Genomic DNA, 115,343 nt, shown 5'->3' with positions numbered 1-115,343 from the left:
TGGCTGCGCATCTTGGGCTGAAGAGCGTAGAGGTCATTCCGGTGAGTGCGCTGGAGGGCGACAATGTTGTGTCTCCCAGTAAGGTCATGACCTGGTACGAGGGGCCGACGCTGCTGGAGTATCTGGAGACTGTGCCTTTGCGCGTGGATGAGACCGGCGGGTCGATGCGGTTCCCAGTGCAATTGGTGCAGCGGCCGGATGCGAACTTCCGCGGGTTTGCGGGGCAGGTGGCGCGTGGTGTGCTTCGTGCCGGCGAGCGTGTGGTGGCGCTTCCTTCGATGCGTGAGACGACTGTGAAGCGCATTGTGACGTATGACGGTGATCTTGAGGTGGCCGCTCATCCGCAGAGCGTTACGGTGGAACTGGCTGATGAGATTGACCTGAGCCGTGGTGAGATGCTGATTGCTGCTGGGGAGCAGTTGCCGCGCATCAACCGGCACTTCCGCGCGATGGTGGTGTGGATGCACGAGACGCCGCTGGTGGTGGGCAGAACGTATGTGGCGAAGCACACGACGCGGACGGTGCGAGCTACGGTGCGGGCGATTCGGTATCGCGTGGATGTAAATTCGCTTGCGCAGGTGGATGCGGTGCAATTGGCGATGAATGAGATCGCCGAGGTGGAGTTTGAGACGAACCTGCCGCTGTTCTTCGATCCGTATGCTGAGAACCGTGCGACTGGCGCGATGATCCTGATCGACGGCCTGACGAACGCGACGGTGGGCGCGGCGATGATCGTCGATGCGGTGGATGGTGTTGAGGATTCCGACTCGCGTGCGACGCTGGTGGTTGTTCCTGGGCGTGCGGAACTTGCGAAGCAATTGGTGGGCGAGCTGCATCTATTAGGGCAGAGGGCTGTGAGCATTGATGATTCGCTGATTCCAGAAGATGCTGTTGCTGGCGTTGCGCGGGCTTTGCAGCTGGCCGGTGTGGTTGCGGTTACGGCGCGCAAACTGGATGCGGCGACGGTGGCGGCGATTGAGAAGTTTGCCGGTGACGATCTGGTGCTCGGCGAAGGACTGGACGATGCCGAGGTGTTGAGGAGAGTGACACGGTGATTGAGAGCGCGGTCGATTACGAGACGTTGACGGCGGAGAAGCTGGTGGATGAAGTGGTGCGTAACGCCCAGCGGGGAAGTGTGTGCTTCACGAGCAGCTTTCAGACCGAGGACATGGTCGTGCTCGACCTGCTGCGGAAGCGAGTGCCGGATGTGCCGGTGATCTTTCTGGAGACCGGATATCACTTCAAGGAAGTGATCGATTATCGCGACCGCATGGTGAAGGAGTGGGGGCTGAATCTCGTCAATGCGATGCCAGCGACGACGAAGGAAGAGCATGAGAAGCAGTTTGGGTTGCTCTACATTGTGCAGCCGACGCAGTGCTGCCAGATTCGCAAGGTTGAGCCGCTGATGCGGTCGCTGGAGCCGTTCGACTGGTGGTTTACCGGGCTCAGGCGTGAGCAGTCGCCGACGCGTGCGGGGTTGAAGAAGGTTGAAAATCACACGACGCCTACGGGCAAGCACATGAAGAAGATCAGCGTGCTTGCGGACTGGACGTGGAACGACGTGACGAAGTATGCCGAGGAGCATGGGATTCCGCAGCTTGAGCTTTATGCGCGCGGATATACGAGCATCGGCTGCGAGCCCTGCACGGCTATTCCAGAGGCTGGGGCTGATCCGCGCAGCGGGCGCTGGGGTGGGAAGAAGCTGGAGTGCGGCATTCACACATTTTCTGAAAAGAGCTAGTGCCGTTCTCTTCCAGACGCACTGTGGCATCCGAAGCGGAACGCAGATTCCCTTCGGGAATGACAAACAGAGAGATCTATATCTGGCTCTAGCGGCAAGGTGCCGTTGCGGCCTGGCGCGGCATCTCCTCGCACTTGAAAAGGCGTAATCTTGGTACATGATTGAGCGGCGGCGCATTGTGCGGCTGTGGCGTCAGGGCGGTTTAACTGCTCTGGTAACGCTGGTGCGTGCGGTGGGCTCGAGCTATCGACGACCGGGTGCGCGGTTGCTGCTGGGTGCAACGGGTGAGTATGCCGGGACGATCAGTGGAGGATGCCTGGAGGCGGAGATCGTCCGCAAGGCTGCCTGGATGGTTCGCGATGGCGCGGTGGTGGAGCGCTACTCGACGATGTTTGACGACACGGCTGAGGTGCCGTTTGGCCTGGGATGTGGCGGTGTCGTTGATTTGCTGGTTGAAGCTGCGGGCACGGCTGAGTTCGAGGCACTGATGATGGCGATGGAGCGGTCGCTTGCTGGCGAGATCAGCACGGTTGTGACGTGGTTGCCAGGCGATGGGCGTGCTCTGCGGCGTGTGGTGCTGCGCGATGGGACGGTGGAGTTTGCGAGTGAGGGACTGGGAGAGAAGAAACTCGCTTGTGCCCATGGGTTGCGTGCCGGCGAGGAACATGAGGGTCGCTTTGTCGAGGAGCTGGACGCTCCGCAGCGGTTGTTTGTGCTGGGTGCGGGAGATGATGCGAAGCCGCTGGTGAAGATCGCGTCGTTGCTTGGGTGGACTGTGATTGTGGCGGATGGGCGCGGGCAGTTGGCGAGAGCGGATCGTTTTCCTGAGGCGGAGCGGGTGGTTTGTACCGGGGATACGGGCATTGCGCGGCTAGGGATTCATGCGGATGATGCCGTCGTGGTGATGACGCATAGTTATGAACAGGACCGTGGGATTCTGAAGGCGCTGTTGCCGGTGCGTCCGCGCTATATGGGATTGCTGGGAGCGCGGCACAGAAGTTCGCTGCTGCTGAGCGAAGCTGCGGAGGCCCTGGGGTGCAGTGTCGCGGAGTGTTGTGACGGGTTGTTTGCTCCGGTTGGGCTGGACCTGGGCGGTGATGGCGCGGAGGCGATTGCACTTGCCGTGATGGCTGAGGTTCACGCGGTATGCCAGGGTAAGATGGGCGCGGCGCGGAGGCTTTCGGCAGAGGATGTGTCGCGGTATCTGGAGCAAGGCGGGGCTTCGCGATATTTGCGGACACATTGTGCGCTGGATGGCAGATGACGACACGCAAGACGGCTGCGGTGATCGTAGCTGCGGGAGCCTCGATGCGCTTTGGCTCTCCTAAACAACTTGCTCGGCTGGATGGCGAAGCGCTGCTGGAGCGTGCGGTGCGGGTGGCGCGCGAGGCTGGCTGCCGACCTGTTGTGGTGGTGCTAGGGGCTTCAGCGGAGCTGATTCGAGCACAGTGTTTGTTGGAAGATGCAGTCGTCATCGTCCATGAAGATTGGGCTTCGGGGATGGGAGGCTCGATCGGTTGTGGCGTGCGCGCTTTGTACGATGTGGATGGGTGCGTTGTGATGACGTGCGATATGCCTGCGGTGACGCCGGAGCATCTACGACTGCTGATGACGACGGGAGAAACGATGGCTTCAGCTTATGCCGGGCGGCATGGCGTGCCTGCATATTTTCCTGCTGATCGTTTTGCCGAGTTAGCGCAACTGCACGGGGACTCAGGTGCGCGGGAGATGTTGCGCAATGTGCAGAGTGTGGAGTTGGTGGGTGGCGAGCTGGATATAGATACTCCCGAGGATTTAGCGAGCGTGGCTGGCCGGACGTCTTCTGCGTTGTAGCGCGCAAAATTCTTCAAGCAGATTGGTGGCTGGGGTGGAGCGATATCGTTTGCTCAATCAAGCCGGACGTGCGGATTTGCCCGATGTTTTCGTTTGTCTGCCAGGTTTGCTTGCTTTGGATGGCGCGACTGCAGCGATGAGTCGATTTGCGATGGGTGATCCGAGACCGGTGCAGGCGTCCCAGCCGGGACCGGCAGAGAATGCTCCGTTGTTGCCGGAAGTGACGTCTCGGAAGGCAGATTGGGAATTGGCTTTATATATCTGCGGCTGGAGAAACCCCGCGGACTTTCCATTTTGAGCATTTGCGACGGCGATCAATCCGGCCCAGAGAGGAGCTACGGCGCTTGTGCCTCCGATGACGAGGCTTTGACCGTCGACGAGAACGTTGTAGCCGGTGGATGGATCCGCGTTTCCGGCGACATCGGGAACGCCGCGTCCGCCAGCGCTTGTTGTGGGTTTGGGAACGTTCGCTCCGGTCTGCCATGTGGGCAGCGCGAAGACGTTGCTGACGCCTCCGCCCGTTGCGCCTTCGTTGGAAGACAGCTCATTCCATACAACCTCGGAGGAGATAGTGGAGCCGTTGCCTTCGAGCTTCGTTCCGCCACACCCGAGGACATGTGGGCTGGAGGCGGGGAAGTCAACGTTGTTTCCTGTTCCGCCGTCGGTGGAGCCGTTGTCGCCGGCGGCAACCGTGATGGTGATGCCGAGCGCGGCGGCAGCCTGGCAGGCAGAGTCGAGCGCAGTCATTGCCTGCTGGGTCCAATTCGCTTCAGCCGAGCCCCAGCTGATGGAGATGACGCTGGGATTGTTTGCGGAATCGTGCACGGCCGTGGTGACGGCGTCCACGAAGCCTTGATCTGTATTGGGCGCAAAATAGACGGCGATGTTTGCGCCTGGCGCGACTGCGGCAGCGACTTCGATGTCGAGCATGACCTCGCCGTCGGCGCTATTCGCATTCGATGGCGAATTTTTGCCTCCATCCACTGAGACGGCGGTGACTTTCGGGGTGGTTTGTCCGAGCGATTTGAAGTAGGAGGCCAGGTCGGTAGTTCGATAACCTCCGCCAAGTTCGATGATGCCGATCGTTTGTCCTTTGGCCGTTGCATTCGCGGGGAATTGGTAGAGCTGCGCAATCTGTGGCGGAGTGTAGGATGTGCTGGCTGAGGCGGCGGGGAGTGCGTGCGGAGTAGCGAAGCCTGTGCCCTGCGCTGCGCGGGCTGCCGCATTTCCTCTCTCTCCAGCGATGCGGAAGTGCGGCTCGGCCTGCGGTCGATTGTCGAGGCCGAGGACTGCTTCGACGTGACCGGCGAGCTCTGCGGGCAGAGTGATACTGCCTTCGCGGACACGGTAGGTATTGCCCTGGAAGCTTCGATGCGTGAGTGTGACGCCAAAGGCGCGCTCGAAGTTGGCGACGGTCCCGGTGAGCTTCACGGTGCGGCATTCGGGGGCAGGAGTATCCGGCGAGATGGTAAGCCCGTATTCTTTGGCGAAGGAACGTATGAGTTTGACGGTGCCAGAGTCGGCTCCATATTGCTGGCGAAACTTGGCGCGAGTCAAACGCTTCGCGCCAAGGAAATTAGCGACTTTGAGCTGTTGCCTGCATTTAACGATGATCGAGACGGTGATTTTTTTACCGGGAGACAGCGGCACTTCGGCTGGCTGGTTTGTAAGTGGTGCTTTCTCACTTCCGGGGAGGACGATGCGGGGCTGGGAGATGGCGCGGGGTGTCGATTTTCTGGTTGCCATGTTGTGCCTCAGGAGTGTGAGATGCAGCCTGAGGGGTTTGAAACTGCCTGTCTTCGGGGATTTGCCCTTGTGAGGACGATGGAGCGGAACAGAGGCTGAGTGATTGCTATAGACAGATGTTGTTTTCGTACTTGAAAATACTGTTTCAGCGGAAAATTCTGGAAACGCCGGGACCGGAAGGAGAGCCAAGTGGCGGAGAAGATCGATGCACATCATCATCTGTGGAGGTACACGGCTGATGAGTACGGCTGGATCGATGAATCCATGCAGAAGCTGAGGCGCGATTTTCTGCCTGAGGATCTCGTGCAGGAGATGAAGGCTGCTGGGGTCGACGGGGCTGTTGCGGTACAGGCGCGACAGACTCTGGATGAGACGCGTTGGTTGCTGGATCTTGCAGATGAGTGTGCGGCGATTCGGGGCGTGGTGGGTTGGGCTCCGATTGCGGGCGAAGACTTCCCTGCGGTTATGGAGGAGTTTGAGGACAGGCCAAAGTTGAAGGGGCTGCGGCATGTCATTCAAGGCGAGAAGGATGAGCATTACATTTTGCGAGCGGACTTCAACGCCGGTATCCGCTCCATGCAGGGCAGCGGCCTGGTATATGACATTCTGATTTACGAGAGGCATTTGCCTCAGACGATCGAGTTTGTAGAAGAGTATCCGGAACAGGTATTTGTGCTTGATCACGTGGCCAAGCCACTTATTCGCGAAAGCGTGATGGAGCCGTGGGCTGCTCGGATGCGGGAGTTAGCGAAGCGGGAAAATGTTTGGTGCAAGGTCTCGGGAATGGTCACGGAGGCCGATTGGGCAGCATGGGGGCCGGAAACACTGCGTCCGTATCTCGACCTAGTGGTTGAGGCGTTTGGAGTAAAGCGGTTGATGGCGGGATCAGACTGGCCAGTTTGTCTGGTGGCGAGTGAGTATGGGCGGTGGTTCGAGGTGCTCCACCAATACTTCGCACAATTCACCCAGGATGAGCAGGACGCGGTGTTTGGTGAGACTGCGGCACAGGTTTACAGGCTTTAGACAGGAAGAGGATTGGATGAAGGCGTTTCGTTTGGATGGGCCGGGCACAGCGACTGTAGTGAATATGCAGGAGACCTCGGTCGAGGCGGGAGAAGTTCTGTTGCGCGTGAAGATGGTTGGGATGTGCGGAACGGACCTCAATACGTTTCGTGGACGCAACGCGATGGTGACATTTCCGCGAGTGCCGGGACATGAGGTTGCGGCGGAGGTTGTTACGGGCGGAGGCGATCTGGCGGCGGGGACTTTGGTGACGATGTCTCCTTACACAAACTGTGGCAAGTGCGCTGCTTGCAGGCGCGGACGTGCCAATGCTTGTCAGTTCAACGAGACGATGGGCGTGCAGCGCGATGGGGCGATGATGGAATATATCAGTGTGCCGCGGTCGAAGCTCTATCCAGCGCGTCTTTCTGTGAAGGAGCTTTGCCTGGTTGAGCCGCTGACGGTGGGCTTTCACGCCGCGGCGCGTGGACGTGTCGTGCGCGAAGACACTGTTGCTGTCTTCGGCTGTGGTGGGGTGGGTTTGGGTGCGATTGCTTCGGCTGCGTTTCGCGGAGCTGAGACGATTGCGATTGATATGGATGACGCGAAGCTCGAAGTTGCGCGGAAGGCAGGCGCAAAGCACGTGATTCACGCGAAGAATGAAGACCTGCACGAGCGCTTGACTGCGATTACAGGTGGCCAGGGGCCGGATGTGATGATTGAGGCGATTGGCCTGCCGGAGACGTTTCGGGCTGCGGTTGAAGAGGCCGCTTTTACCGGAAGGGTCGTCTACATCGGCTATGCAAAGGAGCCGGTGGCTTACGAGACGAGGCTGTTTGTCCAAAAAGAACTCGACATTCTCGGCTCGCGGAATGCGCTTCCGGAGGACTTTCGTGAAGTGATTCGCATGTTGGAGGCGGGACGCTTTCCCGTGGAAGATGCGGTGAGCGCTGTGGTTGGAATCGAAGACGCCGGCAGAATGCTGGCGGAGTGGAGCGCGGCTCCGGCGAAGTTTACCAAGATTATGGTGGAGGTTGGTTGAGATGCAGATTTCAGCGCCGGTGACGAAGACTGGAGAGCGGTCAGACGGAAGAAGGCACCCTGTCTTTCCAGTGGGGCACATGTGGCCGTTTGTTCTTGTGACAGTGCTGTTCTTTCTATGGGGCATGTCGAACAACCTCACTGACATTCTGGTGCAGCAGTTCAGGAAGTCATTCGAGTTGTCGCAGTTCAGCGCGCAACTGGTGCAGACGGCTAATTTTTTTGGCTACTTCTGCCTGGCGATTCCTGCGGCTTTGCTGATGCGGCGATGGGGATACAAGGTCGGCATGGTGACCGGGTTGGTGCTGTTTGGTACAGGGATGATCCTGTTCTGGCCAGCGGCGGCAAGTGGACAATATGCTCCGTTTTTGATTGCGTTGTTTACCGTTGGCGGGGGCGCTTCGATTCTGGAGACGGCTGCGAATCCATTTATCGCACAGTTTGGCGATCCAGTGACTTCAGAGCAGAGGCTTAATTTTTCGCAGGCGTTTAATCCTCCGGGAACAATTACCGGAGTCATTATTGGGACGTACTTTATCTTCTCTGGTGTCGAGAAGACGCCAGTGCAGGTGGCCGCGATGAAGGCTGCCGGGACCTATCATGCGTATCTGCACTCGGAGCTGCTGCGTGTCGTGCCAACGTATCTTACGTTCGGTGCGATTGTTCTGCTCTGTGCGGTGGTCCTTGGGCTGACAAAGATTCCTCCGATTACGTCGGAGCACGAAGGCGAGGGTGAGGACCATGGCAGTTTTGCTGAACTGGCCCGGCAGCCGCTTATCTGGATCGCGGTTGTGGCGAACTTCTGCAATGTCGGCGCGCAGATATCCTCGTGGAGCATGCTGATTCCTTATATGAAGCAGTACACGGTGGTAAGTGAGAGGACAGCAGCGCATTACCTGACCGCAGTTTTGATTTCAATGGCGGTTGGCCGGTTTGTCTCGACGCCGCTGATGCGCTACATCAGGCCGAGCCTGATGTTGGCGATCTACGGTGTCTTCAATGCGGTACTGATGTTGCTTGCGGTAGCGCGTCCCGGTATGGTGGGCGCGTGGGCTGTGGTCGCAAGTGGGTTCTTCATCTCGGTGATGTATCCGACGATCTTCGCGCTGGGATTGAAGGGGCTTGGCAGGAATACAAAACTGGGCGGCTCTCTGCTGGTGATGGCGATTGTTGGTGGCGCTATCTTTCCGCCTATTGGCGGTCTGATTGCGAAGCACACGGGAGGTTGGGCGCTGGGATATGTGGTGCCCATGGCCGGATTTATCGGCGTGGCGATCTACGGATTCTTTCAGGCGACACGGCGAACGCTTCTTTCAGGACCTGCTTATTAGCGAGTGATCAAAAGTGCCGAAGATTATCCGGGCGCGTAGCCTTGTAGCCGGTGTCCGAGGGGATGTGCTCGAAATCGAGGTCCACATTTTTCTCAAGCGAGCGGCTCACGATGTCGCGCGAACCGAGGCCGACGGCTAGCGCAAGCGTGAGGACAATTCCTCCGAAGAGAATGCCGAAGGCCAGCTCGACTACGATGCCTCCGATCTGAAGATGATCGAGCACCATCGCGGCAGTGAGAACGAGGACAAGCCATTTGACTCCGAGCGAAAGGAAGCGCGCGTATTGGAGCTTCGCATTGACGGCCCCAATGAGCACTGAGCGGGAAAGGTAGCGCGCGATGACGCTGCCCACGATCAAAAGCACGATGGCGCCCACAACACGGGTGAGGTATGGAAAGACCATCAGAGAGAGTTGCTGATCGCCTGGATATGCGGCGTCGAACGCAGAGACGCCAACGAAGCAGCCGATCACGACGCAGGCCCAGAAGGCGATGCGCGTGGCAAGCAGCGTCGGACTGTGAGATGGTACCCATCCAGAGGTGGAAAGGACGGGGTGGCGGGCGATCTGTTCATCGAATTTCAGGGCGATAAGGACGCGATGAAGCAGAGCCGCAACACCTGCTCCAATGAGCGTGAGCAGGACGATGGCGACGAGAAGTGCCAGGAGGCCAGGAAGGAAACGGGCCAGTGTAACGAGCACTTGATGGGCGGATTGGTTTAACGCGAGTTCAACTTGTTGCCACATAGGGTGTACCTCGATGTCGAGTCTTAGGGAGTGAAGCGGTCCGGCCAGCGCCAGCGAGAGACGAGATATGGTTTGTCGCTCTCGAATGCTGCAGCCTGCTCCTGTATGTGCTGCTCGGGAGTGATGCTGTTGCTAGTCAGAATGAGATGGGAGGCTGCCCATGCAAGATAAAGCGGCGTGAGCGCGCCGAGAAGGTGATTCCGGTTGATGGTGCGGAGACGATAACCCAGGATGAAATCGTAGACGATGCGGGTCCAGAGGCTATACGGCATGTTGAAGTTGGCTGTGGGCGAAGCATTCAGTCTCTTAAGGCCTAGAAGAGAGTTGGGCGTAAGAATAAGCGACCAGATCTCATGCAGGTTGGTGTAAGCAAAGTGGAAAGCCTCAATCATGGAATTGACGTCGGCAGATCCTTCGGCCAACGCTACATCGCGAAGCGGAGCAGAACTGTACTGCAGGCTGCGCGCGCGTTGCCAGAAGCTGGCCTTGATTTCGATCTCGCTGAAAAGTGAGCCAGCAATCAAGCCGAGTAGTGAATTGAGGTCGGACGGTACAGGCTGCGGTAACGCGCGTGTGCCTACGTTGGTTTCCGCCATGGAGAAGTTGGCTGTAGCGGCTTCGATGACGGGCCAGACGAACGAGTCAGGCTGATTTGCAGATGTAAACTTCTGCGCCGCCCCGGCGAGCCGGGTTGCCATGCGTTTTGAAAGGCCGAGATCGATTGCGAGTGGAAAACGTGGCCGTGTTCCGAAGAGCGCGCGCGTGACAGGGTAGAGGATGGCGGAGTTGACGAGGCCATCGTGAGGCCCCAAATCATAGCGTGCAACTGCCAGATCGTATGAAGCTGCTGTTTCGGCGAGAGCACGAACAGCCTCAGGTTGCAGGGTGTGTGACTCCGCGCCCAGCAGCAGGCAGGTGGTTGCTCCGTGCTCTTCGATGAGCTTTGATGCATTGACATAGTCGGCAGCAGTCAATACCCATGAGGCATTTGGAGATGCTGCCTGAGGGTAAGGGATCACGCTCAACGGGCCTCCTGACGACATATCCGGTACGTTGTCGGGGGCGGCTACAAGAACGCTTTGGTTTGGGAAGGCAAGGGCGAAGTTGGCGAGCTCCGCCTCAAGCGCGGTGAGGGGCATCGCGGTCAGATAAATGAGAAGACTTCCTGTGGCTGGATTGGAAGCTTCCTGGGCGGCATCGAAATTGGTCTGAGTAGAGGCCATGGATTTGTCTTGAACCTTCCGGGAGTTCGCTTTTACCCCGTGTGGCTATTGTGCGCCGATTCGACTGGTTTCGGCAGAAGTTGATTCAGGCAGGCACGGAAGGAATTGCAAGAGTGAGATGCGGCCGAAAGCTAGAGAGATACCCTGGACGTTTCACTCAATTCATGGGTCTCGGGAGCCGGTTGAAGTTCAAGCCAGAAGCAGGAATAAGGAGAAAGCGTGAGCGGATACGGTTGCGTGGTAATCGCCGGAAATGGCACGTAGCCAAGCATCTCTACTGGAATCCTTCCGGCAAACTGAGAAAGGTCGAGCGACACTGGTTGGGAAAAGCGAGAGAGGTTGGCGACGCAGAGGATGGTCTCATTCGTGTTGGTTGCTGCGTCGTCATAGCAGCGAAGATAGGCGAGGACTTTGCGATTCTCCGGGTTGAGAAATTCAAGTGTCCCGCGGCCGAAGACACGGAACAGTTTGCGCAGCGCGATCATATTGCGCGTCCAGTGCAGCAGGGAAGATTGGTCCGCCAGTTCGGATTCGACGTTAATGGCCTGGTAGCCCCAGATGGGGTCCATGATGACCGGGAAGTAAAGCTTCTCCGGCACGGCGGTTGAGAAGCCTGCGTTTCGGTCGGAGTTCCACTGCATTGGCGTGCGCACGCCGTTGCGGTCGCCGAGATAAATGTTGTCGCCCATGCCGATCTCGTCGCCGTAGTACATGATGGGCGTGCCGGGAAAGCTGAACAACAGCGAATTCAACAGCTCGATGCGGTGACGGTTGTTATCCAGCAGTGGCGCGAGCCGGCGGCGAATGCCGGAGTTGATCCTCATGCGCGGATCGGCCGAATAGGCGAAGTACATGTAGTCACGCTCATCGTCTGTGACCATCTCAAGCGTGAGTTCGTCGTGGTTGCGCAGAAAGAGACCCCACTGGCAGCCGTCGGGTATTGTAGGTGTCTGCGCGATGATATCGGTGATGGGCAGGCGGTCTTCCTGCCGCAGCGCCATGTAGATGCGCGGCATCAGCGGGAAGTGGAAACACATGTGACATTCATCATCGTTGCCGAAATAGGGCAATACCTTGTCGGGCCATTGGTTGGCCTCGGCGAGAATGAAGCGGTTGGTGTAGTCGGCATCAATCGCAGCGCGGATGCGCTTGATGATGGCATGTGTCTCGGGCAGGCTTTCGCACGCGGTGCCGTCCCGCTCGACCAGGTATGGGATTGCGTCGAGGCGAAAGCCGTCGACACCCAGATCCAGCCAGAAGCGCATGGCTTTGAGTACTTCTTCCATGACGGCGGGGTTGTCGAAATTGAGGTCGGGCTGGTGGGAAAAGAAGCGGTGCCAGTAATATGCCTTTGCCGTCTCGTCCCACGTCCAGTTCGACTTTTCGGTGTCACGAAAGATGATGGGAACGTCCTTGTAAATTTGATCCGTATCCGACCAGACATAGAAGTTGCGTTCTGGCGAGCCGGGAGGAGCGAGGCGGGAGGCCTTGAACCACGGATGCTGGTCGGAGGTGTGATTGATGACTAATTCGACGAGTACCTGCATGTTGCGCTGATGCGCAGCGGCGAGGAAACGCTTGAAGTCCTCGAGCGTTCCATAACTCGGATTTACATCGACATAGTTCGCGATATCGTAGCCATCGTCTTTGAGCGGCGAAGGGAAGAAGGGCAGCAGCCAGAGGCAGGTAACGCCTAGTTCCTGCAGGTAATCGAGGCGGGAGACCAGACCGGGAAAGTCGCCGATGCCATCGCCGTTTGAATCCTGAAAGGCGCGGACGTGCAACTCATAAATGATGGCATCTTTGTACCAGAGTGGGTCTGTGGCACTGCCTGCTTTCTTCACGAGCATGTCCTGGCTTGAATCTGTAAAACGGCTGACTCCCGCTATTTGATAGACAGATGCTTCCACAAAGCATGTGGTTGCCGCGGAATTCGTCATCTCTTTGTGCAACTCAAGTCGCTGCAATTGCTTCCAACTCTTTATCAACTATCAGCACGACATAAAGACTACATGCCGGGTGGCATGAACGACGGCTGATGCACAAAATTTCCCCGGGAATAGGTGTTGATCCATGCTGAGAGTTCCAACCTCAACGTATCGCCTGCAGCTCCATAAAGGCTTTACGTTCGACGATGCGGCTGCAATCGCGGAGTATTTGCAGGAGCTCGGCATTTCGCACGTATATTGTTCGCCCTATCTGCAGGCTGCTCCTGGAAGTACGCATGGATATGATGTTGTCGATCATCTTCGGGTGAATGTGGAGTTGGGTGGCGCTCCAGCGCATGAGCGATTTCAAAAGCGTCTTGATGAACTAAGGCTGGGGCAGATTCTCGACATTGTGCCCAACCACATGTCTCTTGGCCGCGAAAACAGCTACTGGTGGGACGTGTTGGAGAATGGATCGGCCAGCCGCTATGCTGCTTTTTTTGATATTGAGTGGCAACCGCAGGAAGAGCGTCTGCGTGACAAAGTTCTGGTGCCGGTTCTGGGCGACCAATATGGACGTGTATTACATGCCGGGGGGATTAAAGTTACGCGGCAAGGAGGTGCGTTCCATGTGGAAGCTGCCGGCCAGACGTTTCCGGTTGCACCTGCATGGTCGCTGCCGCTTATTCTCTCGAAGGCAGCCGAGTACTCAAGGTCCGATACGCTAAATTTTCTTGCAGCGTCCTTTGCACGGTTGCCTGCACCTGAGTATGGAGATCGCAAGATGATCCTGGCCCGCCACCGGGATAAGACAGTGCTATTCACCTTGCTATCGCGATTGTGCGCGGAGGACCAGCAGGTGTGTTCGGCGATCGACCGGTCCATTGAGGAGTTGAATGCGGATGAGGACCGTCTCGACGAGTTTCTCAACTTGCAGCATTACCGTCTTGCCTACTGGAAGACGGCCGGCCAGCAGCTGAGCTATCGCAGATTTTTCGATGTAAACTCGCTTGTCGGGCTGCATGTGGAGAGAGAGTATGTTTTTGAAGAGACCCATGCGTTGGTGCTCGATTGGCTGCGAAGGGGCGTGCTTGACGGGGTGCGAGTGGATCATCCGGATGGTCTGCGTGATCCGCGTGAGTATCTGAATCGACTGAGAGAGCGTGCGCCTGATGCGTGGATCGTCGTCGAGAAGATACTGGAGCCGGGTGAGTTCCTGCGTGCCGACTGGCCGGTTCAGGGCACGACCGGTTATGACTTTCTCAATATGGCTGGTGGCTTGTTGGTGTCCCCAGAGGGGATGGCAGAACTGAATGCGATCTATGCACGGTTTACTGGCCAGCCTACGGACTTTCATGCCATTGCACATGAAAAAAAGATTGCGGTAGCGCAGGACGCGCTGGGTAGCGACGTCAACCGGCTGGCTTCGCTGCTCGTTGAGATATGCGAATTGAACCGCAACCGGCGTGACTATACACGCGCCGAGATGCGGCGTGCGATTCGTGAAATTGCAGCATGTTTCCCCATCTATCGCACCTACGTTGTTTCTCATCGCGATGAAATCACCGACGACGATCGCGGGTATATCACGCAGGCAATCGAGTGTGCCAAGCGGCAACGTCAGGACATCGATGGCGATCTCTTCGACTTTATTTGCGATGTGCTCACACTTGCAGTCAGAGGTGAAAGAGAGAGAGAGTTCCTGCTTCGTTTTCAGCAATTCACCGGGCCTGTTATGGCAAAGGGGGTGGAGGACACAGCGTTCTATTGCTACAACCGGCAGACGGGGATGAATGAGGTCGGCAACGATCCGGAGCGCAATGGAGTTAGTGTGGCAGAGTTCCATGCTTATTGTGCGAAGATGCAGGCGACGCATCCGTTGACGATGACTACACTGGCGACGCATGACACGAAGCGCAGTGATGATGTGCGCGCGCGTCTGGCCGTGTTGTCTGAAGTGCCTGCCAACTTCGGTGCGGCGGTGCAGCGCTGGTCGCGCATGAATAGCGGCTTTCGCATGGGCCTGCCAGGTGCAGCAATGCCTGATCGCAACACGGAGTATCTGTACTACCAGACTTTGATCGGTGCATGGCCGCTGGATCTCGAACGCGCGCAGTCTTACATGCTGAAGGCTGCTCGCGAGGCGAAACAACAAACATCATGGACTGCAAACAACCCTGAGTTTGAAGCGGCACTCAATGTGTTTATAGAAAAGACATTTTTGCATGCGCCATTTCTGCGTGAGTTGGAACAGTTTGTCGCCAGAGTGAAAGATGCCGGCAGAGTGAACTCGCTGGCCCAGACACTGCTGAGATATACCGCTCCGGGTGTCCCTGATTTGTATCAGGGAACAGAGCTATGGGATTTAAGCCTGGTAGATCCTGACAACCGACGACCAGTGGATTACGCTCTCCGTCGCCGTCTGTTCCATGAGATGAAATCGCTGAGCGGAGATGGTGTCGCAGCGCAGGTGATGGCGCGCTCCGATGAAGGCATGCCGAAGCTGTGGGCGATCTATCAGGCGCTTCATCTGCGACGCGAGCATGGAGAGTGGTTCGGCGCTGACGCCACATATCTTCCGCTTGAGGCCGAAGGCGCCAAGCGCGATCATGTTGTTGCTTATCTTCGCGCCAATGCCGTAGCCACCATCGTGCCGAGACTTACCATGAAGCTCCTTGGGACGTGGAGAGACACCATTGTTATGCTGCCCGAAGGGCGATGGCGCAATCGCATGACAAACGCGATATTTGCTGGTGGGAAGATATCGATGAGGGGGCTCTTGAAGGAGTTCCCGGTTGCACTGCTGGTGCGCGAAGACTTGCGAGAGGGGTAGGAGCATGCATGAGTTTGCCCTCTGGTCTCCGTATGCAAAGAGCCTAGCCGTTCAAGTAGACGGTGCGCTTTACCCGATGAGCAGGAAAGGTGAGCGTGGCTGGTGGAGCGTGTATGTGGACAGTGCAGCCTCCGGGACGGATTACGCTTTTCTCTTCGATGATGACCCTAAGACGTATCCTGACCCGCGCAGCGCTTGGCAACCTTTCGGTGTGCATGGTCCATCGCGCATCTACGACCACAGTGCCTTTCGTTGGACAGATAGCCGTTGGCAAGCACCACCGTTGGCGAGTGCTGTGATCTATGAGCTGCATGTCGGCACATTTACTCCTGAGGGTACATTTAGCGCAGCCATCGCGCACCTGGATTATCTGGTCGAGCTTGGAGTGACACATCTTGAGTTGATGCCAGTCGCAGAGTTTCCCGGCCGCTTCGGCTGGGGCTATGACGGCGCGTCTCTGTTTGCCGTTGCCCAGAAGTATGGTGGGCCCGATGGCCTGAAGCACTTTGTTGACGCTTGCCATAGTCGCGGGCTTGCGGTGCTGCTGGATGTCGTCTACAACCACTTCGGTCCGGTGGGGAGTTACGCGATGAGGTTCGGGCCGTATCTCACAAGTCGTCATCACACCCCCTGGGGCGATGCTGTGAACTTCGAGGACGCAGGCAGCGATGAAGTCAGGCGCTTCTTCATTGACAACGCGAAGATGTGGCTGCGCGATTTTCATATCGATGGCCTGCGCCTTGATGCTATTCACGAATTCATGGACAGGTCGGCGGTGCACTTCATGGAGCAGTTATCGGCCGAGATAGAGGTTCTGTCCTCTACGCTTGGTCGTGGGCTTATTCTGATTGCTGAAAGTGATCTGAACGATCCCCGCACGGTTACGCCGCGTGAAGCAGGCGGCCACGGCATGGATGCGCAATGGAGCGACGATTTCCATCATGCCTTGCATACGGTACTGAATGACCGCGACCGCAGCGGGTACTATGCGGACTTCGGCACCCTGACGGCGCTCGCAAAGGCGCTGACCGGAGTGTTCGTGAACGATGGTCGTTACTCGCAGTATCGTGGCCGCTCCCATGGCCGTCCAGTGGAGGGTCTGTCGGCACATCACTTTGTGAGTTTTGCTCAGAACCACGATCAGGTGGGGAACCGCGCGCTCGGGGATCGTTTGGAAAGCGCAGTAGGAATGGAGCGCGCAAGGATAGCTGCTGGAATCGTGATGATGGCACCGGCGATTCCGATGATCTTTCAAGGCGAAGAATTTGCTGCGTCTACGCCGTTCCTGTACTTCGCGGACCACGAAGACGTGCAGATGGCAAAGGCCGTCTCTGAAGGCCGCAGGCGCGAGTTCGCTGCGTTTGGCTGGGACCCTCAAGTTATTCCCGACCCAGGCAGTGCCGAGACCTTCGAGTGTTCCAAGCTTCGCTGGGATGAGATAGATGAAGGTGCTCACCGCGAGATGCTGGACTGGTACCGGCAGCTTATCCATCTACGTCGCAACTCGGTAGCGTTGAATGACGGAGATTTGGGCCACATCAAAGTTCGCTTCGACGAGAGACAGCGCTATCTGATCCTGGATCGTGGTGCGGTGAAGGTGTTTGTCAACCTTGGTCAGTCGCGGGCGGATTTCGCAGTAGATGAAGGAGCGGCGCTGGTGCTGGCATCGCGCGCCAATGTAGAAGCAACATTGGGTAAAGTGGTGCTGCCGCCGGATACGCTCGCTATCTTCTCGCTCGACGATTCATCTATCATGTAAGTGATGGAGGCGAGTTCCGCCTTCAAGGTCTTATAGATTGCATTCAACTTCTGGTGCTGTCTTAAGTTTTACTTAATTCTCCCCGAATCCATCTGGATGTATCCCATTTGAATTCAATGCGAAAGTGTAAGCGGTCGCGGAAACTTTTGTGCGTGCAATCCGTCTTCAAATAACAGGACGAAGAATTTCGGCGCTATGGCTGAAATTGTCCGCACTGTCCGTGACTGGGTTACGTATCAAACAAGAGGATAAGAGAGATGCTGATGAAGTCAGGTGTGTTCCAAATTTCTGCGTTAGGCGCAGGATTGTTGGCTCTCGCGATGGCTGGCTCGCCTGCGTTCAGTGTAAGGGCCAACGCGCAGTCGGCTGCGCCTGCATCGGCAATGTCGCGGGCACTCGGCACGGTAAAGTCAGTCAATGGCAACAGTGTCGTTGTGACTGAGAGCGGTTCGCAGGAGGTTACGGTTACGGTGCCTGATGGTGCACGTATCCTGCAACTCGCTCCGGGCAGTACGAATCTGAAGGACGCTCAGCCTGCCACGCTCTCGTCAATCACTGTTGGTGACCGCGTGCTGGTGACAGGCAAGGCTGGCGACTCAGCGGGGACGCTGACTGCTCTGCGCGTCATTCTGATGAAGTCTGCGGCCATTGCCCAGGAGCACGAGGCTGAAGAGGCTGAATGGCAGAAAAACGGCATCGGCGGCATCGTCCGTGCGATTGATCCATCCACAGGTACGCTTACCATCAGCGTGGGTGCGAAGAAGGTGGAAGTGAAGACTGCAAGCGCCACTAAGTTTCGTCGTTACGCGGGAGACTCGGTGAAGTTTGAGGATGCAGTCGCGAGCACGCTGGACCAGATTCATCCTGGCGATCAACTCCGCGTACGCGGCAGCAAATCAGAGGACGGTCTTTCCGTGCAGGCGGATGAGGTGGTCAGCGGGTCGTTCAAGAATTTGTCTGGCTTGATTACTACGATCGATGCTGCCGATGGAACGGTCACGCTGAAAGACCTTGCGACCAAGAAGGTCATGCGGGTAAAGATCACGCCCAACTCAAATGTGCACACGCTGCCTCCGCAGGCTGCGGCAATGTTGGCGGCGCGCGCACGTGGAGGTGCTTCGGCTGCACGAGGTCAGGGTGCAGCGCGGCCTGAAGGCGCGCAGGCTGAAGGTGGCATGGGCGAACGCGGCGCAGGCCGATCGGCAGGGGCGGATCTCTCGCAGATAGTAAGCCGCCTGCCCCAGCAGACGATTGCAGATTTGAAGGCGGGCGATGCAGTTATGGTTGTCGGCTCGCAGGCAGACCCGGGCAGCTCGAATGTGACGGCGATCACTGTGCTTGCTGGAGTCGAGCCGATTTTGCGGGCGTCTCCAAGTGGATCGTCCGACATGACGCTGTCTCCGTGGAGTGTAGGCGGAGGAGCACCGGAGATGGGCGCGCAACAACAGTAGAGTTTATCTCCCGCGAAAGTTCGGGGTTTATTTAGGAGAAGTAATGTTGTCCTTTCGTACAGTTCTGAAAGCTGTTTTGATTTTTTCTGTCGCGGTGTCTCCGGTTGTCGTGCGGGCACAGCAGGCCAGTGCAACCGTAAGCGGATCGGTTGCCGACCCGGACGGCGCATTGATTCCCGGCGCAACGATCACGCTGACACCGCCTCATGGGAAGGCTTCGGTTGTGCAGTCGACGAGCGATGGCACGTATGCGCTGCATAATGTTCCCGCGGGAACGTATGCGATGACGGTGACGATGCAGGGATTCGCCACCTATGTGAAGCAGGGAGTCCATGTCGCAGCGGGACAGAAGCTCTCTCTGGATGTGAAGATGCAGATTCAAGCGCAGCAGGAGGTCCAGGTCACAGCTCAAGCCGCGCAGGTCAGCGTAGATGCGGATAGCAATGCGAGCGCGACTGTCATCAAGGGCAAGGACCTCGATGCGCTCTCCGACGATCCCGACGAGTTGTCCGATGAACTGACCGCGCTTGCCGGACCAGCGGCAGGGCCGAACGGTGGGCAGATCTATGTTGACGGATTTACAGGCGGACAATTGCCGCCGAAGTCGTCGATTCGCGAGATCCGCATCAACCAGAATCCATTTTCGGCGGAGTATGACAAGCTGGGCTATGGCCGCGTGGAGGTGTTCACGAAGCCGGGCACGGACAAATTCCATGGGTTCTATACCGTGGAAGGTGGAGACAAGTCCTTCAATACTTCGAGTCCATTTCTGGGAGAGACCAATACGCAGCCGGATTACCACACGGTCTTTATGTTTGGTGACTTCAGCGGGCCAATCTCCCACTCGATGTCTTTTACGGTAGGCGGTTCTCACCGCACGATTGACAATAACGCGCTGGTCTATCCCAGCGGCTACTACGCCCACTCCGCAACGGATACGACACCGTGCCAGCCGGGCGATCTGACCTGCACCTATTTCCCGTCTTATCCAGAAGCAAATCGCGCGATTCTGCAGCCGCAGACGCGCAGCGATATCAGCCCACGCATTGACATTGCGCTGGGTGAGAAGAACACGCTGACCGCGCGCTACCAGTACAACGTCAGCGGATCGCAGAACAGCGGCATTGGCGGCGGAAGTCTTCCAACGCAGGGCGTCAACAGCGAGTTCACCGAGAATACGATACAGATCAGTGATACGCAGATTGTCAGCCCGCGCATTATCAACGAGACGCGTTTTGAGTATGAGCGCGACTATAACTCTTCGAATGCCCTGAACACCGGATCAACGCTCTCTGTGCAGGGCGCGTTCACCTGGGGAGGAGCATCGTCGGGTGTGCAGCGCAGCACTCAGGACCATATCGAGGTGCAGAACTATACGTCCATCGCCCTGTCCAAGAACTTCATCAGGCTGGGCGGACGGCTGCGGTACAACAGCGACTCGGTGTACTCGACGGCTGGAACCAACGGTACGTTTACCTACAACAATCTTCTGGACCCGTGCGTGACCTCGAACACGGATGCGACCTCACAGGCGCACTGTGCCAGTATCACATCGACGCCATGCGCGACCGCAAACGCCGGGGTGTCGTCCTACCAGTGCGGCATTCCGGCACTCTACAACATCACTACGGTCAATAAGCCGACGATCTCGGGCAGCATCGCCGATGTCGGCCTTTACGCCGAGACAGACTGGAAGGTGAGACCAAACCTGACGATCAGCTACGGTCTGCGTTATGAGGCGCAAAACAGAATTAATAGCAGTCACGATATAGCGCCGCGCGTCTCGTTTGCGTGGGGCGTTCCGCGTGGCCAGGGCAAGAATCCGGTAACGGTGGTGCGCGGTGGATACGGCCTCTTTTACGACCGGTTTGCTCTCGGTGACTACATGACGACGCTCCAGCAGAATGGGACGAATCAGGTGGTTTCGTCGTTCATCAATCCGGGTGCGACATGCTCACCGTCGAATCCAGCTGGTTGCGGGGCTTCTGCTCCGAGCAGATTCAAAATTACGCAGCTCGGATCCGGGATTCGCAGTCCATATACGATGCAGGCGGCGATTGGTGTCGACCAACAGCTCGGCAAGTTGGGGACGCTCTCGGTCAATTACCTAAATGCGCATGGTGTCCACGAGTACATGTCGCGGGAGTTTTATACACCGAACACCTCGTCTGCTACGCCTGTTACCTCTCCATATGACTTTCAATTCCAGTCGGCAGGTGTCTTCCGGGAGAACCAGTTGATGGTGAACTCGCGCGTGCGGCTGAACCGGGTGCAGATGTTTGGCTTCTACTCGATGAGCTTTGCGAATGCCAACACCTCCGGGTCCGGCTTCGTGCCGACCAGCAATACGAACACCCGTGCGGACTACGGGCGCGCCTCTTTCGCGCGGCGTCAGTTTGGCGTCATTGGCGGCACCATGCAGCTGCCGTATTCCTTTACGGCCAGCCCGTTCATCATTGCGATGGCTGGCTCGCCTTACAACATCGTCACTGGCACGGATCCGCTGGGCAGCACGGTCTATAACACGCGGCCTTACTTTGCGAGCGGGAACAGCGGAAGCTGCGTCAGCAGCGCTGCCTTCAGCTCAACCGATACGGGCGGCCTGACTCCGGTGCCGATCAACTACTGCACCTCGCCGGCGAATGCGACGATCAACCTGCGGCTGAACCGCGTGTTCGGATTTGGCGAGCGGACCGGGCAACAGGCGGCTTCTCAGGGTGGACCTGGAGGTCCTCCTCCCGGAGAGCACGGCCATGGCGGTGGACACGGCGGCGGCGGTGGAGGACGTGGCGGTCCGTTTGGCGCGTCGAACTCCGGGCACAAGTACACCTTTACGCTCGGCGTTCAGGCTTCCAACCTGTTCAATATGATTCCGTACTCTGCTCCCACGAGCACGCTGAGCTCGGCGCAGTTCGGGAAGTTCACCAGCCTCGCCGGACGGCCTTTTGCGAACGGGACGGCGGTGAGGACGATCATGCTGACGGGGGCGTTCAACTTCTAGCGACGGGGTACCCCCCTACCCGTACTTAAGTACCAAAGTATTCAAAACACGTGGTTTGTGGTGGGGGTACTTGGTAAAGTCTCCATTCGAAAAACAGGTAAAGCCCCGGAAGGTTCTTCCGGGGCTTTGGCTTTTTTGTGCTGATTTAAGTCTAGCAGACTGGAGAAACTAAACCGCCAAGCGGATGTTGTTGGTGGGGAATGGGTTAGATGGTTTTGGGGCTTGACAGGAATTTTGATGCTATCGGTTCTGCCTGCCTGGCGGGGTGAAGTGCTGCCAGCCGGAGGGCTTGAGCGGGGTTCGGGCGCTGTTGGGGGTGATGAGGGTGAGGAGTGGCGTTGCGGGGCGCTTTGGGGTGAGGCGCCCGATGCGGGTGATGGGGACTCGGGCGATGGATTTCGGGATGCGGGTGGTTGCGGGGGCGGTGAAGAGAAGCTCGTAGTCTTCGCCTCCGTGCAGGGCCGCGTGGAGTGCTGCTTCCGGGGTTAGTTTGCGTGCCTGGGGATGGATGGGTAGGGCGGATTGGTCAATCTCGGCGTGGGTGCCTGAGGCGCGGCAGATGTGGGCGAGGTCTGTTGAGAGGCCGTCGCTGATATCGATGCAGGCTGTGGCCAGGTTGCGGGTGAGCAGGGCGCGACCCTGGGCGATGCGTGGTTCAGGGTAGAGGTGGGGGTGGTCTCTGGTGGATTTGGTCTGGGCGGGTTTCTGTTGCTTGAGGAGCTTGGCTAGCTCTGCGGCGGAGCCTCCGAGATGGCCGGTGACGTAGATGGCGTCTCCGGGACGTGCCTTCGAGCGGCGGAGGGCTTTGCCTGTTGGGACTAAGCCGATGAGAACGATGTCGGCGAGGATGAGGCCGTTGGCGTCTCGGGTTTCGCGTGGGGACTCGGAGGTGTCGCCGCCGGCGAGAGGGACTTTGTGGCGATGGGCGAGGGCGCGGAGGCCGGTGAAGAAGCGCTCGACCCAGCGGCGGCCCTGGGCGGTAGTGAGCATGTCGGCGGGCAGGGCGAGCGAGAGGAAGGCGGCGAGTGGAGTCGCTCCCATGGCGGCGAGGTCGCTGAGGCCGCGGGCGAGTGTGCGGTGGCCGACGGATTCGGGAGGGTGGGTGCGCTGAAGGAAGTGGCGGGTTTCGAGGGAGAAGTCGGTGGTGATGGCTATTTCGTGGCCGGAGGGTGGGCGGAGGAGCGCGCAGTCGTCGCCGATGCCGAGCGTGACGTGGGGGCTGCGGGCTGGGAAGCGGTGGCGAATCTGGTCGATCAGCGCGAGCTCGCCTAGGGGTTTCTTCATGCTGAGGACAAGGATACAGGGACGGTGCGGCGCTCTGGTGGGTGTGCCAGAGTGATCTGAAAGCAAAAGCAGGTCCTCCCGCTTTCGCGGAAGGATGACAACTTTTGGGTGGTCGGTTGAGTTAGTGCTTTTCACCCGGGCGTTTGTGCCAAGGAAAGAAGAAGCGGATTCTTGCGGTTTATAAAAAGCAGATTTATGTCCTAAGAATTTAGTTGACAAAACGTTCCGAGGAGAGCTATTGTCCTAATCAATTAGGAGGTGTGGTTGTGGGTGAGAAGGATGCGGCAGGTTTGACGAAGCTGGAGTTGCAGATTATGCAGGTGATCTGGCGGCGCGGGGCGAGCAGCGTGGCTGAGGTGCAGGAGGGGCTGGAGCAGGAGCTGGCCTACACGACTGTGCAGACGATGCTGAACATTCTGGAGCGCAAGGGCAAGCTGAAGCGCAGGCTGAAGGGGCGGGCCTATATCTATAGCGCGGTGGTGACGGAGTCGCGCGCAGTGGGCCATGCTGTGCGCGACCTGGTGGACCGGATGTTTGGCGGGTCGAGTGAAGAGCTGGTGATGAGCCTGGTGAAGAGCAGGCAGCTCGATCCGGAGAAGCTGGCGGAGCTGAGCCGAAGGCTGAAGGAGGAGGAGTGATGCGAGAGCTTGCGTCGTTGGGTTTGGTGCATTGGCTGACCGCGTATCTGGTGAATGCGGCGTGGCAGGTGCCGGTGGTGTTTGTGGCGGCGCGGCTTTCGGCGCGGCTGCTGGAGCGGGTGAGTGCGCAGGCTGTGCATCGGGTGTGGGTGGGGGCGTTGGGCGCGGCGGTGGTGTTGCCTGCGTGTCATTTGCGTTTGCTGCGGCTGTTTTCGGTGGGTGCTTCGGCTGCTGCGGGTGGAAGCGGCGATGCGCGGGTGTCGATGTTGAGTGCGGTGTCGGCGCGGGGTAGCGCGGTGCATTTTCCGGTGTGGGGGATGGTGATTTTGCTGGCGGTGTTTGCGGTGGCACTGGTGGTGTTTGGGGCGCGGTTGGCGTGGGGTCTGTGGCGGACAGAGAGCATTCGGCGGCAGGCGGGTGCAGTGGAGATGGATGCGGAGTTTCGTGCTGGCTGGCGGCGTTTCTGCGATGCGTTTGAGGTGAGGGAGGCGCGGATTGCTTCGTCACGGGCTGTTTCCGGGCCTGTGGTGGTTGGATTTCGCACGCCGGTGCTGCTGGTGCCTGAGGGGTTTCTGGAGTCGGTGACGCTGGAGGATTGGGAGGCTGCGCTGGCGCATGAGTTCGCGCATGTGCGGCGGCGGGATTTTGCGAAGAACGTGCTGTATGGGGTGATGACGCTGCCGGTGGCGTGGCATCCGGTGGTGCGGGTGATGTTGTCGCGCGTGGCGGAGAGCCGCGAGGTGGTTTGCGATGCGATGGCGGCGGAGGTTGTGCAGGGAAGACGGGAGTATGCAAGGTCGTTGCTGCGGCTGGCCGGGATGTTGGCGGGCAGGCCGCAGCCTAAAACACTTCACGCTATCGGGATATTCGATGGCAATACGCTTGAGAGGAGAGTTATGACACTGATTGAAGGGCAGGTGGAGATGAAGCGGGCGCGGCGGCTGGTATCGGTTGCTGCATGTGTGGCGCTGACGGTTGCGGCGTGCGGGTCGGCGCTGGCGTTGCGGATGAATGTGGATGGTGCGGCGGCTGCAACGGGGACGGTGAATCCGGACCTGGCGAAGAAGGACGGGAATGTGACGCCGGTGCATATTGTGTACAAAAAGGCGCCGGTATATCCGCAGGATGCGAAGAAAAATCCGGTGGACGGAGTGGTGGTGCTGGAGGCGATCATTATGACGGATGGGACTCCGGAGAATGTGCATGTAGTGAAGAGTCTGCGAGAGGATTACGACCAGAGCGCGGTTAATGCTGTCGAGCAGTGGAGGTTTACTCCAGCAATGAAGGATGGTGTGCCGGTTGAGGTCGACACGCATATTCAGATTCACTATTCGATCAAGTAAGAAGTAGTTTGGAGTAGCAATTTTTGCTGCTGCGAAATTGGCCTCATCTTTGCGACGATGTAACCGTCACAAAGATGAGGCCTCTGATTTTGTTGGTGACCGGATTAGCGGTTGTCGATGGTGGTCTTTTTGTCGGTCTTGATGGTGTAGGGGCTGGTGTTGACCTTCTGGTTGTAGCGGATGTGGGTGTAGGTGGCGGTCTTCTCGTCTTCGGAGGGTAGGAAGAACTGCTGCTTGAGCGAGATGCCGCGCTTGAGGTCGACCCAGATGGTGATGTGCGAGACGTTTTCGAGGACCTTCGGGTCTTTGGGGACGAGGTCGAGCTTGACGGTTTCGATGGGGCCGGAGCCGTCGTTGAGCGTCTCTTTGCCCTGGAGGGTGATGTTCCACGATTTGGCGAGGTCGGTGCCGCTGCCGCCGAAGCCGAGCGTGAGGAAGCTCTCGTACTGCTGCTGGTTGGCGCCGGCGTGGAGGATGGTGAGGTGGTCGGCGCCGGGGTCGAAGAGGCGGAGGGTGCCGTTTTTATATTCGAGGAACTTGGCGTAGGGCGGGTCGATCTTTGCGCCCATCTGCGTGGTGGCGCCGGTTTTGTCAAAGTAGATGCTGCCGTTCTGCGTGGTCGTTTGTTTGACGACGCGCTCGTAGAGGTCCCAGCGGAAGTCGGCCTGCGCGGAGTGGAAGCGGGTGCTGGCTGCGTCCATCTGGTGGAGGACTTCGGGGAGGGTCTGCGCGTGGGTGGGGATGGCGAGGGCGGCGGTGATTGCGAGGATGGCGGCGAGGCGGGTTGGGGTCATCGTGTTGGTGGCTCCGTGGATTGGATGCTTGAAGCAGGTCCTCCCGCTACCCACCCCAGCGAGCAAGCTCACCGGGGACCCCGGAGCGCGGAAGGATGACAACTTTTGGGGTGGGTTCAGCGGAGGACCCAGGCGTTGTAGGCGATGATCTGGCCGTGGACGTCGGCGACGGGCTCGATGCGCTCGATGGTGATGTCGCCTCCGATGGGTTCGACGATGCGGAGGATGGCGGCGCGGCGTTCTTCGTCGGTGTGGGCGTTGCGGAGGTCGTCGGCGCGGACCTGGTAGATGAAGCGGACGCTGTCGCCTTCGCGGCCTTTCTCCTGGACGAGGACTTCGCTGGGGTGGATGGCGACGGTCTCGACGGGCTTGTCGTGGAAGTCGATGAAGTGGGGGCCGACGAACATGAAGACGAGGATGAGCGTCACCATGACGTCGTATTGCACGCTGCCTCGCTCGTAAGCCCAGAAGATGTAGCTGCGGATGGTCTTAAACATTGGACTTTCCCGGCTGGTGCCTGCCTATGACGGTATCACCATTCATATAGGGGATGAGGGCCTGGGGAACCTTGATGGTGCCGTCGGCTTGCTGGTAGTTTTCGAGGATGGCGAGCCAGGTGCGTCCGATGGCGAGGCCGCTGCCGTTGAGGGTGTGGACGAACTCGGACTTCTTCGAACCTGCGGGGCGGTATTTGATGTTGGCGCGGCGGGCCTGGAAGGCTTCGAAGTTCGAGCAGGAGGAGATTTCGCGGTAGAGGTTCTGGCCGGGGAGCCAGACTTCGAGGTCGTAGGTTTTGGCGGAGGCGAAGCCCATGTCTCCGGTGCAGAGCATGACGCGGCGGTAGGGAAGGCCGAGCAGCTCGAGGACGCGCTCGGCGTTGCGGGTGAGGGCTTCGTGCTCTTCGTTGGACTTTTCGGGCGTGGTGAATTTGACCAGCTCGACCTTCTGGAACTGGTGCTGGCGGATCATGCCGCGCACGTCTTTGCCGTAGCTGCCGGCCTCCGAGCGGAAGCATGGAGTGTAGGCGCAGAAGCTGGTGGTGAGCTGCGATTCGTCGAGGGTCTCGTCGCGGAAGAGGTTGGTGACGGGGACCTCGGCGGTGGGGATGAGCCAGTGGTCGGAGTCCTGGTATTCGCCTGCAACGTAGCTGCCCTTGTCGTCGCAGTGGAAGAGGTCTTCGGCGAACTTGGGGAGCTGGCCGGTGCCGAAGAGTGACTTCGAGTTGACCATGTAGGGTGGGAGGACTTCGGTGTAGCCGTGCTCGCGTGTATGGAGGTCGAGCATGAAGTTGGCGAGGGCGCGTTCGAGGCGCGCGCCTTGTCCGTAGTGGACGACGAAGCGTGAGCCGGAGATTTTGGCGGCGCGGTTGAAGTCGAGGATGCCGAGGACTTCGCCTAGCTCCCAGTGGGGCTTGGCGGGGAAGTCGAAGTTTGGCTGCTCGCCCCAGAGCTTTTCGACTTTGTTGTCGTGCTCGGAACGGCCTACGGGGACGGATGCTTGTGGGATGTTCGGGACTGATTGCAGGATCGCCGTCATGCGCAGGTCGGCGTCGGTGGCGCGGGCTTCGAGGGCTTCGACTTCGGCCTTGAGGGTGCGGGTCTGCTCGGTCTGGGCGGAGGCGTCGGCTCCGGACTTGCGGAGGCGGGCGATCTCTTCGGTGAGCTTGTTGCGCTGGGACTTGAGGGTCTCGACCTGGGTGATGGCCTCGCGGCGCTCGCGGTCGATGGCGGTGAAGTCGCCGAGGACGGAGGCTGGGTCGGCGCCACGGGCGCGCAGGGATTCCTCTACGAGGGCGAGGTTCGCCCGGACGAATGCTGTGTCGATCATTTGGATTTATTTTAGCGGGTTGTGGCGGAATCGGATTGCGAAGAAAGTCTTGCGCGTCTGCCCGTTCTGAAATGGAGCCATGCAAATCCGAGCAAAAGCGGGACGCCGAGCAAAGTAAATTTTGGTTCGCTTCCGTTAGTGACATCCACTATTACCGGGATTATGCAAAGTAGATAGAATGTCGCACAAAAGTACAACAAACGGCGAACGTATTTCAGCGCTCGCGGATTTTTCTCGGGGTGCTTGCCGACTCTCCAGATCCATACGGCGAGATATGCTGCGCCAAGAAGCCATGCTGCGAATATGATTGCTGCGACCATCTGCCTACCTAAAGTGCAAGATAACGATACCTGATACAGGGAAGCGCTCTGCTTACGAGGTGCAGGTAGTCTAGTTAGAAGTGTTTATGGAGGTGGCGGTGACGGCTGGGCACGATAAAGGGCCGGATATGCGGGTGACGGTGGCGGGCGTGGAGCTGCGCTCGCCGGTGATTGCTGCGAGCGGGACGTTTGGGTATGGGGTGGAGTTTGAAGAGATCGTCGCGCTGGGGAAGATTGGCGCGTTTGTGACCAAGGGGCTCTCGCGGGAGCCGATGGCGGGGAATCCCGCGCCGCGGGTGATTGAGACGGCGGCGGGGATGATGAACGCGATTGGCTTGCAGAATATGGGCGTGCGCGCGTTTGTCGAGGAGAAGCTGCCGAAGCTGAGGGCGATTCCGGGCGCGGTGGTGATTGCGAATGTGTTTGGCTACACGATGGATGATTGCGCTGAGGTGATCGAGGTGTTGAACGATGCCGAGGGCGTGGCGATGTATGAGCTGAATGCGAGCTGTCCGAATACGGCGCATGGGGGGATGAGCTTTGGGGTCGATCCGGATGCGCTGTACTGGCTCTCGAAGCGGTGCAGGGAGGTTGCGGACAAGGCTGGGCGGCCGCTGATGGTGAAGCTTTCGCCGAATGTGACGGATATTGGGCTGATGGCGAAGGTGTCGGCCGATGCGGGGGTGGGGGCGGTGTCGCTGGTGAATACGTTTGTGTCGCTGTCGATTGATGTGGAGACCAGACGGCCTCGGATTGCGAATGTGACGGGTGGGTTGTCGGGGCCGGCGATCAAGCCGATTGCGGTGCGGATGGTGCATGAGGTGGCGAAGGCGGTGTCGATTCCGATTGTGGGGATGGGCGGGATTACGAAGGCTGAGGATGCGGTGGAGTTTATGCTTGCGGGCGCGACGGCGGTGCAGGTGGGGACTGCGAGTTATGCCGATCCGCGGGCGGTCGAGAATATCGCGAGTGGGCTGAAGAAGTGGTGCGCGGGGCATCAGGTGAGCGAGGTGCGGTCGCTGACGCGCGGGTTGCGGGTGTAGGTGGGAGTTTTAGTGCCGCCGCCAGCAAAATACAGGGGTTCTTCGCTTCGCTCAGAATGACACCTGAAGAGATTGTTGCTGAACGAAAGGCGAAATACAGGGGTCTCTCCACTCCGCGCTGCGCGCTCCGGTCGAGATGACGTAGTTGGAAGGCGGACAAAAAGCAATGCCTTCGGTCGAGATGACGTACTTTGGTGCGGCTCGAATATTTGGGTTGCGGCTAAAATAGAGATAATGACCCTACATAATGCTGCTGTAAGTGCTCCTGTCGTCGATCTGCGCCCGGTGCGGCGTGCGCTGCTTTCTGTTACCGATAAGACTGGGCTGGTGGAGTTTGCCCGGACGCTGGCTTCGCATGGGGTGGACCTGGTTTCGACCGGCGGCACTGCGAAGGCGCTGCGTGATGCGGGGCTGCCGGTGCGTGATATCAGCGACCTGACAGGGTTTCCGGAGATGCTGGATGGGCGCGTGAAGACGCTGCACCCGAAGGTGCATGGCGGGATTCTGCATGTGCGCGGGAATGCGGAGCATGAGGCTTCGGTGGAGGAACATGCGATCGAGCCGATCGATATGGTGGTCGTCAATCTGTATGCGTTTGAGAAGACTTCGCAGAAGCCCGGGGTGGCTTTTGCCGAGGTGATTGAGAACATCGATATTGGGGGCCCGTCGATGGTGCGGTCGGCGGCGAAGAATTTTTCGGATGTGGCGATTGTGACTTCGGTTGCGGACTATGCTGCGCTGACTGAGGAGTTGGCTGCGAATAAGGGAAGTCTTTCGCGGGCTACGCGGTGGCGGCTGGCGAAGCAGGCTTTTGCGGTGACGGCGGCTTATGACGCGGGGATTGCTTCGGCGCTGGAGTCGATTGAAGCGCCAGAGGGTAAGGCTGTCTTCAAGGCGGATGAGTTGCCGGAGACGGTGCGGGTGATTGATCCGCTGGCGCAGACGCTGCGGTATGGCGAGAATCCGCACCAGAAGGCGGCACTGTATGTGGATGGCAGCGGCAAGGGCGTTGCTGCGGCGGAGCAGTTGCAGGGCAAGGAGCTGAGCTTCAATAATCTCGTTGACCTGGATGCTTGCTGGGAGCTGGTGAGTGAGTTTGATGAGCCAGCGGTGGTGATTATCAAGCATACGAATCCTTGTGGGGCTTCTACGGGTGCAAGTGTGGTGGAGGCTTATAAGCGGGCGCTGGAGGCTGATCCGGTGTCGGCGTTTGGCGGCGTGATTGGCGTGAACCGTGAGGTGGATGGAGCGGCTGCAGAGGAGATTGCGAAGCTGTTTGTGGAGGCGATTGTCGCGCCTTCGTTCACGGCGGATGCGCTGGCGCGGTTTGGGGCGAAGAAGAATCTGCGGCTGGTGAAGATCGATCCGGCGGACACGAAGCGGGTGTTGAAGCAGGTTTCGGGTGGGCTGCTGGTGCAGGATGCTGATCGGCAGAAGATTACCGAGGCCGATTTGAAGGTGGCGACCGAGCGTAAGCCGACTGCTGAGGAGCTGCGCGCGTTGCTGTTTGCGTGGCGCGTTTGCAAGCATGTGAAGTCGAACGCGATTGTGTATGCGCGGTTTGCCGATGGGCATGGGCAGACGGTTGGTGTGGGCGCGGGGCAGATGAGCCGCGTGGATGCGGCGAAGTTTGGCGCGATGAAAGCGATTCTGCCGCTGGCCGGTACGGTAGCGGCCTCGGACGCCTACTTCCCGTTCCCGGATGGGCTGGAGACGATTGCGGCGGCGGGGGCGACGGCGGTGATTCAGCCGGGCGGCAGCGTGAATGACCCGAAGGTAATCGAGGCGGCAAACCGTTTGGGGATCGCGATGGTCTTTACGGGGATTCGGCACTTCCGGCACGGGTAAATGCTGGGGTTTTCGTGCAGTTGGGGACTATAATCGGCACGAGCGCCGGAGTATTTGCCGACTGCATCCAAATCGGCGGGTGGGATCGTCTAACGACTGTACTGGCTGTATTGCCTTGAAGACTCTCGCTGTGACTCCGGTGGCGCAGGAAAATTGAAACCGATGACTTTGCGTTTGCGTGCTTCGTCTCTTCGCCACCTCGGGATCATTCCCGCTGCGGCACTTGTGCTTGCCTCTTCGACGGCTGCGTGGGCTTCGGCTCCGACGAATAAGAAGCCGGACCATGCTTCTTCGTACTACCACTATGCGCTGGCGCATTTGTATGAAGACATGGCCGTGAATGCGGGGCGTCAGGACTACGCCGAGCAGGCCGTGGAACAGTACAAGTTGGCGCTGGATGCTGATCCTGACTCGGAGATGCTGCAGGATGGGCTGGCCGATCTCTATTTTAAGATCGGACGCGTGCGCGATGCGGTGTCGGTGGCGCAGGGTCAGATTGCCAAAGACCCGAACGATGTGGCTGCACACACGCTGCTGGGGAAGATTTATCTGCGCTCGCTGAGCGATACGCAGAGCACGCAGTCGCAACAGATGTTGCAGTTGGCGATTGGCGAGTATGAAAAGCTGGCGCAGTTGCAGCCGAATGATGTGGAGACGCACCTGCTGCTGGGGCAACTCTATAGCGTCGATCATGATTCGGCGAAGGCGGAGGCACAGTTCAAGGCGGCGCAGAGCATCGATGCAGACTCAGAAGATGTGGTGCTGAATCTGGCGCGGCTGTATTCGGACCAGGGTGATACGGAGCGAGCCGTGCAGGTGCTGAATGGTGTTCCTGTCGACGACAGGTCTGCGCGGATTGAGATGGCGTTGGGTGCGAGCTATGACCAGTTGAAGAAGTCGAAGGACGCGATTGCGGCGTATCGGCGCGCGCTTGATCAGGACCCGGACAATCTGGATACGGAGCGCAGCCTGGCGAATTCATTATTGGACGATGGCCAGTTGAATGAGGCGCTGAAGCTCTTCAAGACCATCGTGGCCTCGGAGCCGCAGGATGCGCAGTCGCAGATTCATATTTCGGAGATTCAACGTCAGCAGGGTCATTATGACGATGCACTGGCTACCCTGGAGAAGGCCAAGCCGCTGGTTCACGATTCGCTGGAGCTGAGCTACAACGAGGCGTTGATCTATGACGCGTTGGGGCGCTACGACGAGTCGATTGCGGTGCTGACGAAGCTGGTGGATGACTCGGCCCACGAGGACGGAAAGTATACAGACCAGGAGAAGTCGAACCGCGCCCTGTTCCTGGAGCGGATGGGGATCGTCTACCGCGAGGAGAACAAGACTGCGGAGGCCGTGGCGGCGTATCAGAAAGAGGTTGAGCTGGGTGGAGATTATGCCCGGAGCGGCTATCAGGGCGTAGTCGATTCTTATCGCGATGCTCACCAGTGGAAAGAGGCGACCACTGCTGCGGCAGCGGCTGCGAAGGCGTTGCCGAAAGACCACTCGGTGCAGTTGATGTACGCGGGACAGCTTGCCGACACGGGACAGGTGAATGAGGGACTGGCGCTGGCGAAGGCACAGCTCAGCGACAAGTCGAGCGCGAGCGATCAGCGCGATGTGCACTTTGCGCTGGCGCAGATGTACACGCGGCTGAAGCGGTTCCAGGAGGCTTCGGCTGAGCTGGATGCTGCGGCCCCGCTGGCGACGGCTTCGCAGGACAAGCTCTATCTGGCGTTTCTGCGTGGAGCGTTGGCGGACCGCGAAAAGAACCTCGATGAGGCCGAGGCGCAGTTTAAGATTGCGCTTGGGATCGATCCGCAGAACGCGACGGTGCTGAACTACTACGGCTACATGCTGGCGGACCGTGGAGTGCAGCTGGTTGAGGCGCAGCAGATGATTCAGAAGGCGGTCAACCTTGACCCTCAGAATGGAGCTTATCTGGACTCGCTGGGTTGGGTGTGCTTCAAGTCGGGACAGTATGATCTGGCGGAGCAGTATTTGAAGAAGGCCATTGCTCGTCTGGGCAATGACCCGACGGTGCGCGACCATCTGGGCGAGGTGTACGAGAAGACGGGCAGGCTGAAGCTGGCGGTTGATGAGTGGAAGCAGTCGATGGCGGACTATGCGCAGTCGCTGCCTGCCGATGCGGACCCGGAGGATGTCTCCAAGGTGCAGCATAAGCTCGAAAATGCGCGGGTGAAGTTGGCGAGGGTGTCGACGTCCAACACCGCAGTCAAATAGATCTGCCTTTAGTGCTGATTTTTTGATCGCATGAGAGTCTTTTGGTTCTGTGTTGACCTGTTGCTGTGGTCGCGCGGGTTAGCGCGGGTGGCTTCCATTTACACTCGAGTTAGAACATGACGAACGATCTGCATCTGTGTGCGGTTGCCGGTGCGCCGGGCGACCCGTTGCTGGCCCGTGTGTTTCCTGCGCCGCTGCGGCCTTCGCGCACTGCATTTCAGCGCGACCGGGAGAGGATTGTCGAGGCGCGGGCGTTTCGCAGGTTGGCGGGTAAGACGCAGGTGTTTACCAGCCGGGCATCGGACCACTTTCGCAGCCGGCTGACGCATACGATTGAAGTTGCGCAGATTGCGCGGGCGGCTGCGGCTACGTTGGGGTTGAACGAAGACCTCGCAGAGACTCTGGCGCTGGTGCACGACATCGGGCATCCTCCGTTTGGCCATGCGGGAGAGCGTGCGCTGGATACGTGCCTTCAGCGGCACGGGCTGCGGTTTGATCACAATATTCATGCGTTGAGGATTGTGGACCATTTTGAGCAGCGGTATGCGGCGCATCGCGGGTTGAACCTGACGCTGGGGGTGCGCGAGGGGATTGTGAAGCACTCGCGCGATTACATGCTGGCGGACCATCCGGAGCTGGCGGAGTTTTTTCTGGATCAACGGCCTCCGCTGGAGGCGCAGTTGATTGACCTGGCAGATGAGATTGCTTATCTGACGGCAGACCTGGATGATGGCGTCGAATCGGGACTGCTGGAGATTGGGCATATCTGCGAGAATGTTTCGATTCTGTCGCGCTGCTACAAGGCGGTGGAGAAGCAGCACGCAGGAGTCGAGGAGAAGTACCTGTTCTATGAGGCGCTGCAACTGATGCAGAACATCCTGACGGATGATCTGATTCGCACGACTGCGGAGAACGTGCAGGCAATCGGAGCAGCGTCGCTTGAAGATATTCGCAGGCATCCTTCGCGGCTGGCGGTGTTTTCGCCTGGGGCGGAGGCGGAGCGGTTGCAGGAGAAGCGCTATCTTTACGAGACCCTGTATACCTGCGCACCATTGGAGCGCGAGCACGACAAGGCTGAAGAGGTAGTGACGGCGCTGTTCGAGCACTGGATCAATGATCCGGAGGAGCTGCCGCCGAGCCATTTCGAAGAGGTTGAGGAGGAAGGGCTTGCGCGTGTGGTGGCCGACTACATTGCAGGAATGACGGACAGCTTCATCCTGCTGCAATATGCGGATATCAAGCGCGCCCTGAGGCGATAGGCGGATTTTCCTGAAATATGAGCGCGGCTTGCGCTTGAAGGGGTACAATTCCGGGCGGTATGAGCTTTACACCTGCCAATATTGCGGCGCTGGTGATTGCCGCCAGCTTTGCCGCCGGGCTGAATGTCTATGCCACGGTGCTGACGCTTGGGCTGCTGGCGCGGGCGCATTGGGCGGTGCTGCCACCGGGGCTTGAGGTGCTGGGGCACACGTGGGTGCTGGTGGTGTGCGGCATCATGTTTGCGATTGAGTTTGTCGCGGACAAGATTCCCGGATTCGACATGGTGTGGAATGGACTGCACACGGTGGTGCGTGCGCCGGTGGCGGCGTTGGTGGCGTATCACGCGAGCTCGCAACTGTCGCCGGAGATGCAGGTGCTGGCTACGGCACTGGCCGCGGCGATTGCGCTGGCTGCGCACAGCTCGAAGACGGCGATTCGCGCGGCGGTGACGCCGAGTCCGGAGCCGGTGTCGAATATTGCGCTGAGCAGCTCGGAAGATGTGGTTGCGATTGGGCTGACCTGGTTTGCGACGCATCATCCGTTTGTTGCTGCGGGTGCGGCATTGGTGTTGCTGATGGCTGCGGTGGGAAGTGGATGGGCGTTGCTGCGGGCGGTGAAGAAGCCGTTGAAGAAGCTGTTTGGCGGTGGGGCCGAGCAGCAAAGCGCGGGGATGGAGCCTCCGGCTTAGAGCACGCCGATGTGCTGGTTTGCGGTGATATTCTGGCAATGATTCTGTCATTGCGAGGCTGTAACTGTTCATGTCCAACCCTGGTATTCCTGAAACCGAAACGCGGATTGAAACGAACGAACCTGCCGAAACAAGCGAGTCTGCTGTTTCAAACGAGACGAGCGAGTCTAACGAATCTTTCGACGCGATTCTGTCTGAGTATGAGCACAGCCATCAGCACCGCACGGGCGAGGCCGGCGGGCGGATGGAGGGCACTGTCGTTGCGGTGACGGCGGAGTGGGTGTTTGTCGATATCGGGTTCAAGGCGGAGGGCGTGCTGCCTGCGGCTGTGTTTGCGAGCGCGGGCGAGATGGTCGCGCCGGGTGACAAGCTGCTGGTGACGGTGAAGGGCCGCAATGATGAAGGCTATCTGGAGCTTTCGCGGATGCGCGTGGAGCAGCCGAAGGATTGGTCGGCGCTGGAGCGGGCGTTTGCGGAAAAGGCTGTGATTGCGGGTACGGTGACGGGTGTGGTGAAGGGCGGGCTGAGCGTGGATGTTGGCGTTCGCGCGTTTATGCCTGCGTCACGCAGCGGTGTGCGCGATGCTGCGGAGATGGAGAAGCTGGTGGGGCAGGAGGTGCGCTGCCGCATTACGAAGCTGGATGCCGCGGATGAGGATGTTGTTGTCGATCGGCGCGGGGTGCTGGAGGAGGAAGAGCGTTCGACGAAGGAGCGGCGCTTCTCGGAGGTGCGCGAGGGCGACATTGTTTCGGGTACGGTGCGCAGTCTGGCCGACTACGGTGCGTTTGTCGATATCGGGGGCGTGGACGGGTTGCTGCATGTGAGCGACATCGCGTGGACGCGGGTGAAGAGTCCGGCGGATGTGTTGAGCGTGGGGCAGCAGGTTGAAGCGAAGGTGCTGAAGGTGGATGGCGCGGCGCGGCGGATTTCGCTGGGGATGAAGCAACTTCAGCAGCATCCGTGGGACGCGGCTGCGGGCAAGTATGTTGCGGGTGAGCGCGTGCGTGGCACGGTGACGCGCGCGGCGGACTTTGGCGCGTTTGTGGAGCTGGAGCCGGGCGTCGAGGGCATGGTGCACGTGTCGGAGATGTCGTGGGCGAAGAAGGTACGCAAGGCCAGCGACATGCTGAAGGTGGGCGATGTGGTTGAGGTGATGATCCTCGGTGTGAATCAGGAGGAGCGGCGGATGTCGCTGGGGCTGAAGCAGGCGCTCGGTGATCCGTGGGCGGATATTGCGGCGAAGTTTCCGGTGGGCTCGGCTGTCGAGGGCACGGTGGCGAGCTTCACGAAGTTCGGCGCGTTTGTGCAGGTGGCCGAGGGCGTGGAGGGGATGATTCACGTCTCGGAGATCAGCGCGGAGAAGCGCGTGGAACGGCCGCAGGATGTGCTTCGCGCGGGGCAGGTGGTGAAGGCGAAGGTGCTCGACGTGGACCGCGAGAAGCGGCAGATGCGGTTGAGCATGAAGCAGCTGGTGCCGACGGGATTGGACGAGTATATTGCCGAACACAAGCTGGGTGATGTGGTGACGGGGCGGTTGATGGAGATTGCGGACGGACACGCTACGGTGGAGCTGGGTGAGGGGATTATTGCTTCGGGGCGCGTGAGTGTTCCTGCGGCTCCGTCTGAACAGAGCGTGAGTGTGGGGCAGGTGGATCTTTCTTCGTTGAGCTCGATGCTGGCGGCGAAGTGGAAGAGTGGGCCTGCTGCGAGTGAGGCAAAGTCCGAACCCGTGCGCGTGGGGCAGATTCGCAGCTTCAAAATTACGCTGCTGGATCGCGGTGCGAAGCGGATTGAAGTGCGGCTGGTGTAGTGGCCCAGCGAGTCAGCGAGTTAGCAGTCAGCCGGTTAGCGAGTCCGTGGCTAACAGAATCGGCCACGGATTTTGTGCGTTTCGTGCAGATCTACTGACGTACTGACTTGCTGACTCGCTAACCTGCCATCGGGGGTGCGATGTAGCCGAAGTCGCGCTCGATGGCTGCGGCGATGCTGAGGACGAGTTCGTCTTCGTGTGGGCGGCCTGCGATCTGTATACCTATCGGTAGACCTTCGGTGGAATGGCCGACGGGGACGACCGCTGCGGGTGAGCCGAGCAAGTTGAACCATTGGGTGTAGCGCATCGCGTCGAGGTAGTCGACTTGTTGGTTGTCGATGGTCCAGCGGCGCTCGCCGTGGTGGAATGCGGGGATGGCGCAGACTGGTGTGATGAGGATAGGGAAGCGGCGCATCTCTTCGAGAAGTTTGCGGCGGATGACGTCGCTTTCGGCCCATGCCTGGAGGAGCTCATCGCCGGTGAGGGGTGAGTCTTTGCGGGCGATGTCTAGGAAGCCTCGAAATGTTGGGCTGAGGTCGGATTCGCGGCCTCGGATGATGGGCGAGAAGAACATCGCGCCGCAGCGCACGAAGAACTTCCACCAGAGTTGGCGCGCTTGTTCGAGCGCGCGAGGACGAAATGGTTCGACATGGAAGCCCTGGCGACGGAGCGAGCGTACGGTTTCGCGGATGGCTTGGTGAGTTTCAGGCGTGACAGGGGTGTGGCCGTCGTCTTCAAAGAAGCCAATGGTGATGTGCTTCAAGTCTTCTTCGGTATAAGTGCGTGGAGAGACGGGTGCGCCAGTGGGGTCGGTTTCGTCTTGTCCGGAGATGACGCGGTAGAGCAGCGACACGTCTGCGATGGTGCGGGCCATGGGGCCGACAGTGCCGATGAGTGAGAACGGGCCGACGCATGGGGGAAGATGGCCTGCGGCGGGGATGCGTCCGGGTGTGGGTTTGAGCGCGCAGATGCCGGTGAAGTGCGCGGGGGTGCGGACGGAGCCGCCGCCGTCGCTGCCGAAGCCTGCTGCGGACATGCCTGCGGCGATGGCTGCGGATTCGCCTCCGCTTGAGCCGCCTGCGGTGCGGGTGAGGTCCCAGGGGTTTGCGGTGCGGCCATAGAGAAGATTGTCGGTCTCGTAGGCCATGAGGAACTCGGGGCAGTTGGTGGTGCCGAGAATGATGGCTCCGGCTTTGCGCGCGCGCGCGACGATCACGGCGTCTTCGGTGGGTGTGTGGCCCTTGTTGATGAGGCTGCCGGTTTCGCAGCGATGACCTGCGACGGAGATCGAGGCTTTGACCGTGATGGGAAGGCCGTGCAGTGGGCCTTTTGTACTGGAGCGTTCGAGTGCGGCGGCTTGTGCGCGGACGCGGGCGGGGTCGAAGTCGACCAGCGCGTTGAGCTGCGGGTTGAGTTTTTCGATTTGGCGGATGTGTTCTTCGGCCAGCTCAAGCGGAGAGATTTTGCGCGAGTCGAGAAGCGAGAGCAGCTCGACCGCGGGCTTCGTCAACAGGTCGCTCACTTTGGAGTGCTCCTGGTGGGTTCGCCGGGAGTGGAGGTGGTGGGCACGTAGTCGAACTGATAAAGCTTTGTGGTGTCGGGCGCGCCGGACTCGAAGCGGTTGTTCCACTGGAGCTCGTAGGCGATGTGTGCAGCGTCGCTCGGGTAGTGTTCGCTGGATGGATAGGGATAGGTGGTCATGCGATGGAAGGGCATCGCCCCGACGGTGAAGGGGCTGCCTTCGTAGAAGTCCATGTCTTTGACGAAGCCGTTGGCGTAGAAGAAGTAGTCGCGCACCCAGCCTTTGGGCAGTGTGGGTTCGGCGGCGGCGTTGAACTCGAGGTCCATGTCTTCGCCGGTGCCGAAGATGACGAACTCGTCGTCGATGTGGCGGAGCAACGGAGTGACCTCGCCGTAGCGAGTGTATGCTCCGCGCTGCGGAATGAAGGGGCCGGTCTGGCTGATGTGCTGGTAGTTGTAGTTGAGGTCACCGGGAGTCTTGCCTTCGAGCTGCTGCGGGTAGCCGCGGAAGGCGAGGTTTGCGGAGGTGAGTGGAAGCTCCGTCTGGTGGATTCGCGTTGTCGTTGCCGGGTCGTTGTCGACGAGCGCCTGGTCCCAATAGATTTGCAGGTTTGTGGTGATGCGGATGCGCTGACTGTCTGCGGGTAGTTTGTGCGTGAGATCGACGACGACGGTGCGCGGCAGGCCGGCGGGGAAGCCCATGTCGTTGTCGATGCGCTTCCATGAACCGTCGGGGAGCTGCGCTTCAACGTATGGGGGGATGGGTTTGATACCAGCTTGCCACGCGGCGTACATCGAGCTGGCGGAGAAGTATTCGACGTAGCCGTGGAGAAGCAGACGGAGTGGATTGGCGGGATTCCATGCTCCAAGGTCGAGTGTCAGCGTGTGTTGGTTTGCGAAGCCGTCGAATTTGAGATTGGTGAAGTCGCGGACGTAGTGGTGGTCGATGCTGGTGAGCTCGGGGAGGACGTTGTTGCCGAGGTCGTCCCACGCACCTTTGGGCAGGTGTGCGTGCGCGGCGATGATCGTTTTTGTTTGCGCGAAGGGCGGCTCGCTGAGGAAGCCTTCGTTGGGATAGACCTCGGTGCCTGCTGGATGATCGATGGCGACGAGGCGTACCTGATCGATGTAGTTGACCTCTTCCATGGGCTCGCCGAAGCGGAGTGCGAGCTTGCCGTTGCGTGCTTTGAGTTGTGCTCGGTCGATCTTGATCCACTCGTCGGGGTCGGGGACATTTCGCTGGCGCGGCGCGACCCAGTGGCCGACGACGCCTGCGCCGATGACGTCGGCGACGAAGGTGAACTTGCTGCCGTTCCATGCGAAGAGCGTGGGGCAGGAGCTACCGCGGCGGTCGAGCTCAGCGAGCACGAGGCGTTTGGCGGCGGAGACGTCGATCTCGTCCTGCGGGACGCCGGTGGGCCAGAGCAGTCGCACGAGGTCGGCTTTGTCGGCGGTTCCGAGACCGGCGATGATGTCGTCGGGTGTGGTGACCTCCCACTTCTGCCACATGTCGTTGGCGAAGACCTGGACCTTGGTGCCGATGGCGCTCTTGTTGTCGGCGAGGCCTTTGAGCGAGATGCGGAGGGAGTGGTTCTTGTTGCCGCCCTGGTTGAGCAGCGCGATGGAGGCGCCGTTCTGCTGCGTGACGACGAGGTCGGTGGCTCCGTCGCCATTGATGTCGGCTGCGAGCAGCGTGCGCGGCGCGTTGAGATTGAGGGTGTCGAGCTTGAGTTGCGCGCTTACGTCGCTAAATCCGTCGGCACCGAGGTTGCGGAAGATGCGCAGGGCAGGTCCGTTTGCGGTTTCGATGAGAGCGGCGAGGTCGATCCATCCGTCGTTATCGAAGTCGAGCGCGGCGACGCTGTAGCCTGCGGTCGCATCGTTGATGGGAAGTGTGACGCGCTCGAAGTGCTTGCCATCAACGTTGCGCCAGAGCGTGACGCCTGGCGCACCTGCGTGGGTGAGCGCGACGTCCATCCAGCCGTCTTTGTTGAAGTCGAGTGTGGTGACGCTGGTAGTGGGCGGCAGTGTGTCTGTGTAGAGCGGCAAGGCTTTGAATGTGCCTTCGCGTGGATTCGCGTAGAAGGTGGGCGCGGCGCTGGAGCCGGTGACGAGCAGATCGACGGCGCGGTCGTTGTTCAGGTCGGAGAGGATTGCTTGTGTGGTGTTGTCGTTGCCTGCGAGGCCGGTTGGCTTGGTCCACTCGGTGAAGGTCTTGTTGCCGTTGTTGCGCCAGAGGACGTTGGAGCCGAAGCCGTTGGCGGGCGAGCCGGTGACGAAGAGGTCGAGGTCGCCGTCGTGATCGAAGTCGACGAAGATGAGGCCGGTGGGATGATTCGCTGGCGTGATGCCTGAGTCTTTGGTTACGTCGGCGAACTTGCCGTTGCCGAGGTTGCGGAAGAGCAGGACGCGGTCGCTCATGGCGAGTGCGATGTCGGGCAGGCCGTCATTGTCGAAGTCGCCGACTGCGCAGGCGACGCCGTCTCCGCTGATCGTGATGCCGGTCTGCGCGGATGGGATGAGGTCGAAGCTGCCCTGGCCGTTGTTGCGATAGATGCGCACGGCATCTTCGCCGTGGCCCATGAGAACGAGTGCGGGATTGCCGCTGTTGTCGAGGTCGATCAAGCATGCGCCGGGATGTGCATTCGTGCCGGGTTTTGTTTCGGCTGGCGACTCCCATGCTTTCGTGAAGGTGACGGGGATCATCGGTGGGGCTTTGAGTGCGCCTCCTGGTGCATCTTCGGTGGTGCCGAGGATGCCTTCTTCGCCGTAGTTGTGCGAGAAGGGAGTGGAGAGCTTGGCGGTGACGATCTGGCGGAAGCGGTCGAATGCGGCGCGGGCGTCTGCGGCTTTGCCTTCGCGTTGAAGCGCCCGGGCGAGGCCGAACTCGGCGGAGGCGTGTGTTGGGTTGAGATCGAGCGCTTTTTGATATTCGGTGACGGCCTCGGGGAAGTTGTGCAGTTCGAACTGGAAGGAGCCGAGGAAGTAGTGGGTGTCGGCGTTCGTGGGGGCAAGCGTGGCCGCGCGCTGGAAGGCTTTGAGTCCGTCCTGAAGCTGGTTTTCGCTGCGGTAGAGTATGCCTAGCACGTACCAGGTGCGCGGGTCGTTGGGGTTTTGCTGCGCGGAGTGTTCGAGTGCGGCATTCGCTTCAGGGAGCTTTTGCAGATAGAGGAGCGCGATGCCTTTGTTGGTCTCGGCGAGTGAGAGTGTTGGGTCTACTTTGTAGGCTGCGTCGAATTTGTCTACGGCTTTGGCGAGCAGCTGCTGGCCCATCAGAGAGGTGCCGACGTTGTTGAGCGTGGCTGCCTGTTGGTGCGTGGTGGCGTCGGCGGCGAAGGCATGGGATGAAAAGGGCAAGAGCATGGTCGCGCATATTGCGACGGACATCAGGGCGTGTTTGATCTTTGCTCTTGAGGGCTTTTGCGGGCTTGTTGCCATCTTCATTCCTCTCATCGTTGCCGCGCGTCTTATTGTGTATTACGGAGCGCTGCGCGCAGTTCCTCGCTGACGTGCGCGATCTCATCTTCCGTTATCCGGTTGAAGAACGGTAAGGCTATGGTACGGCAGGCTTCTGCCTCAGTCACGGGTAGCACGGCGTTGCGCCATGCGGAGTAACTGGGTTGTAGATGGATCGGTGCGAAGTAACGGGCGCAGCCGATTCCTGCCTGTGTGAGGTGGGCAATGATTGTGTCACGGGCGTTCGCGGAGAATGTCGCGTCGAGGCGGATCACGTAGACGAACCAACTGATGCGGCTGTGTGTGGCTTCGAGTGCGGGCAGGATGAGGCCGTCTGTGTTGGCGAGATGTTTTTGGTAGAGCCGGGCTACTTGTTCACGGTGGGAGAGGATCTCCTCGATGCGGTTGAGTTGCGCGAGGCCGAGGGCGCAGTTCATCTCGGAGAGGCGATAGTTGTAGCCGAGTTCGGTGTGCTGCAGCCAGTCGTTGCTGTCGTAGCGGCCCTGGTTGCGTAGGGCGCGGATGCGTGCGGCTAGATCGGTGCTGCGCGTGACGACCATGCCGCCTTCGCCGGTGGTGATCTGCTTGTTGGGGTAGAAGGCGAAGACGGCGGCGTCGCCGAAGGTGCCTGTTTTTTCCCCGTTGTGCTCTGCTCCGAGCGCCTCGCAAGCGTCTTCAATGATGCGGAGGTTGTGGCGGCGGGCGATGTCGAGGATTGCGGGCATCTCGGCTGGGCGGCCAAAGGTGTGGACTGCGAGGATGGCGCGCGTGCGTGGCGTGATGGCTCGCTCGATTGCGGCTGGGGAGAGGTTGAGCGATTCGCGGTCGATGTCGACGAAGACGGGCGTGGCGCGTTCGTAGCGGATGGCGTTGGCTGCGGCGATGAAGGTGAATGAGGGGACGATGACTTCGTCGCCTTCGCCGATGTTGAGTGCTCTCATGCACAGGTGCAGTCCTGCTGTGCCGGAGCTGACGGCGACTGCGTGCGGAGTGTCGATGTAGGTGGCGAAGGCTCGCTCGAACGCCTCCATCTGAGGGCCGAGGCTCAGGTGCGAGGTGCGGAGGACCGCGGTGACGGCTGCGATTTCGGCTTCGGTGATGTCGGGTGAGGAGAGCGGGATCTTCATGGGTGCGTTGCAGGAGTTGCGCGCTTGCGGAGGAGTCTTTCGAGCGGCGCGGTGGTGAGCACTTCGACGATGCGCTCGGCGGCGTGGCCGTTGCCGTAGGGATTGGCCATGCCGTGGAGGGATTTGCGGAAGGCGTCGCTTTGCGCGATGGCGAGTTTTTCGAGGATGGCGCCTGTGCGTGGTTCGGCGTCGAGGATGTTCGCGGCGCGTTCGCGTCCGTACTGGCGTAGGCCGATGTTGACGACGGGGAGCGCGAAGGACGCGGCTTCCATGATGCCGCTGCTGGAGTTGCCGAGCAGAAGGCTGGCGTGGCGGAGCAGGCTCCAGTAGGTGACTGCGGGCAGGTTGACGAAGAGGCGGGCGTTTGCGTGGTACTCGATGAAGGCGCGGGTGCGCTCGATGAGGTGGTGGCTGCCTGCGTCGGCGTTGGGGTAGCAGAAGATGATGGGGCTGGTGGTTTTTTCGAGTGCGGCGAAGAGGGCGTCGGCTTCTTCGGTGGTGTCGTACAGGATGGTTACGGGATGGTAGGCGACGATGATGGGTGGCTCGGCGAGGTTGATTGCGAGCTTCTCTTCGAGCTCGGCACGTGTGAACAGCTTGCTGCGGCGGAGGTGATCGAGTGAGGGCGCGCCGGCGTGATGGACGCGCCAGGGTTCTTCGCCCATCGAGATGACGCGGGCGCGGGCGGCTTCGGTGGAGGTGAAGTGGAGGTGCGCCATCTTGGTGAGGGCGTTGCGGACGGCGTCGTCGATGGCGCCTTCGCTGACCTCGCCGCCTTCGATGTGCGCGACCGGGATGCGGAGGGTGAGAGCGACGCTGGCGGGGGCGAGCATCTCGTAGCGGTCGGCGATGAGGAGCAGGAGGTCGGGGCGCATCTGGGCGAGCGTGTCGGTGAGGGAGAGGATGGCGAGGCCGAGGGTCTTGGCCATGCCGACGTCGGTGTCGGAGTGGAGGAGGCACTCGATGCGGGCGGCGACGGGGAAGCCGTCGCGCTCGATCTCGGAGACGGTGGCGCCGAACTGGGGGGCGAGGTGCGCGGCCATGACGATGAGCTTGAGGTCGACGCCGGGGTGGGCGGCGAGGTCCTTGAGGGGCCAGTAGAGGTGGCTGTAGTCGGCGCGGGACGAGGTGACGACGGCGATGGTGCGCTTCATGCGGGGACCGCCTGGGTGAGCTGGTTGCGGAGGAGTTGGCTGGGGCGGTAGCGGGGGACGAGGCTCTGGACGGCGTCGAGGAGTTGCGGGAGGTCGTGGCGGAGGATGGAGTCCTCGAGCTGGGAGAGGTCGGGTTGGGGTGTGGGGGTGTGGATGGTGCGGAGCGGGAAGCCGGGGTTCTCGGTGAGGGTCTCGTCGGCGGCGAGGAGGGTCTCCTGGAGCTTGTCGCCGGGGCGGAGGGTGGTGAAGGTGATGGGGGTTTCTGGATGGGGGCTCTGGGCGATGAGGTGGCGGGCGAGGTCGAGGATGCGGATGGGTGGACCGGGGTCGGGTGCGAGGAGTCCGGGGAGATGGAGTGCGGTGAGGATGGAGTCGACGGTCTCGGGGAGGGTCATGAAGTAGCGGCGGGCGTCGGGGTGGGTGACGGTGACGGGGCCTCCCTGGGAGATCTGGGCGAGGAAGGTGGGGACGACGCTGGCGGAGGAGCCGAGGACGTTCGCGAGGCGGACGGCGTGGGTGCGGGGTGAGGCGAGGAGGATGAGCTCGGCGATACGCTTGGAGGCGCCCATGAGGCTGACGGGGTCGGCGGCCTTGTCGGTGGAGACGAGGAGGAGGTGCCGGACGGCGTGGCGGGCGGCGACGGTGGCGAGGGTCCGGGTGCCGAGGGCGTTGGTGGCGAGGACGGCGAAGGGGGTGGTCTCGCCTTCGGGGACGTGCTTGCGGGCGGCGGCGTGGAGGACGATTTCGGGGCGGTGGAGGGAGAAGATCCGGTCGAGGGCGTCGGGGTCGGTGACGTCGGTGGGGGTGGGTCCGGCGAGGTCGAGGGGGATGGGGTCGGCGGCGGCGAGGGTGAGGGTGTGGAAGAGGGCGGAGCCGATGGAGCCGGAGGCTCCGGTGACGAGGATACGGCGGCCTTCGAGGTGAGGGCGGTGACGGTGGGCGACGGCTTCGAGGGTGGGGGTGGGGCGATGGAGGAAGCCGTCCCAGGGACCCCCCTCCCCCGTGTTTTTGTGCAAAGTATTCATTTGACTTGTCTTAAGTCTGGACTTCGCGAGGGTGGCGGTGGGGGATGGCATGGAGCGTTGGTTTTTATTCTCCTGTATTTAAGTGTAGCTGACGGGGAAAACTAAACCGCCACGTGGAAGTCGTTTGGATTGAAGGGGTTGGTTGATTTTGGGGCTTGACATGCGATTTTGCTGGGAAAAATGGTGGTTGTGGCGCGGGGAATTGGGGTCGTTTCGCCCTGCGGGCTTCACTCCGGCCTTCGGCAGAGCGGAATGCGCTTCGCGCGGTTTGTTTATGGCACGGCTGAAGCCGTGCCCTTCCACCTTGGTGGTGATGACGTTGCGATGATGGGGAGCCCGCGCGTTTGTGAGAGAGATAAACGCGGATTCCCTTCGGGAATAACAAACAAAAAAAGACGGAGACAAGGGGGCTTAGGAGACGGTGGTGTTGGGGTGGCTGGCGGGGTAGGCTCCGCTAGCGCGGGAGGCGCGGTAGAGTCGCCAGACGCCGAGGGCGCAACTGAGAGCGATGATCGTCCAGATGGCGATCAGGATGGGGTGGGCGTATTGGGCTGAGAGGCGGTTCCAGAGGTGGAGGATGTGGCGTCCGTAGTGGAAGCCGAGCCATACGGCGATGGTGTGACGCACTGCGCGGCTGATGGTGAAGGTGGTGAGGAATTGTTTGCGCTCCATGTGGATGGCGCCGGCGGCGAGGACGAACGGGCTGAGCGGCATGGGCGGCGGCAGGAGCGCGGGCAGGGCGACGGAGAGGATGGCGTGGCGCTCCATCCAGTCGCGGATACGCTTTGCGGTAGCGGCAGAGAGGCGTCTTTCCATGAAGGCGACGCCGCCGGAGTGTCCAACCTGGTAGCTGAGGTAGCCTCCTAATGCCGAGCCCGCGGTGGCGATGGGGATGAGGAGCAGCCAGTTGTGGTGCTGGGCGGCCATGACGATGATCATGATGTCGGTGATGCCGGGCAGCGGGAGTGGGATGAAGGATGCATCGACGACGGCGACGGCGAAGAGGCCGAGCAGGCCGAAGCTGAAGAAGAGGTGCAGGAGGGCGTTCGAGTGCCGTCGCCCAGGTTGGGCGGCCTCGGGTGCGAATGCTGCGGCGAATCTGGCGAGGCGATCCAGCTTCATGCTAATTAAGACGCTCCGGGGCAGGGCTGGAGAGAGTGTAATGCACGCGGGGTGTTTTGAATGAGGGGTTTTGCTGGGGGTTCTTGTTAAGTTTCCCTCTGGATTGAGGGTGTTGGCGAGATGTTGGGGGTTGTGGCTGAAAGGGTTGGAGGGTATGGGTGGGTTTGGTGGTGTCGGGGTCCTTCGACTCCGCTCCCTGCGGTCGCTTCGCTCAGGATGACGGCTGGTTTGGGAGTGATGCGCAAAATGAAATGCAGGGTGCTCTCCACATTCAGGTCGAGATGACGTGGGTTGGCGAGATGTTGGGGTTTGTGGCTGAAAGGGTTGGAGGGTATGGGTGGGTTTGGCGGTGTCGGGGTCCTTCGACTCCGTTCCCTGCGGTCGCTTCGCTCAGGATGACGCTATTGGTGTGTATTTCTAGAGGAAGCGCAGGTTGGGGAGTGGTGGCAGGGATTCGACTTCGGCGGCGTACTGGCGGAAGAGCTCGATTGTGCGGATGCAGTCGTCGTTGAGGGTGTAGTGGATGTTTTCGGTGAGGTAGTTGTGGATGATTGCGGAGGAGAGTGGGAGACGTGGTGTCCACTCTTCGACGATCTTGTCGATGTTGGCGAGGCCGTGGTCGCGGGAGAGTTCGAGGTCGGCGGTGAGGCTGGCGGGGGTGAAGCCGTTTGGCGAGAGCGATTCCGGGCGGACGGCCCAGACGGCGGCGACCCAGGGAAGGCCGGTGCGGGTGCGCCACTCGTGGGCGAGATCGATCCACTGGCATGGGCCTGCGGCGGCTTCGATGGTGGTGCGGGATTCGAGCGCGAGCAGGGCCGGGTCGCCGATGAGGATGGCTGCGTCGGCTTCGCGGAGCATGACGATGGGATCGGCTGCGGCGGGGATGAATTGTGGGTGGTTGTTGGAGAATTTGCGGAAGAGGATGTCGGCGTAGGCGAGGGAGCTGCGGGAGGCGGTGTCGGCTGCGACGGTGCGGACGGTGGAGAGGGTGTGGCCGGCTTTGACGAGGAGCAGGATGGAGCGGACGTGGTCGAGCGAGGCGATGGTGCAGCCGGGGACGATGGCCAGCGCGGGAGTGAGCGAGGCGATGGGGATGAGGCCGAGGTCGGCGCGGCCGGAGAGGAGCTCGTCGGCGCAGCGGGAGGGTTGGGTGTAGTGGAGGGTGTAGCGGGTGGCGAGGTGAGAGGCGAGGGGAGGGTGCTCGAAGTTCCACATGAGGGGAGCGGGGTTGAGGAAGTTGATGGCGGCTACGCGAAGCTTGGAGGGTGCGGGTTGTCTACTCAAGGATTGCCTGTTCTGGATTGCGGGTTCTGGGGACCTGTATTTTTCCTGCGGGCTGCTCTGACTTTTGTCATTGTGTCGCGGTGCAGGCATTCTCTAGTTTAAATGGATACAGGTGACAGAGATACGATGCAGCGGAAGATTGTGGGTTTTTATCAGGATGAGGAAGGCCACTGGACGGCGCAACTGGAGTGCGGACATGGGCGGCATGTGCGGCATAATCCGCCGTGGGAGATGAGGGAGTGGGTCACGACGGAGGCTGGAAGGATGCAGTGGGTGGGGAAGATGCTGGAGTGTAAGAAGTGTGAGGATGAGGCTGTCCGGACGGAATGATGGGGTGGTTGTGGCTGAAAGGGTTGGAGGGTATGGGTGGGTTTGGTGGTGTCGGGGTCCTTCGACTGCGCTCCCTGCGGTCGTTTCGCTCAGGATGACGGGGTGTGAGTTTGGGTGAAAGGAAAACGATTCGAGCTTCGCTCGAATTTGCCATGTCTCGGAAGCGAGACCCTTCGACAAGCTCAGGGCAGGCTATGGGGAATCCGCGCTCTTTTGCTGGGAAAAATGGTGGTTGTGGCTGAAAGGGTTGGAGGGTATGGGTGGGTTTGGCGGTGTCGGGGTCCTTCGACTGCGCTCCCTGCGGTCGCTCCGCTCAGGATGACGGCTGGTTTGGGAGTGATGCGGAGCGTGCGAATGCGGAAGGTTCGGGCTGTGCGCGAATGCAAAAGCAGGTCCTCCCGCTGCGCGGAAGGATGACAACTAGATGACAACTAGTGGGAGTGGAGAAAAGTAGATCCTCCCGCGTGCGGAAGGATCTGTTTGTTTGAAACGGCGTAGGGCTAGGCGACTTCTTCGATGGGGACGACTTCGACGGGGCGCTGGAGGCACTGGTCGAGCAGGCCGGGTCCGGCGGGGTGGTGCTCCCAGCCTTTGCGGCTCATCCAGACATCGCGGCTGGACCAGACTGTCTGGACGACGAAGATTTTTTTGTTGGTGGTGAGTTGGAAGAGGTCGCAGGCGACGCAGGATTTTTCACGGCGAGTGAAGGAGACCAGGCGCTGGAGCTCGAGGCGCATGAGGGCCTCGGTGCCGTCCTTGGCGCGGAAGGTGGAGAGGTAGGACACGGTGGTGTTCATGGGGAGACTGCCTCCAGTAAAAGTGGAACAATTTGGCGTCGAGAATCCGGCGCTGTTTTCAGATGCAGGCCAACATAGACGGCGGCAGTTGCTTGAAGTAAGGTCTTTGCGGTATAAATACGGCATTCTTAACAGGTAAAGTACCGGCCTCAAGTTTTTGATTTTGCTGGATTTGCGAGGGGATGGTTCAGGCTGCGCGGAAGCTCGGGTAAGATACTTCCGGCGAATGAAACGACTATGTCATCGGAGATTCCATCTGCGGATGTGGGCACGAGTACGGGGGAGATTGACCGCGCGCTGATCGAGCAGCAGCTCGAACGGATGCTGGCGAATCGTCACTTCAGCCATAGCCGACGGTTTCCGGCGTTCCTGCGCTTTGTGGTGAACAAGGCGCTGGCGGGTGAGCTGGACGAGCTGAAGGAACGCACGCTGGGCGTCGAGATCTTCGGACGGAAGGCGGACTATGACACCGCCTCGGACCCGATTGTGCGGGTGACGGCGGCGGAGATTCGCAAACGGATTGCTCAGTACTACCAGGAGCCGGGGCATGAGGCGGAGCTGCGCATCTCGCTCGATGCGGGATCGTATGTGCCGCAGTTTCACTGGCCGAAGGATGCGCATGAGGCTCATGGTGACGCTTCTGCTGCGTTGAACGGTGAGGGTGTGCGGGCGGTCGAGCGTGTGCACGGGGCGCGGCGGTTTCTGCTGTGGTTCGGGGTTCCGGTGGCTGCGGTGGCGGCGCTGGTGGTGCTGGGGTTTGTGCTGGGTTGGAGGACGGAGCATCCGTCGCCGGTGGACTTCTTCTGGGGGCCGGTGATGAATGCGGGGAATCCGGCGCTGGTGTGCATTGTGGACCAGGCGCAGACGACGAATGTTGCCGTGGATGCGCAGAATCCGGACCACCAGATTGAAGTGCCGACACAGATGAGGGACGTGAATAGCGATGACTTGTCGGCGATTGTGAAGGTGGGCGGGCTGTTTCGCGCGTATGGCAAGGAATACGCGATGAAGGGGACCGAGGACACGTCGCTGGGTGACCTGCGCAATGCGCCGACGATCTTTATCGGGGCGTTCGATAATGTGTGGACGATGCGGTTCACGAAGCCGCTGCGCTTTCACTTTGGGAACAATCCATCGTTCGATAAAGAGTGGATTGTGGATGGGCAGACGGGCAAGCAGTACTTTACGGACCGGCCTGTGCTGGAGACGAACAACGATTATCGCGAGTATGCGATTGTGGCGCGGTTTACCGATGTGGATACAGGGCAGATCGAGGTGATCGTGGCGGGGATTGGGCAGGGCAGCACGCTGATTGCGGGCGATTTTCTGACGAACTCCACGTACCTTGCCGAGCTTGAACGCGACGCTCGCGCGGCGGGGAACAAGCAGAACATCGAGGCGGTGTTGAGTACGCAGATTATTAATGGACAGCCAGGCACGCCTAAGATTGAGGCGACGTATTTCTGGTAGGGCGGTCGGGTTTTTTGTTGAGTAGATTTTGAGTTCATTGGGTCGAGCAGAGCAGGATGACTGAGACAGAGTTGGAGTTGAATCGGCTGGCGTGGATGGCGCTGGCGTTGACGCCGGGGATTGGTGCGGCGCGGACGCGGAAGGCGGTCGAGCGGCTGGGCGCAGCGGAGCGGGTGTTTGAGGCTGCGTTGACCGATCTGGAAGGCGCGGGGATGCCCGGTGCGTCGGCGCAGTTTCTCTTCGATGGCAGGGCGCGGGCTGCGGCGGTGAAAGAGCTGGAGCGCGTGGCTGAGGCGGGTGGGACGATTGTGACCTTCGAGGATGAGGTCTATCCGGACCGGCTGCGCTCGATCTACGATCCGCCGGCGGTGCTTTGGGTGCGTGGGAGTGTGGAGCTGCTGGCGCGGCCGGGGATTGCTGTGGTGGGCACGCGGAATCCAACGCCATACGGGGCGGGGATGGCGGAGATGCTGGCGCGGGACCTGGCGCAGCGGCGGTTGACGATTATCAGCGGGATGGCTCGCGGGGTGGATACGGCGGCGCATAAAGGTGCGATTGAGGCTGGGGGAAAGACCGTCGCAGTGTGGGGGACGGGGATTGATGTGATCTATCCGAAGGAGAACAAGAAGCTGGCCGAGCAGATTGTGGCGAGTGGCGGGACGATTGTGAGCGAGTATCCGATGGGGACGTTTCCTGCGCCGCAGAACTTTCCGATTCGCAACCGCATTCTGAGCGGGATGAGTGTGGGGGTGCTGGTGATTGAGGCGGCCGAGTTCAGCGGGACACGGGTGACGGCGCGGCTGGCGGCGGACCAGGGGCGGGATGTGTATGCGGTTCCGGGCAACGTGACGAACAAGAATGCCTGGGGTCCTAACACGTTGATAAAGCAGGGCGCAAAGCTGACGGCGACGTGGGAGGATGTGTGGGAAGACCTGCCTTCGCAGATACGGATTGGGCTGGAGGACGAGCTGGAGGCGGCGAGGGGCAGTGAATCGAAACCGAAGGAGGCTGCATCCTTATTTAACGATCCGCCGCTGCCGGAGCATCAGCAGAAGGTTTTTGATGTGTTGCGGCATGACGAGTCGATGCAGTTGGACGAGTTGATGGAACGGCTGGAGCCGGAGCTGGGGTCTTCGGAGGTGTTTGCGGCGTTGTTTGAGCTGGAGCTTGCCGGGCGGGTGAGACAGATGCCGGGGAAGAATTATGTGCGGGCGTTTTGAGGCTGAGTGACCGCAAAGGCGAAAGCGAAATACAGGGGTCTCTCCACTCCGCGCTGCGCGCTCCGGTCGAGATGACGTGTTGCGAGGGACGGTGAGCGTCCGGCAGGGATGGCGTGAGTTCTGGGGCAATGATTTGAGTCAGAGCGGCGTCGATTTTCAAGCGAGTACAGTAACCGGTAAAGACCGAGATGCTGATGACAGAATCTGAACATTTGCTAAGTTGCCTGCAGTGTTTTGGTTAGCTGCTACAGGCGAGGATCGGGGAGCCTGTGGATAAGTGACGGCGGGGGATGACCTTTTCGGGCTGGTTGCGTCAGTTCAGGGACTATATATAGATGACGCGCCGGCGGGAACCGTGTTAGGTTCCGTAAGGTAACAGGCATGTGAAGGGAACGTTTCGCTTGGGCGGAGCGTTTTGGTTGTGAAGGGACGGAATGAGTAAATCACTGGTGATCGTGGAGTCGCCCGCGAAGGCGAAGACGATCGGAAAATATCTCGGCTCGGATTACACGGTGGAGGCCTCGATTGGCCACATTATGGACCTGCCGAAGAACGACATTGGAGTGGAGCTCGAGAACAGGACGTTCGAGCCGACGCTGATTGTGTCTCCGGGCAAGGAGAAGGTGGTCGAGCGGCTGAAGAAGCTGGCTTCGAAGGCGGAGCGCGTGTATCTGGCGCCTGACCCGGACCGCGAAGGCGAGGCGATTGCCGCGCACCTGGCGATGCAACTGACGCCGGTGGTGAAGGACAAGTCGAAGGTCCGGCGGGTGACGTTCAACGAGATTACGAAGAAGGCCGTGCAGGAGGCCTTCAGCCATGCTCGCGATGTGGACGAGAACCTCGTCGATGCGCAGCAGACGCGGCGTGTGCTGGATCGGTTGGTGGGGTATCAGGTGTCGCCGCTGCTGTGGGACAAGGTGCGGCGCGGGCTTTCGGCGGGACGGGTGCAGACGGTTGCGCTGCGTTTGATTGTGGAGCGCGAGGCGGAGATCAACGCGTTCAATCCGGTGGAGTACTGGAACATCGATGCTGATCTTGAGCCGGGCGGGAAGCAGATGTTTACGGCGCGGTTTGTCGGCGTCAATGGCGTGCCTTCGCGTGTGGCCAATGGCACGGATGCAGAGGGCAAGGAGCAGTTTATTGCCAACTCGCTGCCGGACCAGGAGGCTGTGGATGAGGTTGTCCGCGAGCTGAAGGTGGCGAAGTGGAGCGTGCGCTCGGTTGAGAAGAAAGAGCGGCGGAATAATCCGAAGGCTCCGTATACGACGAGCAAGCTGCAGCAGGATGCTGCGGGACGGCTGGGATTTAATGTGCGCCGGACGATGGGTGTGGCGCAGCGGCTGTATGAGGGTGTGGAGATTGGCGCGGATGGGACTGTCGGCCTCATCACGTATATGCGTACTGATTCGACGCGTGTGAGCCCGGATGCGATTGCAGAGGCTCGGGAGTATATCGGCAAGCTGGGTAAGGCGTATCTGCCGGAGAAGCCGAATACGTATGCGGGCAAGAAGCAGGAGCAGGCGCAGGATGCGCACGAGGCGATTCGTCCGACGAGCGTGAAGTACACGCCGGATTCGATTCGGAAGTATCTTTCGGACGAGCAGTATCGCTTGTACAAGCTGATCTGGCAGCGGTTTGTTTCGAGCCAGATGACGCCTGCGATCTTCGACCAGACGACGGTGGACATTGTGGCTGCGGCGAAGCTGAAGTATGATTTTCGCGCGACGGGCAGTGTGCTGAAGTTTGAAGGGCACCTGAAGTTTGAGGAAGAGAACAAGCGAGCGAGAGAGGCGGCGAAGGCTGAGGCTGCGGCTCGTCCTGCTGATGCGGACGGTGATGACGAGGATGATCGCCGGCTGCCGGAGTTGGCTGATGGCGAGGCGCTGCGGCTTGCGGAGTTGCATCCGGAGCAGAAGTTTACGCAGCCTCCTCCGCGATACAACGAAGCGAGTCTGGTGAAGACGCTCGAAGAGAAGGGAATCGGGCGGCCTTCGACGTATGCTTCGATCATCAACACCATTCAAGACCGCGATTATGTGAAGAAGATTCAGGGGAAGTTTATTCCGACGGAGATCGGCACGGTGGTGACGAAGCTGCTGGTGAAGAACTTTCCGTACATCTTCGACACGGCGTATACGGCGACGCTTGAGGGCGAGCTGGATGCGGTGGAAGAAGGGCATGAGCGCTGGACCGATCTGCTGAACGGCTTCTACGACTACTTCGAGAAGGAGCTGAAGGTCGCGGGCAAGAACATGGAAGATGTGAAGCGCATGGAGCAGAAGACGGATGAGGTCTGCGACAAGTGCGGAAGCCCGCTGATTTTGAAGTGGGGTAAGTTTGGCAGCTTCTATTCGTGCTCGAACTTCACGAAGACCAAGCCGATGACGGTGGCGGCTGGGCCGTGGAAGAAGGATTCGAAGGCAGTGCTCAAGAAGATTACGAAGGCGCTGCACTATCCGGTTATCGTGAAGGCGATGGCGGAGGATGTGACGGAGTTTTCGAAGGAGACGCACGACGCGAAGGAGCTGACGGCCGCGATTACGGAGGCGATGGCGCTGGGCAAGAAGGTGACGGCGGAGCAGTTCAGCTGCGACTTCACCAAGGAGAACTATGCGGCGAAGCCGGACCTGAGCGCTCCGGGCGCGGATGAGGCACCGGAGGAAGAGGCGTGCGATAACTGCGGACGGACGATGGTGCTGCGCAATGGGCCGTGGGGGCCGTTTATGTCGTGCCCGGGGTATAACGACGATCCGCCGTGCAAGACGATTCGCAAGCTGCATCAGAAGGTGCAGCAGAAGCCGCCAGTGCAGTTGGACGAGAAGTGTCCGAAGTGCGGCAAGCCGCTGCTGTTGAGGAATGGGCAGTATGGTGAGTTCATCAGCTGCAGCGGGTATCCGAAGTGCAAGTACATCAAGCAGGAGCTGCTGGATGTGAAGTGCCCGAAAGACGGCGGCGATATTGCCGTGCGCAAGACGAAGCGCGGGGATGTGTTCTATGGGTGCGTGAACTATCCGAAGTGTGATTTTGCATCGAATCTGAAGCTGGTGAATCAGATATGTCCGAAGTGCGACAGCGCGTATGTGCTGGAAGTGACGAACGACAAGGGGACATACCTGGTCTGCCCGAACAACCGCGAGGCGCTGCCGAAACGGCGGAAGAAGAAGGGCGCTCCTGAAGAGGAGCCAACGACTCCGCTGTGCAGTTACCAGAAGAAGATAGCGGGCCCGGCGAAGGCGCCGGCCCTGGAGAAGCCAGACCCGGAGAAGACCCGGGCCGTGGTGGAGAGTGTGGCCTAACCGAAAGGATTCAAATGGCGACGACGGCAGATGCGGAAGTGGTGTTGAAGTTGTATGACCTGCGGCGGGAGGAGTCGCTGCGGCTGGCTCGGCGGTTTATGACCTTTGAGTTCAATCCGAAGACACATGAGGAGCTTTATGCGGTCTCGCGGGACCCGAAGTCTGACAAAAATGTGTTCTGGCGGCAGGCGTTGAGCTACTGGGAGATGGCAGCTTCGCTCGTGAACACTGGCGCGATCGACCCGGAGCTGTTTCTGGCGTCGAATGCGGAAGGCATTCTGCTCTATGCCAAATTCCATCACTTTCACGCGGAGAGCGAGAAGGAAACGAACAACCCATTCATGAGGCAGACAGCGGCGCTGATCGATAAATACGACTCGGCCAGGAGACGATATGAGTTTTTCCTGGAGCGGTTTGGGCCTGCTCCGGTAACGGCTTAGAGCCATCCGAACGGGAGAATGCACGGCCCCAAACGGGGCCGTGCACCGTTTTTGCCGCAAATGCGGTAAAATAGGGTAGAAGCAGGCCTGACTGAGCGTGGATTCATGGCCGCAGGTTATTGAAAATACGCAGGTAATCGACTATGGCAAAGGCAGTATGGAATGGTCAGACACTGGCCGAGAGCGAAACTTTCGAGACGGTTGAGGGAAACATTTACTTTCCGGATGAGACGGTCAAACGGGAGTTTTTGCGGCCTAGCTCGACGACCTCAAGCTGCCCGTGGAAGGGGCTGGCGCGGTATTACACGATCGTTGTGGATGGGCAGGAGAACCAGGATGCGGCCTGGTATTATCCCGACCCGAAGCCGGCGGCGCGCAGCGTGAAACACCATACTGCGTTTTGGCGTGGGGTTGAGGTTACGAAGTAAGGTTTCTGAGTTTTTGATTTTGGCGGGAGAGGCTTGGCCTCTCCCGCTTTGCTTTTTGGGTGGGTGCGGTTGTCAAGATGTCGAGGGTTGTGGCTGAAAGGGTTGGAGGGTATGGGTGGGATTGGCGGTGTCGGGGTCCTTCGACTGCGCTCCCTGCGGTCGCTTCGCTCAGGATGACGGGTGTGGGTGAAGGAGAACGGTTCGAGCTTCGCTTGAATTTCCAATGTCTCGAAAACAAGACTTGGAGTACCCGCACTTGCAGGCTACATCTCCCAGCGGAGTAGGGTTGCGCCTACGGTGAAGCCTGCGCCTACGCTTGCCAGCAGGACCAGGTCTCCTTTTTTGAGGCGGCCTTCGTCGAGTGCGGTTTGCATGGCCAGTGGGATGGTGCCTGCGGTCGTGTTGCCGTAGCGGTCGATGTTGATGATGACGGAGCTTTCGGGCATGCCGAGCCGCTCGGCTGTGGCGAGGATGATGCGCTTGTTGGCCTGGTGCGGGATGAAGCAGCCGAGTTCTTTGCCGGTGACGCCGTTGCGATTGAGGACCGTCTCCGTGGCTTCGACCATCTTGCGGACGGCGAACTTGTAGACGGCCTGGCCGTCCTGGTGGACGTAGTGCATCTTCTTCTCGACGGTGTCGCAGGTGGCGGGATTGAGGCTGCCGCCGCCGGGCATGTTGAGCGCGACTGCGCCGGAGCCGTCGATCTCGTGCCAGTAGTCGACGAGGCCGATCTCGCCTTCGGCGCAGGGTTCGAGCAGGACTGCGCCTGCGCCGTCGCCGAAGATGACGCAGGTGGCGCGGTCGGTGTAGTCGATGATGGAGCTCATGACGTCGGCGCCGATGACGAGGACTTTTTTGTGCGCGCCGCTTTCGACGAGCTTGGTGCCGACCTGGAGCGCGTAGGGGAAGCCGGAGCAGGCGGCGGAGAGGTCGAATCCCCAGGCGCCTTTGGCACCGAGCTTGTCCTGCACGAGGCAGGCGGTGGAGGGGAAGAGCATGTCGGGCGTGACGGTGGCGACGATGATGACTTCAAGCTCGCTGGCGGAGATGCCGCGCTTGGCGAGGCATTTCTTTGCCGCTTCGACTGCGAGGTCGCTGGTGGCGACGCCCTTGTCGACGAGGTGCCGCTCGCGGATGCCGGTGCGATCGACGATCCACTGGTCGTTGGTCTCGACCATCTTTTCGAGGTCCGCGTTGGTCAACAACCGCGGTGGAACGTATGCCCCAACTGAACTGATCTTCGCCCGTACGCTCGTCTGCGGCTTCAACGTCAAACTCAAACTCTCACCTCTTCTAATGTTTTCAAGAGCATGTACAAGGATACAAACCTGCTGCTGTTGAATTCTTATTCATCTTACCGCGATGGTGTTTTGCGCGTCGGTGATTTTTAAGACTGCGTAGAGCATGATTGGCGCTTCGGGGAAGAATACAGGGATTCATTCGCTGCGCTCAGAATGACAGGTGAAAGGGATTGGATGTGGAGTGAAAAGGCGGGAGATAAAAATGTACCGGGCGACCCACTGCGCCCGTAGTTGCCCGTTACCGTTGCTTCCTTCCGGACCTGGCGGGGTTGGCGGGATTACGTCGCGTAGGACCCGGCACACGGATAAGTTTATCATCTCTTTCTTTGTGCAGAAACGCGCATGAGAGCGTGATGTGGACGGCTGCGCGCGGGGCATCTTCCACTTTGCGGAACTTTCCGCCATGCGTCAGCTTGCTCAATCGAAACAGCCGCCGCTAAGCTGGCTGATATGCTCTCTCGCCTGCCTGTTGCTTTGCTCGCCCTTGCTGCTGTTACTGCGTGTGCCCAGGATGTTCATGTTCGCGTCGATCCTTCGGCGCGGCTGGTTTCGCCTGGCAATGAGAATGTGACGGTGTTTCCTACGATTCAGAATGCGCTGGATCATCATCCGTTTGCCGGGCCGGGCGGTCGCGTTTATATCGAGATTGCGCCGGGGATTTATCACGAGCGCATCATCGTTACGCAGAACCATGAGAACATCACGCTGGTCGGCATGGGGAAGTCGCCTGAGGATACTGTCATCACCAACTCGCTGAATGCGAAGCAGGCGGGTGGGACTTTTTTTACTGAGACGGTGGAGGTGAATGGAGCGGGCTTTGAGGCGGACAACCTGACGTTTGAGAACGCGGCGGGCAACACGGGACAGGCTGTTGCGGTTGCGGACCGGAGTGACCGCAGCATCTTTAAACACTGCCGGTTTCTTGGGCATCAGGACACGCTGTTTGCGGATTATGGGCGGCAGTATTATGTCGACGACTATATCGAGGGCGGCGTGGATTACATCTTTGGGAATGCTGCTGCTGTGTTCGACGATGACACGCTGAACTCGAATGGGCCGGGGTTTGTTACGGCGCAGTCGCGTACTGCGGCGGACCAGGCTACGGGGTATGTGATTTTGAATAGCCGTGTCACGAGCACGATTGACGAGTCGGCGCCGCCGATGAGCGCGGGGACTCCGGGGACGAAGAGCGCGGCTTCGGCGCACCGGATGATTGGGCTTGGGCGGCCGTGGCGTCCGTATGCGCGCGTGGTCTACATTCATACGGAGCTGCCTGCGAACCTGAATCCTGCGGGCTGGAATAACTGGGGGCGGGTGTCGAATGAGTCGACTGCTTACTATGCGGAGTCGAACTCGACGGGGCCGGGGGCGAATCCTTCGGCGCGGGTGAAGTGGTCGCATCAGTTGAGCGCGGCGGAGGCGAAGCAGTTCTTGCCTGAGAATTTCCTCGCAGGTTCAGATCATTGGAACTCGGAAGCTGAAGCGAAAAAATTGCCCTGAATGCATTGAAATTGGAGCGGCGTCGCCAGGACTTGCTAAACTCACTCGCAAGGTATGACCTTCTCTCCTGCGCTTGCTATTCCGCTCTTCTTTGCCATGCTGGTTCTGCTGGAGGCGGGCCGCCGTCTTCGCGCGCGGCCTGGACACCACAAGCTTGAAGGGCCGGGTTTTCCGGCGATTGAGGGCGCGGTGTTTGGGCTGTTCGGGCTGCTGCTGGCGTTCACGTTTTCGGGCGCGGTGTCGCGGTGGGATGCACACCGCAACCTGATTGTGGAAGAGGCGAATGATATTGGTACGGCGTATCTGCGGCTGGATCTTCTGCCGGCGGCGGCGCAGCCGGAGTTGCGCGAACTCTTTCGACAGTACACGACGATTCGCGCGCATCGCTTCGACTATCTTCCGGATACGCCGCAGACGATTGCGGCTGCCGCGGAGAGCGAGCGTTTGCAGGGAGAGATTTGGAGCCGGTCGCTGGTGGCGGCGAACTCGCCGGGGGCCAATCCTGACGCGACGAAGCTGCTGCTGCCTGCGCTGAATGCGATGATCGACATTACTTCGGCGCGCAGGAATGCTTTTGAGATGCATCCGCCGGGGATTGTTTATTTTCTGCTGTTCGTTTTGAGCTGCGCGTGCGCGCTGCTGGCAGGATATGGCATGGTTGGGCAGAAACGGAGCCTTGTCTACCTGGTGGGCTTTGCGTTCATCGTGTCGTTTACGATCTATGCGACGCTTGAGATAGAGTATCCGCGGCGCGGGTTTATACGGCTTACGACAAGGAACCAGGTGCTGCTGGATGTGCGCGACTCGATGAAGTAGGACCGGCATCCTATCAGCAGCGATGGCAACTGTTCCCAATTCGGCTGTTCGGCGGGGGTATCTCGCCGACATCTATACGTTTGACTGGAACCAGTTTCGCTTCAGCACTTCGCTGATCGGCATGGTTGCGGTGGGCTGCTGCCTGTTCATCGGGGCTTTGGTTGGTCATCCGTCCGCGGGGTTGATTGCAGGTGGCGGAGCTTTCACGATTGGTTTTGGCATCAACCAGCGGATTGCGGACTCGCGTCTTTGGCCGATGCTTGCTGCGACCGGCGCGATGTTTCTTTCGACGTTGATTGGGATGCTGATTGGGCATCACGGCGTGCTGCTTGTTCTGACCGCATCGTTGTGGGGATTTGTGTATGCGATTCTTACGGCGCGGGCGGCGGGCGTCAGTTGGGTGGGGCAGCAGGCTGCGATTACTTTGTTCGTCAGCTCTGCGTTTCCGGCGAACCTGCATGGTGCGCTAATGCGGGCGCTGCTGATTCTTGCGGGCGGCATGTTGCAGATACTCATCACGAGCGTGTGTCTGCGGCTGCTGCCGGAGCTGGCCTCGGACCTGAGCGCAATCGCTGAGGCTGGGAGCGAAGAGATTGGCGGGCTGCTCAGCAGCGGGCGGGCGCGGTATCGTGCGTATCTGCGGCTGCGGACGCTGCCTGATGCGCTGCTGAAGATTCCTACGTTCCCTTTTGCTCTTCGCATGCTGCTGACGATCGCGATTGCTGCGGAGGTGTACCGCTATCTTGACGTGCAGAGCGGGTACTGGATTCCGATGACTGCGCTGCTGGTCTTGAAGCCTGCTTTTTCCGAGACGCTTGCGCGGGCGCTGCTGCGCGTGGGTGGGACGCTGGCTGGTGCGGTGATTGGCACCATCTTTCTTGTACACATTCATCCGAATCCGCTTTATCTGGCGGGGCTGGCGACGTTCTTTGCGTTCTGGGCCTATACGACGAATACGGTGAATTATGGCCTGTATACGCTGTTTCTGACCTCGTACATCGTGTTTCTACTTTCGCTGAATGCTTTGCCGGGGCCGGTGATTGCTTATCGCCGCGCGTATTGCACCGTTGCCGGCGGGGTGATTGCGCTGGTGATTCATCTGGACGCCATTCGCCGTTTGCGTAAGCGCGAGCGGGCTGCGGTTTTGTCTGAATGAGTGCGGTTTAGCGCCGAAAACTGCTGGAAAATTGCTAAAATAGAGGTCTGTGACCCCTCCTGCGACAACTGAAGAGACCGGCGCTCCTGACGCCGCAAGTGCGGCCTCCGCGCGTCCGAAGATTGGCTTTGTCTCGCTTGGCTGCCCGAAGAACCTCGTTGATTCCGAGGTGATGATGGGCATGCTGCATCATGCGGGCGCGGAGCTGACAGCTGCGGCGGATGATGCGGAGATCATCGTGGTCAATACGTGCAGCTTTATCGACTCGGCCAAGCAGGAGTCGGTGAATACGATTCTGGAGATGGTCCAGCATAAGCAGCAGAACGGCGGGCGTGCGCAGCGGTTGATCGTGGCGGGGTGTCTGGTTGAGCGGTATCGCGATGAGATTCGGAAGAATATTCCCGAGGTCGATGCGGTGGTTGGGACGGGCGAGCTGGAGTCGATTCTTGCAGCTGCCGGGCTGAATCCTGTGCCTGCGGCTGCGGCGGATTCGCCGTTCAATATTTTGCCGCAGTCGATGGTGAGCCGCGCGGCGAGCGCTGTGCATCAGCACTCGCACCCGACGGAGGTTGGCGCGCAGCTGGAGGCGGAGAGCGCGGCTGCTGTGCCATCGCGTGCGGAGGGCGATGCACGGGAACGAGCGGGACGCTTCTCTCGTGCTGCGTGGGATGGGGCTTCGGCTATGCTGCCCGAGTATCTCTATTCGGATGCGACGCCGCGTATTCTTTCGACACCGCGCGCGAGTGCTTACATCAAGATTGCTGAAGGGTGCGACCATCCTTGCGGCTTCTGCATTATTCCGCAACTGCGCGGGAAGTTTCGCTCACGGCGGATGTCTTCGATTGTTGCGGAGGCGGAGAATTTGATTGCGCAGGGTGTGCGTGAGATTACGCTGATTGGGCAGGACACGACCTGCTATGGCGAGGATCTTGGTTTAACTGACGGGCTCGCGCAGCTTCTTGAAGCTGTGGCTGCGCTGCCTGGGTTGCGCTGGCTGCGGTTTCTCTATGCGTATCCGAACAAGGTGACGACGCGGCTGCTGGAGACGATTGCGCGGCATGACAACATTGCGAAGTATCTGGATGTGCCGCTGCAACATGCGAGCCCTTCGGTGCTGAAGCGCATGAAGCGTGGAGGTACGCCGGAGCACTTCCTGAAGCTGATTGAGAAGGCGCGCGCTATTGTGCCTGGGATTGTTCTGCGCACGACGTTTATTGTGGGCTTTCCGGGCGAGACGGAAGAGGACTACAAACAGCTTGAGGACTTTGTGCGTGCGGCGAAGATCGACTGGCTTGGTGTCTTTACCTACTCGGATGAAGAAGGTTCGGCAGCGTTTGGTTTGGCGGAGGAGTTGAAGGTGCCGCGCCGCACGATTGAGGCGCGACGGCGGAAGCTGATGAAGCTTCAACAGAAGATCAGCGCAGAGGCTAAGGCGGAGTGGGTTGGGCGTGAGTTTGACCTGCTGATCGAAGGCGAGTCGGAAGAGACGGAGCTTCTGTGGGAGGGCCGGACTATGCTGCATGCGCCGGAGATTGATGGCAAGGTGTTCATCAATGACTTTGGTCCGCATGAGACGCTGGTGCCTGGGACGTTCTATCGCGCCGAGATTACTGAGTCGCACGACTATGATGTCGTTGCGCGCATCATCGAATAGCTCTCGCTTTTATAGCCCAAAAGAAACGCCCCACTCATGCTGCGATATGTTGCGCATGAGTGGGGCGTTGCGATGCTTGCATTAGAAGTGGAAGCCTACTTCTGCCGTCATTGCGCGTGGCGTGACGTAGTGCGTGCCGCTGAAGGTTGAGAGGAAGTTGTAGAGTGCGTATTTGTTGGTGATGTTGACTGCCGTGAGGCGCAAGCTCCATTTGTATTTGTCGCCCCCGAAGAGATTGTCTTCGCCGAGCGACATATCGAAGAGGTTGCGCGGTTGGATGCGCGGCGGGTTCTTGTCGTCGTTCTCTGTGTTTGGCGCGGGGATTTTGACGAGGTTTGAGGTGAGTTCCGTGGCTGGGCACAGTGTTGGGAGAGCGCTGGTTGGGGTTGCGCGAACGCCGTTGCAGGCGAGTCCTGCCTGGAATTCCTGATCAGCCGTCAGGTTGCCCAGATTGATTGCGGGGGTTCCGTCGGGCATGGTGGCGCTGCCGCAGCTTGTGTTCGGATCGCCGGTTGCGTTGAAGCAGGGAACCGAGCCGGCGACCAGGCCGCTGTCATACCTCCAGTTGAAGCCCATCCACGGACCACGCTTGAAGGGCAGTTGATACTGCACGTGCGTGGACTCGTTGAAGCGCTCGTCGTGGTCGATGCGGAAGGGATAGCCGCTGCCGCCGACTGTTGCGCCTGCTCCGCCAGCCTGCGGCGGGAAGAAGCGCGCAGCTACGGATGACATGACGACGAATGCCGAGAAGTTGTGGTAGTTGGGCACGTCGGCGCGCAGTGCGAAGCCGGGAATCTTCGAGTTGTGCCATTCGATCGGGAACGTGATCGGGGTATTGCCGAGCACGCTGAAGTCGTAGCCGTTGTGCGTGTACTTCCAGATGTACTCGCCGCTGAGGACGAAATGTTTGCCGATGGATTGCTGGAGGCCGGCGTGGAATTCGTTGCGGAAGCCGGGATTGAGCGCGCCGGTTGCTCCTGGCGAGCACAGCAGCAGCGGATTCAGGACTTCGTTGGTGCAGCCTGTGCTGGAGAGGACGAGGTTTTCGTTGAACGGCGTTTCGAGTGTGCGGGCATAGGAGGCGCGCAGCACCGTGTTCGTCGGCCTTACGGTGTAGGCAACGCCGAGTCGAGGCTCGGCCTGGCGCGCTACGGTCAGTCCGTTGTAGAGGTCGCCGCGAACGCCCAGGCTGAATAACCAGTCTCCGGTCTTAATCTGGTCTTCGGCATACATCGCAATTTCTTTGACATCGGTATGGCCGAAGAAGCTGTAGATGCTGCCGTTGCGGGTCAGATCGTACGGCGACAGTACGGGGAGAAAATTCCCGTTCGGCACGAGCCCTACTGCAGCGCATTGCGATGGATCGGTGTAGCCAGCCACGGCTGCTCCGGTTATGTCCACGCATGGCGCGTTGAACGTTGCGGAGATCAGTCCGAGGTTGTCGTGCTCGCGCAGAAGCGTCTGTTCGTATACTCCGCCGAACTTCATGGTGTGGATGCCCTTCACATACGAGAGATCCGTATGGAAACCGAAGTTGGTGAGGGTGCGGTTCTGGCTGATGGATTGCTGCTGGATGGGGCCGAGGTCGGCGAGTGGGTTGTTGCTGGGGTAGTAGTTGTAGGCGTCGCGGCGGATATATGGGCCGAAGTTGAAGACGGCGCTGTCGTTGATGATGTGCGTATATTCCGGGGCGATGTTGAAGGTTTTGATCTGCGAACGCTGGTCGGTGTTGCCGACGTTTGCGAAGACCGGGTTGCTGCCAGTGCCGCCACTCACTACGTTTGTCACGTTCAGGTTGTCATAGGCATTTGGTGTCTGGAACCATGAGCGCGTGAAGCCCAGGTTCAGATGCACGGAGTCGGCATCGTTGAACTGACGGTCGATGCGGTCGAAGAAGTTCTCTTCGTTGCCCTTGTCGTGAAAGACAGTGAACTCGGGGGGATCGAGAAAGCGTCCGGTGTTGAGGCCGTCGGCTTCGGTGAAGTTTCCCCACTTTTCGCCGCCGTAGCTTAGGTCAAAGCCTCCGGTCGATGAGCCGAACGTTCCATACGAGGTGGTGACGCTGCCTGTGGGATGGGTTACGCCTTGTCCGGAGCGGGTCGTCACCTGGATGACCAGGCTGGTCTTGTCGCCGAACTCCGCGGGTGGAGCGCCTGCAATCACCTGGATCGACTGGATGGAATTGGATGGGATCTGATTGGAGAAGACTTTGCTCTGCTGGTCGGTGACCGGCTGGCCGTCGATGGAGAATGAATTCGATGCGTGGTCGCCGAGGCCGTGGAAGAGGCCGTTCGAGTCGGCTGTAACACCCGGTGACGATAGCGTCACCAGCGAGCTCAGCGATGAAGACTGACTTTCGAGTGGCAGCTTCTGGAATGCGGAGCGGTCAAGGTCTGTATGGAAGGTCGAGTCGGCCTCTGTCAACGGGCTCCCCGTTACGGTCACTTCAGTTGAAGCTGCGCCCACCTGCAACGCAATGTTTACTGTGAGGGGGACGGATGTGCGTATGTCCACATCCTGCGTGACCCCTGCAAATCCCTGCGCTGAGACCACCATGCGGTAGGGATTGAACGGTACATTTGTGAACTGATAATGGCCCGAGCTGTCGGAGACGGTTGTCTGGTCGTAGCCGCTGACGACGTTCCGAATGGTTACGGAGGCTCCTGGCAGAATGGCGCCTGTAGGGTCGGTGACTGTACCGGACAGCGTACCGGCATTGCCCGCAGTTTGAGCTGCGAATACCTGCGCACTGAAGAAAAGAAAAAGCATTGCTACCAGCGCGGCTACAGAACGCAGGTGGTTACTGGCAAGATGGTTTTCCTTCCGCTCGCAGGCTTGCGAAGCGGAGTTGTGTGAAGTCGAATAGGACGCACGAGCGTCCGAAATACGCTTGAAATACGAGCGTGCGAATAAGTGCACAGATGCGTGCATATTGCCCCCTTTTGGGTGTTCAGCCTGTGTTGTCGATGGTTTTTACGCGAGGGGTGCGTCGACAGGCGGGGGGCGGGTGAAGAGGGCAAATGTCTGGATGGTCCTTTGCCGGGATGGCAGAACCAGGGCCTCAACGAAGGACTCAACGTGAGTGACACGGAGCGTGACGGGCGGGACAGTTGCGTGGACGGCAACGTGTGCCGTGATGCAAAGTGCGCAGTCGGCATGGAAGAGACGGTCAGGGTGCGAGTGGGCAACCTGAACTGTTCCAAGAACAATAACCAGAGCAATGCACAGGAACGCCAGCAGCAGGCGCCATGTGCTTCGCGAACCCGGTTTTGCTCCCAGCGTGGTCATGCCTTTTCTATGATAGCGGAATTGAGAGGGCAGCACGGCCTGCGAAGGATATGATGTAGCTTCCTTCGCAAGCTATTGAAAGCACTGTCAATATGCTTCGGCTCGGTCGAGTGGCAGGCGCACCTGGAAGCAGGTAGCTCCGGGTTTGGATTCGACGGAGACGAAGCCGGAGTGTTTGCTGACAATGCGTTGTGCGGTGTCGAGGCCGAGTCCCAGGCCACGGCCGGGGGCTTTGGTGGTGAAGAAGGGCTCGAAGATGCGGGAGCGGATGGCCGGGTCGATCTCCGGGCCGGAGTTCCACACCTCGACCAGCGCGAACTGGCCGGTGAGTTTGGTACAGAGACGGAGCGTGCCGCTGTCGTTCATGGCGTCGAGCGCGTTTTCGATCAGGGCGGTCCAGACCTGGTTGAGCTCGCTGCCGTAGGCGCTGACCGGCGGGAGTGTGGGATCGAAGTCGGTTTCGACGACGATGTCGTTGAGGCGCGAGTTGAACATGACCAGCGTGTTTTCGAGCGACTGCGCGAGGTCTACGTCCTGGATGGGCGCCTGGTCCATGTAGGAGTAGTCCTTGATGGCGCTGATGAGGTCGAAGATGCGGACGGTGGAGTCGACGACGGTTTCGGCCATGCGCTCGACGCGTAGGGAGCTGGCGACGGTGGCGACGGCGACGGGGAGAATGTCGGGCTTGATGACGGCGGCGAGCTCGTCGAGCCGGTCGATGGGCAGCGAGGTCTCTGCCAGTGCCGGAGCGATGGACCACGGGCTGGGGATGTGGTGCTGTTCGAGCCAGCGGGTGATCATCTCCTCGCGGTCGGTGAGGGCGAGCGGACTGTGTGGGGCTTTACAGGTGCTGGAGTATGCGGACATGCGGATGCGTGTGTCGCGGACCCAGTTCTTGTAGCTCCGCGTCTCTTCTTCGGTGAGACAGAGGTTGCCGAGGCGGTACTTCTGCTCGCCGTACTCGCGCAGCTCGCCGAAGAGCGAGGCGGCGGAGCGCTGCGCGGCGGAGGCTGGATTGTTGAGCTCGTGGGCGAGGTTGGCTGCGAGCTTGCCGAGGGCGCTAAGTTTTTCGGCCTGCTGCTCCATGCGCGTGACTTCGCGGACGCGGTCGAGCAGGTGGGAGACGCAGCGCTGTGCCATCGACGGGATGGCTTCGAGCATTGCAGGGAAGAGTGACTCGTGGATGTCGAGCGCCCAGACGGGGCCGGATGCGTAGCCATCTCCGCCGTAGTTTTTCATGCGCGAGAAGGGAAGCTTGCCGGTCATCTGTCCGGCGCGGCCGATGAAGAGCGCCATGGGCCCGGTCTTGCGGCGGCGCACGTGAACTTCGCCCTTGAGCAGGAAGACCATGCTGTCGGCTGGGTCGTTTTCGCGGAAGAGCAGGGCGCGGTCGTCGCCGATGCGCTCGGTGCCGTGGGTGGCGAGCCAGGTGTATTCGGTCTCGGTGAGGCCTTCGAGCTGGACGATGGTGCGGAGCGCGGCTACGATCTCTGCGACCGGCGTGGGAGCGGCGGGCGGACCGGCAAAGACTGTCGTCTCGGGCAGAGGGGGGAGTGTGGCTTCGAAGCTACCTGTGGTGGCGATCGCGGGCCTCCTTACTGGACCATGCAACTGGTTGACGGTGCTAGAGGACAATACGTGACATCGGTGCCGCTGGTTCGCTGTGGAGAACGAAGACGGCGACACCCGAGAGGATGCCGCCGTCCGCAGTTTTGGATAAATGTAGTTTACCTGAACAAAGTGGTCAGGCCTTAACTACAGCTCCATCCTTGACGACGACGGGATCGAGGAACGGCATCGACTTGCGAAGGTCGGCCCCGACTTTCTCGATCTGATGGCCACGCTCCTTGGCGCGGAAGGCTTCGAATTCCTTGCGGCCGGAGTTCTGGTCGGCGATGAAGCGCTCGGCGAACTTGCCGCTCTGGATGTCGGAGAGGACGTCCTTCATGGCCTTCTTGGTTTCGGCGGTGACGATGCGTGGGCCGGTGACGTAGTCGCCCCACTCGGCGGTGTCGGAGATGGAGTAGCGCATGTATTCGAGGCCGCCACGGTACATGAGGTCGACGATGAGCTTGAGCTCGTGGAGGACCTCGAAGTAGGCGAGCTCGGGCTGGTAGCCGGCCTCGACGAGGGTCTCAAAGCCTGCCTTGACGAGCGCGCTGGTGCCGCCGCAGAGGACGGCCTGTTCGCCGAAGAGGTCGGTCTCGGTCTCTTCGGTGAAGGTGGTCTCGAGCACGCCGGCGCGGGTGCAGCCGATGCCCTTGGCGTAGCTGAGGGCGAGTGCGAGCGCGTTGCCGCTGGCGTCCTGCTCGACGGCGACGAGGCCGGGTACGCCGCCGCCTTCGGTGAAGACCTCGCGGACGCGGTGGCCGGGGGCCTTGGGCGCGACCATCGAGACGTCAACGCCTGCGGGCGGATTGATGGTGCGGAAGCGGATGTTGAAGCCGTGCGCGAACATGAGGGTCTTGCCGGGAGCGAGGTTGGGCTCGATGTCGGCGTGATAGACCTTCGCGGCGGTCTGGTCGGGCGTGAGGTTCATGATGACGTCGGCCCACTTGGACACTTCGGCGACAGTGCCGACCTGGAGGCCTGCTTTGCGGGCGCGGTCGGCGTTGGCGGAGTCGGGGCGCAGGCCTACGCGGACGTCGACGCCGGAGTCCTTGAGGTTGAGCGCGTGGGCGTGGCCCTGAGAGCCGTAGCCGATGATGGCGACTTTTTTCGCCTGGATGAGGGAGAGGTCTGCGTCTTGATCGTGGTATGCCTTTGCCATTGTTCTTCTTTCCTTAGCGAGTCAGCGAGTCAGCGGGTCAGCGAGTTGGACGGCTCGGTGCGATGAGGTCGCTGCGGGTTAATCCTGCAATTTGGGGTTCAGTTAGAGTCTATCAATTCTCTGCGGTTGAAGTTATAGCGTGTCAGTCGGCTTCTTCTTCGTGGACGTTTGGGAACTGGTTGGGGATGATGTCGGTTTTGCGTCGGGATGGGTGTGCGGGTTCGGCGTCGCCGTTGGGTGTGCCGAGGGCTTTGAGGACGCGGCTGGTGTGGTGGCCGCGGCGCATCGCCATGCGTCCGGTGCGGGAGACTTCGAGGATGGTGTAGCCGGATTCGCGCAGGACCTGGATGAGGCCTTCGATCTTGCTGGAGCTGCCGGTCATCTCGAGCATGATGGAGTCGGGCGCGAGATCGACGACGCGGGCGCGGAAGACGTTGGCCAGCTCGAATATTTGTGAGCGCGAGTGCAGGCCGTTGGGCTCGTTGGGACCGGCTGCGACCTTGATGAGGCAGAGCTCGCGGATGACGGCTTCGCTGCGGCCGACCTCGTCGACGTGGCGGGTGATCTCGAGCTTGTAGAGCGAGGCGCGGATGCGGTCGGCGGCGTGCTCGGGGGCCTCGCAGACGATGGTCATGCGCGAGGTGTCGGGGTGTTCGCTCTCGCCGACGGTGAGCGAGACGATGTTGATGCTGAGGCGGCGGAAGAGCGAGGCGACGCGCGTGAGGACGCCGGGTTTGTCGTCTACGAGGGCTACGAAGGTGTGGAGCATAAGGCCTCAGGGGTTAGGTTAGGGTTTAGTTTGGGTACTCGTCGGAGTGCGGCAGGTGCGTGATGGGTGCGTTGGGATTCTTTGGGACGTAGGTCTTGGGGATCTCGAAGAGGATCAGTTCGCCTGGTTGTGGCTTTGGATGCGCGGCGCTGCAGAGGTTGCCGGTGGTGATGCCGTTCGTGCGGATCTCGTCGATGGAGTAGTTGGTGTAGAGCTCGGCGCGCGGGCGGCAGTCGGCGTACATGTTCGCGAGGATGCGGAGGATGGTCGCGTCGCCGGTGTCGACTTCGATGATGCCGTGTTTGTCGGTGGGCATGGCGACGGAGCCGATCTGGTCTTGCTTCAGGGCGACGTTGAGTCTTTCGTCGGTGATGGGGTGGTTGGTCTTGGCGTTGAGGATGAGGATTTGGATTTGGGGTTGTGTGGATTTTGTCGGTGATTGCGATGTGAATTTGTGTGGCGTGGCCGGAGTGGCTGGTGTCGATGAATGTGTTGATTGGGCGCAGCCGGATGTTGCGAGGGCCAGGGTAAGCGCCAACGGCGCGGCTTTATACCAGCCTGGGGTGAAGCCCCAGGTATTGTGCTGAAGGCCCTGAAGGCCCGATTTATAATCGGCGGAATGCCCCAATCGTTCGCCTTTGTTCTGGTGCATCTGGTCTTCAGTACAAAAGATCGCTGGCCTTTCATCAATGCGGATGTCCGCCCTGCCCTTCATGCGTACCTTGCCACGGTTGCCCGTGATGCCGGGTGCGAATGTTTCCGGGTTGGTGGAGTTGCAGACCATGTTCACATCGCTTTGCGTCTGTCGCGGACGACGAATGTTGCGGAGTTGGTGAAGCAGTTGAAATCCGTTTCGTCGCAATGGATTAAGATGCAGGCGCCCGAGTTGAAGAAATTTGCCTGGCAGCGAGGATACGCGGCATTTTCTGTAGGGCCTACGGATTTGGGCGCGTTGGTCGAGTACATCGCTGGGCAAGAGGAGCATCATCGTAAGCGTTCGTTTCAGGATGAGATGCGTGCGTTTCTGAAGCGGTATGGTGTTGAGTTTGATGAGCGATATGTTTGGGATTAGTCCGGCATCTATGAGTCGGGCCTTCAGCCCTCCGGAGTTTGCATTGTCGTTTACCTAGGGCTTCGCCCTAGGCTGGTATGAGGCGCGCCTTTGGCGCTTGTGGTGGTTGACCGATTGAGATGTGATTGTGTTTTGCATGGAAACCCTTGTCAACGGTCGATTGACGATTTTGCGCGTAGACGAATGAAAAATAAAGCAATCAAGGCGAATAGTACGCAATCGAAAAATGCTGCGAGGATTAGGAATGCCCATCCATGATTCGACTCAATGCCTTCAGGAAAAAACAAAGCTGCAACGAGTGCACCCGGCAGCAAAACCATACCAACCTTGCTGATCGGTACGACAGAAGCTATCACTGCAATAGAGGCACAGGAAGCTGTGCCAATAAATGCAGCCCGGCCGAGTTGTGATTTGATGATGTGCATGGCGTGACGCTATTCATCCTCCGCGGTTTCGAGGAGGGGGTCTTTTTGCGGGCGGCGGACCATCTCGTGGAGGGCGCTGCCGGGGGCGATCATTGGGTAGACGCCGTCTTCTTTTTCTACCTGGAAGTTGATGAGGAATGGTTTGCCGCTGGTGCGGGATTTTGTAACTGTCGAAGTTACATCCTTGCGCTTCTTTACGGTTGCGCCGTCGATGCCGTGCGCTCCGGCGAGGGCTACGAAGTCGGGCGAGAGGATGGGGCTGGCGGCGTAGTTCTTGTCGTAGAAGGCCTCCTGCCACTGGCGCACCATGCCGAGGAAGCCGTTGTTGATGACGGCGATGTTGATGGCGAGCTTCTCCTGCACGATGGTCGAAAGCTCGGCGGCGGTCATCTGGAAGCCGCCGTCGCCGGCGATGACCCAGACGTCTTTTTCCGGGCACGCGACCTTTGCGCCGATGGCTGCGGGTAGGGCGAAGCCCATCGTGCCGAGGCCGCCGGAGGTGATGAGCGTGCGCGGCGAGTCGTGCTTGTAGTACTGGGCCTCCCACATCTGGTGCTGGCCTACGTCGGTGACGATGATGGTCTGGTCGGCGCGGCCGGCGGCGTGGGCTTCGCGCCAGATGTCGTTGATGACGTGCGCCGCGTAGAGATGGCCGTTGTCGGGCAGGTTGATGATGTCGCGGACGGCGGCGTCGCCTTTGCTGGTGTTGATCTGCTTGAGCCAGGCGTCTACGGCGGTGCGGTCCCAGGACCCAGAGTCGGGACCTGGGGCACCCGGCTTAGCAGCATTAACAGCAGGTCCTCCCGCTTCGCGGAAGGATGACAACTCTGAGGAGGGCTGCGGGATGAGGGAGAGTAGAGTGGTGAGGACTTCTTTGAGGTCGCCGATGAGGGCCACGTCGGCGCGAACGTTTTTGTTGATCTCGGAGGGGTCGATTTCGATGTGGATCTTCTTGGCGTTGGGCGCGTAGGTGCTGAGCGTGCCGGTGACGCGGTCGTCGAAGCGCATGCCGAAGGCGAGGAGCAGGTCGGACTGCTGGATGGCGTTGTTGACCCAGGATTCGCCGTGCATGCCCATCATGCCGAGCGAGAGCGGGTGCGCGGCAGGGAAGCTGCCGAGGCCAAGCAGCGTGCCGGCGACGGGGATGTGGAGCTGCTCGGCGAAGCGGATGACTTCGCGCTCGGCGCCGGAGAGCGTGATGCCGTGGCCGGCGAGGATGACGGGCTTCTTTGCAGCTTTGATGAGCTCGATGGCCTGGACGATGGAGGCGGACTCGGCGCGCAGCATGGGGTGCGGGCGGTAGGGCGCGGGCGCGGCGGCGGCGAAGTCGTAGATGGCGGAGTTCTGCTGCGCGTCTTTGGTGATGTCGACGAGCACGGGGCCGGGGCGTCCGGATTTGGCTATCTGGAAGGCGGCGCGGAGCGTGGGCGCGATGTCTTCGGCGCGCGTGACGAGGAAGTTGTGCTTGGTGATGGGCAGGGTGATGCCGGTGATGTCGACTTCCTGGAAGGCGTCGGAGCCGAGGACTTTTGAGGAGACCTGTCCGGTGATGGCGACGATGGGTATCGAGTCGAGCATGGCGGTGGCGATGCCGGTGACGAGGTTGGTTGCGCCCGGGCCGCTGGTGGCGATGCAGACGCCGACCTTGCCGGAGGCGCGGGCGTAGCCGTCGGCCATGTGCGCGGCGCCCTGCTCGTGGCGCGTGAGGATGTGGTGGATGGGGAACTTGCGCAGCGCGTCGTAGGCGGGCAGGATGGCTCCGCCGGGATAGCCGAAGACCTTGTCGACGCCTTCGCCTACGAGCGTGGCCCAGATGATCTCGGAACCGGTGAGGGTGGGGTGTTGATTTTTGGTGTCGGCCATATACTACCTCCCGTAATTTCGGTAAATCTCCCAGGCGAGAATCAGAAAAGAGAGACCCGTTAGGATATAAATTTTCTTCGTGTTGATCTTGCGTGCCGGATTTGCAGGTTTGCGAAGCTGGATAAAAAGGAAAAGGTTAAAGGCGATGAATACTGCTACGCAGATGATCAGGAATGTTCGAAGTGGAGTTGCGGGAGAGACAGTGAACATCGCTACGAAACAACCGAGCACCATCGCAATCTCCATGATGATGATCTTGGCAGTCTTCGAAAGCGGCTTCTTTGTTTGAGCCGTTTCGTTCGAGTTCATCGGCGTCGGCAAGCGGCGTACCTCAGGGGCTAAAACCCTCTTTATCTTCGGTTGATGTTGCGGCACGGCTGAAGCCGTGCCCTTAAGCAATGCGAAATGCAAATGCAAAAATGCGACTACGTAGTGACGGCTCCTTGTGATGCGCTGCTGACAGTGTTGGTGTACTTGGCGAAGACTCCGCGCTTGAAGCGGGGTTCGGGTTGCTTGACTTCTTTGAGGCGCTTGGCGATCTCTTCGGCTGGGACTTCGAGGCGAAGCTCGCGGTTCGGGATGTCGAAGGTGATGGTGTCGCCTTCGCGGACGGCGGCGATGGGGCCTCCGAGCTGGGCTTCGGGGGCGACGTGGCCGGCCATGAGGCCGCGCGTGGCTCCGCTGAAGCGGCCGTCTGTTAAGAGAGCGACTGTTTCCGAGAGCTCGGGAATGCCCTTGATGGCTGCGGTGACGGCGAGCATCTCGCGCATGCCTGGGCCTCCGCGCGGGCCTTCGTAGCGGATGACGAGGACGTCGGAGGGGTTGATCTTGCCGTGCTCGACGGCCTCGAAGCAGGCGTCTTCTGAGTTGAAGACGCGCGCAGGGCCCTGGTGGAAGAGGCGCTCGTGGCCGGCGACTTTGATGACGCAGCCGTCGGGCGCGAGGTTGCCCTTGAGGATGACGAGGCCGCCGGTGGGCTTGAGCGGCGACGACCACTCGCGGATGATGACCTGGCCGGGTGTCTCGTGCGCTGTGGCTGCTTCTTCGCGGATTGTTTTGCCGGTGACGGTCGGGGTTTTGCCGTGGAGCAGGCCCTTGTCGAGGAGGCGTTTGGCGAGGAGGCGCGAGCCACCTGCGTCCTGGTAGTCCTTGGCGACGTACTTGCCGCCGGGCTGGAGGTCGCAGATGAAGGGCGTCTTCTCGCTGATGCGGTCGAAGTCGTCCATGGTGATGGGGATTTGGAGTTCGTGCGCGATGGCGATGAGGTGCAGCACGGCGTTGGTCGAACCGCCCGAGGCGCAGACTGCGGCGATGGCGTCTTCGAGCGACTGCTGCGTGATGATCTGGGATGGCTTGAGGCCGCTGCGGACGAGGTCCATGACGAGCTTGCCGGCTTCGCGTGAGGCTGCGTGCTTGTCCGCGGACATGGCGGGGACGCCGGTGAGCTGGATGGGCGAGATGCCGAGGAACTCGCCGGACATCGCCATGGTGTTGGCGGTGAACTGCCCGCCGCAGGCTCCGGGGCCGGGACACGCGGTGGCTTCGACCTCTTCGAGCTGCGCGTCGGAGATTTTGCCGGCGGCGTGCGCGCCGATGGCTTCGAAGACCTGCTGGATGGTGATGTCGATTTCCTTGGAGGAGCCGGGCTCGGGTGTCTTGCCGTCCGCGGCGACGTGCATGTGGCCGGGCGCGATGGAGCCGCCGTAGAGCATCATGCCGGGGATGTCGAGGCGGGCGAGCGCCATGATGGCTCCGGGCATGTTTTTGTCGCAGCCGGCGATGCAGACGAGGCCGTCGAAGGAGTTGCCACGCGTGACGAGTTCGATGCTGTCGGCGATGACCTCGCGCGAGATGAGCGAGGCTTTCATGCCTTCGGTGCCCATGGTGATGCCGTCGGAGATGGTGACGGTGTTGAACTCCATCGGCGTGCCGCCTGCCTCGCGGATGCCTTCTTTGACGGCCTCGGCGATGTCGCGGAGGTGGAAGTTGCAGGGGCCGATCTCAGTCCAGGTGTTGGCGATGCCGATGATGGGCTTGTGCAGATCTTCTTTGCTGAAGCCTACGCCGCGCAGCATGGCGCGGGCCGCGGCGCGGTTGGGGCCTTCGGTGAGGACTCGGGAGTGCTGTTTGGGATCAACGTTGCTCATTCTCTTCCTTTATCGATTGCAAGTTCAGACCTGGGGTTCTCTGCCTTCGCTCAGGACCTTCAAATCCTGAGCAAGATGCGAAGCTGCATCGTCGAGGTTCTTCTGAAAAGTCTTCTCGCGGAATGCACCATCAAGGGGCTCATCTAATATCCAAAGCAATGTCTGGGTTTTTGTGTCGCGGACGACGAGTCGAAGTGAAACACTGTTGAACTGGTTGCCCGCGTTCCCAACAGCTACATGGATTGAGGTTTCCATCGCCAAATCGGAACTGGCTGGGTTTGCGACGAGATGGTATTGCGTTAGCGTTTCAAGCGCGTGGTACATGCTGTCGTAGGACATGTTTGTGGCGAGCTTTGCCCTGTTGCCGAGTGCAGGAGCCCCGCCTGCCGCGAGGAATATGTTGTGCGCAGTTGCGAATTGCGACGGCACAGGAACCTGTCCGGCGCTCTGCGACATAGCCGCAATTGGCATGACACAGGAAATGAGAACGGCAGTTAGCGCATATCGTTTCATGCGGCGGTCCCGGCTTTGGGTGTAGACCAGAAGTCTTTGTCGTGTTGCTTCTCGAACTTGTCGAGAGATTCTTTGTGGCGCAGGGTCAGGCCGATGTCGTCGAGGCCGTTCAGCAGGCAGTATTTGCGGAATGGGTCGATGTCGAATTTTGCGTGGAAGCCTTCGGCGTCGGTGACGGTCTGGTCAACGAGCGAGATGGTGAGCTTGTGGTCTGGATTTTTGGTGCAGCGGGCGAGAAGCTCCTGCACTTCTTCTTCGGTGAGGCGGCAGAGGATGATGCCGTTCTTGCCTGCGTTCGAGAAGAAGATGTCGGCGAAGGTGGGGGCGATGACGGCGCGGAAGCCGTACTGCTGGATGGCCCAGGCGGCGTGTTCGCGCGAGCTGCCGCAGCCGAAGTTGCGCTCGGCGATGAGGATCTGCGCGCCCTTGTACTCGGGCTTGTTGAGGACGAAGTCCTTGCGCTCCTCGACGTGGTCGGGCGTGTCGAGGTCGTAGCGCCAGTCGAAGAAGAGGAACTCGCCGTAGCCGGTGCGCTCGATGCGCTTGAGGAACTGCTTGGGGATGATCTGGTCCGTGTCGATGTTGGGCAGCGGCAGCGGGACGGCTTTTGAGGTGAGGATGTTGATGGGTTCCATGTTCGGGATTCCTCCGGCGAATTATGAAGCGGGCTTTCAGCCCTTGGATCTTCTGTTAGTTCCTAACCTGGGGCTTCGCCCCAGGCTGGTATAAGACGCGCCTTTGGCGCTATTTCTTCCATTTGCGGATGTCGGTGAAGTGGCCGGTGATGGCGGCGGCGGCGGCCATCTCGGGGCTGACGAGGTGGGTGCGGCCTCCGCGGCCCTGGCGGCCTTCGAAGTTGCGGTTGCTGGTCGAGGCGCAGCGTTCGCCGGGTTGCAGGATGTCCGGGTTCATGCCGAGGCACATCGAGCAGCCGGGCTCGCGCCACTCGAAGCCTGCGGTTTTGAAGATGACGTCGAGGCCTTCGGATTCGGCCTGGTGCTTGACGGCCTGCGAGCCGGGGACGACGAGCGCGCGGATTTTTGCTGCGACGTGGTGGCCTTTGACGACGGCGGCGGCGGCGCGGAGGTCTTCGATGCGGCCGTTGGTGCAGGAGCCGAGGAATACGGTGTCGATCTTGATCTCTTCGATCGGCGTGCCGGGGGTGAGGCCCATGTACTCGTAGGCGCGCTCGAAGCTCTTGCGGTCTGCTTCGGTCTTGGCGTCGGCGAGCGCGGGGACCTTGCTGGCGATGGTCGTGGTCATGCCGGGCGATGTGCCCCAGGTGACGGCGGGCGCGAGCGTGGCGGCATCGATGTGCAGCTCGCGGTCGAACGTTGCGCCTTCTTCGGTGGGGAGGGTGCGCCAGTGGGCGACTGCCTCGTCCCAAGCTGCGCCTTGCGGCACGAAGCGGCGGCCTTTGAGATAGGCGAAGGTGGTCTCGTCGGGGGCGATCATGCCTGCGCGTGCGCCTGCCTCGATCGACATGTTGCAGATGGTCATGCGGCCTTCCATCGAGAGCGCGCGGATGGCGGAGCCGGCGTACTCGACGACGTAGCCGGTGGCTCCGTCGGTGCCAATCTTGCCGATGATGTCGAGGATGATGTCCTTGGCGGTGACACCGAAGGGGAGCGCGCCGTCGACGGTGATGCGGAAGGTTTTGGGCTTCGACTGCGGCAGCGTCTGCGTGGCCATGACGTGCTCGACTTCGCTGGTGCCGATGCCGAACGCGAGCGCGCCGAATGCGCCATGCGTGGAGGTGTGCGAGTCGCCGCAGACGATGGTCATGCCGGGCTTGGTTGCGCCCAGCTCGGGGCCGATCATGTGGACGATGCCCTGGTCGCGGTCCTGCACGTCGAAGAACTCGACGCCGAACTCGGCGCAGTTTTTGCGGAGCGCGTTGACCTGCGCGGCAGAGGTCTGGTCGGCGATGACGAGGCGGTCCTGCGCGCTCGTCGTGGGGACGTTGTGGTCCACCGTGGCGAGGGTGCGGTCGGGGCGGCGCAGCTTGCGGCCAGCCATGCGGAGGCCGTCGAATGCCTGCGGGCTGGTGACTTCGTGGACCAGGTGGAGGTCGATGTAGAGGATGGTCGGCTCGGCTACACCATTGGATACGGGCTCGGCTACGACGTGCTGCTGCCAGACTTTTTCGAAGAGTGTTTTGGGTGCGGTGCTCATGGGTTTTGTTGCTCCGTCAGGGAATGGGTGTCGGGGTGTAGCTGCGTGTCGGGCAGCGTGATCGTGTTGGCGCCGAGCGTTGCCGGTGCGATGGGGTGCGGCGTGCCGTCGGGCGCGACGAGGATCGCGTTGCGGATCTTCTGGATGACGGTGCTGCCGGAGGGCGGCTCGGCTGTCCAGTGCGCGATGCTGTTGGCCAGCGCGGGCGGGATGTGTTCGGCGTCGAGCGGCTGGTTGGGGAAGACCCAGAGGGTGTACTCGGCGTCGGGCTCGTCGGGGGTCTTGTTCTGCTGGATCCAGTTGATGGCGGCGAAGACGGCGAGCGGTTGCGGCTGGCCGAGGTCGAGCCAGATCATGCCGCGGTCGGGGCAGAAGCGGAAGACGCAGCCGGTGATGGTGAGGTAGCGGTTGCCGTCGGTGACGACTTTGTCGGGGATGGAGACGAAGTCGAGCGCGGTTTCGGCGAGTGGCTTGTAGCCGGTCTTCGCGTTGCCCCAGAAGGTTTGCGGCGCTTTGAATGTTTCGGCGAGGAAGGGGCGGAAACGTGGATCGAGCACGAGCGCGTTCTCGCGGCCACCGGTGGGCGGCGGGCCGTACTGCCACATCCACTGGACGTTGCTTTTGGGCGGCTTGTCTTTGTGGTGGAAGAGCTCGGCGCGCGCGGCCAGCGTTGCTCCGGTGAGGAGGAGAGCGATGGCGGCGAGTTGGAGCTTCTTTGTCATGATTTATTGCTGGGCGTTCTGCCTGCGTTTCTTGCTTTGGCTTGCTGCTCCTGGGAGATGACCATGAGCACGTTGGCGAAGACGAAGGCGAGTGCTCCGATGATTAAGATGGTGCGGAGCGGCGTTCCGGTCCAATAACGGTAGACGAGCGCGGCGGCGATGCCGATGTTGATGATCGCAACTTTGATGCGGAACCAGATCATACGGCGTGCAGGGCCTGGCGCTGGTCGATGGATTCGGCGAGTGCCTGGTGGACCAGCTTGCCCATCTCCTGTGTCGTAATCGATGGGCCGCCGCGGGCGATGTCGGCGGTGCGGTAGCCCTCGTTCAAGACTTTGTGGACGGCCTCTTCTACAGCTTTGGCGTCGGTTTCGAGGTTGGCGGAGTGGCGCAGGATCATCGCGGCTGTCAGGATTGCGCCGAGTGGGTTGGCCTTGCCGGTTCCGGCGATGTCGGGAGCGCTGCCGTGGACGGGCTCATAGAGATTGACGGCACCGCCGATGGTGGCCGAGGGCAACATGCCGAGCGAGCCGGTGATGACTCCGGCTTCGTCGGAGAGGATGTCGCCGAAGAGGTTTTCGGTGAGCACGACGTCGAAGTTGCGCGGCGTGTTCATGATGTGCATCGCCATCGAATCGACGAGCTGGTGTTCGAGGGTGACATCTGGGTAGTCTTTGGCGACTTCGGTGACGGTGGCGCGCCAGAGCTGCGAGACTTCGAGGACGTTGGCCTTATCGACCGAGGTGACTTTCCTGCGGCGCTTCGAGGCAAGGTCGAAGGCGATGCGGGCTACGCGCGTGACTTCGGACTTGGTGTAGCGCATGGTGTTGATCGATTCGCCGGTCTCGCGGTTCCACCAGCGCGGTGCGCCGAAGTAGAGGCCGCCGAGGAGTTCGCGGACGAAGAGGATGTCTACGTCTTTGGTGACTTCGGGGCGGAGTGGCGAGCTTTCGCTGAGCGCGGCGTAGGCGACGGAGGGGCGCAGGTTGGCGAAGCCTCCGAGGGCCTGGCGGATTTGGAGCAGGCCGGCTTCGGGGCGCTTGTCGGGCGTGAGGGCGTTGAACTTGTTGTCGCCGACCGCGCCCATCAGGACTGCGTCGGAGTCGAGAGCGGTGTCGAGCGTCGCGGTGGGGAGGGGCGAGCCGGTCTCGGTGATGGCGATGCCGCCGATGAGGCCTTCGGTGAAGATGAAGTCGTGGCCGCCAAGCTCTGCGACCGCGCGCAGGATGTTGGTGGCTTCACGCGTGACTTCAGGGCCGATGCCGTCGCCGGCGAGAACTGCGATCTTCAAGCGCATTTGATACCTCAATAAATGAAACTGCTTAACACCGATTACCACCGATTGAACGGATCAAAAACAGACAAAAGCAACTATGGAAATCGTGTTGTTGAAAGAAATGGCAGGTCACGGATTATTGCGTGACCGTGTGTTTCTCGTGTGCGATCAGGCCGAGCAGGTCCTGGTCGTAGATCTTCTTTTTGTGGTCGGCGAGTTCGGTGAAGCGGTGGTATACCTCGTCGAGCTGTTCGTGTGTGAGCGGGTGGCCGAGCTTTTTGAAGCGGTCGTCGAGGGCGCGGCGGCCGGAGTGTTTGCCCAGCACGAGGTTGGTGTGGTCCACGCCGACGGATTTGGGCGTCATGATCTCGTAGGTCAGCGGGTTCGAGAGAACGCCGTGCTGGTGGATGCCCGCTTCGTGCGCGAAGGCGTTGGCTCCGACGATGGCTTTGTTTGGCGCGGGGCCGAAGCTGATGAACTCGGAGAGCAACTGGCTGGTGGGGTAGAGCAGCTCCATCTTGAGGTTGTTGGTGAAGGGGAACTGGTCTTGCCGGACCATGATGGCGGCGGCGACTTCTTCGAGTGCGGCGTTGCCGGCCCGCTCGCCGATGCCGTTGATGGCTCCTTCGACCTGGCGTGCGCCGCCACGGATGCCGGCGAGCGAGTTGGCTGTTGCCATGCCGAGGTCGTCGTGGCAGTGCGCGGAGAGGACGACGTTTTCGATGCCCGGGACGCGGGCGCGGACGCTGCGGAAGATGGCTTCGTACTCGGGCGGCGTGGTGTAGCCGACGGTGTCGGGGATGTTGATGGTGGTGGCTCCGGCCTGCACGGCGACGGTGATGATTTTGATGAGGAACTCGGGGTCGGTGCGGGTGCCGTCTTCGGTGGAGAACTCGACGTCGTCGGTGAAGGTGCGGGCGAGCTGGATGGCCTCGATGGCCTGGTCGATGGCCTCTTCGCGGCTGATGCGGAGCTTGTATTCGAGGTGCAGATCGGAGGTGGCGAGGAAGAGGTGGATGCGGCGCTTTTCGGCGGGAGCGAGCGCGTTGCCTGCGGCTTCGATGTCTTCGCGTTTGGCGCGGGAGAGAGAGGCGATGGTGGGGCCTTTGACCTCGCGGGCGATCGTCTGGACGGATGCGAAGTCGCCTTCGGAGGCGATGGCGAAACCGGCCTCGATGATGTCCATGCCCAGGTCGCGGAGCTGGTGGGCCATGCGGAGTTTTTCGTCGTGGTGCATGGTACAGCCGGGTGACTGTTCGCCGTCGCGGAGGGTGGTGTCGAAGAAGAGGATCTGATTGGGAGCGGGCATATGGTTATGGGACTCTCGATCTGGACACTATCATAATGCAGGCTTATGATGGCTTCCACGGATATCAGTAATTCTAATCGTTCTATATAGAATGGTTGATTTTCCGAATGAGCGGGTGAGGTGACGCTTGGATTTGGTGCAAATGGAGACATTTCTGGCCGTGGCGGAGGAGCGTAGCTTTTCGCGCGCAGCGGCGAGGCTCCATCGTACCCAGCCGGCGGTGAGCCAGGCAATCGCAAAGCTGGAGGGCGAGCTGGGCGAGGTGCTGTTTGAGCGGTCTTCGCGGGATGGGACGCTGACTGACGCGGGCGAGGTGCTGCGGGAGTATGCGGCTAAGTTGCTGAACCTGCGGAGCGATGCGGAGGGGGCGCTGAGTGAGCTGCGGTCGCTGCACCGGGGACGATTGAATCTGGCGGCGAATGAGTACACCTGTTTATATTTGCTGCCTTTACTGGATGAGTTCCGGCGGCAGAACCCTCGGATCAAGCTGGCGGTGCAGCGGACCTTGGCGAGCAGGATCTCGGATGAGGTGCTGATGCACTCGGTTGAGCTGGGTGTGCTGTCGTTTCGGCCGGATGATACGCAGATCAAGTCGACGGTGGTTTATCGGGATGAGCTGGCGTTTGTGGTGAATCCGCGGCATCCGCTGGCGGGGGTCGGGAAGGTGTCGATACGGCAACTAGGGGCGCAGAACTTTATTGCGCATAATGTTCCTTCACCGCAGCGGCAGAAGGTGATTCAGACGTTCAAGCGGCATAAGACTCCGCTGAATATGGGGGTGGAACTGCCTTCGCTGGAGGCTATTAAGCGGTTTGTCCAGATGGGCAACGGGGTGGCGCTGGTGCCGGGGCTGACGGTGCGGCCGGAGCTGGAGAGCGGCGCTCTGGTGCGGGTGGAGGTGGCGGAGTTGCAGATTGAGCGGAAGTTGCGGCTGGTGCACCGGCGGCAGGCGAATCTGTCTCATGCGGCGCTGGCGTTTCTGAAGGTGGTGGAGGATTACGCCGCGGCGCATGGCGATCCTTATTGTTTTCAGGCGGAGCGCGGCGCTTAATTTTTTGACACGATTTTCTTTTCCGGGTGGAACCTTCGGGAGAATTGCTCGTCTGTAGGTTGCAGAGCGGACCAGCGAATGGTCTGCAATGAGCGAGGTTTCGATGAATCCATTCAAGTTTCGCAAACAGATGATGGGAGCGGCCACGCTGGCGCTTTCGACCGCATTGTTGTGTTCGATGCCGCTGGTTGCGCAGGACAACAGCGCGCCACCGCCTCCTGCTGCGCAAGACAACGCCGGACCTCCGCCGCAGGGACGCAGGGGCGGCGGTGAGCGCGATCTGAAGCGCATGACCAAGGAGTTGAACCTGAGCTCCGATCAGGTGTCGCAGATTAAGGCGTTCAACGAGGACAGCCGGAAGCAGATGATGGCACTGCGCGACGACTCGTCGCTGTCGCAGGACGACCGGCGCAGCAAGATGATGGATATTCGCAAGGCTTCCCAGGACAAGATCCGCGGAGTGCTGAACGATGACCAGAAGACGAAGTACGATGCGATGCTGGCGGACAGGCGTGGGCATCGGCGGGATGGCAATGGTGAGGCGCCGCCTCCTCCGCCGCCACCTCCTCCTCCGCAATAGTTGCGGGTTGGGTAACGAAGGCTGGAGGGCAGGGGAGCTCTCCGGCCTTCGTGCGTTTGCGGACGCCCGGAACGGTTACAATGAAGGGACAGTTGATACGGACTTCCGTTATCCTTCTTGAATGCGCTGGCTTAGGGGCCTCGCAGGCATGTTGCGGACGAACTCGAAGGGATTTGAGCCAAGAATGAAGAAGACGATTGTGTTGTTGTGTGCGCTGGCGCTGACAGCCGTGGCCGGATATGCGCAGGAGAGCCGGCAGGATGTAAGCATCAGCGGCAGCGCCAACTTTGCGCCCCAGGTTAACGGCAACGCCGTTCAGAAGAACACGAGCATGACGCTCGGTTTTGTGGCCAGCTATCGCTACATGCTGACCCCGCGCAGTGCGCTGGAGCTGAACTACGGATACGCGCAGAACCGGCAGTATTACGAGGTCTTTGGCGTGAACCAGGGTGGAATCCACACGCTGCAGCACGAGATCAGCGGCGCGTATGTCTACAGCCGCAACTATGGGAACTTCAACCCGTTTGTTGAGGCCGGTGTGGGCGCGATGATCTTCCACCCGCTGCTGGACGCGGGAACCTTCCAGCTGGACGCGAAGGCGAATACGAACATCGGTGCGCTGTTCGGCGGGGGTGTGGCCTATGAGATCAGCCCGAGCTTCGATATTCGTGCGGAGTATCGTGCGTTTCTGGTGAAGACGCCGGATTTTGGGCTGCCTGGCGATGTGTTCAAGACCAACCGGTACGAGGTTATCTCTTCGCCTTCGATTGGTATCGCATATCACTTCTAAATGTTCGTGTTTTGCAAAAGGCGCGGCCTGTGGGCCGCGCCTTTGTTTTGCTGCAGGTGTTTTCTGGAGTTAGTTCCGGGGTTGCGGAGTCGAGGAGAAAACAGGCCGTCACATTTATGCCGAAATGAACGGCGGGATCGCTGGAAGCGGAAAATCGGGGCGTCTTAGAAGTGGTAAGCGGCGCCGACGGTGAAGAGCGTGGGCGTGAGGCCGTTGGGCGGGAAGTGGAACCACTCCTGGTACTCGAAGTCGCCGCGGAAGTAAAGGTGTCGCGAGAATTTGTAATCGAGCCCGGCGCCGACGACGCCCATGTTGTATGCAAGATTTGGATGCGGTCCTGAGGGGATATAGGCGGGAAAGTTGAAGACGCCGCGGCCGTACAGGAGTTTCACATAAGGCGAGAGCTTATCGTCGCGGTAGTTGCGGAAGTAACGGCCGCCGATCTCGTAGGTCTTTTCGTAAAGGTCCAGGTTGCCTCCGCCTTTGACGAAGTGGAAGTTGCCTTCGATGCCGAAGTGACTGGTGAAGTCGTAGGTGAAGAAGGCCATCTCGCCTTTGTAGTGGCCATCGTAGTCAGCATTGGCATACGTGAAACCGCCGCCGACTTTGAGGTCGGCGGTTCGTGACGCGGTTGCGGTTGCCTGCGCATAAAGCGTGGACGCGCCAGCCAGCAAACACACGACGAGAAAGAGGTTCTTCAGCACTTACAACTCCCTAAATGCGGCCAGATGAGATTATCGGCGGCAGGTCTGGTTTCATCAAGACGCATGGAACATGGTAAAGAAACTTGGGCCGCGTGGGAGCTTGGTCGTGAACGATAGCTCCCAATCATTAACTTTAGCTGTCGAGTGCGCTTCTGTGGAGGAAAGGCCCGGATAAATAGAACACGGGACTGGCTCTGGAGGCCAGTCCCGTGCAGTTGCAGAGTTAGTTTTGCGGTTGAGCTGCTGGTGCGGTAGCAGCGTTGGCTGGCTGTTGTGCTGCGCCCTGGTCAGCCGCAGGAGCCGTCGCAGCGGGTTGCTGGGCAGCGCCCTGGTCGGCGGGTGCTGATGCTGCAGGGGCTGCTGCTGGCGCTGCCGGGGGTTCAGGAGCCTTGTAATAGCTCAGCTTGAGGTAGACGGGCGCCACTTCGAAGGGCATCTTGTCGCCCGGGGTAAGCAGCGGCTCGTAGGCCGAGTGCAGAACGTCAACCTGATCGGTCCAGGGGTCTGTGCGCATGAAGCTGGACAGAGGCATGGCAGCCTGCTGTTTGAGGTCCTTCATGTCGAGCTTCTCGCCCTTGGCGACCATGGCCTGCATCCAGAAGGTCTGGTCTGTATCGCTGCGGGTGAGTCCGTCGCCGATCATGGGCTCGTTGAGGGACTTGAGGGCGCCGACGCGCTGCTGGAGCTGCTGGAGGTAGAGGCCGAAGAACTTCTCGCCGCCCTGGAGCTCCTTGGCATCGAGCAGCTTCATGGCTTCCTTGGCTGCGGCTTCGTTATCGGCATCGGTGTGGTGCATGGGGATACGCTCGAAGACCGAGGTGCTGGGGAAGAGCAGGCGGTCGTTGAAGGCGTACCGGGTGTCAAGACGGTGCCCGAGGACGATGTGGGCGAGCTGGAAGGCGAGGATCGCGTTCAGGTTGCCCATCTGCTGGGAACCGTCGGCGCTAATAACGCCGGTGGTGTCGAGCAGACCCTTGGAGAGGATGATGGTGTTGCCAACGGCGAGCGACTCAAGCGGCTCGGTGAGCAGGGTGCGCACGCGGATGGGCCGTGAGAGCGTGATGTTGTTATAGGCGAGGATGTTGTTGGCCAGCGCGGCGAGCGTGTTGTCGAAGTCGCTGGGAGCGTCAAGCAGACCGGCCTGGAAGAGGCGGGTGATGACGTTGTCCTCGGCCTGCTCGACCCAGGCGCGTTGTGCGCCGAGCGGGCTGACATCCTGGGCGTCGTTGCTGACGTCGGTTGCGCCGACGACATCGAGCGATGTGTTTTCAGATTCGGCGGGCGGAACCTTCAGCACATAGCCCCAGACGTGGTTGATGGCCTTGAAGCGAAGGGTGCGGGTCGGGCTCTTGGGGTCGCTCTCTTCCACGTAGAAGGAGGTCGGCAGCCAGAGGTCGGGCTGGACGTTGGTGCGCCAGCTATCGAAGTGGTAGTACTCGCTGTACTCTTTCTCGGAGCCGGAGAAGTCGCCGTTGAAGCGGACGACATTGCCGTTACGGGTCTCGACCCAGATGCGTCCGTAAAAGCGTCCGCGAGTCGTTTTGCCTTCAATCGGGGTTACGTCGAAGACGGCAGTGGGGGTGTTGCCGAGGAAGTCGTTGCGGACGTAGCTGAACTGGTAGTGCTGGCGGTCAAAGTTGTTGGAGTCCATCAGGAGCATCTGGACGAAGCCGGCCTGATTGAAGTTCAGATGCAGGCTGCTGCCGAGGCTGGTGATGAAGGAGGTGGACTGCTTGAAGAAGCCGACCTTGCTCTTGCCCTCGGCGTTGCGCGTGTTCGGCGAGTAGTTCTGGTCATCGATGACCTTGCTGAAATCGACGCGGCCGAGGAAGTGCTCGTCGGAGTAGGGTACCTGGCCGAGGACCTGATCGGGCTTCATGTTCTGGATATAGGTCTCGACGAGCGGAGCGCGCTGTTTGACGGTGGCGATGACGACCTTTTCGCGGGCGACTGCCTTGTCGATCAGAGCGTTCTGCGCAGGAGTCAGTTTGCGCTGCGGCAGAATGTCATCCTGCTGGTGCTTCTTTTTGCCAACGTGCGGCAACCCGAGCCCCAGAGCGGGAATCGAGGCTGCGACGAAGAGCGCCAGAAGCGTACCGGCTGCGGTTTGTTTCCCAAAAGTCTTCATTCCTACTCCTGCGGCGACCTTCTGGTCTGCCTTTTGATAATGGACTTGATGCTATTTCATAAAACCATTTCCAGCGAGGGAAGTTTCTCTACCCGGCTAGCTGGAATGCAACATTGACAACACCTTCCCAGTCGACCGGTCTGCCTTCAGCATCGGTAGCTGGTGAGAAACGAGTACCTTCAACAGCGCGGACGGCAGATGCGCCGAGTCCGTAGCCGAGGTCGCTGGTAACGCCGAGCACCTGAACACCACCGGCAGAGGAGACGCGAATCCGTACGGAGACGACGCCTTCGACATGCAGCTTGGTGGCTTCTGCGGTGTACTCAGGCTTGGGCTTATAGAGCACGCGGGGCGGATGGCTGGCGGTGGCCATGGCTGCGGCTGGACGAGGCATTTCGGGCCTTGCGACCTGACCGAGGTTTACCGGGCCGGCGACGCGGCCGCGTGAGTTCAACGGACCTGTTCCGCCGGCGACGCCGAGCTTGACGCCGCGAACTTCGGCGCGGGCATTATCGCGTCCGTTCATGTTCTGACTGCCGGGTGAGCCGGAACCAAGATTGACAGCAACGGAGCGTGGTCCCATGCCGTTATTCGAACCGGGCATTCCTGCCAGACCGCGGTTGCCGAGGTTGATGGCAGTGGTGGTGCGGCTGGAGGGAGCAATCGGATTATTGGCCTGGCCGAGCGAGACGGCCGAGGGATGCGGAGAATTATTGGGTACCGAAGCGGCTTGTGCCTGGGCGAGATTGACGACGCGGGGCGCCGGAGGCGGCTGCACCAGCTTGGGCGGCGCAGGCATGACGACGGGCACCGGCTGAGTCATCTTGACCTGGATAGGCTTTGGAATGTCGGGCAGCTTGGTGTCGGGCATCTTGATCTTGGGAGCCTCGACCTTGATGACTGGAGGCTTGGGGAGCGGCTTGGGTTCGATCTTGGGCTGGGGCTTCTCGGGCTCGACCTTCTTGATGGGAATTGGCTCATCGAGGTGCGTCAACCGCATGTTGTCCATCTTCTTCTTGGCAGCGGCGCTCAGCAGCGTGACGACGATGGCGATTGTGATGTTGAGGGTAACTGAGGTGAAGAGCGAAGACTTGCTCTGGCTGCCGTCGTTAAGGACGCCGAAGTGCGAGAACTGAATGCTCGGTGGATTGGGGGTGTCGGAACGCAGCGGCTTAGCCATGGAACATCCTTAGAGCGTCTCGCAAAGGCGAGGCGAAATCGTGCAACCGGGGCCGCCGTTGTGCGGAGCCGGTGTGAGGGGAGGTTAGACTCCGATAAACTTTCCGGAGTGCCGTCGGAAGGCAGGACCTAAGGCTGGGTTCCTTGATGAAACTATCCACGATGAGATTCGAAGTCCTGGTCATCGTTTGAGCTTCTCTAAAGAGACGTTTGGAACCATGAAAAAGGTTGTAGCTGGCGCCGTGCATCGAAACTGCAGTGCCGAGGTTCATATGCCGGGGCTCAGCCAGTCACGTACTGCAAGTATATTGCCGTATGCGTATGTGCTTGACACTAGTACTTTTGTGGTATCCAAGAAGAGTACGTAAAGGAGTGATTTTATGCGGGTTTTAGTGACGGGTGGAGCGGGTTATATTGGCGGCACGGTGACGCGGATTTTGCTGGCGCGAGGCCACGAAGTGACCGTCTACGATAACTTTTGCCATAGTAAAAAAATAGCGGTTGCCAAGAATGCCCGATTGGTAGAAGGTGACGTAGCCGATCGCGCGCTTTTGGAAAAAACTCTCAAGGAAAGCCGGTTTGATGGGGTCATGCACTTTGCTGCGCTGATTGAGGCGGGCGAAAGTATGCAGCGGCCGGAGCTTTACTTCAGGAACAATACGGCGGCGACGCTGTCGCTGCTGGAGGCGATGGTGGCGACCGGGCATGACCGGCTGGTCTTCAGCTCGACGGCGGCCTGCTATGGCGAGCCGGAGAGCACGCCGATTCTGGAGGACGCGCGGTTGAAGCCGACTAATCCCTATGGCGAGAGCAAGCTGTTGGTGGAGCAAATGTTGGGGTGGATTAATTCGATCCATGGGCTGCGGTATGCGAGCCTGCGGTATTTCAACGTGGCGGGGGCGATTGAGGGTTATGGCGAGGCGCATGAGCCGGAGTCGCATCTGATCCCGCTGATTCTCGATGTCGCGCTGGGGCGGCGGGAGAAGATCAAGATATTCGGGCAGGACTATCCGACGCCGGATGGGACTTGTGTGCGGGACTATATCCACGTGGAAGACCTGGCGGAGGCGCACTTGCTGGCACTGAACGCGTTGGAGCAGCGGAGCCGCGTGATCTACAACATCGGCAATGGGCAGGGCTTTACGGTGCGCGAGGTGATCGACTCGGTGCAGAGGGTGACGGGTAAGCCGATTGCGGTGGAAGAGTGCCCGCGCAGGCCGGGCGATCCGGCGGTGCTGGTGGCCAGCTCGGAGAAGATCAAAGCGGAGCTTGGATGGAAGCCGAAGTTTGCTGAGCTGGACACGATCATCCGAAGCGCCTGGGAGTGGCACCAGAAGCGGTACGCGTAGGGGCTCTGCCTCGTGCTGCTGGAGTATTGAACCCACCCATGCGCGATGAGACTGCGCATGAATGGGGCACCCAGGTGTTGAATCATCAGGCCTCTTTGTTGACGCGCTAAGGTTGTAGGTGCAATCTGCGTGAGCAAGGAGGCCATTTTGATTCATAGTATGTTCTTTCTTCAGTTGCCTTTGCTTGAGAAGATCATCCGCCCGATGATTGTGTACCTGTGCCTGATCATTTTTCTGCGTATGTTCGGCAAGCGGGAGCTGGCGCAGTTGAATCCGTTCGACCTGGTTGTTCTGCTGTGTCTCTCGAACACGGTGCAGAACGCGATGATTGGCGATGACAACTCGGTTTCGGGTGGGATTATCGGAGCGTTTTCTCTGCTGGTGATCAACTGGCTGCTGACCCGTGTGCTGTTCCGGGCGCCGAGATTGAATGCTGCACTCGAAGGCGATGAGACGGTGCTAGTGGAGCATGGTGTGATGGATGCGGATGCGATGAAGCAGGAGGCGTTGACGGAGATGGAGCTGCGGTCCGTGCTGCATCGGCAGGGTTATCAGAATTTTGATGAGGTGGAAAAGCTGGTGTTGGAGCCGAATGGGAACTTCTATGCCGAGGGGATCAAGTCGATGAGCGACGATGCGCAGCGGGCTGCTTTGATGAAGGCGATTGAGGTGTTGACCGGCGAGGTGAGGCAGATGCGGGCTGAACTTGGGTCGCGGTGAGATGTATGGGTCAGCGTTTTGATGCTGCTAAAAATTTTTCAAGGGCGCGGCGGTAGCGTTCCGGTGGAGCGGGCAGGTGGGAGTCGCGTATGGCTGCGCGGTAGCCGCCGAGGTAGATGGAGTACATGACAGCCAGCGCGCAGCCAACGCCGAAGCCAAAACCGAGCAGGAATCCGAAGATGGCGGGGATATAGGCGCTCATACGTTTCGAGTTTATCGTGGGGAAGTTGCGAGATGAAATTGTTCACCAGTGGATGAGTTGCCGCTGTTTATGCCGATAGCGTACCTTTTTGTGGGTGGAAATTTCAGCTTCGATTCGGTCTGGAGGGTAGTGCGTGGCTACGTTGGAAGAAAGCAAGAACCTTGATTCAAGCCTTAGAGAAAACCGGGTGTTTGCGCCGCCCGCGGAGTTTGCCGCGAAGGCGCACATCAAGAGTTTGGAGCAGTATGAGGCGATGTACCGGCGGAGTGTGGAAGATCCGGAGGGGTTCTGGGCCGATGCAGCGAAGGAGTTGGAGTGGTTCGCGCCGTGGACGAAGGTGATCGACGGACAGGCGCAGCATACGAAGTGGTTTGTGGGCGGCAAGCTGAATCTGTCGCACAACTGTGTGGACCGTCATGCGCTGGGTGCGCGCAAGGACAAGGTGGCGATTCTGTGGGAGGGCGAGCCGGGCGAGGTGCGGCGGCTGACTTACGCCGACCTGCACGAAGAGGTGCAGCGGTTTGCCAATGTGCTGAAGGGGTTGGGCATCAAGCGCGGCGACCGTGTGGCGATTTATATGGGCATGTGTCCGGAGCTGGCGATTGCGCTGCTGGGGTGTGCGCGGATTGGTGCGATTCATTCGGTGATCTTTGGCGGATTTGCTGCGCATGCGATCTCGGACCGCGTGAACGATGCGGGTTGCGTTGCCATCATCACGCAGGATACGAGCTACAGGCGTGGCGGCGAGGTGAAGCTGAAGGCGATTGTGGACCAGGCGCTGGAGAAGTGCTCCATGGTGAAGAACGTGGTGGTGTATAAGCGGTCGGGTTCGCCGGTGGAGATGAAAGAGGGACGCGATATCTGGTGGGACCAGGCGATGCTGGCGGCGGGAAAGGAATGTCCGGCGGAGTGGATGGATGCGGAGGACCCGCTGTATCTGCTGTACACGTCGGGCACGACGGGCAAGCCGAAGGGGCTGGTACATACGACGGGTGGCTATGCGGTGCAGACGTATCTGACGTCGAAGTATGTCTTCGATCTGCGCGAGGACGATATTTACTGGTGCACGGCGGATATTGGCTGGGTGACGGGGCATAGCTATGTGGTCTATGGGCCACTGCAGAACGGCGCGACGGTGATGATGTACGAAGGCGCGCCGAACTGGCCGGAGAATGACCGCTTCTGGAAGATTGTGGACGACCACAAGGTGACGGTGTTTTATACGGCGCCGACGGCGATTCGCGCGTTTACGAAGTGGGGCGATGAGTGGGTGCGGAAGCACTCGCTGGCATCGCTGCGGCTGCTGGGGACGGTGGGTGAGCCGATCAATCCGGAGAGCTGGATGTGGTATCACCGCGAGATCGGCAAGGAGCGCTGCCCGATTGTGGATACGTACTGGCAGACGGAGACGGGGACGATCATGATCTCGCCGCTGCCGGGCGCGACGCCGACGAAGCCGGGTTCGGCGACGCGCCCGTTCTTTGGGATTGTGCCTGAGGTGGTGACGCGCTCGGGCGAGCCGGTGCCGGATGGTCAGGGTGGATTGCTTGTGTTTCGCAAGGCGTGGCCTTCGATGGCGCGGACGGTCTATGGCGACCAGGAGCGATACGAGAAGACCTACTGGAGCGATATTCCGGGAAGCTACTTCACCGGCGATGGCGCGCGGCGCGACGCGGACGGCTACTACTGGCTGATGGGGCGTGTCGATGACGTGATCAACGTGAGCGGTCACAGACTGGGGACGATGGAGATCGAGTCGGCGCTGGTGGCGCACCCGAAGGTGGCGGAGGCGGCGTGTGTTGGGCGTCCGGATGACATGAAGGGGCAGGCGATTGCCGCGTTTGTGACGCTTGAAGGAGGCCAGGAGCCTTCGGAGGAGTTGCGGCAGGAGCTGCGACAGTGGGTCGCCAAGGAGATTGGCGCGCTGGCGAGGCCGGATGATGTGCGGTTTACAGATGCTTTGCCGAAGACGCGCAGCGGGAAGATCATGCGGCGTCTGCTGCGTGAGTTGGCGACGACAGGCGACGTGAAGGGCGATACGACTACGCTTGAGGACTTCGGCGTACTTGCGAAGCTGAGGGAGAACGAAGAGTAGTTCGGCCGGAACCGCTTTGCTACACTACGGCCATGACGATTCGTCTCAGTCCGGAGCTGGAAGAACAGGTTCGTAACGACGCTGCTACAGCTGGCTACGCCAGTGTCGATGCGTATGTCGCCGAAGTTCTGGCGACACAGCATCAGCACGAGGTGTGGATGGCCGAGCATCGGGACGAGATACGCGCAATGATCGAAGAGGGCTGGGCAGAGGCCGAGCGCGGCGAGTTGATGGACAGTGAGGAAGTCAAACGCGAGATGAACGCGATGAAGCAGAACTGGCTTCGCAACAATTCTGCCGCGTGAAGCCATATCGACTTACTCCTGTTGCCCGGCGTGACCTGATCGGAATCTGGCAATACATTGCGAGAGACAGCGTGCGCTATGCGGATCGCGTAGAAGAGGCCATCTATCGGTCCTGTGCCAATGCGGCTGCGATGCCTTTGATCGGGAAGGAACGAACAGACCTGACACACAAGAGGCTGCGTTTCCTACCTGCATTGCCCTATGCCAACTATGTGGTCGTTTATGATCCACAGTCAGCGCCACTGAGCGTTGTTCGTATACTCCACGGCGCGATGGATTTGCGCACGAGGTTTTAGCGCAGGTTGTTGCTGGGTTTGGTGGGCAAGGTGAAGTGGAAGGTGGTGCCTTTGTCGACTTCGCTGGTGGCCCAGATGCGTCCGCCGGACTGCTGGACGATGCTGCGGCAGATGGCGAGGCCGAGGCCGGTGCCGCCGAGGGCGCGCGAGTCGGATGAGTCGCCCTGCTGGAAGCGCTCGAAGATGTGGTCGAGTTTGTCGGCGGGGATGCCGCGGCCGTGGTCGCTGACTTCGATGATGGCTTCGTCCTCGTCGAGATAGCGGGCGATGAGATTGATTTCGCTGCCCGACGGCGAGAACTTGATGGCGTTCGAGATGAGGTTGTTGAGCGTCTGGAGGATGCGGTCGGGGTCGGCCCAGATGTTGACGCCGTGAGCGGCGAAGAAGATGCGCATGTCCGGCTTCGGCATGCGGGCCTGCTGGACGCCTGCGGCGCGGCGGAGCAGGTCTTCTGCGCTGCACATGGTCGGGCGAAACTCTGTCTTGCCGCTTTGGATGCGCTCGAGGTCGAGGATGTCGTTGACGAGGCGGACGAGGCGGTCGGTGTTTGAGATGGCGATGTCGAGCATCTGCTGCGTCTTCTCAGGACGCGCGTTGAGTGCTCCGCCGGCGAGCAGGCCGAGCGCGCCGCGCAGCGAGGTGAGCGGCGTGCGCAGCTCGTGCGAGACGGTGGAGATGAACTCGTCCTTCATGCGGTCGAGCGCGCGACGCTCGGTGGTGTCGGTGAAGGCGACGACGGCGCCGACGGCCTTGGGGCTGCCGTCCGTTGAGGAATGCGTGTCGATTTGCGGGCGCGCGACGTACTCGGCCGAGAAGCTGGTGCCGTCCTTGCGCCAGAAGACCTCGTTGGAGATACGGACGGTTTCGAGGTTGAAGAGGCTCTTGCGGATGGGACAGGCGTCTTTGGGGTAGGGTGTGCCGTCGGCGCGTGTGTGGTGCACGAGCTGGTGCATGTTCTGACCGAGGATCTCGCTCTGTTTGTAGCCGAGCATCTGTTCGGCGGCGGCATTGACGAGCGTGACGTTGCCATCGAGGTCAATGGCGTAGATGCCGTCGCCGACGGACTCGAGGATGGAGTCGGACTGGCGGGTGAGGGTGCGGAGGCGGCCTTCTGCGCGGACCTGTTCGGTGATGTCGACGCCGAAGCCGAGGACGTAGGGAGCGCGCCCGGGTACGACGATGAGCTTGTTGCGGAAGGCGACGACGCGCTCCTCTCCGTCGGTATGCATGAGATGGAGCATGCCTTGAGCTTCGCCGACTTCGCTGATGCGCTTGAGATAGGCGTTGATGCCGGGATGACGATCGGGCCGGATGTACTCGCCAAGGGTGTGGCCGATGATCTGGTCGGGGGTGAGACCCATGGTCTCGGCGCCGTGTGTGTTGATGGAGAGCAGCGTGCCGCGCAGATCGTGAGTACAGACCATGCCGAGTGAACCTTCGACGATCTGACGGTACTTTGCTTCGCTTTCGCGCAACGTGGCTTCGGCGGCGCGTTGGGTGGTGACGTCGATGCCGGTGGCGATGATGAAGGCGACCTGGCCCTGCGTGTCGAGCAGAGCGGTGGCTGACCAGGCGATGCGGCGGAGGGTGCCGTCGCGGTTGAGCCACTGGTTCTCAAACGATGTAGGGAAGTTGCCGGAGCGGATGCGCTCGAAGGTGTGGATGGCTTCCGGGACTTCGTCGCGCGGGATGACTTTGTCCCAGGCGTAGCGGCCGACGAGGGAGTGGAAGTCGTAGCCTGAGGCGATCTCGCAGGCACGGTTGAAGCGGACGATGCGGCCGGCGGGGTCGAAGACAACGACGAGTGCGCCGACGGTGTCGAGTACGGCGGAGACGAAGTTGCGCTCGACGGTGAGTGCCGATTCGACGCGCTGACGAGAGCGTGCGGCGCGATCCATCAGGCGGACACGGGCGTTGAGCTCGAACCGGGTGATGACCTGGCGGGCAAGGACGGTTAACGCGGAGGACTCTTCTGGCGAGAGCATCCGGCTGGGGTGGTCGAGGACGAGCAAGGAGCCGATGGAGACACCACCAGGGGTGGTGAGAGGCGCTCCGGCGTAGAAGCGGTAGGCGCTGCCTTCGATGAGGATGCCTTGGGGGGCGTAGTCAGGGTCGTTACGGGCGTCGGAGATCTCGTAGATTGTGTCGCCCATGATGGTCGTCTCGCAGGGCAGAGTTCCGAGCGCAAGCTCGGTGGATTCCATGCCAAAGCGCGATTTGATCCAGATGCGATCGGAGCCGACGAGGGAGATAGCTGCTACGGGAGAGTTGCAAATCTGTGCAGCGAGCCGGGTGATGTCGTCGAGTGCAGGGTCCGGCGTCGAATTGAGGACCTCGTATTGGTTGAGGGCTTCAATCCTGAGGGCTTCGTCTTTGACCAGGAGCGCATTCATGTGACGGGGATAATCGTAGTTGTATGCAATAACTTGCACACTCCTACTTAAGGGTTAGCGGGTGTTTATGGCTTTGGTAACGTGCAGCACTCCCCGGACGTGGGAGGAGCGTCGGCGCTGGCTTCAAGGGCAACCTTCCAGTCTCCACTGGGGAGCTTCTTCCAGACAGTGAAATAGCGGCCTGAGATGACGACGGGTTGTCCGTTTTTGTCTTTGGAGCGACCCTCATAATGCCCCCACGTGAAACCCATCTCGTTCGATGGGCCCATCTGCGCGCCTTCAGGAGCCCATGTGAGCTGGTAGGCCTTGGGATCCCAATGCGACTGCTCTGTAATGGCAGTGTGACCCATGACGGCTGGTTTGCCGTTGCTAAGGATGACAGCGTCGTTTGCGAACCAACTTGCGAAGGCTTTGCCGCCGCCCTCTTCAACTGCCTTTTCAAAACGCCCGTCAAGCTCCATCAGCAGTATGACGCCGGGGCTCAGGGTTGGTTGCTCAAGGGGATTCGCAGTGGTACTGGGGGGTGGACTGAGTGGATCGGCGCTGGAAGATGAAGCAGGAAGAGGGAAGTTTTGCGCAGTCAGAGATATAGCAGAGAAACAGAAGATGACGGCGAGCGAAAGCAGACAGCGCATGTCTGTATGCTACCAGCGCAGAATGTGCATCGCTCGATTGGAAGGATGGGTATTGCTTGCCAGGAGGGTACTCTTGCAGTGGCGCGCTTTCTCTGCACAGTACACGGCGATCTGCGTGGTCCGAATGGCTCGATGAGATGAAAAAAGGAGCGCGGGGTTGCGCTCCTTTTCTTCGACTTCGACTTCTTCGACGATGCGTGCGTGTTGCAGCTACATCGCGGGAGGATGATGCGGATCGACGGACCTGGCTTCGGCTCGCGGTGTGGATTTTTTCTGGCCGTCGGGATTGACGGAGTCGCGCAGCTCCTTTGAAGGCTTGAAGAAAGGGACGCGCTTGGCCGGTACGTCGACTTTGGCTCCGGTCTTCGGGTTGCGTCCGGTGCGGGCGTTGCGCTGCCGCGTGCGGAAGCTGCCGAAGCCGCGTATCTCGATCTTGTCGCCTGATTTAAGCGCGCCGATGACGGCCTCAAAGAGGGTATCGACGATGATCTCACCATCGCGGCGGGTAAGGTCGCCCAGTTCTGTGACTTTATCTACGAGATCGGCTTTGGTCATGAGCGAGTTCCTTTCGATAGAGGGAGGGCAGTCAACGTTTCCATGAATGGTTGCGTTGTTGTTGATTGTAAATGAGATCGGAGCATTTTAGGCAATGAAAAACGTTGATAAGAGTAACTACTTGGCTGCAATGCCTTGAGATGCAGGACAGAGCGGACAGGTCACAGCAAATTTCAAAAAAGATGTATTTTCTTTTATGCCTGTGTATTGAAAACAGGGCGGATAGTGCGTAAAGTCGGCAATTCCGAAGCTTACTTCCACATGAAGTAGAAGCCCGGAGCGCGGTTGAGCATCTGGCTGGGGTTGGGGAACAGGTCCTCGCCGTCGTCGGTCAACAGGGCTAAAAGGCCTTTTTTGTTGGATGGCGGGCGGACGATGGTTGGCTCGCCCGAGATGCCGACTGCGCGGGCGGTGTCGAGCAACGCAGTGCGATATCCGCCGATCTTATCGATAAGGCCGAGAGGCAAGGCCTGCTCGCCGGTCCAGACCTGTCCGGTGGCGAGAGGTTTGATCTTGTCTTCGGTAGTGTGGCGGCCAGCGGCGACATCGTGGATGAATTGGCCGTACATGTTATCGACCAGGGACTGGAAGTAGGCTTGCTCCTGTGGTGTCATGTCGCGGCTTGGATCGCCCGCATCTTTGAGGTCGCCGCGGGTGATGGTGACGCTTTTGAGCTTGGCCCAGCGGAGCAGATCTCCGTAGTTGGTCCACTCCATGATGACGCCGATGGAGCCGACGACGGAGGCCTGATTGGCGTAGATCCTGTCGCAGGCTGAGGCGATGTAGTAGGCGCCGGAGGCTCCGACGGATTCAACTGAGGCGATGACTTTCTTGTGCTTCTCCTGCCGGACGCGCATGACCTCGTGGTAGATCTCCTGTGATGCTGCGGCGCCGCCACCGGGCGAGTTGATGTGCAGGATGATGGCTTTGACGGAGTCGTCGTCGCCGAAGCGGCGGAGTTGAGTGTCAATGTCATCGGGCGAGAGGATGATGCCGGAGATGTCAATGACGGCGATGCGTTTGCCGTCGAAGCCGAGGCTGGATGAGTTGCCGCTGAGCGAGCGCGCGGTGTACCAGACCATTGCGGAGAAGAGTAGAAAGACCGCGGCAATGCAGCCGCAGATGATGCCGATGTAGAACCACGCGGACCGGCGACTGGGTGGTGGTCCGTAAGCGGGGCTACCGTAAGGCTGCGCCGCTGCACCGTAGGGGATTGCGCCGTAGGGGCGGGCGTAGGTCGGCGGCTGGACAGGTGGCGGCGGAGGCGGCGGTGGAACGAAGTCTTCCGGCATGTCGAGGAGTGTAGCAGGGAGACGGGCATCGTGACAGGGATGTGGGCGGCAAACAGGCCTGGTCAGGAGGAGAGGCCATCTATAGACCCAAATCAGAAATTTGAGATGAGACTCAAATAAATGTTGCCGCGTCTAATCGTTACAGTACAATAAATCGCGGAATCCTCTCCCCACAGTCTGCGTGCAGTGTACGAAACACCGGGATGTGTCTCGGAGAAGATCAGGAGCCTTGATGGCGCATCCTCAACTCAGCATCGTGATTCCGGCCTACAACGAAAGCGCACGCATCGACGAGGCGCTGGAACGCGTGCTGGGCTGTGTGACGGAACAGGGATGGGACGCCGAGGTCCTTGTTGTCGATGATGGCTCGAAGGACGATACGGCAGCGATTGTGCAGCGGTGGATGAATGACCATCCTCGCCTGCACCTGATTCAGAACCCAGGCAATCGAGGCAAAGGCTATTCCGTGCGCAACGGATTGCTGCAGGCGGCTGGCGACATTGTGATGTTTACGGACGCTGATCTTTCGGCCCCGATGGAAGAGGCCAACTTGCTATTTGCGGCTCTGAACAACGGCGCGGATGTGGCGATTGGGTCGCGGTGGCTGGACAGGGCACGGCAGACGATTCATCAGCCTCTGTATCGCCAGTTCTTCGGCCGCTGTTTTAACTGGATTACACGGACTGTGATGGGACTTCCGTTCAAGGACACGCAGTGCGGGTTCAAGGCTTTTAAACGGCCGGCGGCGCAGGTGATCTTCCGGTTGCAGACGATTGAACGGTGGGGATTCGATCCGGAGATTTTGTTTATTGCGCGCAAGCTGAAGTACGTGATTCGCGAGGTTCCGGTGACGTGGGGGCACGACGAGCGCAGCCGCATCAGCTACCTGAAAGATGGCATGAAGATGCTGGAAGATATGGCGCGGATTCGTGGCAACTCGCTGGCTGGACGCTATGACAGAGCGATCGCGGAGATGAAGGACACCAGCTCGATGGTGACGCCGCCGGTGGTGAAGGTGCGGGCCCAGGCCGGGCGATAGTCCTTTCGCAGGACAAGCTGATCTTCGGCCACTCGCCGGTCGTACCCTCGCTGTGGCACAATGCCGCGTGAGAAGAAGGGGTACGGTATTTGCATTTGCTTCGGTCCGGGTTCATTGCGCTCTCCCAAAATAGACAATTACGCACATTTTCTGAACGGTCGGCAATGGGCCGAAGGCTGTCGAGCCGGTTTGTTGCTGGAATGACGGTGGAGGACGCTGTTGCTGCGTGCGAACGGCTGAACCGCGAAGGCATTCGGGCGACGCTTGATTCGCTGGGCGAAAGCGTGACGGTTGCGGAACAGGCGCAGGCTTCGGCAGAGATCTATCATCGGCTGCTGGATGCGATTGTGGAGCGCGGACTTGATGCGAATGTGAGCGTGAAGCTGTCGCAGGTGGGGATGGACTTCGACCCGGTTCTCGCGGAGCGAATTGTCGGTGCGATGGTCGAACATGCGGCGCAGGCAGGGTCGTTTGTGCGGATCGATATGGAAGGCTCGCCGTATACGGAGGCGACGATTGCGATCACGGAAGGCCTGGCAGCGCGGTTTCCCGGGAGCGTTGGCACGGTGCTGCAGGCCTATCTCTATCGCACGGAAGCCGACGCGGAGCGGCTGCTGGGGCAGGGAATTCGCATACGGCTGTGCAAAGGCGCATACAAGGAAGGACCTGATGTCGCCTTTGCCGCGAAGGCGGATGTGGATGCGAATTATGTGAAGCTGATGAAGCGCATGGTGACGTATCGGAACAATGGCAGCGGCGTCTTCTGTGGTATTGCAACGCACGATGAGGCGATCGTTGATGCGATGCGTTTGTTTGTGCGCGACGAAGATGTAGACAAGAGCGCCTTTGAGTTTCAAATGCTCTATGGGATTAGGCGCGATTTGCAACGAAGGCTGGTGGCAGAGGGTTTCGGTGTACGGGTGTATGTTCCGTTCGGGCCGGAGTGGTATCCATACTTCATGCGCAGATTGGCGGAGCGGCCAGCGAATGTTTTCTTTCTTGTGAAGAACATGTTACGAAGCTAATAAAGCGTTAGTGGGAAGGTTCGCGAGCAAAAGTTGTATTGGACCGGCAAGTGTTTCCGTGCAGAATGGCTAGCACTACGGGAGAAGGAGACCGTTGAAGGAGATGTACCGGATTCAGCAATTTGCACGTTTGCGATCCACCCCAGCCAAGTCCGATTGGCATGATCGCAAAACAGTCCAGTGACACTCCCCCCTGCCGGATCATCGAAGCAAAACGGTGTCCTGCTTCCGTAGCCCTTTCCCAACTCCGCAATGAAAAATAGCCGCCTTCGGGCGGCTATCTCTCGTTGGTGGTGATTTAAGCTTACTTGCCCTGTGTGGGCGCTTCGTTCGATGGAGTGATGGGCAGGTACGGCTCGACGCGAAGGAGATTGGATAGCGTTCCTCGCTCCTGATCGCTGAACTGGCCGCGGAAGCGGTCCGAGTTCAGGATGGTCTGGCGCTGCTCTGGTGGCATCTCGCGCAGATCACGGAAAGCGCGTGCGACAAGGCGACGACGATCTACGGGAAGTGAGCCCAACTGCTGCATGGCGCCGCGTACCTGCTGGCGTTCAGCGGGATTGAGCCTCTCCATCATTTCAGTGCGGGCGAGCCAGCGCTCGCGCTGGGCAGGAGGCATGGCGTTGAGCTGAGCCAGGTGGTTGTGATAACGCTGCTGAACGTCGGGGGGAAGGCTGCGAAAGCCGGGTTCGTTGTCGAGTGCTTTTTGCTGGTCAGCCAGCGACATGTTGCTGTGTTGCTGCATCCACTGGCCGAGATGCTCCTGATTGCGCATCTGGCCTGGCCCCTGGCGCATGGCGGGGTTGGGCCTGGGAGGCTGCGCTTGGCGTTGCGCCGGGTGCTGGGTCTGGCGTGCGGCCGGACGTACCTGACGAGCGAAGTGCATGCCGCGTTGACCCCAGCTTGCAGACGCACCACCGCTCACGAGCATGACGGAGAGCATGAGTGGCAGCAGCTTTCGGGTTTTGGCCATTGCGTGCATGGGCTTTACCGGAGTACGACGGGCATAAAAAAATTCTGGAACAGTTTAATCCGTCCAGTGAGGTTTCCGTGCTTCGTCTCCCTTCTTTGGGTGAAAAATATTCGCAGTTTAGCTTGCAGGCGGCGTGGCCGTGTTGGTGTCAGCAGGGGCGTTTTCGTCTTGCATGAGCTGATCCATCGTCTGGAACGCCTGATCATTCGTGTCCATGATGCGGAGGTCGTTGACCGTGGCCGAGACTTGTGGAGTGGCAGGGTGATGGCCGAGTGACAGGTCAGCGAATGTGCCTCCTCCGACCAGAAGAACCAGCGCAAGAGCGCCAGCAAGCGCCGGGCGGAACTGGCGGCCGGTGTTGAACATCATCCGCGAGCGCAGCCGCTCAAACCAACCAGCGGGCGGCTCGTTCTGGGCTTCGCGGAGAAGAACAGCGAGCTTTTGGTCGAAGTAGGGGGAAGGCTCCGGGGCTTCCCAGGCATCGAGCAAGGCAAAGGTGGCCTGAAGCTGCTGGAATTCTTCGCGGCAGCCTGGGCAGGCGTCCATGTGCTCTCGTGCTGCAGCGCTTGTGGATGCTGCTGGATCCAGCAAGAGATCTGGGAGAGCGGCTTTCGTGTTTTGGCAGATCGTTGACGTGTTCATGGTCTGATCCTTTCCATCCGTTTCTATCGGCGCGTCCTGTATATGTCTTGCGTGCCGTGGTGCCCCAAAGGGCTAGATAAAATCCTTAAGTTTCTCGCGCAAAGTTTGATACGCGCGGAAGAGCAGCGATTTGGTTGCGGACTCGCTCAGCTTCAGTACCTCGCCGATCTGGCGGTAGTCCATGCCTTCGTACTTGTGCATCAGCACGGCCATGCGCTGCCTTTCCGGCAGAGACATGACGTGTTGCCGGATCGCCTCCATACGCTCCCGGCGCAAAATCTTTGCCTCGACGTCCGGGGCGGTATCAGCGACATCGGGTGTAGTCCCGGACTCCGGATCGGGCTCGTCCAGATAGACAGTTGAGGCGGACCGTTCGCGCCGGGTATCGCGCGCGTGGTTGACCCCGAGGTTGGTGGCGATGCGGTAGAGCCATGTGCTGAACCGTGCTTCAGCCCGGTAGGTCTCGCGCGAGCGGTAGACCCGCAGGAAAACCTCCTGCGCTAACTCTTCGGCTACGGCCTGATTGTGGACCATCCGATACATGAAACGGATGATTGGCTTGCGATACTTCTGGATCAGGTAGTCGAAGCCAGCCATGTTGCCGGTACGGAGCTCCAGCATAATGACGGCGTCGTCCATTTGGGCGAAATCGCCTGCGGCGTGATGGGACTCAGCCGCCTGCAGGTCTTCGAGTAGTCCGGGGCTGATCGCCAGCGTAGCCATATCCTCCATAACCCCATCTTCTGCTCCCGGTTGCGGCTTTCCGTTAATTTCGCCCAAATTTTGCCCTAACCCATCGGTGGAGGGGGCTTCGAAGGAGCGGGAGCTTTCGGAATGGGGGGATGGAACGGCCATTGCTGCTGGACAATTGTACCGCCGGAGAGGCGGGGCTCATGGCGATAATGGCGCAGGTCGGTTCCGGACGGGATACCTGGCCATGAGTAGGTTTGGAGTGCTATTCTATGGACTCTGAAGCCGGAAGATGCAATGTCTTCTATCGCGGCCGAGGGCGCATAACTCAGCGGTAGAGTGCCACCTTCACACGGTGGAAGTCGTAGGTTCGAATCCTGCTGTGCCCACCATAACTTTCAACAACTTAGGTGGTTGACGGCCGAAGCATTTGCGGCTTTTGTGGCAAATCCCAACGCCATGGCTGCGAAGCCTCCCACCAGCCATGCAGAGAAGCGATGCAACAGGGCGGCCTGCGTCGTGTCGATCTTCTCGATCATGGTGGCTTCGTTGGAGACACCCAGGTTCGGGTTGATCTGATGCAGCGTGCTCACCAACTCGGGGAGGAGTATGCTCTCCTGTTGCGAGGTGCGCACGGCGAGCGTGAAGGAGTGCTCGCCGATCTGGTTCATCTGGAAGTACTCTGTCGGCGCGATATTGGCATCGAGCTGGCCCTCACGCACGGCGTCGACTACAACGAACTATCAAATTAAATGAAACATTGAGATGACATGCGGGAAGATGGGTGTCATTCCAGGAAGAATAGGCAGGTTTTCGTACACCCGAGCGAATTAATGATCCAGCTCATCGCAATGAGGGGGAGTGCGAGGAACATGATAAGCAGCACTATTTGGACGGCGCGAACCCTAAAGCCATCGTCCCAACAAAGTCGAAAATAAACCCGGCGAAGAGGCCAACAATACCCTTAATGGCCCAGACATACAGCGCGCTACGGTTCAGGCGGGTGAAGAGCACATAATCGGAATGGGTTTGATCGTTGATGGTTCTGCAGCACGCATACGATCGTTGCGAAGAGATCAATTTGCACCTGATAAAGCCCAGATTTACAACGGTAAGACCGTCTTCTACAATCAGGAGGAGTTTTCCGGGGCATATGATTTCTTCGCATTCTTCAGGGGTGGGATGGCAACTATCTACGATGTTGCGAAGGCGGCCAATGTATCGATAGCTGCAGTCTCGCTCGTGATGAACGATCCGAAGACGCCTCGAGTGGGTGCCGAGCGCAGAAAGCAAATCCTTGAAATAGCTGCAAGGCTGGGTTATGCACCCAGCGGGCTTGCACGTGCGCTTAGTCGGGGATCTACACGTATTTTGGGTCTTGTCGTTCCCTCGCACGACCCGATCTTCTTCAACAACTTCATCGCCGGCGTGCTTGCGGGAATCCAGAGCTGCCTGATGGAACGCGGCTATCATCTGATGATCTATTCGCACAGCGCGAAGAGCGGACGGATCACTAAAGGCGAGTTGACGCAAAGTCGCTTTGTCGACGGCGTTGTCGTACTGAACACGCGCTTGTGTTCTCTACAAGACATGAAGAACAGTATTGATGACTTGAACAAGGCGCATATTCCGTTTGTGATGGCGAATTGCTATGCGGGCGACAATCAGATCAACTATGTCGGCGTGGATGACGCGGCGATCGGGCGGCGCGGCGCTGAATATCTGGCCAAGCATGGGCATAAGCGAATCGCGCTGATCAGCGGAGCTGTCAAGAGCCCCATGACGGAGCAGCTTCTCTCCGGCTTCAAGTCAGGGCTTGCCAAATCGGGCGGGCGCTTTCATCCAAGGCTTTATTTTTGCAGTGAGTATAACGCGACTTTGCTACACGATAAGCTGGTTCCCTGGTTTAAGCTGAAAAACCCTCCGACAGCGATCTTCTGCGCGGACGATCAACTTGTGCCGGATATATATCGAACACTCGACGAGTTACAGCTCCGCATCCCCAAGGACATCAGCATTCTAAGCCGTGGAGATCTTTCGATCGGGGCCGCTCTCAAGCCGCAATTAACGACTTTTGCTATACAGCCGTTTGAGATCGGCAAAAAGGCGGCGGAGCTTTTGATTGAGGCAGTCGAGGCACAGACTACGAAAACGCGCCGTATCTATCTGGATGCACCTCTCATTGTGCGCGAATCTGCCTGAAGAGGACTGCGCCCCGCTGTAGGCATGACCTTGGACTGGAGAATCTGCCAGCCGCATAGTTCCTACAGGCCCTACTCATCTGTGTGGCGATCAGGTAGGCAACGGTAAAAGACCACGTGCAAGAGGCGAGTTGCGATACGAGTGCCACTAAGGGGCACGCCTTTAGAACAAAGTCTCAGAAGATGTGTCCCTTTGGGAGGAATCTAGGGTTCTAACTCATCTCTGATGCCAGCGTTAATTTGCGTGCAGCGGCCTCGGGACAGGCATTTCGGAATTTACTGTACGGAACCGGATTGAGAGAGTATTTTGCGAAATATTGTTCATGTACGCAATCGTTTGAATTTCTTAAGTTGAACGCTTAATATAAGGCATATGGCTCTATTTTTATATCCGCGCTATGCGCTCTTCCAAACGGCCTTCGGCGACTTTTTTACGCCGGATTTTGTCCTCGGCAACGCAGTAGTCATCCAAGGGTTGGTTCCGCATGCTCATTCATGAGTTCAATCCCGAGGGCAGATCGCTACGCCGGGAGTGCCTTGACGCGGATCTTGCGGTAATCGGCGGAGGCATGGCTGGAGTCTGCTGCGCCATTACAGCGGCGCGTGAGGGCCTGCGAGTGATTCTCGTTCAGGATCGCCCTGTGCTTGGAGGCAACGCTTCAGGAGAGGTGCGCCTGTGGATTCTGGGAGCTACCTCTCACATGGGCAATAACAATCGCTGGTCGCGCGAGGGCGGCGTTGTCGACGAGATCATGGTGGAGAATCTGTGGCGGAATCCAGAGGGCAATCCGGTAATTTTCGACTCGCTTCTGTTGGAGTGGGTGACACGCGAACCAAACATCACGCTGCTACTGAATACCACAGCCAGTGCGCTCGAAAAAGATGCACAGGACGTCGTTCAGAGTGTGTCCACTTTCTGTAGCCAGAGCCAGACGGAATATATTATTTCCGCCTCGCTCTTCTGCGACGCGTCCGGTGACGGCATCCTCGGCTTTCTGGCTGGTGCGGCCTTTCGCATGGGAGCGGAGGCGGCTTCGGAGTTCGGAGAAAAACTAGCTCCGTCTGTACCCATTCATGAGTTGCTTGGCCATTCGCTCTACTTCTACAGTCGGGATACAGCGAGGCCGGTACAGTTTATTCCGCCGGCATTCGCCTTAAAGAACATCAAGGAAATTGTCCGTCATCGCGAGTTGAGGGTGACTGATTCTGGCTGTCGACTCTGGTGGCTGGAGTATGGCGGCGGCTTAGATACGATCCACGACACAGAGCAGATCAAGTGGGAGTTGTGGCGCGTGGCTTATGGTGTCTGGAATTACATTAAAAACTCCGGAGAATTCCCCGACGTCGCCAATTTGACACTTGAATGGATGGGGATGATTCCCGGCAAGCGCGAGAGCCGCCGTTTTGAGGGCGACTATATTCTCAGCCAGAACGATATTGTCGAGCAACGCACACATTTTGATGCCGCCTCGTTTGGCGGCTGGGCGATCGATCTGCATCCGGCAAAGGGAGTTTTCAGCCCCGAGCCGGCTTGTACCCAATGGCACTCGAAGGGCGTGTATCAGATACCCTACCGCACCATGTATAGCCGCAATATTCCCAACCTCTTTCTTGCTGGCCGCATCCTCAGCATTTCGCACATTGCCTTCGGGTCCACGCGCGTGATGGCGACTTGTGCTCACAATGCCCAGGCCGTCGGCATGGCTGCTGCGCTCTGTGTAGAAGAGAAGATTCTCCCGCGCCAGGTGGCAGAGCCCGAGCGTATGAGGCGGTTTCAGCAGCGGCTGCTCCGCACAGGTCAACATATTCCTGGGGTGCGCGCGGCCGATGCCGATGACCAGGCGCCTGAGGCCCACATCAGTTCTAGCAGCACCCTCGTTCTTGACGCACTCCAAAGCAGCGGGGAGTTGCATGCAGCGGAAACACCGTGTGCGCTTTTGCTGCCTCTTCTTGCTGGCGCCGTACCGGAGTTTACGTTGCTGGTAGATGCGGTCGCCCCCGTTTCTCTACATGCGGAGATATGGAAGTCCTCCCGGTCTGGAAACGCGACTCCGGATGTGAAGCTGGCTTCAGCCGTTACCTCACTTTTTGCGGGAACTTCACTGCCAGCTACATTTCGTTTTGACGTGAGGCTCAATGAGGATGCGCATGTCTTTCTCATTGTTCATCCCGCTCCAGGCATATCATTGCATCTGAGTCGTCAGCAGTTCCCCGGTGTGTTGACCCTGTGGCAAAAAATGAATCGTATGGTAGCAAAAAGCGTGGTGCAGAGCCCGCCGGAAGATTCTGGTGTTGATAGCTTCGCTTTTTGGTTGCCGGAGCGCAGGCCGGCAGCACGGAATCTTGCGGTGACTATTGCTCCCGGTGTGCAATGTTACGAGCCGCGAATGGTGGTGAATGGGTGGGGTCGCCCTTGGTGCGGTGTGAACGCATGGGCACCGTCGCGTGACGACAACGCGCCATGGCTGCGTCTTGTATGGGATCAACCACGCACAATTCGCAGTATTCAGGTTACCTTTGACACCGACTTCGATCACCCCATGGAATCGATTCTGATGGGGCACCCAGAGCGCGTTATGCCAGGTTGTCTCACGGCCTTCGACCTACGTACAGCCGAGGGAGAGACTCTGGCGGTAGTCAGTGAGAATCACCATACGCACTGGCGACTGATGCTTCCCCAGCCAATATCCACGTCTGGCATTGAACTTTCCCTGCGAGCCTGGGGGCCCGCGCCGCCTGCAATCTTTGAGGTGCGCTGCAATTGAATCCGACCGAGCCGACATGCACTGAAGATGCGCCCCGCTTCCGGCTTCTTCCTTCCCGTCGTTGGTATCTCATTGCGCTCATCTTTCTGGTGGCGCTAATCAATTACTTCGACCGGCAAAGCCTTTCGGTCATCGCGCCACGTTTTCAGGCTCTGTTTCACCTCTCCGACGAGGGCTACGGCCATATTGTCAGCTTATTTCTACTCGCTTCCGCGTTTTCGTACGCAATTGCCGGAGTCGTTACCGATTGGCTGGGAACACGCGCCAGCATGGCTATTTTTGTAGGGTGGTGGTCGGCAGCGGAGGCTGCAACAGCGATCGTGCGCACCGCTGGGCAACTGGCCGTAGCGCGCTTTTGTCTCGGGCTCGGTGAGCCTGGCTTGTGGGTAGTTGCGCCTAAGGTGGTGGGCGAGACGTTGCCGAAGAAGGACCATTCGCTGGCCATCGGCGTGTATACGCTCGGTTCGACAGTGGGCGCAGTCATTGCATTACCTGCAATCGCCGCCATTGTCGCCCATTTACCGTGGAAGACGGTTTTTGTGATTGATGGTACGGCGGGTTTACTCTGGCTGCCGCTGTGGTTATCTGCCTATCCGTCGGTGCGAAAAAGCACATCGGAGTCGGCAAGGGTCCGGGCTGTTGCGCAGCCCTCGTTGCGAGCCGTGCTCGCTAACGCCACAACGTGGCGCTTCATGGTCGCTCGCGGACTTACCGATCCGATCTGGTATTTTCTTCTGTTCTGGTATCCAAAATACATGTTCAGCGCCAGGCATTTGACGCTGGCCCATCTTGCGCGCATGGGTTGGCTTGTCTATCTGTTTGCAGGCGCCGGAACCCTATTAGGAGGATTTGTATCGGGGCGATTCATTCAGGGCGGTCTTACTCCAGCTCAAACCTATCGCCGTGTGATGTTTTGCTGTGCCGCACTGCTGCCGCTCAGCCCACTGGCGGCCACGTTGCCGAATGTGATGGCGAGCGTGCTGATTGCTTCGGTGATTGCACTGGCGCACATGGCCTGGCTCGTCACCCTTTCAGCAAGCATTGTCCATCTGTTTCCGTCATCACAACTCGGCACAGCATTCGGGTTGATTGCGGCAGGCAGCGGATTCGGGGGTATGGTCTCCATGGAGATCATTGGCCGTGTTGTGATGGCCCACGGCTATCTGCCGCTCTTCTTCGCCATGATGTTTCTGCATCCGATAGCGCTGGCACTACTGTGGAGCTCGTTGCGCGAACGGGACAAGAAAACGCTGCGTAACGATCACGTCTCTTCATGATAGGCACGTAATTCATAGACGCGGGCTTGCGGAGCTCCGTTTGTCTCGAGTAGACGAATACGTAATCTATCTGTGGTCACGGTCTCAAAGTGGTGCACGCGACGGCGATAGTAATTGTCGTCCTCCTGCGCAAGCGTTTTCCAGTCGCCAGCCAGTTTGGCGTCAATCTCATAGCGTTTGACGCACTCGGGGTAACGGAAACGAGGAAGTTGGATCCTCCTATTGGTATCGGTATCGAAGGTGATCTGTACGGTATTCAACCGCACCTGTGATGGAAACTTCAGCTCGAGCCATACAGGAAGCTGCTCAGCCGCGTCGGAAATGTAGATATTCGTCCACATGTCGGGACGATTGGTTCCGGACACGATGTTCTGCGGCCCGTATGGCTTCTGCTCCGGTATCGTGTGCATCGTGAAAACATGTCCGCCGGTTAGCGGACGCCATCTATTGCCAGGAGGTAGGTCCGCAGCAGTGGAGCCCACGGGTGTCTTCGATGGCTCGCCCGGGAGATCGCTGTGGAGAGCCCAACTGATCTCTGGCTGCGCCTCAATCCAGACAAAATACAAACCACCGGGCTTTGTGCGTGCATTCAACGTGAAGCGAACATATCCTTTATGATTCGCAAGAACTGTGGCGGAGGCACTGGCGATGGATGGCGAGGGTCGAAGATCCCAAACGTGTTCGATACGCCGTAACTTGAGGATCACGCGCTGATCTTGTGTGGCATTCGACTGCAGCAAAAGATCGATAGCGTGTAGCTGATCTGTCGAGACAGGGAAGACCTGACCGAGGGCGAAATGTGCGGAATGGAATGAGTCAGACTCCGGAAAAACGAGAGCGGCCTCGCTGCTTGCAGTTACGGTACCGCGCCGCGCGAGATCGGCTGAATCTTCGTTAACGACGCCGGGAATGGATGCATCCTGGCGGAGAAGCAGTTGTTGCAGTTCCTTTGCGTGTTTCTGTGCGACTAACTGCGGTTCGCATGCATGCTTCATGCAGAGTGCAGCGGCAGCGCCCACTGCTTGTCCTACAATCGCACCTGTCGGCAACACACGCGAGGAAGCGAAAGCGACATAGCTCGTTCCTATTGGCCGGCCAGCCGTAAATAGATTACGAACGTTGCGCGAGTAACAGGAGCGTAGAGGAATTCCGTACGGAATCGTACTGCGATACTGGAAGTTTTCATCAGTGCGCGGCGGTGGATAGGGGGGAATATGCTGCTTAAGAATTCCACCCGGCACATGGATGTCGATGCCCCACGATCCGTAGGCGATGTCGTCTGGATGAATGGAAGGGTTACGTACATCTTTCTCCGTCAGTACGTAATCGCCGAGGATCCTGCGCGATTCGCGTTTATACGGCCAGAAGCCGACGAATTCGAGCGCATAGTTCTTCGCTTTTTCACGTACATCGTCATGGGTGCAACGATTTTTAATGTGGTCCCAGACTCCTAACAATTGGCGCAGTGCTTCGTCGCGAATCTCTTCATTGTCGTGGATCGGATGCAACGGCGCGCCAACTTCGATCCACCAGTAGCCGCACTCAAAATGTCCGTGATCCCGGTCCGTGAGGTCGTCTTCGGTCTTGAATTCTGCGGCCCATTCCGGGCGCTTGAAAGGGATGGGACTGCCGGTATCGCGTGCGCGAAAGAAGAGTGTATTGCCCATGAGTCCATGGGTCGGTTCGGTTGGAGCGAGCGTCTCATTGTACTTCGCGCGTATTTCTTTGCCCCAGTGAAAATCAGCTCCAGAGCGGTAGCCGAGCACGCCGTCTCCCGTTGAGTCGATGAACATGGGTGCAGAAAGAATGAACTCGCGTTCGGTCCCCAACTGCGGTGCGCGAATCGCCTCAATATGCGCAGAGTCTCGCATAACAACCTCGCGCATGGTCGTATTGAGAAACAGCGTTAGATTTTTCTCGCGCTTGGCCCACTCGTACAACACCAGATCCCACTCTGAGTTCATCATGCCTTCGATGCGGGACTCCCAGTTACGCGCACGCTCCTCTTCCTCCATCTCTTCGAGAATGCCCGACTCCTTGATCCACGGACTGAACCCGCAGGTGTCTTCGGGATAGAGCCGTACTTCGCTTGAGGAGTTCCCGCCCAATGCAGAACGCTCGTGAACGAGCGCGGCGCGCGCGCCGTTGCGTGCGGCACTGATGGCTGCGCAGGTTCCAGAGATGCCGCCGCCGACTACGACAACATCGAAGGACCGGCGGATGACCTCGATTGTGCCAGGGCGGATATATCCTTGCGATCCTTCGGCATCGGCAACATCGAGCCGCGGGGTTGTTGCCTGAGCCTGCGACGGAGTTCCTGTTCCGGCTGCTCCCAATGCCAACAGAACACGCTGCACAAAATTTCTACGGTCCATCCCCATATGCGCGATCCCCCCTGCGAGTAACTAATGTGTTGAAACTCCGAGCGCGCGCACGCGGTAGCTCACGCCTGCCTGCGGCACAAAGGTAAAAGCGAATCCGTTTCTATCCGTAGCTATGGTCTTGCCATTCCGGTCGACGATGGTGGCGTTCTCCCATTGCTTCATGCCCCGCAGGCCGTGCACCTCCACATATACAGGCGCGCCACCTTGCGGGAGGGTGAGACTTACCTCGGCGTGCTCGGCAACCGGATAAATGCAGACGAGCAGCTTGCCTCCGCGATTCTCCAGCGTGATGCCCGATCCGCCGATAAACAGTGGCGTCTTGCCGGGAGGCAGAGCGAAATCCTTCAGCGTTTGATGTCCGCTGTAGAGTTTGCCTGTGTCGAAATCCATCCAGTTGCCTGCCGGCAGGTAGATGTCGCGCGCAGTCGCCTCGGCGTAGTCGTTGCCATAAAGCGGCACAGCGAGCATGGCGTCGCCGATCAGCCACTCGTATCCGCGGACAGTCGCGTTTCCGCGCCCATACACGTTGGGATCGTCGGGGAATGCAATGGGCAGCGGAGTCATGGCCCAGGGATAGCCGTCGTGCGCGAACCGCAGCGCGTTGCTGTAGATATAGGGAGCGATGCGCTGGTGCAACTGCGCGGCCTGCAGCATGACTTTGGCGGTTTCAGGTGAGAAGGTCCAGGGTGGTTCGCCCATTCCCATGCTGCTGTGCAAAGCGGCCCATTGCGCGTTTCGCATCATGTAGATCTGCATACGTTCGGTGCGCTGCGAGGCAAAACGATTTTCTCCGAATGTGCCGCCGACGATGTCCGGATAGACGAGAGGAAATCCGGAGTATGCGAGCGCCAGCGCGTTGACAGGGCCGCGATCCTGATTCTGGTCGAAGTTAAAATCGTTAATGCGGTGAAGATCGCCGTTGGATGAGAGGTAGCCATTGCGTTCGATAACGAGCTGGCCTTCCTCCATCAATCTGTCGTTGACGGGATCGACCTTGTCGTCGCGTAGCGCGTAGCCGCCGTAGCCATAGAAGTCTTCCTTCCAACCGTCGACACCGTAGGCCTGCCAGCGCTTGATAAGATCCATGTACCAGTCGAGTGCCTCAGGATTATGCGAGTCGAGCAGGTAGTAGGGCATCCGCGGCCAACCTCCATGAAAGACTTCTGGCTTGCCATCCTTCTGGAGAAAATAGCCTTTGGCAACACCCTCTGCGGAGTAGGGCCCAGTGGTAATGAAAGTGATGCGCAGACCCAGCATCACGTCGAGATGCTCCGACCTGAAGTGCTGGATAAATGCTTTGGGGTAGGGATATTTCTTATGATCCCAGAGACCAAAGGAGGTGGTCTCGTGCATCTCGGGTGCGTCAGGCCAGAAGCCGGAGCCGATCACCATCCAGCGTAGTGGATAACCCTCCGCTATGTAACGATCCACGCTTTCGCGCACGGTGGTTGCATTCGTGTTCCACCCGAGAGCACCGAAAGCTTCCCAGCCAACACCAAAGGCGCGATACTTCGGAGTGAAGACGCGATAGCCTTCGGCATTGCGTACCGCGAGGTACTGTGCGTATATCGCGTGCGGATCACCAAAGAAGTAGTAGAGATGCTCCTCGGCGTGAGAGTGCACAACACCCTGCACAATCTGCGCCGAGGACGTATGTACGATCTTCATGGTGGGATCGACGAGGAGTTCGGCAAAGCGCTGACGGGGATAGATAACGAAATTGCTGACCAGACGTGCAATACCTTGACCGGAGAGCAGGGTATCGTCAGCGAATCCGCTGATATCGGTATTGTATTGCCGTTGTGGGAGAGGCTTGAATTCATTTTCGACGGCGTGGTCCGCCAGGCCATAGGCAGGAGCAGCGCCGCTGGTAACAAAGCGCAACTCTTCACCGGGCTTTTCAGGAGATGCGATCAGTTCTGCGCGATGAGGTGAGAGGCGAACAGTTAGATGGATGTGCTCGCCGGCAGCGCTGGTTCCTGTCAAACGGCATTCGGTGGAGGAACAGGGGGCATCGAGCCTGAAGCTGACCGGGCTGCCGGCGAGTAAGACTCCGGCCCGCGCATCCTGAGTAACCGCGGCGTGCCCATTCTCAATGAAGGAGTAACGTCCTTCGGCGAGCTCCATTTGAAAGCCAATCCCATTGCTCTCAAGATGCACTCTGCCTGCATCCGAACTGCTCGCCCGAGCCGGTAGAGCGCCCCACATCCACGCTGCTGCAATCGCAGCCAAAGCTGCCAGCAATCTCCACCGCATTGCAACCATGTTATTCATCGCGTGCGTCTCATTTGCCTTTCAAGTAATCCGTGTTGAACAGATCCTGCACCACCTTCCAACTGTCGCGATGCTGCCGATCAATTGTGACGACGCCCCAGTTCCGTATTCCGTTAGAAGGGGTTCCTCGGATCAAAGATCTGTAATCGGCCCATGTCCAAAGCGAACCGCCGATCACCCATGGCCGCGCCTTCATTGCAGTAACAGCTTCCGTGATTGCCACAATGCGTTTCTGATCGTGCAGGTCCGGTTCGCCCATCCTGCCAAACTCGGTGACAAAGATGGGTTTATCGGGATAAAGCGCGTGAGCATGGTCAAGCGCATGCGCGTAATTTCCGTATGTATTGATGGAAACAAAATCAGAGTATTGGCTGGCCTCATCCTTTCCCGTCTTCACGGACGGGTCGCCCGTAAACCGCGAGGCGAAAGTAATGAGCCGTGTCGAGTCGAGGCCAAGCGTGAAGGCGCGCATATCACGTGTCCAGTCGATGCCGTCTTTGGTAAACGATTCGTATTCGTTCCCTACGCTCCAGGCAATTACCGAAGGATGATTCCAGTCCTGCGCCATCATCTCTTTCATTTGTCTTTTCCATGTCGCGCGAATGCCAGGATCGGCCATCTGCCATGCGCTCATGTTCCAGTTTCCCGCTTCGGCGATTATCAGCATCCCATGGCTATCGGCAAAGTCGAGCAGCGCTGGCGCCTCCGGATAATGCGCGATGCGCATCATGCGCATATTGTCAGCAAGCATATCGCTCATGTCGCGTTGAACGATCGCATCCGACTCGCGCAAGCCTTCGGTCGGATCTTCGCTGACACGATTGGCGCCAAAAAGGTGCACGGCCCTGCCGTTGAGCAGCAGTTCCGTGCCTTGCACCCGAATCTGACGTATTCCGACTTTCGCGGTCAGTTCGTCGCCTGGAACCGAAAGAGCTACATCGTAGAGATAGGGGTCGTGGACATCCCAGAGATGTACATGATGCAGAGTTCCCGTCCACTCAACCTCGGTATCCGCGCCGGCATGGACCTGGGTTCTGGGAAAATACACTGCGAGCCCTGCGACTGTGCCTCGTATGACGGTGGTTGCTGTTGTTGATCCGCCATTATGAAGCCACGCACGGATGACAATGTGCGCCGAGTGGTGCGCGAGGTTGGGCGCTGCGTCGACTTTCATGTTCCGCAGATAAACAGAATTGCTGATGAGCAGGCTTACAGGTCGAACGATGCCGCCATACGGCATCCAGCCTACGATGGTGGGCTCTTCAGCCGTGCCGCGAGGGGGATAGCTGCGTGATCCGTGCGAGGTAGCAAGTGCGGGAATATTGGTGAGCGTGGGCGTGTTGTTGACTTCGACGAGGAGATGGTTACTTCCGGTTCTGAGCAGCTTTGTTACTTCGAATTCAAACGGAGTGTAGCCGCCTTCGTGCGTTCCCAATCTTCGCCCATTGAGCCAAACCGTCGCTTCGTTGTAAACGGCATCAAAGTGCAGGCGAATAATCTGTCCCGGCTTGACCACGGGCATTTCAAAGTTGCGCTGGTAGATCGCGTCGCCAATATAGCGGCGATATTGTGGATCAGATGGCCAACAGTGGGGGACGATTACCTGGGTCGCCTGCTGAGCAAGAGTTGTGCGAAATGTCCATCCAGAGCCGTCGAGGCTGATTTTTGTTGCGCCAAGAAGTGGCAATGCGGCGCCCAGCAGAAAAATCACAATTGCGACACATTGCCGCCTGGTTCTCAGCATTCTCATCCTCTGCATCAGGGTTAGCTAAAAGTATCGTCAAGGTTGAAGTGAGCGATCACTATGCTTCCACAAGGAAAAGCACGCTTGCAGTCCGGCATGGTACAGCATTCCAGTAGGCTTACATTTGCAAGATAAAGTCTCTAGAACATGATCTTGGCGCCTAGCTGTACATTGCGCGTGGTTACGGCTCCGCTGGTAATCATGCCGAAGGAAGAACTCGTATTCAACCCGCCTTCAGCATACGGATTGGTCGGGTCTACAGGAGCGCCCGCGACGAAGCCCGCTCCTGGCATCGGCAAATTGGGGTGGTTCAGCGCGTTGTAAGCCTCGATACGGAATTCGAGTGCGACGCGATCTGTAATATGCGTTGTCTTGAAGAGCGATGCATCGAGATTCACTGTACCCGGACCACGCAAATTACCAAGCATGCGCGGCACATTGCCGAAGGTGTAGTCCGGAGGATTCACAAACGCCTGCGGATTGAACCACTCCAACTGGCCGGTGCGATACAGGGTTGAACGGCCCTGATGCTTCACAAATACGCTGACGTTGGGATTCCAGTTTGGTCGGCTTGCAAGTTGATTATTGGCGCCGCTGATGCCGATGGGCCGTCCCGATTCGATAGTTAGAATACCGTTGACCTGCCATCCGCCGACGATGCGATCAGTTGCTGGGCGGTTCAAAAAGTGGTGCCCTTTGCCGAAAGGAAGATCGTACAGTACGGATGCGGACATACGATGCGTAACGTCGATCGTGTCGACCGAGTGTTCTGCTTCCGGATTATATGGATTCTGAGGGCCTGCCGAAGTGCCGGTTCCAACAGCGGAGAGATTAGAAACGTCCTGGACGCCAGCGTCGGTGATCTTACCAAAGGTATAAGCTCCCATCACCTGTAACCCGCTTGCCGCGCGGCGCTGCACGGAGAGCATTGCAAGATTGGACCAGTATGACCCGTTTCGCGGATTCTGCGTAACGACACTCGACATGTACGGATACGGCTTGAGCATTTGCGCCTTAGTAAGGGTGGCCGCACCGAGGCTTCCTGGAACCAGTCCAGCGTAGGGATTCGTAGTCTGCGCGCTGAGTGCAGCTGTACCAAGACTGTAGTACTGCGGCGCAAGGAAGTTCAGATTGGGAGAGAAGTTCTCGAAATGGTTTCCGTGGTTCCCGGCATATGACGCATCAACAACCACGCCAAACGGCAAGGCGCGGGACAATGTAAGCGAATAAAGCTGCGCGGAAGGGTCTTTGGCTTCGGGATCGATATAGGCTGCCGACTGCCCCAAAAATGCATTGGGACCACCAGCGGCACCCACAGGCTGCGCCCACTGGCCTGGCAGTCCGTTCTTCAATGAGAAGTCATAGCCGTGTGCGGTCGAAGCGCTCCACGATGTCGTCATTGTCGTATAGCCGGCCGGATTGCCGGATGATTCGTCGTAGCTGTAAACGGCCGTGGAAGGATAATAGATGGCAAAGCCTCCACGAAGGACGGTCTCGCTCTTTCCATCGAGCGAATATGCGAAGCCGAGACGCGGACCGAAATCGCCAAAATTTTCCTTCACAAAATTGCGTCCGTATCCTGCGGTGTCTGCATACTCTACCAGGCCCATGAAGAGGCTGTTGGACGGATTCGGCTGTGTAATGTCGAAGTTCTGGATGCCGTTGTGCTTTTCGACAGCCTGGGTCATCATGTCGTAACGCAGCCCGGCATTGATGGTCAGCCGGGAGGTGGCGCGCCAATCGTCCTGAATGTAGCCGGCAAATAGCATTCTTCGAAAGGCAGAGCCTTCCTGTACAAGCTGGCTTGCGCCGGTCACCTGACCGAGCATGAACGATGCGAACTGGCTTCCTGTGCCCGACACGACTGTTGTATCGCTCCCCTCTGCAGTTGTGCCCGCG

91 protein-coding genes, 1 tRNA gene, 1 other RNA gene and 1 pseudogene (2 of these 94 cut by a window edge) are annotated in these 115,343 nt (G+C 59.6%); 44 read left to right on the top strand and 50 right to left on the bottom strand.

What is annotated here, in order from left to right; translation table 11 throughout:
• The 4 genes from cysN to IEX36_RS07645 form a co-directional block, all read left to right on the top strand.
• Positions 1 to 1,055: the 3' portion of a sulfate adenylyltransferase subunit CysN gene (gene cysN / locus IEX36_RS07660; protein WP_188758696.1), read on the top strand. It extends 580 nt beyond the left edge of the window; 1,055 of the gene's 1,635 nt are visible here — the last part of the coding sequence; the start codon falls outside the window, past its left edge; the stop codon is at positions 1,053 to 1,055.
• Positions 1,052 to 1,741: a phosphoadenylyl-sulfate reductase gene (locus IEX36_RS07655; protein ID WP_188758695.1), complete on the top strand. Its 690-nt coding sequence runs from the start codon at positions 1,052 to 1,054 to the stop codon at positions 1,739 to 1,741. Before cysN ends, IEX36_RS07655 begins: the two co-directional genes overlap by 4 nt.
• Before the next feature lie 157 nt (positions 1,742 to 1,898).
• Complete coding sequence (locus tag IEX36_RS07650) at positions 1,899 to 3,005, top strand: XdhC family protein (RefSeq protein WP_188758694.1); 1,107 nt, start codon at positions 1,899 to 1,901, stop codon at positions 3,003 to 3,005.
• On the top strand, positions 3,002 to 3,574 hold the full coding sequence (locus tag IEX36_RS07645) for a nucleotidyltransferase family protein (RefSeq protein WP_188758692.1): 573 nt from the start codon (positions 3,002 to 3,004) through the stop codon (positions 3,572 to 3,574). Before IEX36_RS07650 ends, IEX36_RS07645 begins: the two co-directional genes overlap by 4 nt.
• A gap of 57 nt (positions 3,575 to 3,631) precedes the next feature.
• Here IEX36_RS07645 and IEX36_RS07640 read toward each other — a convergent pair whose 3' ends face one another.
• Positions 3,632 to 5,320 carry a S53 family peptidase gene (locus IEX36_RS07640; protein WP_188758690.1) on the bottom strand — a complete coding sequence of 563 codons (1,689 nt, stop codon included), beginning with the start codon at positions 5,318 to 5,320 and terminating at the stop codon, positions 3,632 to 3,634.
• A gap of 189 nt (positions 5,321 to 5,509) precedes the next feature.
• Here IEX36_RS07640 and IEX36_RS07635 point away from each other — a divergent pair, with 189 nt between their 5' ends.
• The 3 genes from IEX36_RS07635 to fucP are packed head-to-tail and all read left to right on the top strand — an operon-like array spanning position 5,510 to position 8,694.
• Positions 5,510 to 6,343 carry an amidohydrolase family protein gene (locus tag IEX36_RS07635; RefSeq protein ID WP_188758688.1) on the top strand — a complete coding sequence of 278 codons (834 nt, stop codon included), beginning with the start codon at positions 5,510 to 5,512 and terminating at the stop codon, positions 6,341 to 6,343.
• A gap of 16 nt (positions 6,344 to 6,359) precedes the next feature.
• Entirely contained in the window at positions 6,360 to 7,364 is a 1,005-nt protein-coding gene (locus tag IEX36_RS07630; RefSeq protein WP_188758686.1) for a zinc-binding alcohol dehydrogenase family protein, read from the top strand.
• Position 7,365: 1 nt separating this feature from the next.
• Positions 7,366 to 8,694 (top strand): L-fucose:H+ symporter permease, encoded by a 1,329-nt coding sequence (gene fucP, locus IEX36_RS07625; protein ID WP_229668786.1) that lies wholly within the window; start codon positions 7,366 to 7,368, stop codon positions 8,692 to 8,694.
• 7 nt (positions 8,695 to 8,701) lie between these two features.
• On the opposite strand, the gene IEX36_RS07620 is transcribed toward fucP, so the two are convergent.
• The 3 genes and pseudogenes from IEX36_RS07620 to treS form a co-directional block, all read right to left on the bottom strand.
• Entirely contained in the window at positions 8,702 to 9,439 is a 738-nt protein-coding gene (locus IEX36_RS07620; RefSeq protein ID WP_188758684.1) for a mechanosensitive ion channel family protein, read from the bottom strand.
• A gap of 23 nt (positions 9,440 to 9,462) precedes the next feature.
• Positions 9,463 to 10,662, bottom strand: coding sequence for a hypothetical protein (locus IEX36_RS07615; protein WP_188758682.1), 1,200 nt, complete (start codon positions 10,660 to 10,662; stop codon positions 9,463 to 9,465).
• A 161-nt stretch (positions 10,663 to 10,823) separates the two neighbouring features.
• Positions 10,824 to 12,512 (bottom strand): annotated as a pseudogene (gene treS, locus IEX36_RS07610) (maltose alpha-D-glucosyltransferase); the annotation flags it as partial.
• 223 nt (positions 12,513 to 12,735) lie between these two features.
• On the opposite strand from treS, the gene treY reads away from it, so the two are divergent.
• From treY to IEX36_RS07590, 4 genes are all read left to right on the top strand, one after another.
• On the top strand, positions 12,736 to 15,423 hold the full coding sequence (gene treY / locus IEX36_RS07605) for a malto-oligosyltrehalose synthase (protein ID WP_188758679.1): 2,688 nt from the start codon (positions 12,736 to 12,738) through the stop codon (positions 15,421 to 15,423).
• Between the two features lie 4 nt (positions 15,424 to 15,427).
• On the top strand, positions 15,428 to 17,182 hold the full coding sequence (gene treZ / locus IEX36_RS07600; RefSeq protein WP_188758677.1) for a malto-oligosyltrehalose trehalohydrolase: 1,755 nt from the start codon (positions 15,428 to 15,430) through the stop codon (positions 17,180 to 17,182).
• Positions 17,183 to 17,445: 263 nt separating this feature from the next.
• Complete coding sequence (locus IEX36_RS07595; protein ID WP_229668785.1) at positions 17,446 to 18,633, top strand: DUF5666 domain-containing protein; 1,188 nt, start codon at positions 17,446 to 17,448, stop codon at positions 18,631 to 18,633.
• Positions 18,634 to 18,676: 43 nt separating this feature from the next.
• On the top strand, positions 18,677 to 21,634 hold the full coding sequence (locus IEX36_RS07590; RefSeq protein ID WP_188758675.1) for a TonB-dependent receptor: 2,958 nt from the start codon (positions 18,677 to 18,679) through the stop codon (positions 21,632 to 21,634).
• A 240-nt stretch (positions 21,635 to 21,874) separates the two neighbouring features.
• Here IEX36_RS07590 and thiL read toward each other — a convergent pair whose 3' ends face one another.
• Positions 21,875 to 22,918 carry a thiamine-phosphate kinase gene (gene thiL, locus IEX36_RS07585; RefSeq protein WP_188758673.1) on the bottom strand — a complete coding sequence of 348 codons (1,044 nt, stop codon included), beginning with the start codon at positions 22,916 to 22,918 and terminating at the stop codon, positions 21,875 to 21,877.
• Between the two features lie 212 nt (positions 22,919 to 23,130).
• Between thiL and IEX36_RS07580 the strand changes: the two genes are divergently transcribed.
• The gene (locus IEX36_RS07580; protein ID WP_308422285.1) at positions 23,131 to 23,556 is read left to right on the top strand and encodes a BlaI/MecI/CopY family transcriptional regulator; all 426 of its coding nucleotides are present in this window, start codon (positions 23,131 to 23,133) and stop codon (positions 23,554 to 23,556) included.
• Positions 23,556 to 24,899, top strand: coding sequence for a M56 family metallopeptidase (locus IEX36_RS07575; protein WP_188758672.1), 1,344 nt, complete (start codon positions 23,556 to 23,558; stop codon positions 24,897 to 24,899). The genes IEX36_RS07580 and IEX36_RS07575 overlap by 1 nt, the downstream gene beginning before the upstream one ends.
• Before the next feature lie 104 nt (positions 24,900 to 25,003).
• On the opposite strand, the gene IEX36_RS07570 is transcribed toward IEX36_RS07575, so the two are convergent.
• The 3 genes from IEX36_RS07570 to serS all read right to left on the bottom strand — a co-directional run bounded on the left by IEX36_RS07570 (position 25,004) and on the right by serS (position 27,520).
• Positions 25,004 to 25,693: a LolA family protein gene (locus IEX36_RS07570; RefSeq protein WP_188758670.1), complete on the bottom strand. Its 690-nt coding sequence runs from the start codon at positions 25,691 to 25,693 to the stop codon at positions 25,004 to 25,006.
• Positions 25,694 to 25,809: 116 nt separating this feature from the next.
• Positions 25,810 to 26,190: a hypothetical protein gene (locus tag IEX36_RS07565; protein ID WP_188758668.1), complete on the bottom strand. Its 381-nt coding sequence runs from the start codon at positions 26,188 to 26,190 to the stop codon at positions 25,810 to 25,812.
• Positions 26,183 to 27,520 (bottom strand): serine--tRNA ligase, encoded by a 1,338-nt coding sequence (gene serS / locus IEX36_RS07560; protein WP_188758667.1) that lies wholly within the window; start codon positions 27,518 to 27,520, stop codon positions 26,183 to 26,185. Before serS ends, IEX36_RS07565 begins: the two co-directional genes overlap by 8 nt.
• 448 nt (positions 27,521 to 27,968) lie before the next feature.
• On the opposite strand from serS, the gene IEX36_RS07555 reads away from it, so the two are divergent.
• The 6 genes from IEX36_RS07555 (at position 27,969) to IEX36_RS07530 (ending at position 36,730) form a co-directional block, all read left to right on the top strand.
• On the top strand, positions 27,969 to 28,883 hold the full coding sequence (locus tag IEX36_RS07555) for a dihydroorotate dehydrogenase (RefSeq protein ID WP_188759880.1): 915 nt from the start codon (positions 27,969 to 27,971) through the stop codon (positions 28,881 to 28,883).
• A gap of 234 nt (positions 28,884 to 29,117) precedes the next feature.
• The gene (gene purH / locus IEX36_RS07550) at positions 29,118 to 30,731 is read left to right on the top strand and encodes a bifunctional phosphoribosylaminoimidazolecarboxamide formyltransferase/IMP cyclohydrolase (RefSeq protein WP_188758665.1); all 1,614 of its coding nucleotides are present in this window, start codon (positions 29,118 to 29,120) and stop codon (positions 30,729 to 30,731) included.
• A gap of 162 nt (positions 30,732 to 30,893) precedes the next feature.
• Positions 30,894 to 32,972: a tetratricopeptide repeat protein gene (locus IEX36_RS07545; RefSeq protein WP_188758664.1), complete on the top strand. Its 2,079-nt coding sequence runs from the start codon at positions 30,894 to 30,896 to the stop codon at positions 32,970 to 32,972.
• 116 nt (positions 32,973 to 33,088) lie between these two features.
• A complete protein-coding gene (dgt, locus tag IEX36_RS07540; protein ID WP_188758662.1) occupies positions 33,089 to 34,231 on the top strand; it encodes a dGTP triphosphohydrolase in 1,143 nt (380 codons plus the stop codon).
• Positions 34,232 to 34,290: 59 nt separating this feature from the next.
• A complete protein-coding gene (locus IEX36_RS07535) occupies positions 34,291 to 34,920 on the top strand; it encodes a DUF4126 domain-containing protein (RefSeq protein WP_188758660.1) in 630 nt (209 codons plus the stop codon).
• 70 nt (positions 34,921 to 34,990) lie between these two features.
• The gene (locus tag IEX36_RS07530; RefSeq protein ID WP_188758659.1) at positions 34,991 to 36,730 is read left to right on the top strand and encodes a 30S ribosomal protein S1; all 1,740 of its coding nucleotides are present in this window, start codon (positions 34,991 to 34,993) and stop codon (positions 36,728 to 36,730) included.
• A 118-nt stretch (positions 36,731 to 36,848) separates the two neighbouring features.
• Here the strand turns inward: IEX36_RS07530 and IEX36_RS07525 are convergent, their stop codons facing one another.
• From IEX36_RS07525 to IEX36_RS07495, 7 genes are all read right to left on the bottom strand, one after another.
• Positions 36,849 to 38,252 (bottom strand): amidase, encoded by a 1,404-nt coding sequence (locus IEX36_RS07525; protein WP_188758657.1) that lies wholly within the window; start codon positions 38,250 to 38,252, stop codon positions 36,849 to 36,851.
• A complete protein-coding gene (locus IEX36_RS07520) occupies positions 38,249 to 41,695 on the bottom strand; it encodes a CRTAC1 family protein (RefSeq protein WP_229668784.1) in 3,447 nt (1,148 codons plus the stop codon). Before IEX36_RS07520 ends, IEX36_RS07525 begins: the two co-directional genes overlap by 4 nt.
• Positions 41,696 to 41,718: 23 nt before the next feature.
• On the bottom strand, positions 41,719 to 42,834 hold the full coding sequence (locus tag IEX36_RS07515; protein WP_188758655.1) for a DegT/DnrJ/EryC1/StrS family aminotransferase: 1,116 nt from the start codon (positions 42,832 to 42,834) through the stop codon (positions 41,719 to 41,721).
• Entirely contained in the window at positions 42,831 to 43,988 is a 1,158-nt protein-coding gene (gene neuC, locus IEX36_RS07510) for a UDP-N-acetylglucosamine 2-epimerase (RefSeq protein ID WP_188758653.1), read from the bottom strand. Before neuC ends, IEX36_RS07515 begins: the two co-directional genes overlap by 4 nt.
• Positions 43,985 to 45,013 carry a polysaccharide biosynthesis protein gene (locus tag IEX36_RS07505; RefSeq protein ID WP_188758651.1) on the bottom strand — a complete coding sequence of 343 codons (1,029 nt, stop codon included), beginning with the start codon at positions 45,011 to 45,013 and terminating at the stop codon, positions 43,985 to 43,987. The genes neuC and IEX36_RS07505 overlap by 4 nt, the downstream gene beginning before the upstream one ends.
• Positions 45,014 to 45,424: 411 nt before the next feature.
• A complete protein-coding gene (locus IEX36_RS07500; protein WP_188758649.1) occupies positions 45,425 to 46,135 on the bottom strand; it encodes a YqaA family protein in 711 nt (236 codons plus the stop codon).
• A 417-nt stretch (positions 46,136 to 46,552) separates the two neighbouring features.
• A complete protein-coding gene (locus IEX36_RS07495) occupies positions 46,553 to 47,419 on the bottom strand; it encodes a menaquinone biosynthetic enzyme MqnA/MqnD family protein (protein ID WP_229668783.1) in 867 nt (288 codons plus the stop codon).
• Between the two features lie 126 nt (positions 47,420 to 47,545).
• Here IEX36_RS07495 and IEX36_RS07490 point away from each other — a divergent pair, with 126 nt between their 5' ends.
• Entirely contained in the window at positions 47,546 to 47,749 is a 204-nt protein-coding gene (locus IEX36_RS07490; protein ID WP_188758646.1) for a DUF3565 domain-containing protein, read from the top strand.
• 500 nt (positions 47,750 to 48,249) lie between these two features.
• On the opposite strand, the gene IEX36_RS07485 is transcribed toward IEX36_RS07490, so the two are convergent.
• The gene (locus IEX36_RS07485) at positions 48,250 to 48,546 is read right to left on the bottom strand and encodes a putative quinol monooxygenase (protein ID WP_188758644.1); all 297 of its coding nucleotides are present in this window, start codon (positions 48,544 to 48,546) and stop codon (positions 48,250 to 48,252) included.
• 237 nt (positions 48,547 to 48,783) lie between these two features.
• Here IEX36_RS07485 and IEX36_RS07480 point away from each other — a divergent pair, with 237 nt between their 5' ends.
• From IEX36_RS07480 to IEX36_RS07460, 5 genes are all read left to right on the top strand, one after another.
• The gene (locus tag IEX36_RS07480) at positions 48,784 to 50,016 is read left to right on the top strand and encodes a hypothetical protein (protein WP_188758643.1); all 1,233 of its coding nucleotides are present in this window, start codon (positions 48,784 to 48,786) and stop codon (positions 50,014 to 50,016) included.
• A 56-nt stretch (positions 50,017 to 50,072) separates the two neighbouring features.
• Complete coding sequence (gene dprA / locus IEX36_RS07475; RefSeq protein WP_188758641.1) at positions 50,073 to 51,236, top strand: DNA-processing protein DprA; 1,164 nt, start codon at positions 50,073 to 50,075, stop codon at positions 51,234 to 51,236.
• 434 nt (positions 51,237 to 51,670) lie between these two features.
• On the top strand, positions 51,671 to 54,532 hold the full coding sequence (gene topA, locus IEX36_RS07470) for a type I DNA topoisomerase (protein ID WP_188758640.1): 2,862 nt from the start codon (positions 51,671 to 51,673) through the stop codon (positions 54,530 to 54,532).
• A 14-nt stretch (positions 54,533 to 54,546) separates the two neighbouring features.
• Entirely contained in the window at positions 54,547 to 54,972 is a 426-nt protein-coding gene (locus tag IEX36_RS07465) for a DUF4760 domain-containing protein (protein WP_188758638.1), read from the top strand.
• A gap of 143 nt (positions 54,973 to 55,115) precedes the next feature.
• Positions 55,116 to 55,400: a DUF427 domain-containing protein gene (locus IEX36_RS07460; RefSeq protein ID WP_188758636.1), complete on the top strand. Its 285-nt coding sequence runs from the start codon at positions 55,116 to 55,118 to the stop codon at positions 55,398 to 55,400.
• Positions 55,401 to 55,663: 263 nt separating this feature from the next.
• On the opposite strand, the gene IEX36_RS07455 is transcribed toward IEX36_RS07460, so the two are convergent.
• Complete coding sequence (locus tag IEX36_RS07455) at positions 55,664 to 56,680, bottom strand: beta-ketoacyl-ACP synthase III (RefSeq protein WP_188758634.1); 1,017 nt, start codon at positions 56,678 to 56,680, stop codon at positions 55,664 to 55,666.
• A 223-nt stretch (positions 56,681 to 56,903) separates the two neighbouring features.
• Positions 56,904 to 57,001, bottom strand: an RNA gene (ffs, locus tag IEX36_RS07450) — signal recognition particle sRNA small type.
• 150 nt (positions 57,002 to 57,151) lie between these two features.
• Here ffs and IEX36_RS07445 point away from each other — a divergent pair.
• The 4 genes from IEX36_RS07445 to rimO are packed head-to-tail and all read left to right on the top strand — an operon-like array spanning position 57,152 to position 61,827.
• Positions 57,152 to 58,201: a pectinesterase family protein gene (locus tag IEX36_RS07445; protein WP_188758632.1), complete on the top strand. Its 1,050-nt coding sequence runs from the start codon at positions 57,152 to 57,154 to the stop codon at positions 58,199 to 58,201.
• Positions 58,202 to 58,255: 54 nt separating this feature from the next.
• Positions 58,256 to 59,017, top strand: a complete 762-nt coding sequence (locus IEX36_RS07440; protein ID WP_188758631.1) for a bestrophin-like domain — start codon at positions 58,256 to 58,258, stop codon at positions 59,015 to 59,017.
• 22 nt (positions 59,018 to 59,039) lie between these two features.
• Positions 59,040 to 60,173: an FUSC family protein gene (locus IEX36_RS07435; protein WP_188758629.1), complete on the top strand. Its 1,134-nt coding sequence runs from the start codon at positions 59,040 to 59,042 to the stop codon at positions 60,171 to 60,173.
• A gap of 49 nt (positions 60,174 to 60,222) precedes the next feature.
• Entirely contained in the window at positions 60,223 to 61,827 is a 1,605-nt protein-coding gene (rimO, locus tag IEX36_RS07430; protein WP_188758627.1) for a 30S ribosomal protein S12 methylthiotransferase RimO, read from the top strand.
• A gap of 81 nt (positions 61,828 to 61,908) precedes the next feature.
• On the opposite strand, the gene IEX36_RS07425 is transcribed toward rimO, so the two are convergent.
• From IEX36_RS07425 to IEX36_RS07405, 5 genes are all read right to left on the bottom strand, one after another.
• Positions 61,909 to 64,758, bottom strand: a complete 2,850-nt coding sequence (locus IEX36_RS07425) for a TonB-dependent receptor (RefSeq protein ID WP_308422284.1) — start codon at positions 64,756 to 64,758, stop codon at positions 61,909 to 61,911.
• A gap of 444 nt (positions 64,759 to 65,202) precedes the next feature.
• Complete coding sequence (locus tag IEX36_RS07420) at positions 65,203 to 66,750, bottom strand: sensor histidine kinase (protein ID WP_229668782.1); 1,548 nt, start codon at positions 66,748 to 66,750, stop codon at positions 65,203 to 65,205.
• Between the two features lie 109 nt (positions 66,751 to 66,859).
• Positions 66,860 to 67,885: a ketol-acid reductoisomerase gene (gene ilvC, locus IEX36_RS07415; RefSeq protein WP_188758625.1), complete on the bottom strand. Its 1,026-nt coding sequence runs from the start codon at positions 67,883 to 67,885 to the stop codon at positions 66,860 to 66,862.
• Positions 67,886 to 68,027: 142 nt separating this feature from the next.
• Positions 68,028 to 68,654, bottom strand: a complete 627-nt coding sequence (gene ilvN, locus IEX36_RS07410; RefSeq protein WP_188758623.1) for an acetolactate synthase small subunit — start codon at positions 68,652 to 68,654, stop codon at positions 68,028 to 68,030.
• 25 nt (positions 68,655 to 68,679) lie between these two features.
• The gene (locus IEX36_RS07405; protein ID WP_188758618.1) at positions 68,680 to 69,306 is read right to left on the bottom strand and encodes a hypothetical protein; all 627 of its coding nucleotides are present in this window, start codon (positions 69,304 to 69,306) and stop codon (positions 68,680 to 68,682) included.
• Between IEX36_RS07405 and tnpA the strand changes: the two genes are divergently transcribed.
• Positions 69,274 to 69,726 carry an IS200/IS605 family transposase gene (gene tnpA / locus IEX36_RS07400; protein WP_188758616.1) on the top strand — a complete coding sequence of 151 codons (453 nt, stop codon included), beginning with the start codon at positions 69,274 to 69,276 and terminating at the stop codon, positions 69,724 to 69,726. The genes IEX36_RS07405 and tnpA overlap by 33 nt on opposite strands.
• A gap of 149 nt (positions 69,727 to 69,875) precedes the next feature.
• Here the strand turns inward: tnpA and IEX36_RS07395 are convergent, their stop codons facing one another.
• From IEX36_RS07395 to IEX36_RS07345, 11 genes are all read right to left on the bottom strand, one after another.
• The gene (locus IEX36_RS07395) at positions 69,876 to 70,151 is read right to left on the bottom strand and encodes a hypothetical protein (protein ID WP_188758614.1); all 276 of its coding nucleotides are present in this window, start codon (positions 70,149 to 70,151) and stop codon (positions 69,876 to 69,878) included.
• A 9-nt stretch (positions 70,152 to 70,160) separates the two neighbouring features.
• Entirely contained in the window at positions 70,161 to 72,014 is a 1,854-nt protein-coding gene (locus IEX36_RS07390) for a thiamine pyrophosphate-binding protein (RefSeq protein WP_188758612.1), read from the bottom strand.
• A gap of 3 nt (positions 72,015 to 72,017) precedes the next feature.
• The gene (locus IEX36_RS07385) at positions 72,018 to 72,425 is read right to left on the bottom strand and encodes a hypothetical protein (RefSeq protein ID WP_229668781.1); all 408 of its coding nucleotides are present in this window, start codon (positions 72,423 to 72,425) and stop codon (positions 72,018 to 72,020) included.
• Between the two features lie 14 nt (positions 72,426 to 72,439).
• Positions 72,440 to 74,161, bottom strand: a complete 1,722-nt coding sequence (ilvD, locus tag IEX36_RS07380; protein WP_188758608.1) for a dihydroxy-acid dehydratase — start codon at positions 74,159 to 74,161, stop codon at positions 72,440 to 72,442.
• 24 nt (positions 74,162 to 74,185) lie between these two features.
• Positions 74,186 to 74,632, bottom strand: coding sequence for a hypothetical protein (locus tag IEX36_RS07375; protein ID WP_188758607.1), 447 nt, complete (start codon positions 74,630 to 74,632; stop codon positions 74,186 to 74,188).
• Between the two features lie 38 nt (positions 74,633 to 74,670).
• The gene (gene leuD / locus IEX36_RS07370; protein ID WP_188758606.1) at positions 74,671 to 75,309 is read right to left on the bottom strand and encodes a 3-isopropylmalate dehydratase small subunit; all 639 of its coding nucleotides are present in this window, start codon (positions 75,307 to 75,309) and stop codon (positions 74,671 to 74,673) included.
• A 109-nt stretch (positions 75,310 to 75,418) separates the two neighbouring features.
• A complete protein-coding gene (gene leuC, locus IEX36_RS07365) occupies positions 75,419 to 76,849 on the bottom strand; it encodes a 3-isopropylmalate dehydratase large subunit (RefSeq protein WP_188758605.1) in 1,431 nt (476 codons plus the stop codon).
• Positions 76,846 to 77,571, bottom strand: a complete 726-nt coding sequence (locus IEX36_RS07360) for a hypothetical protein (protein WP_188758604.1) — start codon at positions 77,569 to 77,571, stop codon at positions 76,846 to 76,848. The genes leuC and IEX36_RS07360 overlap by 4 nt, the downstream gene beginning before the upstream one ends.
• Positions 77,568 to 77,774 carry a hypothetical protein gene (locus IEX36_RS07355; RefSeq protein ID WP_188758603.1) on the bottom strand — a complete coding sequence of 69 codons (207 nt, stop codon included), beginning with the start codon at positions 77,772 to 77,774 and terminating at the stop codon, positions 77,568 to 77,570. Before IEX36_RS07355 ends, IEX36_RS07360 begins: the two co-directional genes overlap by 4 nt.
• Positions 77,771 to 78,868 (bottom strand): 3-isopropylmalate dehydrogenase, encoded by a 1,098-nt coding sequence (gene leuB, locus IEX36_RS07350; RefSeq protein WP_188758602.1) that lies wholly within the window; start codon positions 78,866 to 78,868, stop codon positions 77,771 to 77,773. Before leuB ends, IEX36_RS07355 begins: the two co-directional genes overlap by 4 nt.
• 115 nt (positions 78,869 to 78,983) lie before the next feature.
• Positions 78,984 to 80,156 carry a 2-isopropylmalate synthase gene (locus IEX36_RS07345; RefSeq protein ID WP_188758601.1) on the bottom strand — a complete coding sequence of 391 codons (1,173 nt, stop codon included), beginning with the start codon at positions 80,154 to 80,156 and terminating at the stop codon, positions 78,984 to 78,986.
• A gap of 127 nt (positions 80,157 to 80,283) precedes the next feature.
• Here IEX36_RS07345 and IEX36_RS07340 point away from each other — a divergent pair, with 127 nt between their 5' ends.
• The 3 genes from IEX36_RS07340 to IEX36_RS07330 all read left to right on the top strand — a co-directional run bounded on the left by IEX36_RS07340 (position 80,284) and on the right by IEX36_RS07330 (position 82,577).
• Positions 80,284 to 81,207: a LysR family transcriptional regulator gene (locus IEX36_RS07340; RefSeq protein WP_188758600.1), complete on the top strand. Its 924-nt coding sequence runs from the start codon at positions 80,284 to 80,286 to the stop codon at positions 81,205 to 81,207.
• Positions 81,208 to 81,310: 103 nt separating this feature from the next.
• Positions 81,311 to 81,787 (top strand): Spy/CpxP family protein refolding chaperone, encoded by a 477-nt coding sequence (locus IEX36_RS07335; RefSeq protein ID WP_188758599.1) that lies wholly within the window; start codon positions 81,311 to 81,313, stop codon positions 81,785 to 81,787.
• Between the two features lie 184 nt (positions 81,788 to 81,971).
• On the top strand, positions 81,972 to 82,577 hold the full coding sequence (locus tag IEX36_RS07330; protein ID WP_188758598.1) for an outer membrane beta-barrel protein: 606 nt from the start codon (positions 81,972 to 81,974) through the stop codon (positions 82,575 to 82,577).
• A gap of 164 nt (positions 82,578 to 82,741) precedes the next feature.
• Here IEX36_RS07330 and IEX36_RS07325 read toward each other — a convergent pair whose 3' ends face one another.
• The 3 genes from IEX36_RS07325 to IEX36_RS07315 all read right to left on the bottom strand — a co-directional run bounded on the left by IEX36_RS07325 (position 82,742) and on the right by IEX36_RS07315 (position 86,589).
• Positions 82,742 to 83,281, bottom strand: coding sequence for an outer membrane beta-barrel protein (locus tag IEX36_RS07325; RefSeq protein WP_188758597.1), 540 nt, complete (start codon positions 83,279 to 83,281; stop codon positions 82,742 to 82,744).
• 223 nt (positions 83,282 to 83,504) lie between these two features.
• Positions 83,505 to 85,409 carry a hypothetical protein gene (locus tag IEX36_RS07320; protein WP_188758596.1) on the bottom strand — a complete coding sequence of 635 codons (1,905 nt, stop codon included), beginning with the start codon at positions 85,407 to 85,409 and terminating at the stop codon, positions 83,505 to 83,507.
• 88 nt (positions 85,410 to 85,497) lie between these two features.
• Positions 85,498 to 86,589: a TonB family protein gene (locus IEX36_RS07315; protein ID WP_188758595.1), complete on the bottom strand. Its 1,092-nt coding sequence runs from the start codon at positions 86,587 to 86,589 to the stop codon at positions 85,498 to 85,500.
• A gap of 379 nt (positions 86,590 to 86,968) precedes the next feature.
• On the opposite strand from IEX36_RS07315, the gene galE reads away from it, so the two are divergent.
• A complete protein-coding gene (gene galE, locus IEX36_RS07310; protein ID WP_188758594.1) occupies positions 86,969 to 87,937 on the top strand; it encodes a UDP-glucose 4-epimerase GalE in 969 nt (322 codons plus the stop codon).
• A gap of 147 nt (positions 87,938 to 88,084) precedes the next feature.
• Positions 88,085 to 88,657: a DUF421 domain-containing protein gene (locus IEX36_RS07305; RefSeq protein WP_188758593.1), complete on the top strand. Its 573-nt coding sequence runs from the start codon at positions 88,085 to 88,087 to the stop codon at positions 88,655 to 88,657.
• Between the two features lie 10 nt (positions 88,658 to 88,667).
• Here IEX36_RS07305 and IEX36_RS07300 read toward each other — a convergent pair whose 3' ends face one another.
• Positions 88,668 to 88,859, bottom strand: coding sequence for a hypothetical protein (locus tag IEX36_RS07300; RefSeq protein WP_188758592.1), 192 nt, complete (start codon positions 88,857 to 88,859; stop codon positions 88,668 to 88,670).
• A 133-nt stretch (positions 88,860 to 88,992) separates the two neighbouring features.
• Between IEX36_RS07300 and acs the strand changes: the two genes are divergently transcribed.
• From acs to IEX36_RS17705, 3 genes are read left to right on the top strand one after another with little or no spacing between them, the layout of a single operon-like run.
• Entirely contained in the window at positions 88,993 to 90,954 is a 1,962-nt protein-coding gene (gene acs / locus IEX36_RS07295) for an acetate--CoA ligase (RefSeq protein WP_188758591.1), read from the top strand.
• A gap of 32 nt (positions 90,955 to 90,986) precedes the next feature.
• A complete protein-coding gene (locus tag IEX36_RS07290; RefSeq protein ID WP_188758590.1) occupies positions 90,987 to 91,259 on the top strand; it encodes a hypothetical protein in 273 nt (90 codons plus the stop codon).
• Positions 91,256 to 91,555 carry a type II toxin-antitoxin system RelE/ParE family toxin gene (locus IEX36_RS17705; protein ID WP_188758589.1) on the top strand — a complete coding sequence of 100 codons (300 nt, stop codon included), beginning with the start codon at positions 91,256 to 91,258 and terminating at the stop codon, positions 91,553 to 91,555. Before IEX36_RS07290 ends, IEX36_RS17705 begins: the two co-directional genes overlap by 4 nt.
• On the opposite strand, the gene IEX36_RS07280 is transcribed toward IEX36_RS17705, so the two are convergent.
• From IEX36_RS07280 to sppA, 4 genes are all read right to left on the bottom strand, one after another.
• A complete protein-coding gene (locus tag IEX36_RS07280) occupies positions 91,552 to 93,987 on the bottom strand; it encodes a PAS domain S-box protein (RefSeq protein ID WP_229668780.1) in 2,436 nt (811 codons plus the stop codon). The two genes, IEX36_RS17705 and IEX36_RS07280, sit on opposite strands and share 4 nt — an antisense overlap.
• A gap of 26 nt (positions 93,988 to 94,013) precedes the next feature.
• Positions 94,014 to 94,583, bottom strand: a complete 570-nt coding sequence (locus IEX36_RS07275) for a YybH family protein (protein ID WP_188758588.1) — start codon at positions 94,581 to 94,583, stop codon at positions 94,014 to 94,016.
• 210 nt (positions 94,584 to 94,793) lie between these two features.
• Positions 94,794 to 95,138 (bottom strand): HU family DNA-binding protein, encoded by a 345-nt coding sequence (locus IEX36_RS07270; protein ID WP_188758587.1) that lies wholly within the window; start codon positions 95,136 to 95,138, stop codon positions 94,794 to 94,796.
• A gap of 251 nt (positions 95,139 to 95,389) precedes the next feature.
• On the bottom strand, positions 95,390 to 96,430 hold the full coding sequence (gene sppA / locus IEX36_RS07265; protein WP_188758586.1) for a signal peptide peptidase SppA: 1,041 nt from the start codon (positions 96,428 to 96,430) through the stop codon (positions 95,390 to 95,392).
• Between the two features lie 232 nt (positions 96,431 to 96,662).
• Here sppA and IEX36_RS07260 point away from each other — a divergent pair, with 232 nt between their 5' ends.
• Together IEX36_RS07260 and IEX36_RS07255 are read left to right on the top strand one after the other, a co-directional pair.
• A complete protein-coding gene (locus tag IEX36_RS07260; RefSeq protein ID WP_188758585.1) occupies positions 96,663 to 97,469 on the top strand; it encodes a dolichyl-phosphate beta-glucosyltransferase in 807 nt (268 codons plus the stop codon).
• Positions 97,470 to 97,633: 164 nt separating this feature from the next.
• A complete protein-coding gene (locus IEX36_RS07255; protein ID WP_188758584.1) occupies positions 97,634 to 98,494 on the top strand; it encodes a proline dehydrogenase family protein in 861 nt (286 codons plus the stop codon).
• A 304-nt stretch (positions 98,495 to 98,798) separates the two neighbouring features.
• Here the strand turns inward: IEX36_RS07255 and IEX36_RS07250 are convergent, their stop codons facing one another.
• The 3 genes from IEX36_RS07250 to IEX36_RS07240 form a co-directional block, all read right to left on the bottom strand.
• Positions 98,799 to 99,467: a DUF3106 domain-containing protein gene (locus IEX36_RS07250; protein ID WP_188758583.1), complete on the bottom strand. Its 669-nt coding sequence runs from the start codon at positions 99,465 to 99,467 to the stop codon at positions 98,799 to 98,801.
• A gap of 117 nt (positions 99,468 to 99,584) precedes the next feature.
• Positions 99,585 to 100,109 (bottom strand): anti-sigma factor, encoded by a 525-nt coding sequence (locus IEX36_RS07245; protein WP_188758582.1) that lies wholly within the window; start codon positions 100,107 to 100,109, stop codon positions 99,585 to 99,587.
• A gap of 72 nt (positions 100,110 to 100,181) precedes the next feature.
• Complete coding sequence (locus tag IEX36_RS07240; RefSeq protein WP_188758581.1) at positions 100,182 to 100,841, bottom strand: RNA polymerase sigma factor; 660 nt, start codon at positions 100,839 to 100,841, stop codon at positions 100,182 to 100,184.
• 275 nt (positions 100,842 to 101,116) lie between these two features.
• Between IEX36_RS07240 and IEX36_RS07235 the strand changes: the two genes are divergently transcribed.
• A tRNA-Val gene (locus IEX36_RS07235) sits at positions 101,117 to 101,191 on the top strand.
• 6 nt (positions 101,192 to 101,197) lie between these two features.
• Here IEX36_RS07235 and IEX36_RS07230 read toward each other — a convergent pair.
• Positions 101,198 to 101,521: a hypothetical protein gene (locus IEX36_RS07230; protein WP_188758580.1), complete on the bottom strand. Its 324-nt coding sequence runs from the start codon at positions 101,519 to 101,521 to the stop codon at positions 101,198 to 101,200.
• Between the two features lie 301 nt (positions 101,522 to 101,822).
• Between IEX36_RS07230 and IEX36_RS07225 the strand changes: the two genes are divergently transcribed.
• From IEX36_RS07225 to IEX36_RS07215, 3 genes are all read left to right on the top strand, one after another.
• Positions 101,823 to 103,001, top strand: coding sequence for a LacI family DNA-binding transcriptional regulator (locus IEX36_RS07225; protein WP_188758579.1), 1,179 nt, complete (start codon positions 101,823 to 101,825; stop codon positions 102,999 to 103,001).
• 484 nt (positions 103,002 to 103,485) lie between these two features.
• Positions 103,486 to 105,765 carry an FAD-dependent oxidoreductase gene (locus IEX36_RS07220; RefSeq protein ID WP_188758578.1) on the top strand — a complete coding sequence of 760 codons (2,280 nt, stop codon included), beginning with the start codon at positions 103,486 to 103,488 and terminating at the stop codon, positions 105,763 to 105,765.
• Complete coding sequence (locus IEX36_RS07215; protein ID WP_188758577.1) at positions 105,762 to 107,042, top strand: MFS transporter; 1,281 nt, start codon at positions 105,762 to 105,764, stop codon at positions 107,040 to 107,042. The genes IEX36_RS07220 and IEX36_RS07215 overlap by 4 nt, the downstream gene beginning before the upstream one ends.
• Here IEX36_RS07215 and IEX36_RS07210 read toward each other — a convergent pair.
• The 4 genes from IEX36_RS07210 to IEX36_RS07195 all read right to left on the bottom strand — a co-directional run.
• Positions 107,027 to 109,417, bottom strand: a complete 2,391-nt coding sequence (locus tag IEX36_RS07210; protein WP_188758576.1) for an FAD-dependent oxidoreductase — start codon at positions 109,415 to 109,417, stop codon at positions 107,027 to 107,029. The two genes, IEX36_RS07215 and IEX36_RS07210, sit on opposite strands and share 16 nt — an antisense overlap.
• 30 nt (positions 109,418 to 109,447) lie before the next feature.
• Positions 109,448 to 111,700: a TIM-barrel domain-containing protein gene (locus tag IEX36_RS07205; RefSeq protein ID WP_188758575.1), complete on the bottom strand. Its 2,253-nt coding sequence runs from the start codon at positions 111,698 to 111,700 to the stop codon at positions 109,448 to 109,450.
• A 10-nt stretch (positions 111,701 to 111,710) separates the two neighbouring features.
• Entirely contained in the window at positions 111,711 to 113,444 is a 1,734-nt protein-coding gene (locus tag IEX36_RS07200) for a glycoside hydrolase family 2 protein (protein WP_188758574.1), read from the bottom strand.
• A 140-nt stretch (positions 113,445 to 113,584) separates the two neighbouring features.
• Positions 113,585 to 115,343, bottom strand: the 3' portion of a protein-coding gene (locus IEX36_RS07195; protein ID WP_188758573.1) for a TonB-dependent receptor. Its footprint extends 1,649 nt past the window's final position; only the last 1,759 of its 3,408 coding nucleotides appear in the window; its start codon lies beyond the right edge, outside the window — the gene reads right to left on this strand; it ends in the stop codon at positions 113,585 to 113,587.

The sequence above is a fragment of the Edaphobacter acidisoli genome, from assembly GCF_014642855.1.
In the GTDB taxonomy this organism is placed as follows: domain Bacteria; phylum Acidobacteriota; class Terriglobia; order Terriglobales; family Acidobacteriaceae; genus Edaphobacter; species Edaphobacter acidisoli.
Note: the sequence above shows the minus strand (reverse complement) of the source record. Positions and strands in the feature narration are given on the sequence as shown.

Coding starts and splice junctions, on each gene's coding strand:
- IEX36_RS07650 (WP_188758694.1), top strand. CDS start 1,899: ATGATTGAGCGGCGGCGCATTGTGCGGCTGTGGCGTCAGGGCGGTTTA.
- IEX36_RS07645 (WP_188758692.1), top strand. CDS start 3,002: ATGACGACACGCAAGACGGCTGCGGTGATCGTAGCTGCGGGAGCCTCG.
- IEX36_RS07640 (WP_188758690.1), bottom strand. CDS start 5,320: ATGGCAACCAGAAAATCGACACCCCGCGCCATCTCCCAGCCCCGCATC.
- IEX36_RS07630 (WP_188758686.1), top strand. CDS start 6,360: ATGAAGGCGTTTCGTTTGGATGGGCCGGGCACAGCGACTGTAGTGAAT.
- fucP (WP_229668786.1), top strand. CDS start 7,366: ATGCAGATTTCAGCGCCGGTGACGAAGACTGGAGAGCGGTCAGACGGA.
- IEX36_RS07620 (WP_188758684.1), bottom strand. CDS start 9,439: ATGTGGCAACAAGTTGAACTCGCGTTAAACCAATCCGCCCATCAAGTG.
- IEX36_RS07615 (WP_188758682.1), bottom strand. CDS start 10,662: ATGGCCTCTACTCAGACCAATTTCGATGCCGCCCAGGAAGCTTCCAAT.
- treY (WP_188758679.1), top strand. CDS start 12,736: ATGCTGAGAGTTCCAACCTCAACGTATCGCCTGCAGCTCCATAAAGGC.
- treZ (WP_188758677.1), top strand. CDS start 15,428: ATGCATGAGTTTGCCCTCTGGTCTCCGTATGCAAAGAGCCTAGCCGTT.
- IEX36_RS07595 (WP_229668785.1), top strand. CDS start 17,446: ATGAAGTCAGGTGTGTTCCAAATTTCTGCGTTAGGCGCAGGATTGTTG.
- IEX36_RS07590 (WP_188758675.1), top strand. CDS start 18,677: ATGTTGTCCTTTCGTACAGTTCTGAAAGCTGTTTTGATTTTTTCTGTC.
- thiL (WP_188758673.1), bottom strand. CDS start 22,918: ATGAAGAAACCCCTAGGCGAGCTCGCGCTGATCGACCAGATTCGCCAC.
- IEX36_RS07575 (WP_188758672.1), top strand. CDS start 23,556: ATGCGAGAGCTTGCGTCGTTGGGTTTGGTGCATTGGCTGACCGCGTAT.
- IEX36_RS07570 (WP_188758670.1), bottom strand. CDS start 25,693: ATGACCCCAACCCGCCTCGCCGCCATCCTCGCAATCACCGCCGCCCTC.
- IEX36_RS07565 (WP_188758668.1), bottom strand. CDS start 26,190: ATGTTTAAGACCATCCGCAGCTACATCTTCTGGGCTTACGAGCGAGGC.
- serS (WP_188758667.1), bottom strand. CDS start 27,520: ATGATCGACACAGCATTCGTCCGGGCGAACCTCGCCCTCGTAGAGGAA.
- IEX36_RS07555 (WP_188759880.1), top strand. CDS start 27,969: ATGCGGGTGACGGTGGCGGGCGTGGAGCTGCGCTCGCCGGTGATTGCT.
- purH (WP_188758665.1), top strand. CDS start 29,118: ATGACCCTACATAATGCTGCTGTAAGTGCTCCTGTCGTCGATCTGCGC.
- IEX36_RS07545 (WP_188758664.1), top strand. CDS start 30,894: ATGACTTTGCGTTTGCGTGCTTCGTCTCTTCGCCACCTCGGGATCATT.
- dgt (WP_188758662.1), top strand. CDS start 33,089: ATGACGAACGATCTGCATCTGTGTGCGGTTGCCGGTGCGCCGGGCGAC.
- IEX36_RS07535 (WP_188758660.1), top strand. CDS start 34,291: ATGAGCTTTACACCTGCCAATATTGCGGCGCTGGTGATTGCCGCCAGC.
- IEX36_RS07530 (WP_188758659.1), top strand. CDS start 34,991: ATGTCCAACCCTGGTATTCCTGAAACCGAAACGCGGATTGAAACGAAC.
- IEX36_RS07520 (WP_229668784.1), bottom strand. CDS start 41,695: ATGAAGATGGCAACAAGCCCGCAAAAGCCCTCAAGAGCAAAGATCAAA.
- IEX36_RS07515 (WP_188758655.1), bottom strand. CDS start 42,834: ATGAAGATCCCGCTCTCCTCACCCGACATCACCGAAGCCGAAATCGCA.
- neuC (WP_188758653.1), bottom strand. CDS start 43,988: ATGAAGCGCACCATCGCCGTCGTCACCTCGTCCCGCGCCGACTACAGC.
- IEX36_RS07505 (WP_188758651.1), bottom strand. CDS start 45,013: ATGAATACTTTGCACAAAAACACGGGGGAGGGGGGTCCCTGGGACGGC.
- IEX36_RS07500 (WP_188758649.1), bottom strand. CDS start 46,135: ATGAAGCTGGATCGCCTCGCCAGATTCGCCGCAGCATTCGCACCCGAG.
- IEX36_RS07490 (WP_188758646.1), top strand. CDS start 47,546: ATGCAGCGGAAGATTGTGGGTTTTTATCAGGATGAGGAAGGCCACTGG.
- IEX36_RS07485 (WP_188758644.1), bottom strand. CDS start 48,546: ATGAACACCACCGTGTCCTACCTCTCCACCTTCCGCGCCAAGGACGGC.
- IEX36_RS07480 (WP_188758643.1), top strand. CDS start 48,784: ATGTCATCGGAGATTCCATCTGCGGATGTGGGCACGAGTACGGGGGAG.
- dprA (WP_188758641.1), top strand. CDS start 50,073: ATGACTGAGACAGAGTTGGAGTTGAATCGGCTGGCGTGGATGGCGCTG.
- topA (WP_188758640.1), top strand. CDS start 51,671: ATGAGTAAATCACTGGTGATCGTGGAGTCGCCCGCGAAGGCGAAGACG.
- IEX36_RS07465 (WP_188758638.1), top strand. CDS start 54,547: ATGGCGACGACGGCAGATGCGGAAGTGGTGTTGAAGTTGTATGACCTG.
- IEX36_RS07460 (WP_188758636.1), top strand. CDS start 55,116: ATGGCAAAGGCAGTATGGAATGGTCAGACACTGGCCGAGAGCGAAACT.
- IEX36_RS07445 (WP_188758632.1), top strand. CDS start 57,152: ATGCTCTCTCGCCTGCCTGTTGCTTTGCTCGCCCTTGCTGCTGTTACT.
- IEX36_RS07440 (WP_188758631.1), top strand. CDS start 58,256: ATGACCTTCTCTCCTGCGCTTGCTATTCCGCTCTTCTTTGCCATGCTG.
- IEX36_RS07435 (WP_188758629.1), top strand. CDS start 59,040: ATGGCAACTGTTCCCAATTCGGCTGTTCGGCGGGGGTATCTCGCCGAC.
- IEX36_RS07425 (WP_308422284.1), bottom strand. CDS start 64,758: ATGCACGCATCTGTGCACTTATTCGCACGCTCGTATTTCAAGCGTATT.
- ilvC (WP_188758625.1), bottom strand. CDS start 67,885: ATGGCAAAGGCATACCACGATCAAGACGCAGACCTCTCCCTCATCCAG.
- ilvN (WP_188758623.1), bottom strand. CDS start 68,654: ATGCTCCACACCTTCGTAGCCCTCGTAGACGACAAACCCGGCGTCCTC.
- tnpA (WP_188758616.1), top strand. CDS start 69,274: ATGCCCCAATCGTTCGCCTTTGTTCTGGTGCATCTGGTCTTCAGTACA.
- IEX36_RS07405 (WP_188758618.1), bottom strand. CDS start 69,306: ATGCACCAGAACAAAGGCGAACGATTGGGGCATTCCGCCGATTATAAA.
- IEX36_RS07395 (WP_188758614.1), bottom strand. CDS start 70,151: ATGCACATCATCAAATCACAACTCGGCCGGGCTGCATTTATTGGCACA.
- IEX36_RS07390 (WP_188758612.1), bottom strand. CDS start 72,014: ATGGCCGACACCAAAAATCAACACCCCACCCTCACCGGTTCCGAGATC.
- ilvD (WP_188758608.1), bottom strand. CDS start 74,161: ATGAGCAACGTTGATCCCAAACAGCACTCCCGAGTCCTCACCGAAGGC.
- IEX36_RS07375 (WP_188758607.1), bottom strand. CDS start 74,632: ATGCCAATTGCGGCTATGTCGCAGAGCGCCGGACAGGTTCCTGTGCCG.
- leuD (WP_188758606.1), bottom strand. CDS start 75,309: ATGGAACCCATCAACATCCTCACCTCAAAAGCCGTCCCGCTGCCGCTG.
- leuC (WP_188758605.1), bottom strand. CDS start 76,849: ATGAGCACCGCACCCAAAACACTCTTCGAAAAAGTCTGGCAGCAGCAC.
- IEX36_RS07360 (WP_188758604.1), bottom strand. CDS start 77,571: ATGACAAAGAAGCTCCAACTCGCCGCCATCGCTCTCCTCCTCACCGGA.
- IEX36_RS07355 (WP_188758603.1), bottom strand. CDS start 77,774: ATGATCTGGTTCCGCATCAAAGTTGCGATCATCAACATCGGCATCGCC.
- leuB (WP_188758602.1), bottom strand. CDS start 78,868: ATGCGCTTGAAGATCGCAGTTCTCGCCGGCGACGGCATCGGCCCTGAA.
- IEX36_RS07345 (WP_188758601.1), bottom strand. CDS start 80,156: ATGCCCGCTCCCAATCAGATCCTCTTCTTCGACACCACCCTCCGCGAC.
- IEX36_RS07335 (WP_188758599.1), top strand. CDS start 81,311: ATGAATCCATTCAAGTTTCGCAAACAGATGATGGGAGCGGCCACGCTG.
- IEX36_RS07330 (WP_188758598.1), top strand. CDS start 81,972: ATGAAGAAGACGATTGTGTTGTTGTGTGCGCTGGCGCTGACAGCCGTG.
- IEX36_RS07320 (WP_188758596.1), bottom strand. CDS start 85,409: ATGAAGACTTTTGGGAAACAAACCGCAGCCGGTACGCTTCTGGCGCTC.
- IEX36_RS07315 (WP_188758595.1), bottom strand. CDS start 86,589: ATGGCTAAGCCGCTGCGTTCCGACACCCCCAATCCACCGAGCATTCAG.
- galE (WP_188758594.1), top strand. CDS start 86,969: ATGCGGGTTTTAGTGACGGGTGGAGCGGGTTATATTGGCGGCACGGTG.
- IEX36_RS07300 (WP_188758592.1), bottom strand. CDS start 88,859: ATGAGCGCCTATATCCCCGCCATCTTCGGATTCCTGCTCGGTTTTGGC.
- IEX36_RS07290 (WP_188758590.1), top strand. CDS start 90,987: ATGACGATTCGTCTCAGTCCGGAGCTGGAAGAACAGGTTCGTAACGAC.
- IEX36_RS07275 (WP_188758588.1), bottom strand. CDS start 94,583: ATGCGCTGTCTGCTTTCGCTCGCCGTCATCTTCTGTTTCTCTGCTATA.
- IEX36_RS07270 (WP_188758587.1), bottom strand. CDS start 95,138: ATGACCAAAGCCGATCTCGTAGATAAAGTCACAGAACTGGGCGACCTT.
- sppA (WP_188758586.1), bottom strand. CDS start 96,430: ATGCCGGAAGACTTCGTTCCACCGCCGCCTCCGCCGCCACCTGTCCAG.
- IEX36_RS07260 (WP_188758585.1), top strand. CDS start 96,663: ATGGCGCATCCTCAACTCAGCATCGTGATTCCGGCCTACAACGAAAGC.
- IEX36_RS07255 (WP_188758584.1), top strand. CDS start 97,634: ATGGGCCGAAGGCTGTCGAGCCGGTTTGTTGCTGGAATGACGGTGGAG.
- IEX36_RS07250 (WP_188758583.1), bottom strand. CDS start 99,467: ATGGCCAAAACCCGAAAGCTGCTGCCACTCATGCTCTCCGTCATGCTC.
- IEX36_RS07245 (WP_188758582.1), bottom strand. CDS start 100,109: ATGAACACGTCAACGATCTGCCAAAACACGAAAGCCGCTCTCCCAGAT.
- IEX36_RS07240 (WP_188758581.1), bottom strand. CDS start 100,841: ATGGAGGATATGGCTACGCTGGCGATCAGCCCCGGACTACTCGAAGAC.
- IEX36_RS07225 (WP_188758579.1), top strand. CDS start 101,823: ATGGGTTTGATCGTTGATGGTTCTGCAGCACGCATACGATCGTTGCGA.
- IEX36_RS07220 (WP_188758578.1), top strand. CDS start 103,486: ATGCTCATTCATGAGTTCAATCCCGAGGGCAGATCGCTACGCCGGGAG.
- IEX36_RS07210 (WP_188758576.1), bottom strand. CDS start 109,417: ATGGACCGTAGAAATTTTGTGCAGCGTGTTCTGTTGGCATTGGGAGCA.
- IEX36_RS07205 (WP_188758575.1), bottom strand. CDS start 111,700: ATGAATAACATGGTTGCAATGCGGTGGAGATTGCTGGCAGCTTTGGCT.
- IEX36_RS07200 (WP_188758574.1), bottom strand. CDS start 113,444: ATGCTGAGAACCAGGCGGCAATGTGTCGCAATTGTGATTTTTCTGCTG.